Below are 115,343 nucleotides of genomic sequence, written 5' to 3' on the forward strand. Positions count from 1 at the left end.
CCTTTCTGGGCGGTATGTGCTTTGGACTGGGGCGAGAGAACGTCGGCTTGAGATGACATAACAGAAGTATAAATGGGGTGGGAAGCTCAAAGATAAAAATTTCGAGACGGGCCGGCCTTCCCATTCAGAACACCATCTACTTTCCAAACAGCCCATAGCTGAACGAGTTCAGGCTAATCTAGAATTCATTCCTCATCTTTCCGTCACCAAACTACGTAGCGCATATCCATTGCGAAGTAGCTTGTAAGCCCGAGCAGCTGGGCTTACCGCTCTATAACCTACACTAGCCTCTTTGCAGGGCGGCAGTTTGCTTAAGCCTTTAGTTGAACTAAGATGTACCGTGTTAAAATAAGCAAACGCCTTGATGGCCAGCTAGAAAAGCACCGCTCAAAGCTGATTGGCAAGGCTGATTCGGTGCTATTTTACCTGAGCCTGGGTGGGTTGCTCATATTTCTGTATGACCTAGGATTTGCTCATACAGCCGCCGCCGATGCTACGCTCAACACTTTCTATGGCGTGTATACGCTCGGCCTTGTACTGGTTCTAAGTCTGCGCCTGATTCTACTCAACCGGTCGGGCGTACCAAGGGGATGGGTGATAGTGGAGTGTATTTTAATTTCGCTTGCGGCGTATGGGGCATTTTTGACCTTCTTTCCCGAGCACTTTGTGCTGACAGGCACCCGGCTGGGTCGATATCTAGAAGAGGATTTTCTGATTTTGATTGTGCTGTTGTATGTGTTCCTGATCGAACTCTCCCGCCGCTCTCTTACTTTTTATCAGCTGCGCTACAACCCAGCCCTCTTGTTTATAGCCAGCTTTATTCTGTTGATTTTGCTGGGCACTGGTTTATTGTTGCTGCCCCGAGCCACTGTAAATGGCATTAGCTCGCTCGATGCCCTTTTTACTGCTGCCAGCGCCGTGTGCGTCACGGGTCTGATTACCGTTGATACGGCCACTTACTTTACCACCTTTGGCAAAGTAGTTATCATCGTCCTGATTCAGCTCGGGGGGCTGGGTATCATGACTTTCACCAGCTTTCTGACTTTATTTTTCCAAAGCTCATCGTCATTTCAGAACCAGCTTTTTATGCAGGGTCTTATCAATGAGGATAGCATTGGCAACACAATGCGCACCATCGGCAACATTGTCTGGATTACATTTCTGGTGGAATTTCTGGGTGCGTGCTTCATTTATGCATCCATCGGGCCAGCAGAAATACCGCAGCTACACGACCGCATCGGCTTTGCCATCTTTCATTCCATCTCCGCCTTCTGCAACGCCGGGTTCTCGACCCTGTCAGCCGGTTTATATGACATCAATTTCCGCTTCAACTATAGCCTGCAATTAGTAGTAATTGCGCTGATTGTTATCGGCGGGCTCGGCTTTCCTATCATTTTTAACCTCTACAGTTATCTCCAGAAAAGAATCAGAAACCGCTGGCAGCAAGTATATCATCGGGAGCGCTACGTGTATATCCCGCGCATCATCAACGTGAATACTAAGCTAGTACTGCTCACTTCAGCCATCTTGCTTGTGGGGGGCACTTTTCTGTTCTATGTTATAGAGTACAACAATACCCTGAGCGAACACAGCGGTTTTGGCAAATTCGTAGCAGCCTTGTTTGGGGGTGTTACGCCCCGCACCGCTGGTTTCAATACCGTTGATATGTCTCAGCTGAGCGTGCCACTGGTGCTGATTTATCTGCTGCTCATGTGGGTGGGGGCCTCGCCGGGTTCAACGGGCGGCGGCATCAAGACCACTACCTTCGCGCTAGCCTTCCTGAACATTTCCAGTATTGCACGTGGCAAGGAGCGGTTGGAGCTGTTTGGTCGTCAGGTGCCGAGCAAATCTGTGCAGCAGGCTTTTGCCGTCATGATGCTGTCGTTTTTGGTTATTGGTCTGGCTACGCTCCTTATTGCGTATTTCAATCCCACCATACCCCTCTTAAAAGTGGCTTTTGAAGCTTTCTCTGCCTATAGCACCGTTGGGCTGAGCCTAAACCTGACGCCTGAGCTGACTACTGGCAGCAAGCTAGTCATCATTGTTACTATGTTTTTAGGACGCGTAGGTACGTTCACTTTGATTGCTGGTGTATTGAGCAAGGTCAACAATCTGAACTACCGCTACCCTTCCGAGAACATTATTATTACCTAACATACTGCTGAGCAAACGCACATGAAATTCATCATTGTCGGATTGGGCTACTTTGGCTCGTCGCTATCAATTAGGCTTACGGAAATGGGCCACGAGGTTATTTCCGTTGATAACGATATTGCCAAGGTTAATCAATACAAAGACCGCATTACGCATACCGTTTGCCTCGACGCTAAAGATCAGCAAGCCCTTTCTACACTGCCCATCAACGATACCGATGTAGTGCTGGTAGGCATAGGAGAAGATTTTGGGGCGTCGGTGATGGCCGTGGCCAACTTCAAGCAGCTCCGAGTGAAACGGCTTATTGGCCGGGCTATTTCACCCCTGCACCAAACAGTACTGGAGGCCATTGGAGTTGACAAGATTATCCGGCCCGAAATGGAATCGGCCGAGCGCCTCGCTAAAAGTCTCGACGTGAAGGGCATTCTGGACTCCCTAGAGCTTACCGAAGATTACAATATCATTCAGGCGACAGTGCCCACGCATTACGTGGGCAAAACGATACAGGAGACCAACTTTCGCCAGAAATACAATATTAATGTACTGACTATCATTCGATTGAAGGATGACACCAACTTATTTGGCCGCCCCCAGCGCAAGCCAGTGGCTATTGGCGTAGTAACCCCCGATACCGTTTTTGAAGCCGGTGATACGCTTGTGCTTTTCGGCAGAATGGAAGACATCAAGAAACTACTGCAATAGGCGCACGCTAGTTCTGAGATGGGCGTGTGGGGGGCTTTTTTACCGCACCGTCCGTTTATTCATTTTACTCGTAGAGTGATTCCCGCTTCAATCTTTACATTCAGCCCAACCGACGCCAACAAGCCCTCCATCAGTGATTCCTTGTTAAGTAGCTTAATCAAGCCTTGGTGTTTCAGTAGCCTACCTTTACTTGTTTTATGAGTCACGAGAAGAAGCTCAATGAACTGGAAGCCACTGCCATTTGCGGCAATGATATTTCCTCTTCGTGCCTGTACGTATCCGCTTTGGCCATTGCCTACGCCGGGCAATACGCCTGGATTGCGCTACTCATGGTGGGCGCCGTGCTGTTCCTTTTTCGGAAGATATACGGCGAAGTGGTGGGTGCCCTCCCGCTGAATGGCGGCGCCTATAACGTGCTCCTGAACACGACCAGTAAGCGCAACGCGGCCTTGGCGGCCTGTCTTACTATTCTATCCTATATGGCTACGGCGGTTATTTCGGCCAGCGAAGCCATGCACTACTTACATACACTGTGGCACAGCCTGCCTATTATTTGGGCTACGCTGGGACTGCTGGGGCTATTTCTGTTGCTCACCATTCTGGGCATCTCGGAGTCGGCGAAAGTGGCGGTGGCCATTTTTCTGGTGCATCTTATCTCGCTCACCTTGCTGGTAGGTAGTGCCATTTGGTACTTAACAACTCATGGCACTGATATACTCACCGCCAATTTTAGCTTACCGCTGAAAGGCGGCAGTATCACGAATGCGTTGTTTTTTGGCTTTAGCGCGGCTATGCTGGGCATTTCGGGCTTTGAAAGCTCCGCCAACTTTGTGGAAGAGCAGGCTCGGGGCGTATTTGGCAAAACCCTGCGCAATATGTGGCTCGTAGTGAGCTTCTTCAACCCGGCTATTGCCTTTCTGGCCGTAGCTGCGCTACCGATGGGCGAGGTGGGTGAGCATACCGAAACACTTCTATCGCACCTGGGCAATACTACTGGCGGCACCTGGCTGGGTACACTGATTTCGGTGGATGCGGTGGCCGTACTCAGTGGTGCCGTGCTCACATCTTTTGTGGGGGTAAGCGGCCTGATGAAGCGCATGACCCTGGACCGTATTCTGCCCCAATTCTTCCTGAAGGAAAACAAGGCCAAGAGCAACTATATCATTCTCATCACCTTCTTTCTGCTGTGCGTATCGGTGCTGCTGATTACCAACGGACAGTTGGGGCCGCTGTCGGGCGTATACACCATTTCGTTTTTGTCGGTGATGGCGTTTTTCGCGCTGGGCAACTTTCTGCTCAAGCGCAAGCGGCCCAAGCTGCCACGGCCTGTATACGCGGGTATTTTTACCGTCACGCTGGCGCTCGTCAGCATTCTGGTGGCTTTGTACGGCAACATCAAGATTCACCCCGACTACCTGATTGTGTTCCTACAATATTTCCTGCCGGCCATGGTGCTGATTTATGTGATGCTGAACCGCATTGGCATCCTGAATCTGATATTGGCAGCCGCTAATTCGTTTGCCGAACAGTCGCCGCGCTTTTCACGCCTGCTGCGCCTCAAGCTGCGGCAGATGCTGCGGGAGCTGCACCAGCAGGAATTCGTCTTTTTCACGAAGGGCGACAACGTATCCAACCTCAACAAGGTGATGGCTTACGTGGTGGAAAATGAGTTCACCACCAAGCTAAAAATCGTGACGCTGCTGAGGCCCGGCGAAACGTATCCGCAGGATTTGCTCACCGATATTCATGTGCTGGATCGGGCTTATGATCAGATTGAAGTGGATTTTGTAACCTTGGAAGGCAAGTTTGGTCCGGAGCTGATTGACAAGCTCTCGCAGGAGTGGCAGATTCCTAAAAACTTTATGTTCATCGGCTCGCCCGGCGACCAGTTTCCTTACCACGTCTCGGAGCTTGGCGGCGTGCGTCTGATTATTTGAGTGGCAGATTTTCAAATTGGACAAATTTCAACGTCAAGCAGCAAGAACTAACGGTACTGTAGAATAAAAGACATTGTAAGCAATTGCTATGGTATTTGCTTACTAGGTGAATTAAATGTTAGCTGCATTCAATTCACCTAGGCAATGCTACTTAAGAAAAGCCTCCTACTCCTGCTAGTCACTAGCGTATTCGCTTGCCAGCAACAACCAGATACTGTTACGCTGGAGCCTCCTACTGCCAGCGTAACCACAGACTATACAGTAAATTCAGTAAGGCCTGCTGCCCTACCAATCAGCCCAATAATTAGTGGCTATTGGTTGAGTTCCCAGTATCGGAGGTTGGTGGAGCAAACTCGCTCACCAGCCGAAGCTTTTGATTATATTCCATCCGGGCCCTCATCTATCCACATAGAGTCCTTTTCATCTCGAGTGGACAGCGTTGAGATTGGTGTTACTTACGGCTTGCACGAAGGAGGAAGCAGGATTTTACTTCTTCGTCCCGGTCAGAACGACAAAACTTTATCACTCAGACCACAACTTGGAGATGAGAAGGAAACAGTTGTTGAGTTATCTTATGAGATTTCTGCTGCTGATACTACCTTGTTTTTTATTCAGCGTAATGCCAAAACGAATCGAATAGTTGACAAGATACCCTATTACCGAGCGCTAAAATCCAGTGTCAAAACCGACCTACAAGGTGGTGTTGAGAGGGCAATCAATCAATTGTTGATAACAGGTCAATATCAAGGCACCGATTCTCTCGGCCAACCCGTTAACGCATATTTTCTGTCTGATGGTAAAGTGAAAGGTTTGCCTTTCAGCCAGTATACTGTTCAGATGGATTTCACCGGTCCAAATCCGGGAGACGAATTAATTTTTGACACATATTCCAAACGACAAAGCTCGTTTGGTGCTTCCTTCGGCCGCGACACGTTACGGTTGTATACCATACATCACACGGTAGGTGTTTCCCCAAGCGAAACGGATACAACCGACCTATTTAGCCGCGGCCGCCTACGTTATCAATTGGTTCGCGTGCGCAAACCGTAGAGCGTATCTAGGAGTTGTCATGCTGAGTTGGTCGAAGCATCTCGCCTGCTTCGACCAACTCAGCATGATGGAAACGGCGATTTTATAAAATTCCATACACGCTCTAAACACGCCACTTTTATTGAATAAAAAGCCCCCCAGAATACCTCTGGGGGCTTTTTCATTGCGATTAACAGGTCGTATTTTCTCTTACAGCTTCAGCCCCACAGAAACGAGGAAGTTGCGTGTAGCTTGGGGGTAATACCAGTTGAAAGTTTCCTGCTGCCCGCTGGCGCCGAGGTAGCCGTAGGTGTAGCCGTTGGCCGCGTACTCGCGATTGAACACGTTGTTGACCAGCAAAGCCAGCTCTATTTCCTTCATAAACGTGGGGCCAAGTGCGTAGCGCACCCGAAAATCGAGCACTTGGTAAGGCTGAATGCTGCGGGCTTCGCTGGCGGAGTTGTCGAGATACTGGCGGCTCACTGTTTTGTAGAGCAGCGCCAGGCGCATGCCTTTCAGCGGCTGCCCCTCCAGCGTGTGCGCCGACACGGCCGACGGCGAATAGGAAATGGTGGTCGTGCGGCCTTCGGCGGCAACTACGGGGTTAAACTCCTCGTCGTAAGAAACGTCGCGGTAGTCCAGAATGCGGTTGCGGCTGAGCGTGAGCGTGCTACTCAGACTGATTTTATCGTCGGCCGACACAAAGCCGGTCAGTTCCAGGCCGGTGCGGTAGCTGCGGGCTACGTTGGTGCGCAGGGCGGTGCCTACATCATTCAGCTGGCCGGTGGCAACAAGCTGGTTGCGGTAGTTCATGTAGAAGTAGTTGGCCTCCAGGCGCAACGCCGTGCGCGGCGTCAGCAGGTTCAGGTCCGATAGGTTCAGGCGGTAGCCGGCTTCAAAGTCTTCGAGGCGTTCGGGTTTCGCGCTTTGGTCGCCGGCGGGGCGGTCGGTGAAGTCGGCACGCACGGGCTCGCGCTGGCCCACAGCGAAGCTGGCGTAGAGTTGCTGCCCTTCGGCCAGGGAGAAAGTAGCGCCAGCTTTGGGGTTGAAAAATGTGTAGTTGGCGCGGGTAGTGACGTCGTTCTGGTCGTCCTCCACTCCATCAATGCTATAATCAATGTGGCGGAGCTGCAAGTCGCCGTACACACCCAGCCGGGGCAGCACCTGCCAGGTGGCGCGAGCGTAGGTATTGTAGTCCGATTTGGCGGCCTCATTGGCATAGTAGCGCTGACGAATGTTGCTGGTAGAAGCGTAGCGGGCCCAGATAATTTCGCCGTAGTGGTCGTTATCAAAGCGGTTGACGGCCCCGCCGAGCGTTGCCTCAAACTTGTCGTTATTTTTGGGCTGATAGTTCAGGGCGAAAGTGCCGCCGTAGAAGTAGTTATCCAGCCACTTTTGGTCCACGAGGTCGGTGCGGGAAATGGTCTGGTTGCCCAGCACTACGTTGGGAAGGCCGTAAGCCGAGAACCGCCGGTTGGCGCGGAAGCTTTCGTAGTAGCCAAAGCCGCGCGTGAGGTGCAAAGCCGCCCCAATGTTCCAGTCCTGACCCAGGCCCTGCGAGAGGTGGAGCTGGTAGTGGTTTTGCTGGTAATTGTCGGTCTGGTTGTCGTAGGTGTAGTAGCTGTAGCGGCGACCTTCTTGCAGCACGCGCTCAGCATCAGTGGTCGAAAGCTCGCCGTTGTCCACGTAGGTTTGCAGCAGGTCGCGGTTGCCGGTCAGAGCGGGCTCGGGCACGCCGTTCCAGGCTTGATAGGTTTTCTCGCGGCCCGAAAAGGTGATAAACTTCACCAGCGTATTCTTGGCTTGGTAGCCAGCAGCCAGATAATACGACTTCAGATCTGACTCGGCGCGGTTCATGTAGCCATCGGTGGCAATGCGCGAAAGGCGGCCATCAACGGTAAAATGCCCCCCAAGCAGCCCGGTGCCAAACTGCACGTTGTTTTTCCAAGTGTTAAAAGAACCGTAGGCGTTCTGGGTTTCGGCGTAGGCTTCGCGGCGTACATCAAGCGTCGAGATGTTGATGCTGGCTCCAAAAGCTGCGCCCCCGTTCTGGCTGGTGCCCACCCCGCGTTGCACCTGCAAGCTGCTCACCGACGAAGCCAGATCGGGCAGGTTCACCAAAAATGCCCCCCGCGACTCCGGATCGTTCAGCGGCACGCCGTTAATGGTCATGTTAATGCCCGTGTTGCTCGTGCCCCGAATCCGGATATCGGTATAGCCCACGCCCGCGCCGGCGTCGGAGGTCACGACGACGGAAGGCGTTTGGTCGAGCAGGTAAGGCAGATCCTGAGCGAAGTTGCGCTTGTCGAGGTCTTCGCGGCTGAGGTTGGAGTAAGCGGTGGCGGTCCGGTCGCTGGCCCGAGAAGCCGTTACCAGCGCTTCGCCGGTAACCACTGACTCTCCCTCCAACGTGAAGTCCAGCGTTTGCGGGGCGATTTGACCAGTGATTTTGGTTTCCAAAGGCGTATGTCCAATGGAGGTAATGCGTAGCTTATGGCTACCTGGTGATACGGCCGGCAGAATAAATCCTCCCGTGTCATCTGTCTGCCCTACTGCTTGGCCGTCCAGATAGATAGTGGCTCCTGGTAAGGACGTGACTTCTGCGTTAAGCGGCAAAAACGACCCTACCCTACCAGACACGGGGCCTTGTGCCCATGCCGCGCCGGCTAGCGCCAGAAGCGCCGCGCCGGTCAATACGTACTTTTTCAAAAGTGAAAGATGGAAAAGTGGAACGAACCGCCTTCCAGGGGTCGGAGGAGCGGCTTTTACGTTCGCGGACCGTTTGTTCCCTTCGCCGGCATTACCCGGATCAGGTTCAATGGGTATGATCTCAGCCCCGCTGCCGGCAAAATGACCGGTTAAGTTGGTAGGGCACCCCTAAACTTCGTTGCAAAGTTACAACCAGTGATTTATAGTTCCTACCGATGTAGCTAAGGCCTTTACTTTCAGTTAAAAACTGTGTAACTTAGGGAAGGCTCTAACCGGCCAGGAAAATTGTGGCGTTCGAAAACAACTCCACCCCTGGCCCCGTTAGTTTATCATCGGAGCCTATGGTCTTCTTACTGCGTTGAACCCCAGTCATTACCCACCATGATCAGCCTTGTTTATACGCTCGTGGTTCTTGCCATTCTCGCCTATTTCATGGTCGTGCCCCGGCGTCGTTACCAGCGGCCACCCTCCACCGATAACGATGATGAGGGCGGTGAGCCACTCGACGACGGCCTACCCGACCTGGATTTGCCCCCCGGCATCACGCGCCCCATCAATGACTGGGAACCCGACTACAATCGTCGGCCTACTTCCCCGAGTCGTCCTACTGCGCCGCTCCTCTCGTAGCGGCAGCTAAGCAATAAAAGCCCCTGCGGCCCGCTCCCCTGCTGTCATCGTGGCTGACGCAGCAACCCGGAGCAGGCCATGGGGGCTTTTTCGTGTAAGCCGACCAGCAGTTCTGTTATTCCACTGTAATGCTGTATTCGGTGGTAAATGTCTGGCTGGGGGGCAAATTCAGGATGCCTTCTTTATCGGCTAGCTCCTGCGGGCCGCCGGCCGTGCTGGCCACGCCCTGCCAGGGCTCTACGCATACGAAAGGCGCACCGGGGCCTTTGGTCCAGAGACCTAAATACGGAAACCCATCGAAGCGCAGGCGCACGGCACGCTCGGATGTACGGCTCCGTAAGGTGAGGTGAGTGAAGTCGAACTTTTTCAACACCAGCGCATCGTCGGCAAACAGCTCGTAGGTCAGCGGCAGCTCGGTTTGTTCGTTGAGCACGGGTTCGGTCTGGCCCGTGAGCAGACCACCGGCCAGCAGGTGGCGCTCAAAGCTGACGGCATGATCAAACTCAAAATAATAGTCCTCAAACTGCTCGTCGGGCAGCAACGGGCACCGGAACGCCGGATGCGCCCCAATACTAAACAGCAATTCCTGCTCCGCAGCCCGGTTATGCACTTGCCAACCTACTATCAGCCTATTGCCCCGCAACTGGTAGCGAATGATCAGCTCAAAATCGAAGGGGTAAAGTGCGCGCGTGTTTTCATCTGCCTTTAGGCTGAAAATCAGCTCCTCGCCGGTTTGGCTAAGCAAAGCAAACTGCTGGTCGCGGGCAAATCCGTGCTGGGGTAACTTGTACTCCTTGCCTTCGTGCAGGTACGTATCCAGCGGCAAGCGGCCCACGATGGGAAAGAGCACGGGCGCATGGCGCACCCACACGGCTGGGTCGGCTTGCCATATGTACTCTAAGTTGCTGAGATCTTTGCGAATAAAGCTGCTTAATTCGGCGCCGTGAGAGTTCACGGTTACGCGGCACTGGTCGTTTTCGAGAGAAAAAATCATGTAGAGGGAGCTTGTTTTTTCAGGAGATCTACTGCCTTACGCGCTTGCTCAAACCGTTGGCTACCCGGCCCGCTTATTTCGACATAGGTAGCGCCCAAAGCCCGCAGCTCAGCCAGGTATAAATCATAAAAATAATGACGCCGGTGTGGGTGCTCGCGTAGGGGGTCAAATTCCCAGGGCAAGTCGATGCCGGGCAGCAAAACCAAGTCGTAGCGCTGCTGCTCCAGGTGGCGCTGAATCCAGGCTGGGCACTGTCCAAACGCGTCTTCGGCCCATACTTTAATCACCAACAGATCAGTATCAAAAAATACGACTTCGTGCGCTGCGGCTGCGGCCGTAGCTTCAGCCGCCAGTTGGCCGCGGGCTATTTGCTCCAAATCGTGCAGCGTGTAGCCCGAACCATGCTCTTCCAGATAGTGGCGGGCGTATTCGGGGGCCCAGGTGGTGCCGTAATGCTCGGCTAGCTGGCGGCTCAGCGTGGATTTGCCCGTTGACTCGGGGCCGGTAATAGCGACGCGCAGCATCAGGCAGCTTGGGGCTGAAGGTTGGCTCGCAGCAGCCGACGCCACTCCAGGTAGCCATAGGTAGCCAACACCAGGTACACGGCATACAGCCCCGCCGTGAGATAAAGCTCCCGGTGCCAGTACAGGCCAATATAAGCGACATCGACCACCAGCCAGAGTATCCAGTTTTCGATCTTTTTGCGCGTTAGCAGCACTTGGGCTACCAGGCTGATGGCCGTGGTAGAGCTATCCCAGTACGGAATGGCGGCATCGGTGTACGCGCTCAAGGCGTAGCCTACTCCCACGGCATAGGCCACTGCTACGGCACTCAACCACGTCCATTGGAGCGCGGTGGCCCGCGTTATGGGCAGCTCCTGGGCTTGCGGACCCCCATACAGCCATTGGTACCAGCCATAAAATGCCAGGGCAATGAATACGCCCTGCAAGGCCATATCGGAGTACAGGCGTGCTTCCCAAAACACGATAACGTAGAGGGCACAGCTAACCAGCGCGGTGGGGAAGTTCCAGATGGAATTGCGGGCGGCCAGCCATACGCAAGCTATACCCGTTATCACCCCAGCCAACTCCACGGGGCTGCTGGCCATCAAGCCAGACCACAAATCAGATAAGGCCACGCACTGTTGTTTAGACCATGGGAAAGGCCGAAGGTAGCAAGGCTTCCCTTATTTTTGCCCCCCAACCGTCTTCCGGCAGCCCAACCCTTTCCCTACGTCATGCTCCCCGACCTCACTCCCCAAGACCTGCACGCCCGTCTGGAGCGTGGCGAATTGCTGCAACTCGTGGACGTGCGCGAGCCGGAGGAGTATGAATACTGCCATATAGAAGGCAGTTTGCTGTTGCCTTTGGGCGATATTCCGCAGCACGTAGAAGAGCTGGCCACCGACCGGCCGGTGGTGCTGATCTGCCATCATGGGGTGCGCTCGGCGCAGGCACTGGGTTATTTGCAGCATCGTCATGGCCTGAATAACCTGCTAAACCTACGCGGCGGCATTCACGCTTGGAGCGTACAGGTCGACCCGACAGTGGCGATATATTAGATGCGGTGAAAGCCGGTCAACTCCCGCCTTACCAAGGAGGGGAGCGGACCGCCTGCCGTTATTCACTTTCCCATTCTTACTAAGCAGCCCATCCATTTGCAACTGCCTGATCTGCCTATTCGCGCGGCCTTACCCGAGCTACTTGCTACGCTTGGCTCAACAAACTGCGCCGTATTGCAGGCGCCGCCTGGGGCGGGCAAAACGACATTGGTTCCGCTGGCTTTGCTAAATGCGCCTTGGATGCCACCTACCGGTCGCATCATTGTGCTCGAACCGCGGCGACTAGCAGCGCGGGCGGCCGCCGCGCGCATGGCTCAGCTTCTGGGTGAACCAGTAGGACAAACGGTGGGTTATCGGGTGCGGTTGGAAAGCCGGATTTCGGCCAAAACCCGCATTGAAGTAGCTACGGAGGTTATTCTGACGCGCATGCTACAAGATGACCCGGCGCTGGAAGGCGTAGCGGCCGTGCTGTTTGATGAGTTTCATGAGCGGAGCGTACAAGCCGATTTGGGCTTGGCCCTGGCCCTAGATGCCCAAGCAGTTTTGCGCCCCGACCTGCGAATCCTTATCATGAGTGCCACGCTGGAAGCGGAGCGGTTGGGCACTTGGTTGGAAGCGCCAGTGGTACGTAGCGCAGGTCTGCAACATCCGGTCAGCACGCATTATTTGCCCCCCAGTCGGGTAGCGGCGGCCGGAAACCGCCCCACCGAGCGGCTGACCGCCTTGGTACCGACTGCTATTCGGGAGGCGCTGGCTCAACATGAATTGGGCGACGTGCTGGTGTTTCTGCCTGGCCTGGCTGATCAGCGCCGCGTGGCGGAGCGCCTGGCCGGCACGCTGTTGCCTACGGTTGATGTGCATGTGCTGCATGGTGAGTTGCCCGCTGAGCAGCAGGATGCGGCTCTTCGACCTGCGCCGGCAGGGCGGCGCAAAATCGTGCTGGCCACCAGCATTGCCGAGACCAGCCTGACCATTGAAGGAGTGCGAGTGGTAATTGATGGGGGGTATGCACGCGTGCCGCACTTCGAGCCGCGCACGGGCTTAAGCACCCTCCAAACGGTGCCCGTGAGTCAGGCCGCTGCCGACCAACGCCGCGGACGGGCTGGCCGCTTAGGACCAGGAACCTGTGTGCGTCTTTGGACCGAAGCCGAGCATGCTGACCGGCCGGCACATTTGCCCCCCGAAATACTTACCGCCGACCTGAGCAGCCTTGCCCTCGAGCTGGCCCTGTGGGGAACCTACGATCCGGCCGCTTTGCGCTGGCTTGATGCGCCGCCTGCTCCGGCGCTAGCGCAGGCCCGCGACTTGCTGGTCAGGCTGGGCGCTATTTTGCCCCCCGGACCTCCAACGCCGCATGGCCGCGCTTTAGCTGGCTTGGGATTGGTGCCTCGCTTGGGTCATCTGGTGCTCCGAGGCAAAGAAGCGGGACATGGCTCCACGGCCTGCGCACTAGCCGCTTTACTTACGGAACGCGACCTGCTCCGACCAGCCGACAGCACGCCCGCCCCACCCGATTTGCGCCTGCGTCTTGAAGCCCTGATGACGGGTCGGGCACCCCTGCCCGGCCTGGTGCCCGATAGCGGAGCCCTGCACAGAGTACGTGAGGCAGCGGCCGTGCTCCAAAATCGGGCTGATGTTCCCCATTCTACTATTGAACCTGATACGGCCGGCCTGCTGGCAGCCCTTGCCTACCCCGACCGTCTAGCCCAACGCGAAACGCCCGAGCGCGTCCGGCTCGTAACGGGCCAGCGCGCCTTATTGCCTGCCGAGCATTTTAGTCAGGAAGCCGTTTTTTTTGCCGTGGCTCACCTAGATGGGAATGCTAACGCGCCGCGTGCTGTCCTGGCCGCTCCTCTAGACCGCGCCGAGCTCGAACAGCATTTCCCGGAACTCATAACCAACACGGAAGAAGTACGCTGGGATGAGGCTGCCGAGCGAGTGGCTGCCCGCCGCCTGCGTCGTTTGGGGGCGCTTACGCTTTCTGATCAGCCGCTTTCCCAACCTGATCCGGCCACCGTAGAAGAAGCTTTACTGCATGGGCTGCGACGCCAGGGAATTGCACGCTTGCCCTGGACTGATGAGGCGCAGCATCTGCGTGAGCGGCTGGCTTTTCTGCACCATTTAAATCCAGCTGAGTGGTCTGATATGTCAGATGCGGCTCTCATACTACATTTATCAGAGTGGCTCGGACCTTTTCTTACAGGTGTGCGCTCTATTGCTGAGGTAAACCGGCTGGATTTAAGTGAAGCCCTGCTGAGCTGGTTGCCCGGCGGCTGGTCTCAGCGTCAGGAGCTGGATCGTTTGGCTCCTTCCCATGTTGTGGTTCCTACCGGCTCGCGCATTCGCATCAACTACGCTGACTCCGCCGCGCCCGCGCTGGCGGTGCGCTTACAGGAGGTTTTTGGGCTTTTGGATACGCCGCGAGTGGCTGGGGGGCAAATTCCGCTTACGATGCACTTGCTTTCACCCGGCCACCGACCCGTGCAGGTCACCCGGGATCTGCGCTCTTTCTGGGCGGCAGGCTACTTCGAGGTGCGTAAGGATATGCGGGGCCGTTATCCGAAACATTACTGGCCGGACGATCCATTGGAAGCGGAGCCTATGCGGGGCACTCGCCGGCAAAATGGCTTGAAGTAAACCTTCTTCTCTGCTTGCACAGATTAAATTTCAGCCTTCCCGTTCTTATTTCTTCACCTGTATAGCGGTGATAAATACGCGTGCAGCTTGCGTGCAGGAAGCCATTCCGGCAGGTCTGTTTACTATTTAATAATGAGAAGATTCTCAATCTCAGCGACGTAACCCAACTTTTAGTCGTAGCTTTACCCGGCAATAAGAGTCACCTAATCTTCTTGTTGCCATGGCTGACCAATCTGCCAAAATTGCCTTCGAGGCCCTTACCTACGACGACGTACTGCTGCTACCTGCCTATTCGGAGGTATTGCCCCGCGACGCCGACACCAGTTCCCAGCTTACCCGCAATATCCGGCTGAACCTGCCCTTCGTGTCGGCAGCAATGGATACTGTAACCGAATACGAGCTGGCCATCACGATGGCTCAGGAGGGCGGCATCGGAATCATTCATAAGAACATGAGCATCAAGGCTCAGGCCGAGCAGGTGCGCCGGGTAAAGCGCTCGGAAAGCGGAATGATTCTGGACCCGTTTACGCTGTCTGAAACCGCTACCCTCGGCGACGCCAAGCAGCTTATGCGCCAGCACAAAATCGGCGGCATCCCCATCGTAGACGAAGAACGTCACCTGAAGGGCATCCTGACCAACCGCGACCTACGCTTTGAAAAGGATATGGAGCGCTCGGTGGCGGAGGTAATGACCCGCGACAACCTCATCACCGCCGCCACCGGCACCGACATGGCGCAGGCTGAGGACCTACTTCAGGAGTTCAAAGTTGAAAAACTACCGGTTGTGGACGAGCAGGGCCGCCTCACGGGCCTCATCACGTACAAAGACATTCGCAAGCGTCGGCGCACACCACGAGCGTGTAAGGACGTATACGGTCGCTTGCGCGTAGGTGCCGCCGTGGGCGTAACCCCGGATTTGCTTGACCGGGTAGCGGCCCTGGTGCAAGCCGGCGTAGATGTAGTGAGTGTAGACACAGCACATGGTCACTCAAAAGGTGTACTGGATGCCGTTCGCAGCATCAAGCAACAGTATCCCGAGCTGGAAGTAATTGCCGGCAACATAGCCACCGCTGAAGGTGCCCGAGCCCTAGCGGACGCGGGCGCCGATGCTGTGAAAGTAGGTGTTGGGCCTGGCTCTATCTGCACTACCCGCATCATTGCGGGTATTGGAGTTCCTCAGCTTTCCGCCGTATTGGAAGCGGCCCGCGGCCTTGAAGGCACTGGGGTTCCGATTATTGCAGATGGCGGCGTCAAGTTCTCGGGCGACGCGGTCAAAGCGCTTGCCGGTGGCGCTTCCTCCGTCATGATTGGCTCCATGCTGGCGGGTACTGAAGAAGCCCCTGGCGAGGTCACTATTTATGAGGGTCGTAAGTTCAAAACCTATCGGGGGATGGGCTCAGTTGAGGCCATGGAAGATGGATCCAAGGATCGTTATTTCCAGTCTTCGGAGGATGATGTAAAGAAACTCGTGCCGGAGGGCATCGTAGGCCGTGTACCATTTAAGGGCGGCGTAAGCGAGGTTCTGTATCAACTTGCAGGTGGCTTGCGAGCCGGCATGGGCTACTGTGGGGCTGCTACCATATCCGTATTGCAAGAGGCCCGTATGGTGCGCATCACAGGCGCGGGCTTACGTGAAAGCCACCCCCACGACGTACAGATTACTAGTGAGTCGCCTAACTACAGCAGCCGCTAACACATACGTTTGGATTGAATTATACTATGCCACTGGCCTATTAGCTGGTGGCATTCTTATGGCTACTCAGCTTACTTTTTTGTTTTGTCGAAAGCGTGCAGCAATTAACTCAGGCCCTGTATTTGTACTCGAAAAACTGCCATAAGTACGTAGACATGAAGATTGCATAATGTGCCCTCTACAGACTATAATCAACTCATCCAGATTTAGATTACTTTAGGTGGCCCCAATTCGAAACTGCCTTATCCTGAATGTGTCTCGTGAATGAGCGAAATACATCAAGGTCTATTTAATTTATAAGGCTTTATCTTGCTCAATCTTTCAGTTTGCTCCGGTTGTTTCTTATTACGCGTAATTTGTATTTAATTGCTCTCTATGCCCTCTAGCCAGAGGCTAACAGCCACGCTATTACCCCTTACGCTGCTTAGCTGGGTCGTGCTGCTGGTTAGTACGCTTCTTCGCGCTAGCCCGCCGGAAACGGCTTCTCTATCTGCCTTACCTGATTGGGTGACCCTGGTTGCCCAAGCTGTTTTTGCTGCCGGGGTATTTATATACTACCGCTTCCAGCCCGACCCACTACGAGGCACCGATTTTGTCGGCTTGTTTCGCCGATTGGTGCTCGGACCAGGCATCCTGGCCAGTATTTGCGTAGCCTTACACCTACTAGAGCGCTTCGTACAGTATCAGCTGCCCAGTAGTGACCGCACCTTTTTCGCGGTTATTTATACCATCAACTCAGGGCTGTTTATTCTCTTCCTAGCCAGCACCACCTACACGTGGCGGTCATTGGTACTGTTCAGATCTTCGGGCCGGCTGCGCCGCGAGTGGGAGCTTTTTGAGATATTATTAGGTGGTACGCTGCTACTTCGCCTTTTAGGCTGGGAGTTACCTACCTACCTAATGCTACTGGTTATTGGTGGGTTAGCCATCTTTGGCGTGTATCTGAGCGGCAACCAGAAATGGGTGGCCTATCTGAACCGACGGCAGAAGTGGGAGGTGGTGTTCATGCAACTGGCCATCCTACTGTGCATGACCATTTTTGTGGCCTACTTCGTACGGATTCAGTACGACCCTAAGCTGATAGCCCCAGAGCCTCAGCATGCTTTTTTACTGCTTACAGTATTTTTCGCGGCTTTCTATGCCGTGATGGGGCTGTTTGTTACATTTTTTAATTTGCCCACAGCGGGTGTCTTTGAGCAGAAGCGGGAAGAGATTTTAAGTCTGCAGCGACTCACGCAGCTTATTCAGCGTGGCCAAACGGAGGAAGACGTATACAGCATGCTCTTTGATGCTACCGTGCAAACCGTGGAAGCTGACGCGGCCTGGCTGGATATAGAAGTAAGCGACGAAGCGTACAAAGGCCAGCGCTACCACATTACGGAGGAGCAGTGTACTGCCATTCGGGGGCTGCTGGCTGATTATAACCTGGGGCACATTGAGTATCTCAATAATGACCTGCCGAATAGTAGCGGCTTTCGCAGCTTGGGTCTGCCTTTTGGGTCGCTTATCGTTATGCCTTTGCGCTCCACGAAGCGTCAGTATGGGGCTTTGTACATGCTGAAAAACCAGCCTCAGGGCTTTGATCGTGAGAATCTGGGCATTCTGCAAACGTTCACCAGCCAGACGATTCTTAGCATCGAGAACCTTCAGTTGGTAGCAGCTTCTATTCAGAATGAGCGTGTTCAGGAGGAGCTCAAGATTGCTTCTACCGTACAGGAAAGCTTGATTCCGAAAGACCTCCCTATTGATAACTGGTTTGAAATCAGTTCACATGCGATGGCTGCCAAGGAAGTGGGGGGCGATTTTTACGACTTCCTGCACCTACCGGGTCAGCGCCTCGCCATTCTGATTGGTGATGTGTCGGGGAAGGGCATTACGGCGGCTTTTCATATGGCGCAAATGAAAGGTATTTTCCATGCTCTGATGCAGGAAAACCCATTGGCCCGCAATGAGCGCGAGAAGTTTCCGGTGCCCAGCAAGTTCATGGCTATGGCCAACAAAGCGCTGGTTCACTGTCTCGAAAAGTCGTCTTTTATTACAGCATCGCTATATATAATAGATTATGAGAACCGTGGCTTCGTTTTTGCACGGGCCGGTCATTGTCACACGCTGTATTACCATTCCATCAAGGAGGAAGTATCGTATTTCCGTACTACGGGCTTAGGCTTGGGCATCATTCGCCACGACGCCTACGAAAAACATATTAAGAACCAATTCTACGATTACAACCCCGGCGACGTAATGGTAATCTACACGGATGGCATTGTGGAAGCGCGGGGGGCAAATAAGGAGGAATACGGCGAGGATCGACTGCAACAGATGCTGGAGCGTACGTATTACCTTGAGGCCGATGAAATTAAGAATATGATTCTGGAAGATTTGGCGGAATTCAGCCGTGGTCAACCAATGCACGACGACCAGACCTTGCTTGTTATCAAGTTCCGGGCGTCCCAACCAGAACCAACCGTCTGACGTAGATGGGTCCTATGAAAATCACGCAACAAACCACCGCTCATACGCTCACGCTCAGCCTCGATGGCGAGCTAGATGCTAGCTCTTCTGTGATTCTTGATACAGAATTGACCAAGCCCGAAATCCTGAACTATCAGAAAGTATTAATTGATTGCCAGCGCCTGAACTACATTTCATCTGCTGGCCTTGGCGTGTTCATTTCCCACTTACAGCGCTTCCAAGATGCCAATGTGAAATTGGTATTTTTCAACATGCAGGAAAAAGTGCACAACGTATTTGAGATTCTGGGGTTAGATACGCTGATGACCATCGTGCCTTCCGAGTCGGAGGCTACTGCTATATAGCTTGACAGCGTAAGGAGGGGATGAAGAACGTAATTCGCATAAGTTGTAGCCGGGCTAACCTGAAGACAGTACGCGACTTCGTGAGCGCCTATCTGTCTGTGTACCACTTATCCGAATTGCATATCAATCAGATTGTGTTGGCCGTTGATGAAGTTGTGGCCAATCTGATCATTCATGCCAATGCGGAGAACGAATCGCAGTATCTGCAACTCAAGCTGGCCATGGAAGACCATATGTTTGGCATTGAGATAGAGGATGACAGCAAGGAATCATATTTGCCATCAACCTTTCGGGAGCCCGATTTGCTGGAGCATATCCGTCTTGGGAAGAAAGGCGGCGTAGGCATGGCACTTGTCAACCGCATTATGGACCGCGTGGAGTTTTCTTCCTCAGGCAACCATAACGTTTGCCGACTCTACAAGAAAGTGGTGTAGCCCAACGTTCTGATTTTCAAAAAGCCCCCCAGCCGCTGGGGGGCTTTTTTGTACACGCTCAGTTTGATAGCGAGCTGAAGTTAGGCCAAAAAAAATCCGTAAAATTGCATCTGGCAACGACTCGGCCCTCAGGGTCATGATAGAGTTATTGTTCGTGTCGCATCTTTTTTTCTTTATGCCCAAACGCATTTTGTACGCTAGCCTCGGTGCTAGCGCACTACTGGCCATCGGATGCCAGTCTACCAAGTCCACGACGTCCGCCGCTAAGCAACCGGCGGTGGTTACGCTGGGAAAGCAGATAGTACCAGCCTCGGAATTTGCTTACGTATACCGGAAAAACAACGCCACGGCTCCTGATTACGGCACCCGTGCCAACGTGACGGAATACCTGGATCTGTACACCAACTTCAAGCTCAAGGTACTGGAAGCTGAGCAGCGCGGCCTCGATACCACGCAGGCTTTTCAGCGGGAGCTGGACGGCTACAAGCAGCAGCTGGCCCAGCCTTACCTGACGGAGAAAAGCGTAACCGACCAGCTCGTGCAGGAGGCTTACGACCGGCTAAGCAAGGAAATCAGCGCTTCCCATATTCTGGTGCGCGTGGCTCCCGATGCGGCTCCTCAGGATACCTTGGCCGCCTACCAGAAGGCGCTGGCATTGCTCCAGCGCGTTACCAGCGGTGAAGACTTCAACCAAGTAGCTCGTCAGGCATCGGAAGACCCTTCGGCGCGCGATAATGGCGGACAGCTTGGCTACTTTACAGCTATGCAGATGGTGTATCCATTTGAGAACGTGGCGTATAAAACGAAGGCGGGCGAAGTATCGGCGCCGGTCCGGACGCGCTTTGGCTACCACGTAATCAAAGTGAATGACGTACGGCCAGCACAAGGCGAGATTAAAGTGGCTCACCTCATGATTCGGGCCACGCCCGGCATGCCCAAGGCTGACTCGGTAACGGCTAAGAAGAAGGTGGATGAGCTGTACTCCCGCTTGCGTCGTCGTGAAGACTGGGACAAGCTGGTAACGCAGTTTTCGGAAGATGCTGGCTCGGCGGCCAATGGTGGCGAGCTGCCCGCTTTCGGTACCGGACGCATGATTCCGAGCTTCGAGGAAGTAGCGTTTAAGCTGCAAAAGCCCGGCGACATTTCGGCTCCGGTTCAGACGCCGTATGGCTGGCACATTATCAAGCTTATTGAAAAGCAGCCGGTGCCCACGTTTGAGGCCATGGCTCCTACGCTCAAAAGCAAAGTAGCCAAAGACTCGCGCTCGGAGCTAAACCGGGCGGCCTTTTTAAAGCGCATTCGGCAGGAAAATCAGTTCGCAGAAATGCCCCCCGTGCGTGATGCCATACTGGCGCAGGCCGATACAGCGCTGGTAAACGGCCGTTTTAAGTCAGAAACGTTTTTAAGCAAATTCCCGAGCGGCAAGCGCAAAAAAGGCGAGACCACCGTAAGCGCCGACGCTCCGCTGTTTACCGTAAAAGGCAAAGCGTATCCGATCAAAGACTTTTTAGCTTACGTGCAGCAGAGTCAGCGGCCGCGTGCCGGGGCTGATCCTCGTTTTGTGATGCAGCAGCTGTATGACCAATATGTAGATCAGAGTCTGACGGAATTTGAAAAGGCCAACCTCGATACCAAGTATGAGGACTACCGCATGCTGGTAAAGGAGTATCGCGACGGTATTCTGCTTTTCCAGCTGATGGACGAGAAAGTGTGGTCGAAGGCGCTAACGGATACGGTGGGCCTGCAGCAGTTTTTCACGGCCAATCAAGCTAATTATCAGTGGGGCCCGCGCGTGCAGGCCACGATGATCAACGCAGCCTCACCGGCTTTGCTGACTCAGGCTCAAAAGCAACTGGCAACTGGCCGCTTCGAGGTTACCCGTAATACTCCGGCCCCAGTAGCTTTCCGCGCAAGCCAATCCACAATTTTGCCCCCCAGCCAAACCAATCTTGACCGCTTGGCAGCCAGTCTGGCGTCAGACACGACCCTAAGCCTTACCGTAACTGGCCGCGTAAAACGCGGTGAACCGGTGGCTTTGGCTCAGCGCCGAGCTGCGGCTGTGGTGGCTTACCTGACGGGTAAAGGTGCACCGGCCAGCCGTATCAGTACAAAGACGGCTACAAAGCCTGTCGCTGCCGCTACGGCGCTGCTCGCTCTGACCAGCACGAGCACTGCTGTATTGGAAGAGAGCCTGAATGCCAGTAACCCGCTGGCTGTGCAGATAGTAGAGCAGAGCTTCCAGAAGGGCGACAGCAAAGTGGTAGATGAAGTAATGGACCGTGGTCCGGGTACTTACTCCGTGCAGAAAGATGGTCGCTTTTATGCCATTATCATCGAGAAAGCACTGCCTGCCGGGCCTAAAACCTTGTCTGAAACGCGTGGCCAGGCTACCTCCGACTACCAGAACTTTCTGGAAAAGCAATGGCTGGGGCAGCTTCGTACGCAGTATCCGGTACAGGTCAATCAGGCGGAAGTAGACAAGCTAATAACTAAATAAGCTGGCGAAGCTGCCCGAAAAAGCCCCCAGAGAGCCCAGCAAAGGCTGCTGTTTTCTGGGGGCTTTTTTATTCGTGCTATTGGCAAGGCACGGCTCTGGCTACCGCTTGCTAAAAGTTAGTGAGTCACGCAACGTTAGCCGGCAACACAGTCTCTTTACCCCGAAACGCTCTTTTGCGGCCTCAAACCCAGCTTTTTGCCGGAGAAGGGATTTATGTTGAAATTTACCGGCGGCTTTTCGCGTTTCGGTAGCCGGTGGGCTGGATATTCTTTGCTGTCCAGCTTCTTATTCTCTGAATTACATGACTCAATTATTTCGTACGGCGGCTCGTGTGACGCTGTTGAGCGGTGGCCTGCTAGTAGGTGCGGTAAGCACTGGTTTCGCCCAGCTGGGCTTGGCCCGGCCAGTAGGGCGCCAAACCGTAGACGCCATTATCGTGAAGTTGGACAACCAGATTGTGTTGCGTTCCGACCTAGAAAACATCTATCAGCAGGAGCTGGCGCGGGCGGAGGGCAAACCCTTGCCTCCCGATGTGAAGTGCCAGATTCTGGAGAGCATTGTGCTGAATAAGCTCATGCTGGCAAAAGCCGAGGTTGACTCCGTAGTGGTGGAAGACGACCAGGTAAGAGGTGAGCTTGACCGGCGCATGGCCTACTTCGTGCAGCAGATTGGCTCGGAGCAGAAGCTGGAAGAGTACTACAAGAAGCCCATCAAGCAGCTCAAGGATGATTTACGGCCGCAGGTGAAGGAGCAGCTCGTTCAGCAGAAAATGCAGGAAGAGATTGCCGGCAAAGTAACCGTGACGCCTCGGGAGGTAAAGCAGTTTTTCAACCGCATTCCGAAGGATAGCCTGCCTTACTATTCCACCGAAGTGGAAGTTGGCCAGATTATTAAGTTTGCTCAAGTAAATCAGAAGGCCAAGCAGGAAACGCAAGCGAAGCTGAACGAGATCCGGGCACGTGTTATAGCGGGCGAAGACTTTGAGAAGCTGGCGAAGGAGTTTTCCCAAGACCCGGGCTCGGCGGCTCAGGGCGGCTACTTAGGCTTTTTTAAGCGCCGCGAGCTAGTGCCCGAGTACGAGGCGGCCGCTTTACGCTTGGAGCCGGGCCAACTCTCGCCCATCGTCGAGTCGCAGTTTGGCTTTCACCTTATCCAGCTCATCGAGCGCAAAGGTGAAACCTTCAGCACCCGCCACATTCTGCTCAAGCCCGCTACCGGCACCTCCGACGTAAGTGAAGCCGCTGTGCAGCTCAATAAGGTTCGCAAGCGCATCTTGGCCGACAGCATCACGTTTGCTAAAGCGGCCAAGGATTTCTCCGACGACAAAAACACCAGCGGCAACGGCGGCCTGATTCAGAACCCCCAAGACCGGAGCAATTACTTGCCGCTGGATAAAATCGATCCGGCCATTTTCTTCACGATCGATACCATGAAAGTGGGTAGCATTACGCCTCCTATGCCTTACCGCACCGACGACGGCAAGGACGCGATGCGTATTCTGTGGCTGAAATCGAATAACCCGCCCCACCAAGCTAACCTACAGGACGACTACCAGAAAATAGCCGCCGCTGCTCTCAACGAGAAGAAAAACAAGGCGCTGGATGAGTGGTTTAAGAAGAATCGTGGCGACGTCTATATCGAAGTAGATCCGCAGTACGCTGACTGTAAGCTGCTTAATGCGGTTAATTAACTTTTAGGAGCTAGGAGTGAGAGGAGAGGAACACCTAACAGTGTGTTTCAGCTTCTCACTCCTAGCTCTTGGCTTCTAGCTCCTCCCCTTACATGCGAAACTTCTCTTCCGATAAAGAAGCTGCCGACGCGTTAGCTCAGTCTTACCAGGCCTTGCGGCAGGAAATCGGTAAAATTATCATTGGGCAAGATGAGGTGGTTCGCCTTGTGCTTACAGCCGTATTTTCGCAGGGTCATTGTTTGTTGGTAGGAGTGCCAGGCTTGGCCAAAACGCTGCTTATCCAGACGATTGCCGACTCGCTCGACTTGTCGTTCAACCGCATTCAGTTCACTCCTGACCTGATGCCGTCCGACATTGTGGGCTCGGAAACGATGAATCAGCAGCGCGATTTTCACTTTGTGAAAGGACCCGTGTTTGCCAACATCGTGCTGGCTGACGAGATTAACCGGACGCCACCTAAGACGCAGGCGGCCTTGCTGGAAAGCATGCAGGAATACTCGGTAACCGTGGCAGGGCAGCGCTATCCGTTGGAGCGGCCTTTCTTCGTGCTGGCTACTCAAAACCCGATTGAGCAGGAAGGTACCTATCCCCTACCCGAAGCCCAGCTCGACCGCTTCATGTTCAATATTCAGCTCGGATATCCGAGCTATGATGCGGAGCTGCAAATCGTGAAGAACACGACTTCGGATCATCGTCCCACCGTAAGCAAAATACTGCACGGTGATGATATCCAGGCGTTTCAGCATTTGGTGCGCCGCGTACCCGTGGCCGACAATGTAGTAGAATATGCTGTTAATCTGGTGCATAAAACCCGTCCAAACACGGATCGGGGGGCAGCGCGGGCTACCCAGCTATTGGAATGGGGTGCCGGGCCGCGGGCTTCGCAACACCTGATTGTGGGGGCCAAATGCAACGCCTTACTCAACGGCAAGTACTCGCCCGACATTGAGGACGTGAAAGCTGTGGCGCTGCCTATTTTGCGTCATCGCCTGGTGCGCAATTTCAAAGCTGAAGCCGAAGGAATTTCGGTGGAGCAGATTGTAAAAGAACTCCTTTAAGTCATTTGACAGTCGGCTATCAGCGAGGGCTGGCTAAAATGTGTAATGATGCGCCGACAGGCTGTTAAATGATAAGTGTTAACTGTTAATTGAAAAAATGGAAGCTTCCGGTTATTACCAGCAATTCGAGCGCAACATTGCTATCATTCTGGATGCCTTGCAGGCGGGCCTCGATTTGCGCACCACCACGTTGGCTACTTCCCTGCCGCTGGAAGTGTATGTCCTCTGTGAAGTGCTGAATCAGGGCGGCGCTCAGTTCCGCCTCACCACCGATGGTCTGGCTCGCTTGGCTGAGTTTCGCGAGCAGTACGTACAGCGTGAAGCCGAAACGGAAGCCATAATGCAGCGTATTCTGGATGACAAAAAAGCCGTAATGCGCACACCGGAAGGACGTATGCTGGTGAAGGAAATGCTGATTCGCCGTTTGGAGTTTTTCAACGAGGCGGCCCGGCAGGTAAACGTAATGCGCATTCAGCAGGCACTCGGCAGCCCTTTGCAGTATAAACACCCATAAGCTGATTTTGCACGAACAAAAAGCCCCCCAGAATCGTCTTTGGGGGGCTTTTTCATGGGTATCAAATGAGAACTAGCTCATTGTGGCTTTATACTCCGATTTCACCTTGGTATGGCCGTCGCGTTCGTGCTGAAGGTCGAGGCCGTTGGTGGGTTCTTGCCGGAGCTTGCTGGGTACTTCGTCGCCGTGCGGACCTTTGGAAAGCGTTACGCCGCCATCCACGAAATACGTTGCGCCGGTCACGTAGCTGGCTTCATCGGAAGCTAGGAACAAGTAGACGTTGGCTACTTCTTCCGGAGTGCCGCGGCGGCCCATTGGTACGCCCTGCACCGTCTGCTTTTCCATTTTGGCAGTCATCGGGCCGGTTTCCTTGTGTGTCCAGGCCGTGTCGATGGGGCCCGGACCAACGATATTGGACCGCACCCCAAACTTAGCCTGCTCTACGGCTACGCCGCGCTGAAAAGCGTGCACAAAACCTTTGGTGCCGCCATACGGCGAGTTCTGCGGAATACCCATATGCCCCGCTTCGGAGCCGGCCGATACGATATTGCCGCGCGTTTTCTGCAAATATGGAATGGCCGCCCGCGTCATCATAAAGTTGGAGTACACATTATGCTTGATCATGTACTCAAACGCCTCAATCGGGTACTTATCAATGGTAGAGGTGGCGGGAAATACGCCGGCATTATTGATCAGAATATCCAGCTTGCCGAAGTCATGTATCGCCAGCTTCACGCATTCTTCAGCGGCTTCCTGCCAGGAAATATCGCCTAGGAAGCCGATAGCGCGGCCGCCGTGGGCTTGAATTTCGTCTACCACTTCGCGCACGGGGTCCGTGTCGAGGCCCACGACCACTACGGCCGCGCCTTCCTGGGCAAATCGTTTGCTGATAGCTTCGCCGATACCGGTGCCGCCGCCTGTTACAATGGCAACTTTGCCTTCCAGTCTTCTTTTCATAGCAGTTAGTGTTAGGTTGAGAATAGGTACTTGATAAAGGAAAACTCCTTCTTACTGATTGATAACCGTTTAAAACAAACGGCATTTGCCCCCCAGAGTTACTATTGCCCTGCTTCTTTCATCCCGGAGTAGGCTTTGCGCGTAGGACAGCTTGTTGCTTGCGCCAAATTATGCACCCCGCCGACCTTCCTCCTTTTCCGGCCCGCTTGCCTTTGCTCACCCCCCGACTCACGCTGCGGCCCTACGTGCCTTCCGACGAGGCGGCATTTTTCGCGGTTCTCGGAAAGGACCGTGCTAGGCTTCAGGAAGCCTTTCCGGCCCGCTTGGCCGCCGTTCAAACTTCTGCCGATGCTGGCCGCATCTTAGAGTCTTTCGATTTGGATTGGCACACCAAGCGGATGTTCGTGCTAGGCATCTGGCGCACGGCTGGGGGGCAATATTTGGGCGACATTAGCCTGAAGCCTACCTGGGCCCGAACTGTTACGGCCGAAATCGGCTACTACCTCGCCTCAGAAGCCGAAGGGTATGGTTACGCTCGTGAGGCGCTAACAGCGGCCGTACAGCTCGGCTTTAGCCCTATTATCAACGCCGATCGTCTGGTTATCCGTTGCCGAGTCGATAACCCGCGCAGCTGTGCGGTCGCGGTCGCGAATGGCTTTCAGCTAGTGCCACCACAACCGCGTTTGTGGTCTCCCCGGAAATTAGAGAAGGAGTCCGACATTCTCCATTTCGCGCTAAATCGGCCCTGACACGCTTCTTTCAGGCAAAGAAAAGCTTGCGCTTAAATTAGTCTGCTCGCCGTAGCATGGTCAGAAAAAACTCCTGATTGAAGTTAAGATACGTTCCGAAGGAAAACTCTATCTGCCGGCGATTGAAGTCATAGAAAGGCTCGAAGCGAGTTGTCAGCAGGACGTTGCCGGGCAGGTGAAAATCGCTGAACATGCGCAGAATGAGCAATTCGCGGCGGCGTTGGGTAAAGTCGGCGTTGTTGACGGTGCTGGAAATGGATTGGTACAGCCGTCCGCCTTGAGGCGAGACAAAGCCATTCCCCGACCAATAGCTGAGCATAATGTTGGAGAGACGTGTATTTACGCCGGCGTTTAAATACAAGCCGTTGCCCTTATTATAGGGCAATACTTCCGTGAAAGAGTAGTCGGTATAACGCGTAACGTAGCCATCGAAATGTACCGCATGCACAAAGCCAGTCGCGGACAGCTTACGTCGCACGCGCAGGCCGGTAGCGAAGTTGAACAAGGTTTGTAAAGGCGTCGCAATCGTGTCAATTTGCCCCCCACGGTGCATTGCCAGAAACTGCAGCGGCACCACGCCTAACCGCCACCCTGCTGAGTCCTGATACGCCGTGACTTCGGAGGTAAGGCCGCCGGCTACCTGCTCCTGAAAGTTACTGAATCGGTACTGCTGCCGCTGCCAGTCAACCCAAGCGTCGAGCTTCACCCGGTCGGTTTGCAGCTTGTACTGCATACCTTCTTCCAACCGGTTAGTCATCACGCGCTCAAAATCAAACAGCGGCTCGATGTAGTCGTGCTGCAAGTGCCCTTCAATATTGCCGAACAGAAAGCTGTGGGGGCCTTTTTGGTACTTGGCCGTAAACACCGGCCGCACCTGCCGCAGGCGCGACGTGCCATAGTCTTTATACAAAAAGATACCAGCCTCCAGCCGAATGTTGGCACTGGGAAAATACACAAGCCGCGGCGCCAGCTGCGTACCGTAATAGGTGCGGCCCTCGTCTATTTTGTTGAAATACTCGTTATCCTTTGTGAACAAGAACCCCTGCACAGCCACCCGAAGCTGGCCTTCATACTCTGGCTTGATAGGCAATGAGTACTGAAAGGCGTGATTATCGAGCTGGGCGGCGGCCGGAAAGCTGGTTAGCAACAAACTAAAAAACAGGCCGGCTGCCCGCCAAAAGACCGGTTTGATCTGGGTATCAATGACTACCTTTGACAAAAATTTTAGCATTATTTATTTTTCCCAGAATCAGCAAATATTTTTAGCATTGTGGGCACAAAATATAGCTTGTCTATGTTACCCACAGCCGACCTAGAACAGCCTCAACTAACACCTAGGAAGCGGCATTTCGACTTGTAAAAACGGCCTAAAAAGCCTAATTTCACCAAACCTAAGCATTTATACCCCAACCCCATTCTAATGGCTGCATCCACTGACAAAGTTGTCAACGCCAACGCCGAGAAAATGAAAGCTCTTCAGCTTACGCTGGACAAGCTCGACAAGAACTACGGCAAAGGCACTGTCATGAAATTGAGCGACAACAAAGTCGTTGATATTCCTGCTATCAGCACCGGCTCGCTCGGGCTTGATATTGCCCTCGGCATCGGTGGCTTGCCCCGGGGCCGGGTCGTAGAGATTTACGGTCCTGAGTCGAGCGGTAAAACCACACTTACCCTGCACTGCATTGCCGAAGCCCAGAAGCGCGGCGGCATGGCGGCCTTCATCGACGCCGAGCACGCCTTCGACCGTAGCTACGCCGAGAAGCTCGGCATTGACACCGAAAACCTACTGATTTCGCAGCCCGACAACGGTGAGCAAGCCCTTGAAATTGCTGACCAGTTGATTTCCAGCGGTGCCATCGATATCATCGTTATTGACTCCGTAGCTGCACTGGTGCCGAAAGGCGAACTGGAAGGCGACATGGGTGACTCGAAAGTAGGCTTGCACGCCCGCTTGATGAGCCAAGCCCTACGGAAGCTCACCGGTACTATCAACAAAACCGGTTGCTGCTGCATTTTCATCAACCAGCTTCGCGAAAAGATCGGTGTTATGTTCGGTTCGCCCGAAACAACCACCGGTGGTAACGCACTGAAGTTCTACGCATCTGTGCGTCTTGATATTCGCCGTATTGGCCAGATCAAGGAAGACAAGGACAACGTAACCGGCAACCGCACAAAAGTGAAGGTGGTGAAAAACAAAGTAGCGCCGCCGTTCAAAGTAGTTGAGTTCGATATTATTTACGGCGAGGGTATTTCCAAAGTCGGCGAGATTCTCGACTTGGGCGTTGATATGAACATCATCGCAAAGTCGGGCTCTTGGTTCAGCTACAACGGCGACCGTTTAGGTCAAGGCCGTGAGGGTGTAAAAACCATTCTGCACGACAACCCTGAGCTTGCGGATGAGATCGAAGCTAAGATTCGGGCAATGGTGAAAGGTGAGCCCGCTGTTGCACTGGCCGCCATTCCTACCGATGAATCAATTGACGAAGACGACGATTAGTCTTTCTGAGTTTTTGTAATTCAGAAAAGCCCCCCAGATGATTTCTGGGGGGCTTTTTTATTCAGCAATAAGCTGCGTTCTTGAGCCGTTGAGTGCTACCTGCAATCCGTGCCGGCGTGCAACTCGTTTTTAAGCGTTGACGTTTCGCTTAGTCCTGTCTTGCCGGTCGTTCGCAGGGTTAGGGATATATTTGCTGGCATTTCATTTGACTTAATGTCAGCTGAATCACTTTTTGGTTTGCCCTTCATGAATCGCCGCTGGTATCTGCTTATTCCGCTTTTGCTGCCTTTGCTGGCGCTGTTCGCCTGGCAGCCGGCTGATGGGTCGCGCACAGTTAGGAACACCAGCTTTATAAAGGGCGAGAAAATGCACTACAAAGTGCATTACGGCCTGATAAACGCAGCTGAAGCGACCATTGAGATTTCTAGTTCTTTGCAGCGCATCAACGACCGTCCTTGCTACCAGGCTACCGTAACAGGCAAAACTCTAGGCTCTTTTGACTTCTTCCTGCGCGTTCGCGACACGTGGCGCACCTTCATCGATACTACCAGCATCTTGCCCCAACGGTTTTACCGCAACATTGAGGAGAACACCTACCGCAAGCGTGAAACCGTTGACTTCGACCATTATAAAAATATGGCCAGCGTAGAGTCGCGCAAGAAGGAAAAGGACCCTGTGAAGCGCGGCACTTACAAAATACCTGAGAATGTGCAGGATCTGGTGAGTGGTTTCTACTTCCTGCGTACCCTCGACTACGACAAGCGGCGGGTGGGCGAAGTGATTCGGGTGCAGGGTTTTTTCAGCAATGAGGTGTACAACATGGACGTGGTGTACAAAGGCCGCGAGACCGTGGAAACCAAGGCAGGCATCATTCGCGCTATTCGATTAGTACCCAAAATGCCCCCCAATAAGCTTTTTCGCGGAGAGGATGGGGTTTCTGTTTACCTTTCCGATGACCGCAACAAGATTCCGGTACTCATTCAGGCTGAGATGTTTGTAGGCGCCGTGAAGGTGGATATGTATAAATATCAAGGCCTAAAGCACCGCTTGAATGTGGTGGCTCGCGCTGGCGCCAATCCTTGAGAAAACCACCCACCACCGTAGTTCATAATAAGGTAACATTAGGTTAACCTCGACAACCGGTAATTTTGCAGTCGATAGTATCTTCTGATTCAACCCTCAGTCCTGTGCAACCAACCGCCTCCCCCAATGCCTACAAGATTCTGGTAGTCGATGATGATCCGGACATTGTAGAACTACTGGAGTACAACCTGCGCAAGGAAGGCTACGACGTAGCTACCGCCCCCGACGGCCGCAAAGCCCTGGAAATTGCCCCCCAGTTCGAGCCCGACATCGTTTTGCTCGACGTGATGATGCCCCATCTCGACGGCATTGATACCTGTCGGCAGCTACGGGCTTTGCCCAAGTTCAAGGATACGTACATCATTTTCCTGACGGCTCGCGCCGAAGAGTTCTCAGAAGTAGCTGCTTTCGAAGCCGGCGCCGACGACTTTATTGCCAAGCCCATCAAGCCGCGTGCCCTAATGGGCCGCCTGGCCGCCTTCGTACGTCGCGACAAAGACCCGCAAGTGGTGCTGGACACCATCGAAATCAACGGTTTGCGCATCGATCGGACGGGCTTTGCTGTCTATCAGGAGGGGCGCAAAATATCCTTACCCAAGAAGGAGTTCGAGCTATTGGCTTTCCTGGCTGCTTCGCCTCATAAGGTATTTGGCCGCGAAGAATTGCTGCAGAATATCTGGGGTAATGATGTATTCGTACTCGCTCGCACCGTGGATGTGCATGTGCGCAAAGTGCGCGAAAAAGTCGGCGACCATCACATCCAAACTATTAAGGGTGTGGGGTATAAGTTTAATATCGATGAATGATTTGCGGAGTCAGAACTTGATTTATCTGCACCGGTAAAAAGCCGGCCCTGCTACAGGGCCGGCTTTATATTTGGGCTTGCGGTAGCTAGTCTTAGCCCCGTACTACACCTCGCTTCAGCTCATGGATTTCTCTTCCCGCTCCATTGCCATTCTGATTGCCTTGCTCGTGGCAGCGGTGCTCGTCACGTTTGCCTGGACGGTGCCGACGCTGCCGTTTCAGCAGGCCTTTCTAGCGGCGGGTATCACGGTGGCGGCTTGTTTTCTACTGGTTTATCTGGCATTTGAGGCGTTAATATTTCGCGAAATCAACAACATCTACGCGGGCCTGGAAAACGTCAAGCGCAAGGAATTCCGGCGCCTATCGAATAAATTCCTGTTTCGGCCCGAGCCACTAAAGCGTATGCGGGAAGAGATTCTGCAAATGGCGGAGCGCAAACAGCGGGAAATAGACGAGCTAAAACGCCTGCAAACACTCCGCCGCGAGTTTCTGGCCGACGTATCACACGAGTTGAAAACGCCCATTTTTGCCGCTCAGGGCTTCCTCCACACCGTTCTGGATGGCGATATGGACGATGAGTTTCTGCGCCAGAAGTTCCTCCGCAAAGCCGCTACAAGTCTTGATACTCTCGATGCGTTAGTACAGGACCTGGTAACCATATCTCAACTGGAAAAAGGAGTCGTTCGGATGCGGCGGCAGGTATTCGATTTGGCCGAGCTTGTCCGGGAGATATTCGAGCAGCTGGAGTCTAGAGCCACCCAGCGCCAGGTTAAACTCGAATTGCTACTGTCAAATGAATCGGTGGGGGGCATTTTGGTGCTAGCCGACCGCAACCGCATTCGTCAAGTGCTCGTCAATCTGATTGATAATGCCATAAAATATGGTCGTGAGGCCGGCCACGTAACCGTTATGCTGGCAGAAACCACCAAAGCCGTCCGTATTTCCGTTCGCGACGATGGCGAGGGAATCCCAAAGCAGCACCAAAATCGCATTTTTGAGCGCTTCTATCGCATCGACAAAAGCCGTTCCCGCGATTCTGGCGGCTCGGGTTTGGGCCTGGCCATCAGCAAACATATTGTAGAAGCGCACAAATCAACTATCCGAGTGCATAGTGAGGCTGGGCAAGGCACCTCGCTGGAGTTTAAGCTTGCGAAGCCGCGTAAGCCGACAAAGACCACGGAAGCGCCCCAGACTTAGTCCATTAGGTCATCTATCGCATAGGCGGTAAAGCGTGTATTGCTTCGTACCTTTGCGGCCCGTTATGAAGCAACCCGATTTTCAAGACCTTATCCTGTTTGAAGACGACGACTACATCGTCATAAACAAACCTCCTTTCCTAGCTACACTCGATGAGCGCGTGGGTGGTGCGCCCAACATTCTGCGCATGGCCCGCCAGTATCACTCCGATATGCAGGCCTGCCACCGCCTTGACAAGGAAACGTCTGGTGCCTTGGCTTTGGCCAAGAACCCGGAGGCCTACCGTCACCTCTCCATGCAGTTTGAAAACCGAGAGGTAAAAAAGAATTATCACGCTGTGGCCTGGGGCGTCCATCACTTTGATAATAAGCTGGTGGACCGCAGCATTGAGACAACTACGAAAGGCAAGGCCCGACTAGCTTACAAAGGCAAAGCGGCTGAAACTTACTTCACCACGCTCGAAACGTTTGCTAAGCATACGCTGGTGCAGTGCGTGCCCATCACTGGCCGTATGCACCAGATTCGCTTGCACCTGATGTACCTGCAGGCACCCATTGTAAACGACACGCTGTACGGGGGTGAAGAGTTCTTTTTGTCTTCGTTGAAAAAGAAATTTAACATGAAGGCTGGCGAAGAAGAGCAGCCATTTATCAAGCGTTTTGCCTTGCACGCAGCTAAACTCACATTCGCTCGTCTCAATGGTGAAGAAGTGACCGTGGAAGCACCATACCCAAAGGATTTCCGGGTATTAGTGGAAAATATGCGTCAGCTTCAGTAAACTAAATACCCGCTTAGAATGCGCGAGGTGCTGATATGGTTAGCAAATCGCGTAAGCCGTTCACTCAATGATCACTCGTCAGTAGTGCTTGTCAAATTGCCCCCCACAAGTCACTATTTTCTTTGAAAGTACGTGCTGCTCAGGCACAAATATCATAGTCACCCTTGCATTTAAGTCGAAAGGCGGTAACTTTGTGTCCGTTTTTCCCGGACCCTGGTCCGTTCTATTCTCATTTCCAACCGCTTACCTTCTTCCCAATGGATCATCTGAGCTTCAAGACGCAATCCGTCAACAAAGCCAACGCCAACAAGGGCTGGGTTGTCGTTGACGCCAGCGTGGCCCCGCTGGGTCGCGTTGCCAGCCAGATTGCCAACATCCTGCGCGGCAAGCACAAGCCCTCGTTTACGCCCAACTCTGATTGCGGCGACTCGGTTATCGTCATCAACGCTGACAAGCTGCGTGTGACGGGCAAGAAAATGACTGAAAAAATCTACATCTCGCACTCGGGTTACCCAGGTGGTCAAAAGCGCAAAACCATGCGTGAGGTGATGGAAAAGTCATCGACTCGTGTGATTGAGCACGCCGTACGCGGCATGTTGCCTCACAACCGTTTGGGCCGCGAGCAATTCCGCAGCCTGTTCGTGTATGAAGGCGCTGAGCACCCCCATGCTGCCCAGCAGCCCGTGGAGGCCACTTTGAACAAACTGTAAGCCACGACGGCTTTCGTATTTTTTTCTAACTTTTCTTTAATGGAAATCTCCAACACCTCTGGTAGAAGAAAAACCTCGGTGGCCCGCATTTACATGCAGGCCGGGCAAGGGAATATCACTATCAATGACCGGGAAATGAAGGCCTATTTTGGCAACGAACTCCTGGAAAACATCGTGAACCAGCCCTTCGCTACGCTCGAGAAACTCGGGCAGTACGACGTGAAAGTAAATGTGCGCGGTGGCGGCATTTCGGCTCAAGCTGAAGCCATTCGCTTAGCCATCTCGAAAGCGCTGGTAGGCGAGGACGCCGAATCACGGCCGGCTCTTAAGAAAGAAGGCTTCATGACACGCGACCCCCGCATGGTGGAGCGTAAGAAGTTCGGTAAGCGCAAGGCCCGCCGCTCGTTCCAGTTCTCGAAACGCTAAAACCAGAGGAAATTCATCATGGCTCAGTCCACCACATATAAAGACCTGCTCGACGCGGGTGCCCACTTTGGTCACCTTACGCGCAAGTGGGATCCAAAAATGGCGCCGTACATCTTCATGGAGAAGAACGGCATCCATATTATTGACCTGAACAAGACCCTCGCTTCGCTGGATCAGGCTACCAACGCTATCCGTAACATCGCCAAGAGCGGTCGGAAGGTAATGTTCGTTGCTACTAAAAAGCAGGCTCAGGAAATTGTAACGGAAGAGGCTAAGCGCCTCAAAATGCCTTTCGTAACTGATCGGTGGTTGGGGGGCATGCTCACCAACTTCGCTACGGTCCGCAAGTCGCTGAAGAAGATGACCACCATCGACAAGATGGTAAAAGAGAACACCGCTTATGCTGCAATGGCAAAGCGCGAGCGTCTGATGATGTCGCGCGAGCGTGAGAAGCTGGAGCGCGTATTGGGTGGCGTTGCCGACCTAAGCCGTCTGCCCGCTGCTCTGTTCGTAATCGACGTAAAGCGTGAGCACATTGCTGTAAAAGAAGCCAAGAAGCTAGGTATACCAGTATTCGCTATGTGCGATACTAACTCTAACCCCGAGCTGGTTGACTTCCCAATTCCTGCTAACGACGACGCTTCAAAGTCTATCTCCCTCATCGTAGGTGCTATGAGCAAGGCTATTGAAGAAGGCCTGTCGGAGCGCAAAGTTGATAAGGAAGAAGCTGACAAGAAGCAGTCCGAAGAGGAAGGCATCAAGGAAAAGCAAGCCGCCGACGAATAAGCGTTTAGAAGAAGCTAGGAGTTAAGAGATAGAAGATAGAATCCGGTGGGTTGAACCAGCTTCCGGATTCTGTTTACTTCCTCTTAGCTCCTAGCTTCTTGTATGAACACCCCTACATAACATTCTAATTTCTAGCTTTTAGCTAGCTACTAACTTTTTAAGAAATGGCAGCAATTACCGCCCAAGACGTGAACAAGCTGCGCGCTATGACTGGCGCGGGCATGATGGATTGCAAGAAGGCTCTGACCGAGGCTAATGGCGATTTCGAAGCCGCACGTGACATTCTGCGCAAGCAAGGCCAGAAAATCGCTGACAAGCGTGCTGACAATGCTACCTCTGAAGGCCTAGTTCTAGTACAAGTAAGCGAAGATGGCACCGCTGGTAAGCTGGTTGCTTTGGCTTGCGAAACGGAATCAGTAGCTAAAGTGGCTAACTTCCGTGAGTTGACCCAGCAGATTCTGGACGCTGCCGTGCGCACTAACGCTGGCACGAAGGAAGATCTGTTGGCAACCAAAGAAGCTGACGGCCTGACTCTGCAAGATCACATCACAGACCTGATGGGCAAAATCGGTGAGAAGCTGGACGTAACCTACGCCACGCTGACTGCTGAGAAAGTAGCTTCTTACATCCACTCCGATAACAAGAAAGGCGTACTCGTTGGCCTGAAGAATGTAGCCGGTGCCGATGTAACTGAAGTTGGCCGCGACGTAGCGATGCAGATCGTAGCGATGAAGCCCGTAGCAGTAGACAAAGAAGGTGTTGACTCTGCTACCGTGGAGCGTGAAATCGAGATTGGCAAAGAGCAGGCGCGTGCTGAAGGCAAGCCCGAAGCGATGCTGGAGAAGATTGCCCAAGGCAAGCTGAACAAGTTCTACAAGGACAACACTTTGCTTAATCAGGAATTCGTGAAAGACAACTCACTAACCATCGCCCAACTGCTCGACAAGAAGCAGAAAGGCATGACAGTAACTGACTTCAAGCGTGTAGTTATTGGTGGCTAAGCTTTTTTAGCTTCTATACTAAAAAAGCCCCCCAGCTAATTGCTGGGGGGCTTTTATTTTTCTCCACAAGTAACCCCAATTACTAATTGAGTTTCTGGATCAAAGTGAATCCAAGTTCCTTCTGACGCTGCAAATGGAGCAGGATAAGTCAAGAAGTACTGCTTCGTTTTTTCGTTGTTATAAAATGTCCAGATCTCACTTCGATTAGCGCGCTCATAGTAGTTATAGTCCCCCATTATCTTCTTTGCCTCCTCTAAAGTCATTCCTACTTTGACTTTTTCACAACTAGCTAAGTACCCAGTGGCATCTTTTTGCAGGCGATAAGTATCGTAGAAAAACTTTAAAATGGTGAAGGCACCAATTGCTGCCAGCAGTAAAGTAAGATACCTTTTCATTGGAGCTAGATTATTGGTTGACTTGCTGCCACGCGCGTACCCGCGCTATAGCGTTCTCCCGCACATTCATGTAGTACAGCCCATAATCGGCGATGTGGAAAGAATGGCGTAGCTCGGGGCGGCCGGGAATGAGGAAGCGGGGGTAGCCAGAGGTAGTAGGTGGATGCACCCAGAGTACGCCGTCGTGCACTTTGGCATCAGCCACAGCCTTGTCGATGCGATTGAAGGATTGCGGCACGCTGCCTCGGTTCAAAGATGCGGGAGCAGCGGTGGTATCGCGGGTCCAGGTGAGCGGATTGATGGCCAAGGCGTCGCGGTAGGGCTCGTAGCTGTAGCCCCACTCGCCGGTGTTCCAGCTGATAAAGCAGTTGGTTTGGGTGGAATCTTCGCAGGGACGCAGATTTTGGTATGCGGCAGGATTTACTTTGAAGCCTACTAAATACGCGGCTACCAATTGGCTTCGACGCCTTGGGTCTTGGTCGAAGAAGTCATACAGGAGGCGCTGGGCATGAAAGGCGCCTTGGCTATGGCCCGCCAGAATGATGGGGCGGCCTTGATTATAATGGTCCAGGTAATACTGGAAAGCAGTTTTTACATCCTGGTACGCCAGATCCAAGGCAGCTCTGGCATTGGCACTACTATCACTATCGAAGAAGCTATAGAGAGCAGCTTGGCGGTAGCGGGGCGCATATATCCGACCGGCTGCATTAAACACCGAGGCCTGACGACGGATACTAAACTGATCGGTGAAGGTGTTTAACGCCGCATCTGCTGTAGAGCCATTCCAGCCGTGCGGGCGGATGAGCGTGGTAAGGTGAATGAAAAATACATCGGCGGCCGCTGTAGCCTGCTGGTCGCGCATACCGGAGTTCTTGGGTACGGCATCTGCGGAATCACGGCGCGTGGGAAGCGCAGCCCAACTGGCTTCCTGCGTATAATCGGGTGCGAGGGCGGGTGTATAGGCTGTGAAGCTCCGAACTGGCTTGATAACGCCCAAGCAAGAGGAAAGTACGCCCAGCAGCAACAGCCAGGCCGGCCGGGGGAAGCGGCGTAGTAAGGAAGGAAGCAGCATTACTGGCAAAGAAAAGGCCTGCACAAGGGTGCAGGCCGCAAGTGCTTAGTTAACAAGCACAAATTTACTCCGAAAACGTGTTTTCCAGTAGTCGCTCCTGGCGCAGATAAACGATTTTGAAATCGCGATTAAAGCGAATGCGCACCTGAGCAGTCGTATTCTGGTACTGCTGTCGGGATTTGCGAAATGCCCGGCTTTTTTCCAGATAGGTGACAACCCGCGAACCATCACGCACGGGCTCGCTGATAGTTAGGCTGCCGGGTATGCCTTGGGTTTCACCTTCCAAAAACTCCGGGAAGTGTGACCTATCTAACTCGGCGCTAATGGCGGCCGGCGTGGTATTCTGCAAAGTATAAAACCGCTCGACGGCAGGCGCAAAATGCTGTGCCGCATTGAAAGGCGGCGCTTTCAGATCTTCATAGTACGAGCTAAGCGCGCTACGAACCTTTGCTTCTACCTCACCCACTTTCGCGCTTGACGCTGGTGAAGTAACTGGTGTCTGGTCTGAGGCAGCTTGACCTTCCTCTGGGGCAGTAGACGGAGCCGAAGTGGTAGCAGGTGCCGTCGCTTCTGACGCTGAAGGTGTGGGAGCCGGTACTATGGGTTCCTGAGCGGCGGGCGCCGGAGCGCTGCGAGCAGAATCGGTGGTAGCTGCGGGGGGCGTGGCGGGTAAGGCAGGAGTTACCCGTGCGGTATCTGATTCAGCATCGGCATCAGTTACGGACGGAAGCTCCAGCTGCTCGACCTGGGGGCCAACTTCCGGCGCAACACTAACGGTATCGGCGCCGGAGCGCGAGAGGCTGGTGAGGCGTTCGGACTCCCGATCATCCATCACGAGGTAAGCTATCAGGGCGAGCAAGGCCAGAATGCCTCCGATGATAAGAGCAGTAGCGAGCGGGCTTCGACCAGACGGCGGCGGAATAGCCGGACGAGAGCGTCGGCTATCTGAAACCTGTGGCTCGGTGGGCGTGAGAGAATCAGCATCACGGTAAGACGATGAACCCACTTTCACCATCTCAACGGGGCGCGTAAAAGTATCAATTGGCGGAGCTGGCCTTTTGGGTGACGCTTGACTTTGCTCGCGCGGAGGCACTACGGGTGGCACAGGCGGCACCACTGGCGGTGTGAACACAGGCGGAATCGAGGCTGCTGGGCGCGGTGCAGGCTCTACGACCGACGGTGGCACAGCCATTTCAGGAGGCCTTACCTGATCCTCTACTGAGCCAATCGTGACCGTCGGATCATGCTTAAAGTCCCAAGACGGTGGCGGTGGCGGCAGGGGCGCAGAAGATGTGACTACCGTAGCAGATGTAGCAACAGATTCAGCCGGCGCTGGGGGCGGAGTTGGCGGTGCAGACGGTGGCGTCGCGGGGGCAGCAGTTGACTCGCTTGTATCGCTAAAGAGCAGCTTGCGTTTGAGTACCTCAAATTCAGCGGGCGTGATGGCGCCTGCATCCAGCCATTCTTTCAGTTGGCGTAAGGTAGCAAGGGCAGAAGGCTCGTTTTCCATAGGGCAAAGGCGGCAAATAAACCGAAGCAAAAGCAACGGCAAAACGCATTTGCTACCTACTTACGTTCAAGTGTGGTCAGACGATCACGTCGACGTTCTAAGCGAAGTTTACGCAGCTCCAGTTGCTGAGCGTTGGTTATCAGTTTAACCGAATCCTGACGGGCTTTGAGCGTATTTTCTACGTTTTGCTTTTGGAGCGTTTCGATGCGGGCCAGATTACTGGTGGTATTCGCTTGCAGGTTCTGGATGTTTTTTTCCAGCTTCTCCCGCTCCTTTTCTACTTCCTTCACTTGCTTCTCTGCCTCCGTTATTTGGTCTCTGTAGGCTTTGATGCGGGCCGCCGCCGCAAAGCTTTGAACCATGGTGCGCATGGCCGCATACTCCGACGGCGTTTGGGTGGCTGACATAAATGAATTGCCCCCCAGTGTGGCCCACACGGCTAGCTCGGCTACGGTATCGGCGGGGGCAACGACGCTGGAATAAAGGTCAATCAGCTTGCCTGATACGCTGGAAACGGGTGTTTGCTTGGCTACCAGCAAGTCCTTTTTGCCCACGCCAAAGGTGCCATCACCCTTTAGCCGGATGCTGTAGGTGTCTTTCAGCCAGGCTTGCCAATAGTCGCGCAGCCATTGCGCGGTGCCATCAACCTGCACTTTCAGGGCTTCCCGCTCTTTGCGCTCAAAACTGACAGTGCCGTCGCGCACATCGTAAAGCTGCGCGGCGGCGGGCTTAGAAAGCAGCCCCAAAAAGCCCCCCAGAAGCAATAGCATGTATATTTTTTTCATAGGATGCGGGCTTAAATATCGTGGCGCTCGAAGGTGGCGTGTAGGTCCTGGCGCATGTGCTCAAAGCGCTGCACGGCAGCTTGCAGAAACTCGTCGTCGAGCAAGGTGCGGACTTCGGCATCGCCGCCGGTCAGGTCCATTTCGCTGACCTTGTACGTTTGCTCCAAAGGGCCTTTTTCCAGCTTAATCAGGTATTTACCGTTCCAGGAAAAAAGTGTGATTTTGGCATCTGGGTGCGGAATATCGGCTACGTGGCGCATGGCTAAGGGCTTTTTCTGACGAATAGGCGAAGATAGGCAGCCCGCGCTCAACAACGACTTGTGTTACCGTGAAACCACTCTGTCTGCAAGTAGCGTATACGGCTGTGCCGCCCCCTTCTTTTCCCCGTCAATCATTTTTATCATGCCACAAGGAGATAAATCGGCTTACACCGACAAGCAGAAGCGTAAGGCCGAACACATCGAGGAAACCTACGAAAAGCAAGGCTTGTCGGAAGATGAAGCGGAGCGCCGGGCTTGGGCCACCGTCAATAAGCAAGATGGTGGTGGTAAGAAAAGTGGCTCGGGCCGCAAGAAGCCTACAAAAGAGTAATCGACCACCTACAAATCATAAAAAAAGCCCCCAGCATTGTGTTGGGGGGCTTTTTTATTAGCTAAAAAATGAAACTAGGCCACGGTGTGCAGAATAACCCACAGCGAAGTAGCCGAAATAACAAGCCATAGCAGCACGCCCAACCCAAAAGGTCGTATGCCCACTTTGCGCACCACCTCCATCGACAGTCCGGCTCCAATCAGGAATAAGGTGAGTGTTAGGCCTACTTTCGCTATCTGGGCTGCTATGGCACCTGCTCCGCGTAACGCCGGCACGTAGGTGGTGAGCAGCATGGCTCCAATAAAGCCCAGAATGAAGTAAGGCAGCTTAACCTTGGTACCTGGCGTTTTAAACAAAAAGGCCGTGCCAAGCGCCACCGGTATTATCCAAAGGGCGCGGGAAAGCTTCACGGTGGTGGCCACTTGCAGCGCCTGGTCGCCGTAGTGACTGGCAGCACCCACCACGGAGCTGGTATCATGAATGGCAATGGCGCACCACAATCCAAACTGATATTGAGTCATTTGCAAGGCATGACCCAAGGCCGGAAAAACCAGTAGCGCCACTGAATTGAGCACGAACACGGTACCCAAGGCCACCGAAAACTGCGACTTTTCGGCTTGTATTACCGGGCCAACTGCCGCGATGGCGCTGCCACCGCAGATAGCGGTACCACACGAAATCAGGTGGGCCGTTTTGCGCTCAATGCCCAGCCAGCGGCCCATGCCGTAGCCCAGCACCAGCGTACCCAAAATAGTGGCTACGGTAAATGCAAACCCTTGGCGCCCAGCCTGAGCAGCGGTGCTGGCATCGATGCCAAAACCTAAGCCTACTACCGAGTATTGCAGCAGCTTACTCGTGTATTTGTGAGTTTGCGTAGCAAATGGATTGCCGATCAGCAGAGTTACCGACAAGCCCAGACCCAAGGCCACTGGTGGCGAGGACCAGGGGGTGAGGCAGAAGATCAGCCCGACCCAGAAGAGAACCTGCTGCGGTGTCAGGGGGTAGCCTAACACCATGAAGGGATGCTTTAAAAACGACGCTGCATGATGGTGTGCTGAGTCAATACGGGCGGAATGAGAAGCAAAAGGCCGGGCAATTTTCATGGAGTAAAGCGCTACAAGCTCTATTCCAGAACAACGCTTTTCAAGCGCACCGGATAATCAAAAATGATTATCTATAATAACTTTTAGTTATAAGCCAGTCTTGCTATGGCGATGCGTATACGTCAGGAAGCGCTGGGCCTGAGCAGATAAGGGCTGCCCCTGAACCCACACCACCTCGAAGCGCCGCGAGAGCCGCAACTCCTGCACGGGCACAATCTCCAGCCAGCCAGCCGCTTCTTCCTTCATCAAGGCGCGCCGCGACACAAAACCCAGACAATGGGGTGCCGCCTCCAGATAAGATTTAATGCCTTCCGTGTTATCCAGATAAAGCGCAACGTTGAGATCCGACAGCTTGATTTTGTGCGCCCGCAATGCATATTCCAGCACTTCCAGCGTACCGGAGCCCCGCTCCCGCAACACCAGCGGATGCCGAAGCGCGTCGGCCAGGGTCATGTTCTCGGGGGGCTTTTTTCCAGGATCGGCGCAACGTACGGCTACCAGCTCATCATCGAGGAGAAGCTCATAATGGAGGTCGCGGTTTTTAACCTGACCTTCTACAAAGCCCAAGTCAATTTGCCCCCTGAGCAGCGCTTCGGCAATCTGCTCGGAGTTGCCGTTGAGCAAGGTCAGCTCCACGCGCGGGTATTGGGCCTGAAAACCGGGCAAAATGGGTGGCAGCACATACTGAGCCAGCGTGGTACTGGCGCCCAGACGCAGTCGGCCGGCTGCTTCATCGTGCAGAGCGTGGAGCTGGTTTTGCAGGCGCTCGTGCAATAATTCCACTTCATCGGCGTGGGTGAGCAGCAGCGTACCGGCGATGGTCAGGCTCACGCGGTTGCCGCGCCGCTCAAAAAGGCGCTGACCGTAGCTCGTTTCCAGCTCACGGATATGCTTTGTGACGGCGGGCTGGGTGATAAACAGCTCCTGCGCGGCCTTGGTAAAGCTCAGGTGACGCGCCACCGCTTGAAAAACACGCAGACGAAAATCAGGCATGCCGCAAGCTACGATTAGCGCCAGAATTTCACCGGTGTAGGCGTTTTCAGCTTTAGTTTTTACTTCTCAAAGGCGGTCATGCAGAGCGGAGCGAAGCATCTCGCGTGTTTAGTTGTTTAGCTTGGCAACGTCAGCACGCGAGATGCTTCGCTGTGCTCTGCATGACCGGCGGGAGAGCGCTCAACAGACTTCTAGTACAGAATGTCGTCTATGGGCTCCAGCTTTTTCGGCACTTTGGTTTCGCCCAGCATTTCGCGCAGGTCAATCTCGATGGTGCGGCAGATGCTTGTCATGGGCACATCGTTCATTTGATTCTCAAAGGGGTTTTCGCTGGTATGACCCACTACTTCAATTGTGTTGAACACCCAGGCTATGAGCACCGAAAACGGAATAGTAAGCCAGATATGATCGGGGCCCATGCGAGCAAACTCACTAATCAGACCAAAGGGCAACATCAAGGAAAACAGCCACACGAACACAAAGCTGTAGTAGGCATACTGGCGCGGAAAGGGCGTATTTTTGATTCGCTCGCAGCCACCCTGCAGGTTATACAGCTCCTCCAGCGTCTGCATAAGGCGCATGTGCTGAAAGTCGTTGAGCAGGCCCCGCTCCTCGCGCAGAATGCGCAGCTCGGCGGCCTGAAGCCGGATAATATGCGCCGCCGGATTCTGCAAATCCCGAATATTATCACTCTCTTCTTTGCTTAGAAAAGGAGCTACATCGGCATCCCAATAGTCGGCTACCTGGCGGCGCAATTGCAGTCGAACGGAATTGCACCAGGCTATCTGGCGGTACAAGAGGTGCTGGTGCCGACCCGTTAGCTCCTCGGCAGTAGCTTCGGGGGCATCTACGTCGGGCGCATCTACGCGGGAAGTCACAAACTCCAGCGCCTGCACCGCCCACAGGCGGCTGTAGTTAACGATACCACCCCACAGCTGCCGGCCTTCCCAGAAACGGTCGTAGGAACCGTTATTCTTAAAGCCGATGTAAAAAGAAACGGCAATACCCAGCGTGGCCACTGGCTGCCACGGAATAGCTATTGACTTAATATTCAGGGGGCCATACACTACGCATACCAAAAAGGCGTGCAGCAGAAAGATGCATACGCTACGCCAGGAGAACTTCCAGACGACGCGCCAGCGAATATTATTACGAACGTACACGCTTCAGCAAAATAAAAAGCTACAAATGGCGAGACCCCGCAGATGCGCAGGGACCCATTTGCTCTATACGCAAAAGCTCAACAATCAGGCAGTACGCAATAGCTGATGGTAGCATTTGTCTGAATTAATCGGCCGAAACATCAATGGCGATGCCCATGAGCTGCATCAGCTTGCTGGCGTTGAAGCTACGGCATAAGCCCGGCGTGAGGTGATAGTCAAACCGAATTTCGTCGCCTTCGATGGTGCTGTTGAAGCTATAATTGGTTACGGCGCCGGGCAATTCATCGGCCAGAGCGCCCAGCTCCAGATCGTGGGTGCTGATGAGGCCGCTGGCGGGGCGCTGGTGGAGCTGGTGAATAAGCGCGCGGGCCCCACGGTGCCGGTCGCGGGAGTTGGTGCCTTTCAGGATTTCGTCGAGCAGGTAAAAAACGGGCGTACCCGCGGCCGTCAGCTCCAGCAAGAGGCGCAGACGCTTCAATTCAGCATAGAATGAGGAAGTGCTTTCGGCCAGATTATCCTGGGTGCGCATGGCCGTATACACTTGGGCCGGACTCAGGCGCAAGCGGCTGGCACAAACGGCCCCGCCGGCCAGGGCCAACACCATATTCACGCCCACAGTGCGCAAAAAAGTAGTTTTACCCGACATATTGGAACCCGTAACAACACCCGTGCACCCCGCTCCTATCGTGCTAAAATCGTTGGTGATGCGCTCGGTGCTGAAGATAAGCGGATGCCCCAGGCCTTCGGCCGTAAACTCCAGCGCTTCGCTGCTGAGCTCGGGCACCGTGTACATAGGGTTGGCAAACTGATACGCCGCCAGACTTACCAAGGCTTCTACCTCGGCCACAACATCGAGCATAGTCGCTAATTTGCCCCCTAGCTTGCGCTTCCAAGCTTCGAGGCGCCACATCCAGAAGAAATCCCAGAACAGCAGATTATTGGCAAAAAAGGCCGCCAGCGTACTTTGGCGCATTGAGAAATAGGCCACAATGCTTGCTAGCTGACCAATAAGCTGCGAGGCGGGCACAGTGCCTGGCGCGTTCACTACAGCCTGCAATCCTAGCAGTTGGGGCGATGTAAATGTCTGGGTTTCGAGCAAGGCTAGCTGGTCGCGGTAAGCGCGCAGCACATCATACATGCTGTCGCTGTGCTCGAAGTAGTCGTCGCGGGCCACGCGGTAATAGTGATTAATGCCCCCCAGCACAAGCAGAAACGGCACAACGATTCCAAACGAATAGCCCGACAGCCACAGCCCCGCGCTGGTAAGCGCCAGCGGCGGCAGAATGAACAAAGCCACTTTCAGCCAGGCTTTATCGGCGAAGAAATCGGGCTGCTGTAGCCAGTCAGCGAAGCGGCGCGGATCGTCGTTCTGACGCGGAAAGTGCCGGGCGCGGGCCTGCCACTCCTGCTGCCAGATAACATCGGGGGTCAACTCGGCCACGGCAGCCTGACGGGCGCGCACGACGGCTGGTGTGGCAGCTTGCCGCAGCCAGTCAGCCAGCCGATCCTGGCCCAGGCGGGAGGTGGCACGGCTGAGCAGCTGGAACAAGGAGTGCGGACCAAACACATCGAGGTCGGCGGCGTAGGCATGGCTGGCATCCAGGTAGCGTGCGCCAGCATCGAACTGAGTCAATTTGCCCCCTAGCCGTGCCAACTCCTCCTGATTGATTACGCCCAGCAGCCGATAGTGATTGTAGTGGTACCCCAGGCGGCTGTGCCAGCGCATGACGAGCACAAACACCACGTACAGCGCCAGCACGTACGCCAGCCCAGCCAGGTTATTGCCATTACTGAACAAATAATAGCCCCCCAGCGCACCCGCCCCAAACACGACTACCCGGACCCAGGCCACGGCCTGGTGGCGCCGCCCGTAGTACTGCTCCTGCTTGGCGTGGGCAGCAAGATTGTCAGTGAATACGTCGGCGGGCGCGACGGAAAGCGGGCGAAAGGCAGCAGGTTGGGGCACAGGCAAGCGACAGTTGAGCCTAAAAGTACCAAAGCCTAAGGCATTTTCCGGAGTTATCCGTCTAGTGCTTTAGAGGCGACTCAAGTTATTCTATGCCTAAGGCCTTAGTAAACGATACTACTTTTTGTCAGGTACCAGACCATCAGAGGAGCCTGCTTACGCCACATCGGGCGTCATCTGAACCCAGTGGGCCGCTGGTGTGGTTGTTGTGACACGGCTATGTTATCCACTTTTAACCTTTGCTTTATGCCCCTATTGCGTCCCCTCCGCTGTCTGAGCTTGTTACTGCTGATGAGTGCCGCAGGCTTTTCCAGTGTTCAGGCCCAGCAAAAGCTGAAAGCCCCCAAGCCCAACGCCGACGAGATTTATGACACCGTCGGTCAGCCCGCTGTGCCCGTGGGCGGCGTGGAAGCGTACGCGCAGTATCTGGCCGACAATCAGCAATACCCCACAGGAGCCTTACAGCGCGGCGTGCAGGGCACGGCACCCGTTACGTTTGTGGTGGAAAAGTCGGGCGTTATTTCCAATGTAGCCGTTACGCAGCCCCTCGACCCGGAATTAGATCAGGAAGCTATTCGCCTCATCAAAGGCGGCCCAAAATGGACGCCGGCGCAGCACCGGGGGGCAAAAGTTCGGCAGCGCGTCACGGTACCCGTGTCCTTTGCTATTCCAGCAGATGAGTCGGGCGCTACGGCTGCCGCCGCGCCTGCCGGAGCTACCACCCCATCGGGCGCTACGATGGTAAAACCCGATGAGCCTGCCCGGCCCGTAGGTGGCACCGAGGCTTTTTTTACCTGGATTCAGGAAAACCAGAAATACCCGACGCTGGCCCGTCAGCGCAAAGTAGAGGGCCGCGTGATGATGGAGTTTATCGTAGAGAAGGATGGCTCGCTCGTTGAGCCTAAGGTTATTAAGCGCCTTGGCTCGGGCCTCGATGAGGAAGCGTTGCGCCTGATCAAAGCGGCTCCCAAATGGACGCCCGCCCGCTATAAAGGGCAGCCAATGAAGCAAAAGATGGTGTTGCCGGTTGTGTTTCAGCTGTAAAAGCTCTGCGCCGGCAACTCAACTATAACTCATATTATTATAAATCAGTGACTTATATTTATTTATTCCGCTCCGTTTTCTTGCCGCCTACACTATGCTTTCTCCGCTTCCCCTCGTTTCGGCTCCTCCTGTAGCACCCACCATGCCTTTGCCTGCACCTGGCTCGCAGGTAATATGGGCGTACCAATCCCGTTTTCAGCAGGCGGCTCAGGCTATTGCTAATGGCATTTTTGATACGCTGGATGATGATTTAGCGCCTGATGTCCTCCTGATGGGCATTCCGGTAGCTGAGCCCGACCAACAAAATGAAGATGTACTAGCCGCCGTTTGCCTGGAGCCCGCCGACTGTGGCCTTGATTTCGCCCACTTCGGCCGGGTGCTGGCTCGGGGCCAGGAGTTCCAGCTCCGGGAGCCCTGGGGGGCTTATTTTGACCGTGAGCAGGTGATGAGCGAGGAAATGATCCGGCGCAAGCAGCATAGCATTGGTCTGCGGCTGGCGGTGCAGGAAGTTCTCGACAAGGTAGATTCAGCAGATAAAAAGCGTCAATCCTTCGCGGGCATACCCATTCAGATTGGTGATTTCTACGTGCTGACGGTATTGCGCCTCAGCCGCAAAGTTCTGCGCACTCACCCGGCCCTCACGCCCAACCGCTATTACACCGATGGCCGCTTGCTGGCGTCGTCGCTGGGCCTGGCGGCCGTGCTGCGCTTTCATGAGGAGTGCGTGAAGTCGTTGACGGAGCCCGAACCCGGCTCAGGCATGCTGCTGCGCCACCGCGAAACCGACGAGCTACTGCGCGCCGCTGGTAAGCTGCTCATGGATACGCCTGCCCAAGCGTTGGGCATCAGCCCGGCCACGGCTAAGCTGTTTGCCACCTACAACACCATTTCTTCCCTACGCTACGAGGGCGCGGAGGGCGTGGGCAAGATGTATCTGGCCAAACGCCGCCACCCTAACCTGGAGGAAGTGTTTGCCCTCACCTGCCCTACCCCGCTCACCGACTACCGGGCCGTGCGCAAGCTGCTGGAAATGACGACTTCCGACGTAAGCCTGCTCGCAGACGGCGAGAATGTGTACGCCCTCGGCCGGCCCATCGGTCATTATGACCCAAGCCGGGAAGATTTGTTCGTTATCAACTTCGTAACGCATTATGCCTGGGAATTTCAGCACGACGGCAAAGTACTGATGCGTACCACCTACGGCAACCCCAGTCTGCCGCGCGCGCGTCTCAACCGCAGCCAGTTCCGCAAAGATCTGCGCCGCACCTTTGATCTGACCGCCCCCGAAAAAGTGGAGCGCCTCTGGGACGTGGTGCTGGAAGCCAGCCGGCAAAAGCACGGAACGCTCGTCGTCGTCACGACCGAGGCGCTGGCCGAAGCTGACCGCCTCAAGCTGCAATGCACGCTCATCGAGCCCGTTCCGCTCACGCCGCTCATCACCCGTCTGGTTACGTCTATCGATGGCGCCGTGCTCGTGGATCCGGAGTCTTACTGCTATTCTATCGGGGTGATTCTCGATGGCAAGGCTTCAGGCAGGGGCACCAGCACGCGCGGCGCCCGCTACAACTCCGCCATTCGTTACGTGGAGAGCAGCCCATATCCGTGCATGGCTATTGTGGTAAGCGAAGACGGAATGGTAGATGTGATTACGAAGGAAAGCCTGGCGGAGGAAGAGTAGAGCACTGGGGGGCAAATTGCAGCCTACCTACTTTCCTATTGCCTGATTAGCCTACTGGCTTGGCAGCTATCCAAACCAATAGACTGTAAAAGTTGTGCCTTCGCCTACGGTACTTGCCACCTCTAAATGCCCCCCACGGCTCGTAACAATGCGCTGTATCAGATACAGCCCCACGCCCGTTCCGCCAATGTGAGGATGCTGGCGGTCAAAAAGCTGAAATATTGGGTTAGCATCTTTGTTCACTTCCATACCCAGGCCATTGTCCTGCACTTTCAGCCAGGGCTTACCCGCTTCAGTCATGCCGCTCGCTATGGTTATGCACGGCGGGCGCTCGGGGCAGGCATACTTGAGGGCGTTGCTCAGCAGATTGTGCAGTACGCTGCGCAAGTTGGCGCGGCCGTATATCAAGGTAGGAGCCGCCTTAAAGTCGAGATTTACAGTTGCTTCCGCATCCTCTACGAGTACGCGCAAACCCAACAGTACTTCCTCGGCTACACTACGCAAGTCGATTGCCTCCGTAGGGGCTGTTAACTGCCGTTGCTCCTGCACCGTGGCGGCCAAATCGTGGAGCGTAACGTCCAGCTGACCCAAAGCCCCATCGACCATTCGCAGTAGCACTTCGTGCTCTTCGTCATCGAAGGTCGCCGTGCGGCGCAGCTCATCAAAAAGCCCCCTGAGGTTAAACAAAGGCTGTTTCAGATCGTGGGAGGCGGTGTACACGAAAGTATCCAAGTCGCGGTTGGTGCGCGCCAGCTCGTCATATTGGTGTTGTAGCACTTCGCGCAGACGGTGCTGATCGTCTACATCCGTGCACGCGCCAAACCAGCGCAGCCCCCGGGCATCGGTCAGCTGCCGGGCCCGGATGATGTGCCAGCGGTACTGTCCATCGTGGCGGCGCATCTGAAAAAGGCCGTCAAAGCTTTCGCCGGAGGCTACACATTGTACCCAGCGGCGTGCGGCACTACTTTGCTCAGAAGGATGAATCAAGGACACCCAGCCCGTAGGCCCTAGCTCATCGGCTGATGAGCCGGTATATTCGGCAGTATGCTGATTATAATAGTCGATAAATCCCTCGGCGGTGGCCGTCCAGATAAGCTGGGGAATACTATCGGCCAGAAAACGTAGCTCCGCTTCGCCCCGACGTAGGGCATCGGCTAGCTCGCGCTGATCGTGCACTTCCGTAACGGCCCCGTGCCAGTAAGCGGCTTGGTCAGGGGCGTGCAGCTCGGGTACGGCCCGACTAAGCAGCCAGCGGTATTGCCCATCATGGCGCCGTAGCCGGTATTCGTGGCTCCACCCAATGCCAGCCTTCCGCGCGGCCTCCATCTGATACAACACCCGCAATCTATCCTCAGGGTGAACAAGCAGCGGCCAAATAGCATCCAGATCGGCGGTGGGCGGCTGCCCAGTGAAGTAGTACCACTGCGGGCTTACATACTCGTAGTTGCCGGCCGCATCCACGGTAAAGGTAATCTGGGGGGCAGTTTCGGTCAATACGCGCAAGCGCGCATCCAGGCGGCGCGTTTCGAGAGCCAGCTCGTGAGCACGTTGCCGCGCCTCCTCCTGTCCCGTCACATCGACGGCAAACAGCAGCAGCCCATGCACCTGGTCCTCATCATCCTGTAGCGGTTCGAGGGCAATATCGAAGTAGCGCGGAGTAGGCTCCTCGCCGTTGCTTCCAAGAAGAGGCAATCCGTATGCTTTAGCGACGAAAGGACTTCCCGAATCGTACACCTTCTGCATGACTTCGCGCAGGTCGGCGGGTAGAGATACATCGGTCAAAGGCTGGCCCTCAGGAGTGTTTCCGCCTAATAAGGCCTGCATTGCTTCATTTACAAAGCCATACCGCAACTCCGGGCCCAAAAGGGTAGCAATACCCGCCGGCATATGCCGTAGAATACGCTGAAGCTCCTGGTCACGCATGTAGATAAATCAAGACAGCAACAAAATAAAATGCGGCGCTAACACAGCAGCAAACGGAAGAAACGCAAGCCTCAACTCGGTTGAAGCGTTTGCTTTCTACCCTGACTGGCTATAACTCCCATGCTCACAAGAAATATCTACCTGCCTAGCACTGAGGAGCGGTGTTAATTGCCTACGCTAGCAGACTCAGCCGCTGTGGTATTGGCGCCAAATACGGCCTGGCGCACCAAGTCAACCAGAAGGGCATCGGCAATACTGAGCGTATCAGGTGTAGCGGGCATCTGATGGGGCAGAAAGAAGTCTGTCAGGGCACTAAACCCTTCCGGATCAATTGGATGAAAGGCCATTGACCAGTCAGGAAAGCTACGCGCCTCAATCGGCTTATCCGCGAGCTTAACCACGTTTGAATGGCGCCCATCCTGAGCAATCTTTTCGAAGAGCGGCCTGGTAACAGCTGGGTCGCCCTCAATCAGCTGAGCGATGTTGCCGTGGCTGTAAAACAGGATGCCAGTGACATTGTTGCGCGCATTATCGCGGCGGCATTGCGCCAGCAGCTCCTGCAATTCCTGATCGGATAAAGGCCGAACAGCCCGGCTCATGTAAGCAATATGGTTCATAGGAGAAAACATGGGCCACCACACATCATTCGAAAACTCTCAGAATCTGCCAAGTGGCAAGCAGCTCTACTGACGAGCTTGCAAGATACGGAGTCTTTTTTATCTGGTCCTCGCAGACGAAGATTGCGCCGGAGCTCAGTAACACACTGGCATTGGTGACAAGCCCAATCTAAACTGTAACGCAGGCGCTTTGATTTAAAAATAAGCAGTTTTTCCCAACAAAAAAGCCCCCCAGCAACTCCGGGAGCCGGAATTCTAACCTTACACTACCCAACCGAAATACAGCTTGTGTTTTAGCGCTTAGCCCGAAACGACCAGGTAATCCGAAAAATGGCCACTATATCACGGGCCTGATCGGTGCCGGTGCTGGTGCATACCACGGTTCGGCCCTCGCCAGTAGCACGAGTCTCGGCAATAGCCTGACCAATACGGCCGCCATCGAAGCTGGTGAAGCTGATGAGCCCTACAGCTTTTTTCGTAAACTCTGCCTCCAGCCCCGTTACAAGCATCGATACGGGCGGGCCACTGCTGATATGCATCAGCGCGAGCACACCGCTGGCCATTTCGGCGGCCATGCTCAGGCAGGCAAAGTAGATGCTGCGAAAGGGATTTTTCGTCAGGTATTTATACGGCACCGTCACGGTAGCCTGTTCCGGCGTGACATCGCGCACGCGCAGGCCTGCCAGGTAAGCCATGGGTAAGCTACGCAGCATAAACAGGCGCAGCTTCAACGGATTCTGGATGGTACGACGAAAAGCGGCGGCATGGGGCGTGTCGGCGGGGCTTGAAGCAGTGTCAGGAGTGGTGGGCGGCATATGAAATGATTAACAGAGCATAAAGTAAGACGACTCATCCACCAAATCAATTTCAAGAGGCTACTATCATCTCATTACGAAGCCTTCTTCTCCAGAACCAACACAACTTTATTAAAGTTAGCAGCAGCATTTACAACGTTACGAAACGCTTCAAAGTCCTTTTTAGGCCAGCGTACTTCCCGGTAATGCTCGTTGATGGTCACCGTTACTGCTTGTCCCTTTTGCTCGTAGCTCGACTCAAATAAGTAAGTAGGCGTGGAGCCGGGGCCGGCTTTAGCAACGATGTTTAGGTCCTGCAAATTGCGCACTTGGTAGCCGGCTGGCAGCTCGAAGGTAATGGTACGCTGATAACGGCGGTTGTAGGCGTTTTCTACGTCATATTGACGCGTCTCATTTTGATACAATTCGGATTGGACCCCAAGTAAGGTACCAACTTTAAACAGGTATTTTGATCCGGCCCGGTCGAGTAGCGCAGCCGTTTCTACGGTGGCGTCTACTATAAACGGTTTAAGTAATGGGTTTAATCCGGGCTCCCCATTCGTAACGACCAAGCGTTGGAAGGTAGCATCAGGCACATTGCCTTTTACCAGCGTCTGCATCGCTTCTGTTCGCTTGTCATCCGGAATTTGTGAGTAGAATGGCTGAATTTGCTGTGCCTGGTAACCACCCATTGTCTGTTTGATATCAACAGTGGCTTTATCCATTGCCGCCCCGAACCGGACAGCTATAGCTAAGTCATCCTGGCTCTGATCAGCGGTCAGGGTAGGAATTTCGCGCACAGTGCCTACTGCCGATTCTGTGCTTCCTAGCTTCACGGTGCGTACAAACAAGCCCCGGGTAGCTGTCCATTCGGCTGGGATAAGTGGCATACGATAGTCGGCCCGGCCTGGCGCCAACCATTGCTTGGTAGCGGGTAGGTAGAAGGCGTAGTGCTCCAGATAATTCCACGTATCGAAAGCCTCGTCGAAAGGGGCTTCGTTACGATTGGAAGTAACCACCAGCTCGTGCTCAACGCTCAGCTTGCTCAGTATAGCCGCAAACAAGCGTGCAAATCCCATTTGCGAGGCCGCGCGCGTGGCCACCACCCGCACCAGGTCTTTGTCGGTGGCTTCGTTAAGTTGAAAATTGATTTTTATATAGTGCTCAGCTGCAGCAGCCTTCTCCGTAGAGGATGCCTGGGCCGGCAAATTCATTTGTTTGAGTAACTTATCCAGGGCTTTTTGCTCGTCTTTGGTGAAGCCGTATATAAGCGTGTGCAGATGCTGGCTTGCATCGGCCCAGGTGAATAAGCGCACTCGTCCGCGGGCAGAGTTATAGGCCAGCTTGTATTCCACACGCATTCGCTCGGCCTGCATGTTGGCGAAGCCTTCCTCAAGAGCAGCAGGCACATTGTCGAGGGCTATGCGCATTATGCGTTTACCATTCTGTACCGTATCGGCCACGGTGTTGGAGGTGGCGCCCTGGTAGAGGCGCATATCAAAGGTGAACTGCTCCGGCGAAATCAGCTCGAACGTGACGTTGTGCGCAGCCACTTCGCTTTGCATATAAGCACGCCCAAAGAAATTGGCGGCGTGCTCATAGCTGTATACGTATTCAATCTCGCTGCCTTTCTCGACGCCTTCCACGGCAAAGATTTTATAGCCACGGCCGCCATCTTCGTCCTTCAGCTCTTTCATGTTGGCCTCGCTCACTTCTACCACCTCGCCTCGGGGGCTTATAGTGCGGGCCTTTAGTAACAGAATCTGACCACCATTCTGAACGGGCACGTAAATCTTATTGAAGCGCTCAATCCCATCGGAGGTATTGACGCGCACAATGCGATGATCTAAGGAGAATAAACGCAGGCTCTTAGCGCTTTCGTCATAGGTAAACTCGTGGGCGCTGAAATCGCGCATCACTACAGCCGGCATTTTAGCTTCGGCCTCTGTCACTGGCAGGCGCTTACGCTTGGCGTCCCAACTATAAGTGGCATAGGTTAGGTTGGGGGGCAATTTTTGAGCACACAGGGCTGGAATAGTCAGCACGAATACGAAGGCCAGCAGCCAAGCGGAGCTGATACGTTTTTTCACTAGTAGTAATTGATAGGTAGAAAATAAAAACGAGGTATTGATACAGTGGAGTTCAGGCAAAAAAAGCCCCCCAAGGAGAATCAAGCTTTCTTCTTTTTCAGGATAAGCACATCGCGGTAAGCCGCCCCTAACTTGTCGACTACTGTGTTCCACTGGGCGAATTGGGCGGGCTCTAGTAGCAGGCAATCCATGTACAACTCTTTTTCCTGCACAATTTTGTTGCCTTGCCGCTCATAGCGAATTGAGAAGCCAAGCACCGCATCCTGCGTTTGCACATTCTCAGGCAAGTGTTCGATATCGTAGCCCGCTGGGATTTCAAACTCTGTGCGGGTGCGGGTGGTGTGGTTATAGTCGCTAAAGCGCGACAGGCGACGCTTGGCTACGTCGATACGGTCTGTACCATAAGACTGATCCAGATTCAGGTTCACATAGATCTCGTCGTCCAGGCGCTGCACATAATCCTGCAACCGGTATTCGTAGTCGATGGTGAGCGACTTATCGCGCGCATCGAGGTTCTGAACCGAATAGGTGTCCACAAAAAACTTGTTGTTTCCCCGCTCCAGCAGATTTTTAATTGTTTTCGACTCCTGGGTTTTGTCGAGACCATCAAGGGCATAGGATTGACGCACTTTAGGATAGCCATCGAGGGCGAGTTGCCCACTGCCCCGCAGGCCGGTAGTGCCATCCAACGCTACTTGCGACACGTCGACCACCACATTGCGCTCCTTCGGCATTACCGGCACGCTCACAACTTTGCAATTCTTGGCATCGAGCGAAAGCAGAGCGTCTTTACCCTGAATCATCCACGACGGCATCCCGAAAGGCGTGTATTTGCTGGTCGCATCTAAAAATACATACTCGCCCGACTTCGACTCGTAAGCCGTTATCATATGGTTATCCACACCTGGAGTTGCCAGCTCGGCGTAGTGGTAAGGCAGGTCGCGGGTACCAATCCACGTTAGATATGACTTCACTCCAGCCAAGCGCAACATTTGGTGCGTGAGGTTAGCCATGTCCTTGCAGTCGCCGTATCGCTTAGCATATACTTGGCCGGCATCATTCGGGATAAAGCCACGAAGTCCGTTTTCGAAGGCGATATAGCGTACATGATCTTGTACCCAATAATACACGCGCTGCACCCGCTCCTGCTCGGTTTTAGCTCCTACCATCAATGAGTCCACCACCCGGTGCAGGGCTGGATCCTCCTTTTTGTCGAGGTTGGCAATAAAGCCAGAATACAGCGTGTAAAGCTCAGAAATGCCCCCCAGCAACTTACGTGGCTGACCACCAATCACGGCTTCTTCCAGATAGTAAACTACATGGGGCACGTAGTAGTCCGATTCCGGTGCATTTTCATCGCGCGGAACAGCTGGCAGGTTGTCAGCTACCCAGCGGTAGATCACCGTGCTGCCTTTTTCCTGCTTGCTAAAGCTGACTTTGCCAGTCGGCACCTGAAACAGCTTAGCGCTTATTTTCACGGTGCGGGGGGCAGTAATAGTTAGCTCCGCATGACGCACGGGCACGTAGGAGGCAAAATTGAAGGGTACCAGAAAGCGCCCATCGGGATGGCGCGTGGTGTAGTCGGCCACGGTGCGCGCACCGGGTACCACTGCCGGATAACTGAAGCTAGTAGAGCGTACGTCGTCAAAAAACACCCCCGGACGCATCTCAAACTTATTCTTGAAGTCCGTTACCTTAACCGTTTTGTAGTCATTATTGGCGGGCAGCAACGTACGGGCCTCCAGCTTTTGCAACCGATTGAAATAAGAGCTGTACACCTGATCGGGGGCATAGGCCACTGACTGCGGCGCCAGATGCAGCATATCATAGTGATGACGCGCGAGCACCTGAACCGAGTCGCCTTTCACTTCTACCGTCAGGTCCTGACGGTAATCAAGGTAAACAGCTTTCTCCCCCGGATACTGCTGTTGCATCTGCTGCATTAGCTGCACAGGTTGCTGAGCAAGCGCCATTGATGAGGTCATTGCCGCAGTGACGATCAATGACAGCACTGTTTTGCTATGGCAAAGCAGGCCGGGCCAGTTAGCGAACATCATACACGTAAGTATTCCAGTATACTTCTGTTTTTACAGGCTTGCCCTGAGCATTATAATAGATAGTGGGGCCAGATTTTTCACCGCTACGGTAGCTTTCCTCCCGCTCCAGCGTACCGTCGGGACGATAGTAGCGGCTGCGGCCATGCAGCTCGTCATGGGCATAATTTTCTTCTTCCCGTAGCTTACCGTCAGGGTAATACGTTGTCAGCAAACCGCTCAATACACCACCGTTTTGGTTTTGTACCCGCCGGAATACCTGCCCGTTGCTATAGTAGTAAGTGCGGGTGCCATCGTAGCGGCCGCCTTTATAGTTTTCCACTGTAGCTGGCTTACCATTGGCAAATTGAGTAGTCAGTATGCCTGTCAATGCCTGGTATGCGCCAGTTGGTTTTCCATCCGATCCTGAGCCACGGAAGCTAACTGCTTCGCCACGCTCAAACATCTTTTCAACCAATAATTCTCCCTGCATATTATGCTGGCGGGCAGGCCCTTGCAGCTCGCCACCCACAAATGTGCGCGTCATATCTGGCTGACCGTTTTCGAATAGATACTGCCACTCACCTTCTTCTTCCCCGTTGCGATAGGTGCCTTTGCTTCTGAGCTTCCCGGAATCATAGTATTGCTTCCATTCGCCCTCACGCTGACCGTTGCGGTAGGTTCCTTCCATCGCAATCTTTCCCGTAGTAGGGTGGTACGACCGGAAGGCGCCATGACGATTACCTTGCTGCTGGCTGTAGCTTAGCTCGGTTTTGCCAGAGGGCGAAAACCAGGTTGCAGGGCCATCAAACTCATAGCAAGCTAATGCACTCTCAAGACGCGGTTTGCCGCCGGGGTAATGCAGGGAAAACTTTTTGCTAGCGTGCGTGATGTCAAAACGATCTACCACTTTCCCCGTCGAGTCGAAGGCTGTAAGCGTAAGCAGACGGCCGTATTCGAGCCACCGCTCTTGGGTAAGCTGGCGAGTTGGGGTAAAGCTGCGTGCTTGGCCGTGCACAGTGCCATTCAGGAGGTTGTACTGTTCACTCAAGGTACCATCGGCATAGTACTGACGCCACTCTCCCTGCTCCTGTCCATGCTGGTAGAAGCCCGCCCGCTGTACTACGCCATCAGGGTAAAACAACTCGCAGAATCCGTCCAACTCGTCATTGACATAGCTATAGCGCTGCTTCAGCTTACCCGTCGCGTAGTACTCTTCCGAAAGGCCTTGCCGCACACCAGAGGCGTAGCGGCGTACTTCCCGAGTAGCGCCGTTGCGGTGCAGAAATACCCACTCGCCATCGGGCTGACCATTTAAATAGCTACCAGTATAGAGCGTGGTACCATCGATGCGCAGGCCTTTGATGGTAGTTTTCCCTTTTTTAGCTACTGGTGTCTGGCTTACCATTTTGCCCCCCGCATCATATGCCGATACTCGGGTCACTCGCCCTTGGTCGTAGAGTTGTTCCTCTAACAGCTTACCATCAAAATCATAGTCGCGGTATGGGCCATGTAGCTCGCCTGTCGCTGCATCATAGTTTTTCTCTACGCTAAGCTTACCCGTTGTATAATACAGCTTTAGTGGGCCAGTAAGCTTGCCATGATTGAGCGTACCAGTCGACTCCACCTGCCCATTAGCATGATACTCTGTGTATGGGCCGTGCATTTCATCCTGGTCATAAGAGCCTTTGCGCTCTAGTGCCTTATCAGCATAGTATACTGTAAATGCCCCCTGGCGCTTGCCGGCCATGTAGGTGGTGGTGTACTCTGGGGTACCATCGGCATAAAAGCCGGTTTCTATTCCCTCCTTCTTATCAGACTTATAGTTAGTCCGTCGTTGCAGCTTTCCGTCAGTATAATAAAAAAGCGCCTCGCCGTTGATGTCGCCTTGTGCGTAGGGACGTACCTCCCGGATGGTACCGCAGTAATGGTAAAGCTTGGCAACGCCCGCCGGCTGCCCATGCTCGTAGTTCCCTTCTACCGATAACGCCCCGTTATCATGATACTCTACGTAGCGACCGTGAAGCTTGCCTTCCGCATCATAAGCCAGCTCTTTTTCCAAACGACCATTGATATGGTAGCTGCGCCATGTGCCTACCCGATTGCCCGCGTTTGAAAAGCTTCCTTCCTCCGTAATAGCACCTTCCTCATCAATCATTTGCCAAGGGCCCCGCAAAATGGCTTTTTCGCCCGTGCCCTCTCCATCGCCCAATCCTTCTAATTTACCCTCACCGGTAAACCATGCCTTAATGCGCGTGGGTTTGCCCTGTACTGTTGAGGAAGTTTGATAGGCTCGAAATTGATTGATAGCAGGCCCGGCAGCCTCTACCATTTTATCAATTTTGCCTTTGTTGCTTTTCACCCACCCCGCTGCCTTTTTATCATCAGCCGAGGACAAAATGAGATACGTGAAGGCAATCAGGTTTTCGTCCTGACGCAAGACTTGTATTAAGGGCGTGTAGGCACGCAGCCACAGATCGGTTTCATTGGGGCCGGCCACCGGAAATTTCTCAACTAGCAGCTGCGCTTGCTTTACTACGTTAGCGTTAAACTTCACCTTCGAGTTGTAGTCTTTGCGCAGGGCAGCCTTAGAGTTTATTAGTAAGTCGAGTTCCCGGAATGCCTCATTAGGGACAAAAGGCGTCAGTTTTTCCTTCGCATCTAATTCCAGAGCATTAGAAGATATTTGCTCGGCCAGTATGAGTATATCTCGGCTGTCTGGATTGATAGATAGGAATGTAAGCAGGCTTATCAAGGCGCGAGCAGGCTGGCCTTGCCGTATAGCCAGTTGGGCCAACTGGTAATGAGTACTGCCATGCAGCGGGCTCAGCTCAAGGCTGCGTTGCCAGCTCGCTAACGCGGCGGGGTAGTCATTAACCAGGCCCTGACTTACCCCCTGATTATACCATAGTATCTGGTTGTATGGGAACCGTCGGAGTGCTTCCGTATAGGTGGCAAGTGCGGCTTTTGCATTGCCCTGAGATTCCTGCGCTGTGGCTAAAATATCATAGGGCTGCGCATCATGCACCTGCAAGGCAACCAACCTACTGCTAATAGCGGCCGCTTCTGGGTACTGCTTGCTTTGTAAATAAGATGAAGCCAGTTCACTTTGAACCTTCAAGTAGTTCGTGTCAGCCGAACTAACCGTTAAGTAGCGAGCAATAGCTGCCGCATATTCTCCCTTGCTGTGCAGTGCAGATCCTTCTTGTAAAACCTGTTGAGAATTGGCTAGCGATTTTGGCGGGGTTTGCTGGCTCCAAGCTGCCGTAGTAGCACCTGCCCATAGAAATAGCAGGGCGCTATAAGTAGAAATGCGCATCAAATTAAACCTGATAGTATAGTAATGCGCCAGCCTGTCCGCAACCACGGCAGTTCACGGAACATTCCTACAATAGTACGTATTTCAGTGATTTCCTGAAAGAACTGGGCACTAACTATGCAAAATTTATATCAAGTACATTAAACAATATGGCGCTTACTTTTTCGGCTTATCAATTGTCATTTTCTTACGGACTTCAGCCGGATAAACCACCAACTCCTGATAGGTAGAAACAGGATCTGTTTCGCGCCGAAAGTCTAGCTCTTCCAGCACACCTATTACCAGTTCCATGGTGGTATAAACCAGGTTGCCATCTACTAAATGCCCCCCAATGGTTTGACCCGCGGAGTCAGCAACGGCCAGATGTAGGTGGCTGCCATTTACAGAGAGCGTACCCACCAGCGACACTACCTCGAAATGCCCCTTATACTCAGTTGATCCAGGCTGATTGGCGAGGCGCAGCCGAACGGTAGTCAGGCTGCCAACCCCCGTAATTATAGTAGCAGCTTTTATCTGATAGGCTTGGGCGAAAGCCTGAAGCTGCTGCCGCAAATCCTGGCCGGGTGCTAAGCGTAGCGCATACGTACGCATGGGCGACGACAGGGCAGACACGGCGGGCGCAACAGGCGAAGACATAGCAGCTTTGGTTTGGGCAAAAGTCTCTGAGACAGTTAGTCCGAGCAGAAGCGTAGTGAGTATAAGGCGCATACAGACAGGTTGGCAGCGCAAAGGTAGCCGCTGACTAACAGTGAATAATTTTTGCCCCCCAGCGTAGGGTACAGCAAAAAATAAAGAGGAGAAGAGCCAGCTCTAGCTGACTTTTCTCCTCTCCTCACTACCCTTCTGCACTCACCACCAGAACGATAGTGATGAGGGCGTTGCAGCGCCCTATTTATTAAAGCTTACGTTGCCGTAGCGCACTTTGATGTTTACGTTGCCAGAATTTTTGGCGCTGGCTCCCCCAAACTTACCCTGCGTATCGCTGGCAGTTGAGCTGCTTTCTTCCGACCGAACACGCACTAACTCTTTATCAACCAGAAGCTTGCCGTGCAGGGTATTCACATCAAAGTCAAACCCGGCACCTTCCGAGAAGTTCAGCAGAAAAGTGCTGTAGCCGCCATCCAGATTGATCTGACGGAAATTTTTGCCGGTGTTGCGGACTTCAAAAGCGGGGCAGTACTGCACCTTCATATCCAGTTGGTCATTTAATTGATCAATGCTGAACTTAGAGAAGCCCGACGAGCCGCGCAGATTCCGAACGGTACCCAGAGCCACGTCGCCGTACTTGCTGTGTACCGTCAGATCGCGCACGGTACCGATGTCGATATCGGAGTAGTTGTTGCGCAAGTCTACCACTTCCCCCGCGTCCAGGCGGAGTTTGGAGTAAGAAGCATCGATGCTGGCTTTGCTGGCGAAAGCAATGGTGCTCTGACCGTTACCTACGCGCAATAGGTTTTGTGGACCATCCAGGCGGCTTGTGCGCAGACTGCCATATTCTACTGCCAGCTCCGTGGTGCCTGTCAGATCGTTGTTGATGCTGATGTCGCCGAAGGTATTGTACACGCGTAAATTCGTGTTTTTGGGCAGCCAAACGGTGTAGTTCACTTCGTAGAGCCGTTGCCGGCTGGCGCAACCGTTAGGCATAGCTCCAAACTTCGACTGAACGGCTATTCCACCCGTATTCGGGTCGTTTTCCAGCATTCTCACCTGAATCATATTCATCAGCTCCTGCGCTTTTTCGTCTGAGTCGGCGCGGGTAATGATATCAACGTCGGTGCGAATTTCGGCCCGGTTCCAGGTATTGATCTGTACGCGGCCGTAGCGGGTTTGCAAGGAGTATGGCTTGTCGGCGCGCGCCGCGAAGGTGCGGCTCAGCTTGCGGCTCTTTTCCACGGCTGGCACCGCACTCATTTCTTGCTGGCCCTGGCTGCCTTGCTGTACCGGCGCCGTGGAAGGCGGGGCGCCACCCTGCTGCGGCATACCCGGCTGAGTGGTACCAGCCCCCTGGTGGTAGTTATCAATGACAACAGTCACTGGCTCCAGAGGAGAAAGCTGCTCGGCTTTTCCAGGCTGAATCAGCGTGAGGCTCGCCGCCAGCGACAACAGACAGTAGTTAAAACCCATCAGGACCGTTTTCATCGCTTGCGATTGTTTTTGGCCACTTCTGGCTCATCAGTGTGGTACTCCAGCATTCTTTCGCGGGTCCGCAGCTGCTGGTTTAAGATATCAACCCTGATTTGCAGGTTGCGATTCATGGCGTCGAGCACCATGTCTGGCTCGGGGTTGCGGTATAGCTCGGTTTTGAGTTGGGCATATGTCGAGTCGAGTACAGCCAGCTCGCGTTGCCAATCGGCGGCGGGGGCGTTGGAGCTTTCTTCTTCCAGCTGGCGTAACTCGCCGGCCCGTTCTTTGATCTGGGAGGCAAAGTAGGCTTCCATCTGCTTCACAGCCGTGTTCAGGCGCTGGGTAGGCGCATTGGCGGCCGCCGTGGCTACAGGGTTGGTTCCGTAATAAAAGGAGTCGTTGGTTTCTTCTTCCGTAGGAGCCGTGGTAAGGTAAGGCGCAGGACTAATGCTTGTCCAGACAGAGGCAGTTGGTGAGGCGGAGTTTTGCCAGAAAAGCCCCCCACCGGCTAGTACCGTAACGGCAATAGCGGCGGCAATGCCAAAGCGGCCATTCCAAGGGGCTTTTTTGGCTGGTACTACTGGCTCGGGGGCCAGTTTTATAATGCGCAGGGGCACTTCCTCTTCCGTTTCGTCGAACGCCACAGATTGCGTCGTCAGCTCCTCTTCGATGCTGTCCCACAGATCGGGGCGTGGCTCGAACGCGTCGAAGTCGGCGCGGTGCTGCTCTACGAAAGCTTCAAGTGATTTCTTATTCTCGTTCATACAGGTGGTTATTCGCACGTTTCTTCCCTTCGACCATGACCCGCGGCTATGTGGGTGGAGCGTTAGTCCGGCCGGTGTATCCAACACTTACTAGGTGCTTTACAATCCGTGCTGGCGCCCTAGTTCCAGCAATTTTTTTCGGGCCCTACTATACTGTGATTTGGAGGTTGATTCGGTTATATTCAGAATGCCTGCTATTTCGGCGTGATCGTAGCCTTCGAGCAGGTACAGTGAGAGTACTACGCGGTAGCCATCAGGTAGTTCCTGGATGCAGCGGCGCAATCGGTCAGCTCGCCAACTTACTTCCGTAAAGTCGGTGTCGTCGTCCTGATCGGAGCCCACCGAATCGTGCTGCTCGGCCAGCGGCACCAGCTGCAAGCGCCGATTGCGCAGGCAGTTAATGCTTTTGTTGATGACGATGCGCTTCAGCCAACTACCGAACGACGAGTCGCCCTTGTAGCTATGCAGCTCACGAAACGCGCTCAGGAACGACTCCTGCAACACGTCTTCGGCCTCGGCAAAGTCGCCGGTAATGCGCAGGGAGGCATTGAACATTGCCTTCGCGTAGCGCTTATAGATTTCAGCCTGGGCACGGCGGTCGCCCAAGCGGCAACGCTCCACCAACGGGGCGTTGATATCAGTATACGCAAAAGCCTCCATGTGCGATATTTGGGTTGTGCAAGGTCAGAAATAACAGCCCGTGAATATCCGAATTTCTTCGCTAAACTGCTCGTTCTGATGGATAAGCAAGAGAAAGACAATAAACGATAAGGCGGGTTGCACGGGGTCTCAGACTAAATAACCCAGGTTGCGGGGCAGGGTCAAGTTAGGAGCCAAGGCGCGTTCCGCAACAGGTTACAACTATTCCCAGATCCGGTTCGCCGCCGTAAGAATGAGAGGCTCGTCATCCGTAATCACAATGGTATGCTCGTGCTGGGCTACGAAGCTGCCGTCTTTGGTAGTCAGCGTCCAGCCGTCGCTGAGCGGATGGGCGAACGTGGCGCGAGTAGAAATAAACGTTTCTACTGCTACCACCGAGTTCATTTTAAAGCGCTTGCGGTTGTAGCGGTCGTAGTAGCAAGGGATTTCCGTCGGTTCTTCGTGCAGGCTGCGTCCAATTCCATGCCCCACCAAGTTCTTGATCACCCGATACCCTAATTTTCGCGCTTCTGCTTCAATCAGCCCCCCAATATCAGCAATGCGGACACCGCCGCGAATGCCGCTGAGGGCGGTACGCAGGATTTGACGGGAGGCATCAACCAGAGGCTGGTGCTGGTGAATATCCGCCCCGAGCACGAAGGAGCCACCATTATCGGCCCAGTAGCCGCCCAACTCCGCCGATACGTCGATATTCACTAGGTCGCCTTCTTGCAGCACCTTACGGGCCGAAGGAATTCCGTGCGCCACTTCGTTATTCACGCTGATGCACGTCCAGCCCGGAAAGCCATAGGTAAGCCGGGGGGCCGATTTGGCCCCCATGGCGGCCAGCATACGTCCGCCGTATTCGTCCAGCTCTTTGGTCGTCATGCCCGGCTCAGCATACTCGCGCATCTGTTTGAGGGTAATGCCAACGGCTTCGCTGATGCGCTGAAGGCCGGCTAAGTCTGCGTGAGAAGTGATAGACATAGGATGCAGCTTTTGGTTTTCTGAGGTGGTACAGCGTTGGGCAGTGAACGCCAAAAGAAGGCGACACTAGTTTGAGTGAACTGGCTGGCGGTTTCAAGCTTATTACTCGGGCTCGCTTCCGCCATTATATACCCGACAAACAATTGGAATCCGGATAATCCAAGTTAGGGCAAATGATCTTTCCCCGGCATGTATAAAGAAGACCCGTGTAGAAACTACGCGGGTCTTCTTTGCAGTGAACTCAGGCAGGGTGCTCGACAGAAAGACGAGTTTGACTAAGCTACTTTATATATCAAACTTAATTCCCTGGGCCAGCGGTAGCTCCCGCGAGTAGTTGATGGTATTCGTCTGGCGGCGCATATAGATTTTCCAGGCGTCGGAGCCGGATTCGCGGCCGCCGCCGGTTTCCTTTTCGCCGCCGAATGCGCCCCCGATCTCGGCGCCGGAAGTACCGATGTTCACGTTGGCAATGCCACAGTCGGAGCCCGCCTGCGACAGGAATGCTTCGGCTTCGCGCATATTCAGGGTAAAGATGGACGACGATAAGCCTTGGCGCACGCCATTTTGCAGGGCAATGGCAGCTTCCACATCACCGCTGTATTTGATCAGATACAGGATGGGCGCGAACGTTTCTTCCTGCACCGTGTGGTAATAATTTTCGGCTTCGACCAAAGCGGGCTGCACATAATTGCCCCCCGGATACTGGTCGCCGGTCAGAATTTGCCCCCCAATCAGCAATTTGCCTCCCTCCTGCTGCACGGCTGCCAGCGCTTCGCTGAATCCGCGCACGGCAGCTTCATCGATCAGCGGACCTACCAACGTGCCTTCCGTCAGCGGATTACCGATGGGCAGCTTGGGGTAGATGGTGAGCAGACGCTGCTTTACGTCTTCAAAAATAGAATCGTGAATGATGAGGCGGCGCGTCGTGGTGCAGCGCTGGCCGGCTGTGCCCACGGCCCCAAACACGACGGCCCGCATGGCAATGTCCAGATCGGCGTGTTCGGTGAGGATAATGGCATTATTGCCCCCCAGCTCCAGCAGCGCGCGGCCCAGGCGTGCGCCCACTACTTCGCCCACTTTCTTGCCCATCCGGGTGGAGCCGGTAGCCGACACCAGCGGCACGCGGCCATCGGCGGCCATCAACTGGCCAATCTCGGCGTCGCCAATGATGAGGTTGAAAATACCCTCCGGCAACTCGTTTTCCTTCAGTACATCCCGGATAATGTGCTGCACGGCCACCGCGACCAGCGGCGTTTTCTCGGAAGGCTTCCAGATGCTCACGTCGCCACAGACGGCGGCCAGCATGGCGTTCCAGCTCCAGACGGCCACCGGGAAATTGAAGGCCGAAATAATGCCGACCACGCCCAGCGGATGATACTGGTCGTACATGCGGTGGGCGGGGCGCTCGGAGTGCATGGTGAAGCCGTGCAGCTGGCGCGAAAGACCCACGGCAAAGTCGCAGATATCAATCATTTCCTGCACTTCGCCCAAGCCTTCCTGTAGTATTTTGCCCATCTCGTAGCTCACCAGCTTGCCGAGCGGCTCCTTGTAGTCGCGCAGCTTGTTGCCGATCTGGCGCACGATTTCGCCGCGCTTGGGCGCAGGCACCAGCCGCCAGGTTTGGAATGCTTCCTGAGCCGTCTGCACTACTTGTTCGTAGTCGGCGGCGGTGGCAAAGCTTACTTCGCCAATCAATTGCCCATCGGCGGGCGAGTGAATGGCGCGGGTCTTGGTATTAGTGGCGCCACCCCATTTCAGGCCGGTGCTAAAGGCTGGATTGCGGGCTTCAACGCCCAATTCACGCAATACTGACTTGATACCGTGCGGATCATGCTCTTGTACATCAGTGCCCGTGGCGGTGGCTTCTTCGAGTGCTTGTTTCATAATGAAAAGGGAAATAGACGCTGGGAAGGGGTGGGTAGTAAGAGAAACAAAACTAACAAAAAAGCCCCCCAGTTTTCTGGGGGGCTTTTTTGGGTTCTATCCAACTCGCTTATTCAGCCTGACCAATGGGGTAGTATGCTTTGCGGCCATCAGGGTAAATCCCTTCAACCAAGGCACCATCACCGTTTTTGGCAATCTCTAAATAGCGCTGCACATCCTGGGGCTTGGCAACCTTATTCTTGTCGATGCGCGTGATGATGAAGCCATCGGCAATACCCGTCTGGCGGAAGTTGCTGTCGCGGATGCCTTTGATCTTAGCGCCGCCTTCAATGCCGAGCTTGCTCAACTCCTGGCTGCTAACAGGCTCCAGCGTCGCGCCTTCGTACTTCACAGCCTTGGCTACCTCGGCCCGCACCACATCCGTGGTGCCGGTGGCGTTGCGAAGCGTAGTAGTAGCGGTACGCTCGTTGCCACCACGCAGGAAAGCTACTTTAATCTTGTCGCCGGGGCGGTAGCGGGCTACCTGCTCCTGCAGCTGCGATGAAGTGTTCACCTTGGCGCCGTTGATTTCGGTAATCACGTCACCTTTTTCCAGGCCGGCAGCCTCAGCAGCGCTGTTTTCGCTCAGCTCCTCCACGTACACGCCGTTCAGGTTCTTCAGCTTTTTCTCGGAAGCCAACCGGGCATCTACTTCCCGAATCTGGACGCCGAGCAAGGCCCGCTGCACTACTTTATACTTCAGCAGATCATCTACTACTTTGCTCACAATGCTGCTGGGCACGGCGAAAGAGTAGCCTTCAAAATTGCCGCTTTGAGAAGCAATGGCCGAGTTAATACCGACCAAATCGCCATTCAAATTGACTAAGGCGCCACCCGAGTTACCACGGTTTACAACCGCGTCAGTCTGCAGGAACGACTCCAGGCCCATGCGGTCTTCACGCTGCAGAATACCAATGTTGCGGCCTTTAGCGGAAATAATACCAGCCGTAACGGTCGAGTTCAGGTTGAAAGGGTTACCGATAGCCAGCACCCACTCTCCTACTTTCACATTGTCGGAGTTGCCGTAGCGCACGAAGGGCAGATTGTCGGCCTGCACTTTCAGGAGAGCAAGGTCGGTGGTCGGGTCGGTGCCCACCAGCTCAGCCTTGTACTTGCGCTTATCGTCTAGTACCACTTCAATCTTATCGGCCTTATCAATCACGTGGTTATTGGTGACGATATAGCCATTGGCCGCGATAATAACACCCGAGCCCGAGCCCATCTGAGGACCCGCTTGCGGCGACTGGTGGTATTGATCGAAATCCTCACCAAAGAACTGACGCAATAGCGGGTCCATGCGCTGAGAACCGGCGTTGCTGCGCATTTTGGGAGCGTACTCCGTCATGACGTGCACCACGGCCGGCGTCACCGATGAGGCGGCCGCCACAAAGTTCAGACCTTCCGGCACTACATAGTCACTGTTGCGCAACTCACTGGTATAGCGCACATTCGGATCGGCGGCTACTACCTGCGGTGCGTTGGAGTTGGTAGGCTCTAATAGCTTATACCCGCCCACGGCCACGCCCCCGCCCAGAATGGCAGAACCGAGCAGGCCGAGCATCATTTGTTTTGCTTGCATGGGTAAGAAACGAGGATTGGATATGAGAAGAAGTTGAATTTAAAGCAAAAAAGGCAAGGTTCAAATACGATCCTCGCTTCGACTATAAGATGCAACCTAACGTAGCGAGGTTGCTTATATGTACAACAGGAGAGATTTAAAAAAAGGCTCCAAATACGGAGCCTTTTTTTAAATCATATTCTTAACGCACCTCAATGTGGTGCTTGGTCACTTTCTTACCGTCAAAAGGCAAACGAACACGCAGGATACCATCCGCCATTTCGGCTTCGATGGCCGTTACATCCACTGTGTCGGGGAGGCGGAAGGTGCGGGTGAAGCTACCGAAATTGGTTTCGACGCGGCGGAACCGGGGGGCATTTTGCGGTTCACCCTCTTTAGCTTCAACGGCTTCAGGCGCTTTGCGCTCACCGCTGACAACGAGTTTGCCCTCCTGAAAATCAATTTGTACAGCTTCTTTCGCTACGCCGGGCAGGGCTAAGTGCAACTCAAACCCAGCCTCCGACTCAAGGATGTCGGCCTGAGGGATGAAGGATTTAACGGGCTCAGTAGCGGTTGGCAGCGTGTCGCGCAAAAGTTCACTTAATACAGTGTTGAAAGCGCGGGCAGGACGAGTAGCAGGACGGTTGTTATACAGAATGGTAGCCATGATAACAGATGTTTTTAGAAGTCAGAATGAAGGCCGTTTTGAAGCGGCGACACTCCCATTCTATAAATTCTGTACCAATCAATTTTAGCGAATTACTTCTGCCAAAAAGTCTTATTCTATTATGCTAGCGGATTAGAACACTCTATAACCCGGAACATAATCTGCCTTTCTGTAACTCATATACACTATTGTGCTCAAGCAGCATGATGACTTAATGTCACCTAAAATATAATTTCTTGTGGTTTAGCTTGGGCCTGCATTGAAAAAAAGCCCCCCAAACCACTTTTACCAAAGCCAGAAATACACAGTTAGTACTAATGCTGTGTTGGTAGCTGACGACGGTCAAATACCTGCTTGCCCTTGAAAATAGTGTAGCGCAGATCCAGCCCCAGCACAGGAGTCACAAAGTTGCGGCGGCCGCCCGGAATCACGACGTTGCCGTCGATGTCGGTTTGTTGGAGCACATTGCTATAGGCGCTTTGGTAAGCAAACCAAGGCGTAAAGTCGAAGTGGTCAGATAGGCGCAACCCGACTTCGGCCCGCAGCGCCGTGAAGTCAATCGTGCGCTCTTTGGGCTCGTTTTCGTCGCGCTGGAAGCGCAGGTAGGCAAATGCCTCATACGAAAGGCGCGGCCGCAACACCACCCGGCCCACCGGAAGCAGCCGATCAAGATCGAAGCGAAGCCTTGTGCGGGCCCGGCTTTCATTGCCCTCACCTCCCGCAATCAGGTATTCGACGCCCAACCGCTGACGAAAATTGAAGCTGCCTAGGGTGTTCCAATGCCGCAAAAACAGCTCCGGGGCTATATCAACTTCAAGGGGTGAAACTTCACCCCCGTTACGGTTAACACTGTAGGCGCTTAGTCCTAACGTTGCACCCCCGCTCCAGCGGGTGTCCCAAAAACGCTCATAACCCGCATTAAGCCCCGCCCGATCTAGGTCAAGGCCATCGAAGCCACCCGTGGAGAATGGCGTGTTGGTTCCTGTAAACACGTAATCGTCGCCGGACAAGGCGTATTCAGCTTGCAGTGAAGGCGCCAAGCCCAGGCCATTTACCACCCGCCGGCTTTGACCATGTACAACGGATCCGCTCAGCAGCCCAGCCAATAGAACAACCAAAAATGCCCCCCAGGCGCTGGGGGGCATTTTTTCGAAGGAACCTTTACGCATTGATAGTAACCGAAGTGTCGGCAGCAACAGAGTGAGCAGTGATACCCAGCTCGTGCAAGGTAAGCCAGGCCATAAGGCCAGGACCCGTTTCGAGGGCCTTAGGGTCGATGTCGAAGGTGGGCGTATGTACGGAGGATCTGTGACGACCGTCGGGAGCGCTGGTGCCGAGGCGGTAGAAACAGGCATCAGCTTGCTGGGAGAAGTAGGCAAAATCCTCCGCTGCCATCCATTGGTCCAGCTCAACTACGTTTTCGGCGCCCAGATACTCCTCAGCCGCGGCGCGGGTGCGGGCGGTCAGCTGGGGTTCATTTTCGAGGTAAGGATAGCCCCGGCGAATCTCCAGTTCACAGGTGGCCCCCATCGATTCGGCAATCCCTTCCACCAGCTTACGCAGATGAACGTGAGCGTCATTGCGCCATTCTTCATTCAGAGTACGGAAAGTACCTTCCACGTACACTTCATTGGGAATCACGTTGGTAGCTCCATTGGCAATGACTTTACCGAATGACAGCACCGAGGGCAGTTTAGGATTGGCGCGGCGGCTCACAATCTGTTGGGCCGCGACAATAATATGGGCAGTAACTAGTACCGGATCAATATTTTGCTCAGGCATAGCGCCATGACCACCTTTGCCGCGCACGGTCATGTACAGCTCGTCGGTGCTGGCCATGTAGCGTCCGGGCCGCAGCCCAACCATACCCGCCGGCAGCATGGGAAACACGTGCTGCCCAAATACGCTGGCCGGAGTTGGGTTTTCCAGCACGCCTTCCTTTATCATGAGCGATGCACCACCAGGCAGTATTTCCTCGCCAGGCTGAAAAATCAGCTTCACCGTTCCCTCAAATTCAGTGCGCAACTGGGTTAGAATACGGGCAGTTCCCAGCAAAGAAGAGGTGTGCACATCGTGGCCGCAGGCATGCATCACGCCCGGATTGGTGGAGCGGTATGGCACGTCGTTGGTTTCCTGAATAGGCAGCGCATCCATGTCGGCGCGCAGGGCTACGGTGCGGCTACCAGGGTTTTTGCCTTCGATAAGCGCTACCACACCCGTATTTGCCAAGGGCTGCGGAGCCAGGCCAAGCTTTTTCAGCGCTGCCGTCACAAAAGCGGCCGTGTTTACTTCCTGAAAAGAAAGCTCCGGATGCGCGTGCAGATGCTCGCGCAAAGCAACAGTTTCGGCAGCAGTGGCGGCAGCTAGCTCTCGGATACGGGAAATAAGGCTCTGGCTCATAGGAAAGATGTAGTGTTTCTGGGAGCAGGTAATTCGACTTTTGTCGATGGATGCGTGCTAGCGCTTAGCGGACAAACTGAGGGGTAGCCTCGGCAGACTAAAAACGGGTTTTGTTCAGCACCACTTGTGCCGGCTGCAGTTGGGCTTTCGGAGCCAGCGGCTTGATACGCAGCATGGCTTGCTCGGCTTCCAGACGCGTTAGATAATCACCAATAAGCAGACGATACGTTGGCTGCTTGAATGTTATGTAGTCCGTTTCCTCAGGGTAGCGACTGATTACGGCGCGGCGGATTGCCATGGCCTGGTCGCGCTCCAAGCCTACGTAAGCCAGAATGCGGTAGCCCTGAGCATATTTTACGTTCATGTTCGTGACGGCCTGATCGCGGAGTCGCTGGTCAATCTGGCTGTTCACGTGATTTGTCGGCGTCACGGCGGGCTTCGGACCAACTGGCTGAGTAGTGGATGCCGGCGACGTAAACACGGGCCGGTAGCGGCTCAGGTCTTCGGCCGGAGCCGACTCGCGCCTTCGGGTAGTATCAGGGGTAGAGGTCTTACCTACTCCTGAGGCCGCACATGACGCCAGTGAAAGTAAGGCGGAAAATAAAAACACGTTACGCAGCAGGAATTTCATCTTCTTTTAACAGAACCAGACTATTGGAGGAGCCTATCCGGTGGGCACCAGCAGCCAGCAAAGCTAGCGCCGCCACCCGAGTCCGAATGCCCCCGGCAGCTTTTATGCGGACTCTGGGGGGCAAATGGTCACGCATCAATGTAATATCGGCCACGGAAGCCCCGCGGGCAGCAAAACCAGTCGAGGTTTTCACAAAATCGGCCCCCACGGCCGCGCAGATCCGGCAGGCGGTTATTATTTCTTCTTCCGTAAGCAGAGCCGTTTCGATAATCACTTTCAAAATTGCGTTTTTGAAGTGACACAGCTCTACCAACTGGCCAATTTCGTCCTCTACTTCCTCTACCCGCCCCGACTTGAAGGCACCGATATTGATAACCATATCAATCTCCGTAGCTCCATCATTTAGCGCCTGATGGGCCTCAAAAAACTTGACTTTAGTGATTTGATACCCCAGCGGAAAGCCGACCACAGTACACACCGGAATTGCCCCCCGCAGCTGCTCGGCGGCAAAACGCACGTAGCATGGCGGCACACAGACCGTTGCGAATTTGAACTGCACTGCCTCGGCGCACAACTGGGCTATTTCATCGGGCGTGGCATCGGGGCGCAATAAAGTATGATCAATGGAGGCGGCAAGCTGGGTAATAGGAAGGCTCATAAACCGAATCAACAGGAAGGCAAAGGTAAGGTAGCGCTAAATCGGATTCGCACAGTCACTATTGTTTGCTCTAGCAAGCTAATGATCAGGGCTTCCGATGCCTGGCCTACACAGAAACATTGCCAAAGAACAAGTGGCAGGCAGCTTCCTGAAAAGCCACCTGCCACTTACTTCAATTGCAAACCGCGGGGCTGCTGTTAGTCAACCAATACGCAGCGGTTGTTCAGCAAATCGTCCTCTACGGTTTTGTACTTCACGTCGCGTACGATGCGGCCGTCCATGTACTGCACGCTTACTTTTTCGTTGCGGTTAGCCACTTTGTGCGCACGCACGGGTTGTTGCTTTTCCAGCACCGGCGCTGACTCGGGGCCTAAGTCTTCCGGTCCGGCACCCAGCGAAACGGACGAAACCTCTTTCTGCGCTTTCAGCTTGGGAGCTTTCGGTGCGGGGGGCAAATCGGCCTCCACAAAGAACTCGGGCTCCTGGGTGTGGCCGTTTTCCTGCTGCATTGGGATGTCGGCGCGGAAAAGGAAGGAAACCGTTTCCTCGTTCACTTTGCCAATCATCTGCTTGAACAGCTCAAACGACTCAAACTTGTACACCAACAGCGGGTCTTTCTGCTCGTACACCGCGTTTTGCACCACTTGCTTCAGGTCATCCATCTGACGCAAATGCTGCGTCCAGGCCGTATCGATGGTAGAGAGAACCACGATTTTCTCCATGCCCCGAATCGTTTCGTGGCCGCCGGTAGCTTGATTGCGACGCAGGTTGGTAACTACCGTAATCTGCTTGCGGCCATCGGTAAACGGAATGGCGATATTCTCGAAGGGTGCGTTCTGACTGATCAGATCATTGACCAGCGGCAAAGTATTGGCCGCGATGTGGTCATTCTTGCTCTGGTAATAGCCTAGCGCCTCATCGTACAGCTTCTGCGCCAAAGCGGGCGCCTGCTGGCTGGTCAGGTCTTGAGCGGTCAGGTGGGTATCATAGCCAAACACCCGAATAACAGCCAGCTTGAAGTCTTCGAAGTCGTTGCTGATCTTGTGCACGTTCACGATGTCGTCGCAGACGTCGTAAATCATGTTCCAGATATCCAGTTCCAGACGCTCCCCAAACAGGGCGTTGCGGCGGCGCTTGTACACTACTTCGCGCTGGGCGTTCATCACGTCGTCGTACTCCAGCAGGCGCTTCCGCGTGCCGAAGTTGTTCTCTTCCACTTTCTTCTGAGCGCGCTCAATGCTGCTCGTAATCATGGAATGCTGAATCACTTCGCCTTCCTCCAGACCCATGCGGTCCATGAGCTTGGCAATGCGGTCCGAGCCGAACAAGCGCATCAGGTTGTCTTCCAACGACACGAAGAATTGCGAAGAACCTGGATCGCCCTGACGACCGGCCCGACCACGCAGCTGCCTGTCTACGCGGCGGCTTTCGTGGCGTTCCGTACCAATGATGGCCAGACCACCCGATTCACGCGAAGTTTCTTTTAGCTTAATGTCGGTACCACGACCTGCCATGTTGGTGGCAATAGTCACTGTGCCGGGGAAACCGGCTCCAGCTACAATCTCAGCCTCGCGCTGGTTTTGCTTGGCGTTCAACACCTGGTGCTGAATGCCGCGCAGCTTCAGCATGCGGCTTACCAGCTCCGAAATTTCCACCGACGTAGTACCTACCAGCACGGGGCGGCCAGCTTGTACCAAGGTCTGGATTTCTTCGGCTACGGCGTTGTACTTCTCGCGCACGGTTTTGTACACCTTGTCGTGCTCGTCTTTGCGCGAAATCTGACGGTTGGTCGGAATAACAACCACGTCGAGCTTGTAGATCTGCCAGAATTCACCCGCTTCCGTTTCGGCCGTGCCGGTCATGCCAGCCAGCTTGTGGTACATGCGGAAGTAGTTCTGAAGCGTAACCGTAGCGTAGGTCTGCGTAGCGTCTTCTACGCGCACATTTTCCTTAGCTTCAATAGCTTGGTGCAAGCCGTCGGAGTAGCGGCGGCCTTCCATCACGCGGCCGGTCTGCTCATCCACGATTTTCACCTTGCCGTCGTCGGTCAGGATATACTGGTCGTCGCGCTCAAACAGCGTGTAGGCCTTTAGCAGCTGGTTTACGGTGTGCACCCGCTCCGACTTCTCCTGGTAGTCCTGCATCAGCTTTTCCTTCTGGTGCAGCTTGTCCTCGTCGCCAATGGTCTTGCTGTTCTCGATGGCCGCGATTTCCATCCCGATATCGGGCATGATGAATAACTGCGGATCTTCGCCTTGGGCCGTAATCAGGTCAATGCCTTTTTCGGTTAGCTCAATCTGGTTATTTTTCTCGTCGATGGTGAAGTACAGCGGCTCATCGGCTTTGGGCATCTGCCGCGAATTATCAGCCAGATAGAAGTTCTCCGTCTTCTGCAGCACGGCGCGCATGCCCGTCTCCGACAAGAACTTGATCAGCGGCTTGCTCTTGGGCAGACCGCGGTAAGCGCGGAACAGCATCAGGCCACCCTCACCGTCCTTACCACCAGCTTCCGCCCCGTCTTTGCCTTCCTTGATGAGCTTACGAGCCTGCACCAAATAGTCCTGCACTATCTTTTTCTGAGCATCCACCAGCATCTGAATGCGGGGCTTCAACTGGTAGAATTCGTGCACGTCGCCGCGGGGTACGGGGCCGGAGATAATCAGCGGCGTCCGGGCATCGTCAATCAGTACGGAGTCAACTTCGTCGACCATGGCGTAGTGATGCTTGCGCTGCACTAGCTCCTCGGTTTCGCGCGCCATGTTGTCGCGCAGGTAGTCGAAGCCAAACTCGTTGTTGGTGCCGTAAGTAATGTCGGCGGCGTAAGCGCGGCGGCGCGCATCGGTGTTGGGCTGGTGCTTGTCGATGCAGTCGACGGTGATGCCGTGGAACTCGAAGAGCGGCGCATTCCACTCCGAGTCACGCTTGGCCAGGTAGTCGTTCACCGTTACCAGGTGAACACCGCGCTTAGCCAGGGCATTGAGGAAAGCTGGTAGAGTCGAAACAAGTGTTTTACCCTCACCAGTGGCCATCTCGGAAATCTTGCCTTGGTGCAGCACCACGCCGCCAATCAGCTGTACATCGTAATGCACCATGTCCCAGGTGATTTCGGCGCCACCGGCAATCCACTTGTTGGCCCACACGGCCTGGTCGCCCTGAATGGTGACGTTGCCTTTGCGCGAGGCGTACTCACGGTCGTAGTCGGTGGCAGTAACCGCTAACTGGCCGTTTTCTTTGTAGCGGCGCGCCGTTTCTTTCACGATGGCAAAAGAGGCGGGCAGCACTTGCAGCAGTACCACTTCCAGCTCCTTGTTACGCTGCTTTTCGAGCGCGTCGATCTGCTCGAAGAGCTGCTCTTTCTGCGTAATATCGAGGTTAGGCTGGTCAGTGATGCGCTGATGCAGGCTGGCTATCTGGTCGTCGGTAGCCTTTAGATGAGCATCGATACGGGCGCGGACTTCCTGGGTCTGCTCGCGCAGCTGGTCGTCGGAGAGCGATGCCAGTTTGGCAGATTCGGCGTTGATAAGCGCCACGTATGGGATAATCTCCTTCAAGTCCCGCTCCGATTTGGAGCCGAAAATCTTGGCGACGGTTTTCCCTAGGAAATCAAACATGCTGATATTATTTAGCTTAAAACGCCAAGGCGCACTCCAAATTTACGGCGTTTTTGGGAAAGTACCGGCCAAAATGCCCCCCAGCCTCCAAAACGGCGAAACCCCGTCACCTCAAAGAGTGTGCGGGGTTTTCGGGATAGAAAAGTTGTCAGGTTCTGGGGGGCTTTTTCAACATCTCAGCCTGGTAGTATCACATTAATAGCGAACAACCACTTCAGCTGTATCAAAGGGCTGGACAGAGAAAGTCTGCCGGTAAGGAGTAAGCTGTCCACCAAAGTTTACTTCCCAATGTACCCACATATTATCATTTGGCATACTGGAGTCAATCGTGTGATAGCTCACCTTACCATAATCAGTTTTACGCAGATCAAGAGTCGAAATATACCCTTGATCGAACCAAGGGCCAGACACTGTAATAGCATCAGGTAGGCGATCAGGCTGCTGTGCTACTCGAATCTTAACCCAAGCTGGAGCCGCTACTGGAATCTGCAACCCTTTATTATTATGCCCATTTTCTATATACGGTTCTCTACCCCAGTGCGAACGATGCCCCTTATCGGAGTATGCTTTCAAAATGTATGTAGTTTCCTTGTCCGCATCAAAGCTGAAACTGAAGCGGCCATTAGCATCTGCTTGATGTGGTTCTGCGAAAGAGCTATAACCCGAATGCAGGCCACTACCTGCTTGGGCATACACTTCTATCCAGGCATATGGCACTGGTTTCTCTGTTCGCATTTCTACCACCAGACCCTCTGCCAGCGTAGGGCCTTCATATTTCTGGCAGGCACCGAACAGGCTACTCAGAGTTGCCGCAATACACAAATTGCGTAAAGACTTTATCATCATATATGGGTTTAAAACATTGGCAAGCTAACCAGCTAGCAGATCAGCTACTGAACCAGAATTTGGCGTAATCTGACTTTGCCAATAACCCAATAAGACAGTTAAGTATTTATGAATTAGTTGTTTAATTGAAATATTTTAGACTTCTCAATTGCTAAAAATATCAGGACGCTACGGCAATAGGCTCCTCAGATAAGTTACTGATATTATGCATCATTTCGGATACGCACCGCCCCAGCCGCTCTTCCACTGAGGACATCATATTGCCCTGCTCGCTGCTCAGAACGCTATACATCGGTCGCGCCGCAGCCAGGCCAAACGCCTGCATAGAGCGGGGCACCACAAAGGAGGTATCCAGATTAGCCATGTCGGCGGCCAGACGCGCCAGATCGGCCCAGGTATAGGAACCCTGATTAGCTAAGTGCCACACGCCTTTCTCCTCGTCAATGAGCAGGTTTAGCGACTCATTTACCAGATCCGGAACATAAGTAGGTGAAATCAAGACATCATCGGCAGCCTCGAAAGCTTGCTTGTGATGCCCCGCCCGCAAGGCAAAGTATACGAAGTTGTACTCATCCCAGGGGCTAAAAAAGGCACTGGTACGCACCACCAATGCATTTGGCATGCAAGCCAGCACATCACGCTCGGCGAGGCGCTTGCTGTTGCCATACACATTTAGTGGGCTTGGAGTATCCGTTTCTACATAGGCAGCCGACTTATTACCGTCGAATACGAGGTCAGAGGAAAACGTTAGGAAGGGGATTTCGCGGTAGGCACAGGCGGCGGCTACAATGGCTGGTCCAGTCGTGTTTTCGCGGTAGCACCGCTCAAAGTCGGCTTCAGCTTCATCAACGCGCACGTAGCCTGCCGTATTTACGACCGCCCACGGGTTGTGCTGAGCTATTGCTTTTTCCACCGAAATCGGATCGGTGATATCCATCTCTTCACGACCCAAGGACACCGTTTCGATGCCCCGAATGGCGCAAACGCGCTGAAAAGCTCGGCCCAGCGTTCCGTGGGCGCCCGTAATAAGTAAGGGTTGAACCGCCGGCTTCTGCAAGTCTGCGGTCAGATCGTTCATATCAAGTACTTTCATAGGTCAAGATGCTTTAGCGACAGGGCAATGATGGTGATAGATAAAGCGCTCCTCGCGCTCCCACCAGCCTTTAGATTGTAGTAGCGGATGATCATAGTGGCCTTCCGTAGCAAGGCCCTTCACCATTTTGAACAGCGCCGTGGGGCGAGGTGTGCCCCCCCGCAAATCAAAAACGCCGCTTTCGTAAAATGCGCCCTCCTGGGTGAGCAGCGAGTTCCAATCGTAGGCGCCCAATAAGGACCATACGGTGATGGCGCGCATGTCGATGCCTTCTTCCTTCAGCTGATTGGCCGCGTCCCAGGCATATTGCAGCCAGCGCATCTGCTCTTCGCGGGTACAGTCGAGGTGAACCTCCGTGATGGCAATGGGTAAATGATACCGCTCCCAGGCCTCCAGCAAAAGGTCGTGAGGGCCGGCCAACTCTACCAAGCGCACCCGTACGGCTTCTACATCTACATAATCGGTGCGGCCGTGGCGGCGGCGCAAGTGGTGCTCGTCAAAGTGATGATGGTTCTCGTCCAGGAACCGCTCACTGGTGATGTAGTAGTTGATGCCCAAGATATCGGGCGGAAACGGGTCGTTGGCAAGTTCCAGCAGTTCGGCCTCCGACGCGCCATTCTCACGCAGGTAGCCCCAGAAGGGATGGTGCCGATCAATGTAGCCGCAGAGCAGGTCGAACGTGAGCCAGCGCCGGTTGTTCTCGAATTCGGCTTGCCAGGCCAGGCCCGGGGTGCAATGCGTTTTGCCCAGATCCTCGGTCTGTACGAGTTGAGCCTCCGGATTTACCTCCCGAATAGCTTTCATCGCATCTCTCACGCCCCTAATATGATTCAGCTGAATCCGGACGAAGGTGTGATCATCGAAAGCATGCGGATACCAGATGCCGTAGAGGCCACTGAAGCGGGCCGTGGTCAGGGGCTCGTTTACGGGCGTATAGTGCTTTATCCACGGATAGCGCTCGGCCACCATACGAGCAAAGCGCGCCAAGCCAGGCGCAAAGCTATCCTCGTGCAGGGCCGTGTAGCGCGGGCCGCTGCCGTGGTGTAGTAAGGTAACGATAGGGTCGATGCCCAGCTCACGCAGACGAGCCATGCGCTCGTCGGTCCAGGTCCAGTCCGGATTATCCAGACTTTCCGGGGCTACCTGCTCCCAGAGTATGGGATAGCGCAGCTTACTAATTCCTAACTCAGCGAATTGGTCCAAGTCTTCCATTCGGGTGCGGTGACCACTACTCACAAGCTGGTCGGAATATCCGTCGCCAATTCGTCGTATGGTGCACTCAACGCCCCCCCACATGTCTACTTTTTCCATCCTTCTATCGGTTTATGGCTGCCTACACCTGCAACACAATTGTTGAGTTGGCACCATCCGAAAACAGCTCTGTCACCCTGCACGGAGCGAGGAGGTTAAAAGTCAGGAGCCGGGGGGCTTTTTTGACTTATAAACCACTCGTTGCCCACGCAGGGTGACAGACGTCTGACAGCCGTTTGTACTAAAAACGCTACTCCTTCGCCGGAGCGCGGGAAACCAGTTTTTCTACTAACGAAGTTGAGCCAGAAATGGCTGGTTTTTTCACTTTTTGAGCTTCTTCCGTTTTCTCGGTCAGCTTTTTATACAAGGTGAGCGCCTGCGCTACCACCTGGTCCATGTTGTAGTACTTATAAGTAGCCAAGCGACCTACAAAGTGAACATTGGGGGTTTCGTCGGCCAGCTTCTTGTACTTATTGTATAATTCGGCGTTTTCGAGGCGCGGAATTGGGTAGTAAGGGTCTCCCTCAGCTTTCGGGTACTCATACACTACGCTGGTCTTGGGGTGCTGCTGGCCGGTGAGAGCCTTGAACTCGGTAATGCGCGTGTACAGGTGCTCGTTAGGATAATTAACTACCGGCGCAGCCAAGAACTTCTCTATGTTCAGCGTCTCGTGCTTGAACTCCAAGGAGCGATAAGGCAGCTTACCAAACTTGAAGTCGAAATACTCATCAACCGGACCCGTAAAGATGATTTCTTTGAAGGGCACAAAGTCGATAATTTCGTGATAATCCGTGTTGAGCATCACCTTGATGTTCGGGTGATCAAGCATCTTATCAAACATCCGGGTGTAGCCGTGCAGAGGCATCGCCTGGTAGGTATCGGTGAAGTAGCGGTCGTCGCGGTTGGTGCGGGTAGGCACGCGCGAGGTCACCGACTTATCCAGCTCCGAAGGGTCCATGCCCCACTGCTTGCGCGTGTAGTTCTTGAAGAACTTCTCATACAGCTCGCGGCCAACCTTGCTTACTACCACGTCTTCCGACGTTTTGATAACCGGAATGGTTTCGGCTAACGACTCCAGAAACTGCTCTACTTCAAAGCTATTCAGGCTAAGGCCATACAGCTTATTAATGGTGTCCAGGTTAATAGGCATGGGCACCATCTGCCCATCGACGGAGGCTAATACGCGGTGCTCATACGGACGCCAATCGGTGAAATTGGAGAGGTATTCGAATACGTCTTTGGAGTTGGTGTGGAAGATGTGGGGGCCATATTTGTGCACCAGCACCCCGTCCTCATTGTAATGATCGTAGGCGTTACCAGCAATGTGGTTGCGCTTATCAATAATCAAAACTTTTTTGTTAGAGCGGGTAGCGAGCCGTTCGGCTAGTACGCTGCCAGCGAAGCCGGCCCCAACGATCAGATAATCGAACATAGCTAAGTTTGTGTTTTGGTGAGGAATAAGGGGCGGTGAGGCTATTTAAAGTTTAATCAGTTACGAGGACCACCGTTTATTCGGTTTTGTCCTAATTATTTCTTGTCGGCGAGGCGCTGCTGCATCAGGTTTACCATATCCTGCCAGGTACGGTCCCAAGAAATGGTTGCCAGATACTCATCCGTGCGAGCGAGCCACTCGGCATCGTCTTTTTGCTTTAATGCTCGCCCGATTGCTTGTCCAAATTCGTCGGCAGCCGCCGCGATCTGTACCAGGTTCAACTCTCCGTAAGGCCGCACTACATCCCGAATAGGCGTGCTGACAACCGGTTTGCCCGCAGCTAGGTATTCGGGCGTTTTGGTAGGCGAAATAAATTTTGTGCTCTCATTATCAGCGAAAAGCAACGTAGCTACATCCCAACCCCGCAAATACATAGGGAGTTCCTTATAGTCTTTGCCCCCCAGATAATGGATGTTGGAAGTACGCGGCAGCGCGGCCTGCTCAATCTTCACCACCGGCCCGATAATGACAAACTGCCACTCCGGATGCGCCTCAGCAAGTTGGCCTAGCAACTCAATATCCAGGCGCTCATCGACTACGCCAAAGAACCCGACACGAGGATGTGCAATTATGGCCTGATCTGCAGGGTCAACGCCGGCTTCACGGGCTTGGCCAAAATGGGCTTTATCAATGCTGCTCGGGAAGGCGTGCGCATCAGCGTGCTGCAGGCTTTTGGCCTCGTACAGGCTTTGACCTCCGGTGAATACTAGGCTGGCGCGCTCAAAAAGCTCCTGCTCCAACTCACGAAGCCGCGGGGGGGCAAATTTGAAGTTTGCCAACTCGTCCATGCAGTCGTACACGGTGAGGGCCGCCTGCAAATGACGTGACTTACTCAACGCCATCGGGGTATAATACCACGACACGAACTGATCGATGCTATTTTCAGCAAAATACTGCGTCAGCAGCTTCGCTTGAGCCTGATCAGTAGCTTCCTCACTAAGGCCGGCTGGCAGGTGAGCTACCAGCACTTTCACTCCATTCTGACGCTCTTTTATTTCGAAGTGTGCTTCAAGAGACGCGTCATCGCCGTGCACAAATGGCTCTTCTACATAGAAAACCCGGCCGTACTGCGCAAAACGCGACAGTAAATGCTGAGGACGCTGCCATACAAAATCCCAATGCAGGTGCGCAAAGCAAACCAGATCTGGTAAGGTGTAAGAGGAAGGAGTATGGGTAATCGTTTGGGAAGAAGCAGGAGTTTGGGTTGACACTGAGGCTGAAGCGCGCGTAGGCGTTCCCGCCGAGGTAGGAATCGGCATAGACAAATGGCTAGAAAGTATCGTGGTAAACCGGAAGCGCTAACTCAACAGTATAATTCTCCGGTGCTACAACACTTGATCTATACGGCTATTTGCTAAAAAGGATACCTCTACTTTAATGCTATTTTAATTAGCAAAAAACAACCTCAACACTAGTTCTTATCCTACTTGGTTATAAAATCTGTAAGTACTTAACCCGCTACTAATTGCCTTATACAGTAGTTATTATAATACCTTTTGAAGCTCAACAGCATCATCCCACCCACCAGCAGTCCGTAGCCAATCCTTCCGAACGCCAACCCGCCGAAAACCAGCTTTCTGGAACAGACGCAAACTGGCTTGGTTGGTAGCCGCTACTGTACAATATAGTTGATGCAGGCGCAAGGTGAGACGAGCGTAATCTAAACCTGCGGCTAGTGCGGCCAAAGCAAAACCACGCCGCCTTTCAGTGCTCAGCACCGTAATGCCCAGCCCAGCCCGCAGGTGTAACGGCTGAAAGTCGAATATATCGAGGATGCCCACGGCTCGCCCATCCGTCTGAGCGCAGATAACTAGCCGTAGCTGGCGCACTTCGTAGAAATCGGCGGCGGCATGAGCTAAGTAATCACGCAACGCATAGCGCGACACGGGCGCCATGGTATCTGACACCCCCCATATATCGCGGTCATTCTCCAATGCGTACAGAAACTCCAGATCGGAATCCTCAAGGGCGCGCAGAAAAATCGGGGTAGATGCCATTGACCTAAAATCGATAAGCTCAGCAGCCGTTACCAATCGACTGGGGGCAAAATATCTGGCGACTATACATCTATGCTGCCCTCAAATACGCGTAGGGCCGGACCGCTGAGGTAAATATTGGTGAAGGAGCCATCAGGCAGCGCTTCGAATGCTACCCGTAGGTCGCCGCCGGGGGTACGCAAGTTCACGGGGCTCACGGCTCCGCGCCGGGACGCAGCCAGCGCAACGGCTGTCACGCCGGTTCCACAGGAAAGGGTTTCGTCTTCCACGCCCCGCTCGTAGGTACGCACCTGCCAAGGCAAATCGGGTGTGGGGGGCATTTCTGCAAAGTTTACGTTCGTGCCGCGTTCCCGAAACCGCTCGTTGTAGCGAATGGCCCGGCCCTCACTCACCACATTTAGCTCGGCCAAACGGCTTGGATCCAGAAACCGCACAATATGGGGCGAGCCCGTATTCAGAAAGACGCCGTCTTCACTTATCTCCTGCTGGCCCAGCACATCCTGCATGCGCAGGTTTACGGTACCATCAGTTTCTATGTGTGCTTCGTGCGCACCGTCTGCGGCAATGAAGCGGGTTTCATTTTCAATAACTCCTAAGTGGTGGGCGAAAGCTACTGTACAGCGCCCGCCATTGCCACACATCGAACCCAGATACCCGTCAGCATTGAAATACACCATCTCGAAATCGTAGTCGGGGTGCAGACGCAGCAGAATCAGGCCATCGGCTCCAATTCCAAGCCGCCGGTCACAGAGGCGCCGCACCAGCTGATGATTGCTCTCATCAAACTGCCGCTCACGGTCATCCACCATCACAAAGTCGTTGCCGGTGCCCTGGTATTTAAAGAAACGAAGTGTCATAGGGCAAAGGTCGCATTTATGGGTGGTAAACTCTACTTCTGGGTTATCAACTGGTATTACGGAACAAGTCCCTTTCGTAATAAGGCAATCTGACCAGCATGATACAAATTATGCTGTACGAGCCCGTGGAGTGTTACATAGTGGAGTGTTACATAGTAGCTCACTCCACCACCCTGCTCATGGTCGCGGGACCCGCCTAGCTGCCGCTCAAGGTCGGTATCGGTTAATTGAGTTACCGTGTTGATCAAGTGGGTATGAGCTTGGCGCAAACCAGTTAGCGCTTGTTGCCACGTGGCCTCATCAGCGCTGGATGGAATGGGAGGCCAATCGGCAGCCGCTGATAGTTCTATCAGTTTATCTTGCTGTGTGCGCTGCTGCACCGTTTCTATCCAGGCTGTTAGGTGCAATACGATTTCCCAAATACAGTGCGCCTGAGGCAGTAGCCGAGTTGCTGCTTGCGTAGCATTCAAGCCCTGCAGAGTAGTCAGCAACGACGGGCCCGACCAGGCATATCCATCGAAGGCACGTTGAAGCTGGTCAACAATGCGCGCGGTTTCATTCACGTTAGCTTGCGAAGTAGTCATAGTAGGCAACGTAATAGAGGTTCAGAGTAAACGCTATACTGTAGCCGCAGCTCCTAAAATAACACGATCAACACAAAGCTTACGCGACTGCCTTACCTTTGGCTGCCTGCCCAGCGGCAGCTTCACGACGCCTTATGTATTCCTTCCTCACTACCGGCACCTGGCCCGATTATGAACTGCTCGACGCGGGCAACTTCGAAAAGCTCGAACGCTTCGGGCGCTACGTGCTGGCCCGACCCGAGCCCCAGGCCATCTGGGACCAGCATTTGCCCCCCAGCGAATGGGAACGCGCCCACGCCACGTTTCGCCGCGAAAAAGGCAGCCAGGAGCGCGGGCAGTGGCAGCTGAAGCCCGGTATGCCCGAGCAATGGGTCATTAATTATGACCAAGGCGACCTGCATTTGCGCTTTCGCCTGGGCTTGTCGGCCTTTAAGCACGTGGGCCTGTTTCCGGAGCAGGACCCTAACTGGCGCTTCATTTTTGAGCAAACCAAACAGCGCAAGGCCGCGCAGCCACGGGTACTTAACCTTTTTGCCTATACCGGCGCGGCCACCCTGGCTGCCCGGGCCGCCGGCGCCGATGTCACTCACCTCGACTCGGTGAAGCAAGTAAACTTCTGGGCCCGCGACAACATGGAAGCCAGTCAGCTCGATGGCGTGCGCTGGCTGGTGGAAGATGCCATGAAGTATGTACGGCGCGAAGTAAAGCGCGGCAGCAAATACCAGGGCCTCATCCTCGATCCGCCCGCCTACGGCCGTGGCCCGAATGGAGAGAAGTGGCAACTGGAAGATGAGCTGAACGAGCTACTTAAGCTCTGCAAAGAGCTGCTAGACCCGCAGGATCATTTTTTTCTGATCAACTTGTACTCGCTGGGCTTCTCGGCGCTTATTCTGGATAATCTGGTGGCCGATATTTTTCCGGCTATTCGAGGTACCCGCGAAATCGGCGAGATTTATCTGCACGACCAAGGCCAGCGCAAGCTGCCGCTCGGCACATTTTGCCGGTTTAGCTCCTAAGCTCACACTTTGCGGAAGGTGGGCCTTTCACTGAATTCATACCCCATGACAATGACCAAAACGCCGCGTCTGGCCCTGATTGACATGGGCACCAACACGTTTCACCTGCTCATCGTAGAAATGCCCCCCACGGGCTCCGATGCCGAGGCCACCATACTGCTGCGTACCAAAGTGGGCGTAAAACTGGGCGAAGGCGGTATCAGCAGCGGCGAAATCGCGCCGGAGGCGTATGCGCGGGCGTTGCACACGCTGACGGCTTTTCAGGAGGAAATAGAGCTGCATCAGGTTACGGATGTACATGCTACTGCTACCAGCGCCGTGCGCAGCGCCCGCAACGGCGTGGAGCTGACCGAGGATATTTTCGAGCAGACAGGCATAAAAGTCGATATTATTCCGGGTGACCGGGAAGCGGAGCTGATCTGCAAAGGCATGCGGCAAGCCGTGGCGCTCGGCCACACGCCGCACCTGCTGGTAGATATTGGCGGCGGGAGCGTCGAGTTCATTATTGCCAACGAGGACACCATTTTCTGGAAACAAAGCTTTGAAATCGGGGCGCAGCGGCTGCTTGACTTGTTTTTCAAGCACGATCCGCTCACGGCCGATGATGTACGCGCTGAGCAGGCTTATCTGGCCGAGCAGCTCGCGCCGCTGACAGCGGCCGTGCATCAGTTCCGCCCGGTTGGCTTGGTGGGCGCTTCCGGCACATTTGATACGCTGGGGGATTTGCAGGCAGCTCAGCGCAACGAGTTTCGCCCCGAAATGCCGCCGCCCGTTACCGAAATTACGCTTCAGAGCTTCTATCAAAGCTACGACCTGCTGCTCACCACCACCCATGCCCAGCGCCTGGTTATGCCCGGCATGACGCCCATGCGCGCCGATATGATTGTGGTGGCCTGCGTGCTGGTTGATTTCATCCTGACAACCTACCAACTCACCGATTCCAACATAAGGGCCTCAACTTATGCCCTGAAGGAAGGTTTACTGGCAGAGATTCTGAGCGCCTAAGTCCAAGCAATTCAGCGCCAGCACTCTATTTGGGTTGATAGGCGAAATTTGCCCCCCAGCCGCCCTCTCCCCTATTCTGCGCCTACAGCTTCGCAGTTTCCTGTTTAATTCCTGACTACACGGCAGAGCTTGCTGCTATTTTCCTGCTATGATCTTTTCCTATAATCACCTGTTCACGTTTACCGAGGCCGTCTTTCGCAGTATTGGCTGCCCCGAAGCCGACGCTACTACGGCCACGGAAGCGCTGCTGGCAGCCGACCTACGCGGTATCGACTCGCATGGCGTGGCGCGGCTTATTGGCTACGTGCGTCTTTGGGAAGCAGGTCGTATCAATCCGACACCGCGGGTGGGTGTAGTGTATGAAACGCCCAGCACGGCTGTAGTAGATGGCGATGGTGGCCTAGGCTTGGTGGTGGCACCCAAGGCGATGCAGGTGGCTTTGGAAAAAGCGCGTATTGCGGGCACAGGCTGGGTTTCGGTGAAAAACTCCAACCACTTTGGTATTGCGGGCTACCATGCCATGAAATCGCTGGCCCACGATATGATTGGGATTGCCATGACCAATGCCAGCCCTTTGGTAGCGCCTACTCACTCGCTCGATCGGCTTTTGGGCACCAATCCCATTGCCGTGGCCATCCCGGCCGGCGAGCAGCCCGATTTTGTGGCTGACTTTGCCACCACGACGGCCGCTAATGGTAAGCTTGAGATTTTGCAGCGTAAGCAGCAGCCTGCGCCTACCGGCTGGATTCAGGATGCGCAGGGGCAATCTTCTACTAACCCGAATGAGCTGAAAGACGGCGGCGCTTTATTGCCGCTGGGCGGCGAAACCGGGTCGCACAAAGGCTACTGCTTAGGCAGTGTGGTCGATATTTTCTCGGCGGTGCTGTCGGGCGCTAACTATGGACCGTGGGTGCCGCCTTTTGTTGCCTTTCTCCAGCCGCCCGCCGACCCGGTGGGCCAGGGCATCGGCCATTTTTTTGGAGCCATGCGCGTCGATGCTTTCCGCCCGGCTACGGAATTCAAAGCGCATATGGATAACTGGATTTCCACTTTCCGCCAGGCCCGTGCCGTGGACGGACAGCAAGTCCTTATTCCCGGCGACCCGGAGCGCGAAATGGCTGCGGAACGCCTGCTGGGGGGCATTCCTTTACTCGAAACTGTAGTGCAGGATCTGGAAACGGTTGGCCGCAAGTTTGGCGTGCATCTCTAGTCTCTGACGCAACATGCAGCACAAAAAAGCCCCCCAGAACTAATTCTGGGGGGCTTTTTTATCGAGCGACTAGCCTTATATCATTTGGTTGGCACTAACCAGAGCGGATAAGGCCACATCGTGGTTTAGGTATTTAGAAGAGTAGTTCTCATCCGGACCATTGAGGAACAAGCAGGTTTTGCCGCCTACCTCATCAATAATCTGAGCGTATTGGTCCATGGGCAAAGCTGGGCAACCAAGGCTGCGGCCCAAACGACCATACTGACGAACAAACTCCTCACTCACGTAATCGGCGCCGTGCATTACGACGGAGCGGGCCAGAGCATTGTTGTTGTAGCCTTCATCTACGCCCTCCAGCTTGAGTGAGCGGCCATGCTTGCCGATATACTCGTCCTGAGTTACATAAAAGCCCAGGCTGCTCATGTTCGACTCGTTCTCATTGGAGAAAGTGCTGGTCAGGTTTTCGCCCGAGTTGCGACCATGAGCCACAAGCGTGTTAAACTTTACTTCTTTCTTATCAAGATCCAGTACCCACAACCGCTTCTCGGTAGAAGGCATTTCGAAGTCAACAACCGTTAGAAGCTGCTTATCACCGAGCTTGTCTTCATTCCGAAGATTGAGGTAGCCGGTCATGGCTTTCTCAAACACTTCAAAGCGTAAGCCCTGCTGCTCCACGTTCAGGTCGCGGTAAAGATCGTGCATGCGCTGATCGAAAAAGGCAGCTTCCATTTCCTTTTCCGTCGGCATTTTAACCTCTACGCCCTTCGCATTAGCCATAGTGCTTTTGATGGGCGTGGCCAGCGGGGTGGCCATAAACAGCGAAGCCATAAAGGGCAGCATGCGCCTTACTACCCGACGGGCACGGCGCTTCAAACGCTGACGATGTACTACACTGGTCTTTTCCATCTGCTTGGTTCTTTAGGATGAGTAACTTAGCTAAGCAGAGCTTACCTTCTTCACACAAAGGCTATTATACGCAAAGCCTTAAGATATAGCTATTTATTTAAGAGTATTAGGAGTTGTTTTAACATCCCGAAGGCCTTTTTGATTCCCTTAAGGCCTTTCATCCCTACCTGACTAGCCGATCATCAGACGTTTTTCCGACCTTCGGATGCCACCGTCGAGCCAGCTCTTTTCATGGGTCAGCCTCACTCTGTAACTCTATACAAGTTAAGCGGCTTACCGTAAAAAACAATGTCTGGACGATGTAGAGCGCATATTTCAGCCGTTTGGGGTTGCGCGGCCGTTTTCATGAAAGGATTTTATTTCCTTCTCAATCTTACTATCACTTCTTCGCTGAAGGCGTAAACAAAGGCTGCCCACATTTCTTATCTACTTTTGTTGCTCCAAAGCGGTTCTAGTTAGTTGCTAGCTGCAAATTCGCTTTGCTCATCTACCGCTTCGGCGCGTTGTCCTTCGCATTCATGGCTAAAGTCGCAATAAACCTCTCTACCGGGAGTATTCAGCAGGAAGAAATCATCGTTGGCATTGATCTGGGCACCACGAACAGCTTAGTGGCCTACATTCACCCCGAAGGCCGGCAGCCGGTGGCCATCAACGATCAGGGCCGCGGCACCATTGTGCCCAGCGTAGTTCACTTCCCTGCCGATGATGATCCCATCGTTGGCACCGACGCCAAGCAATATCTCCTCACCGATCCGCAGAACACGATTTACTCCGTAAAGCGTCTGCTGGGCAAATCGTACCGCGACCTGGGGGAGCACGCCGGACAGCTGGGCTATAAAATCATTGATGATAACTCGGAAGGCTTAGTCAAAATCCGCGTTGGGGGGCATTTTTATTCCCCTATCGAGCTCTCCGCTGAGATTCTGAAAGAGCTGCGGGCCCGCGCGGAGCACGCGCTCAAAACGCCCGTTAATAAGGCTGTAATCACGGTCCCGGCTTACTTCAACGACTCGCAGCGCCAGGCCACCCGCGACGCCGGCCGCTTAGCTGGTTTGGAAGTGCTACGCATCGTGAATGAACCCACCGCCGCTGCGCTGGCCTACGGCATTGGCTTATCGCCCGATGAGGAGAAAACCGTCGCCGTGTACGACCTCGGCGGCGGCACCTTCGACATCAGCATTCTGCGCATTCAGCAGGGAATATTCGAGGTACTCAGCACCAACGGCGACACGTACCTTGGCGGCGACGACTTCGACCGCCTGGTAAGTGAGCATTGGATTCAGCAGCACAACTTATCTGATCAGCTCGCTACTGCCACCGATGGGCAGCTTCAGCAACAGCTCCGGCTAACCGCCGAACAAGCCAAAAAGCACTTAAGCCAACACGACGAATTCACGGCCGATCTACCGGGTGTGGGTCAGGTGCATCTTACCAAAGCGGAGTTTAATGAGCTGATACGTCCCTTGGTGGCTCGTACCATCAACGCCTGCCAGCAGGCCCTAACGGACGCAAAATTGCCCCCCAGCGCCCTCGACGCGGTACTGTTGGTAGGAGGCTCGACGCGGGTGCCCTTGGTATATGATACGGTGTCCGAATTCTTCCAGCAACCGGCCAACAGCTCACTCAACCCCGACGAAGTGGTAGCCCTGGGAGCTGCTATTCAGGCCGACATATTGGGTGGCAATCGTCGGGATGTTCTGCTGCTCGATGTGACACCACTCACGCTGGGTATCGAAACCTTGGGCGGGCTCATGGACCCCATCATCCCCCGAAACTCCAAGATTCCGACCAAAGCTGGGCGCCAGTACACGACCAGCGTCGATGGGCAAGTGAATCTGAAAATTTCTGTGTACCAGGGTGAGCGCGACTTAGTAAAGGAAAATCGTAAGCTGGCCGAGTTTGATCTTCGCGGCATCCCGGCTATGCCCGCGGGTTTGCCCAAAGTCGACGTTAACTTTATTCTGAATGCCGACGGCATTCTGAAAGTAGAGGCTCTGGAGCTTCGCTCAAATACCCATCAGGCTGTCGAAATAAAGCCTCAGTACGGCCTCACCGATGAGCAGGTAGAAAAGATGCTCATGGACTCCCTCACCCACGCACGTGAGGATGTGACTGCGCGCATGGTAATCGAAGCGCGCACCGTAGCCGAGCAGATGATTTATCAGGTGGAACGCTTTGTCGATAAGAACTCTCAGTACTTAACCGAAGACGAAATCACGCTGACCGCCGCCTCGGTTCAGAATCTGAAAGACGCCCTTACTACCCAGGATAAGGACACAATTCTAAAAGCCGTAGATGAGCTGGAAGGCCTCACCAGCCCTTTTGCCGAGCGCGTAATGAACATCTCCATTAAGCAGGCCATGACGGGCAAGAAAATCGAGTAGCCCTACTTGCGCTTGCTCTGCGGGGCCGGAATCATACCAAAGCTCAGAATACGCATGGCCGTAGTATCCCGAAATGTAACGTCGAGCATGACGCGCGGCGTGGGCTGCAGCGTGTCGCTTTTGAACGAGAAAGCATAGAAGTAGCGAGGTTGTGCCTCTTCGCCTAGCCGTAAGCCCAGCTTATACAATGCGATTGGGCGACCTAGCTCTCGCCCCTGCTCATACAAGGGCCGCACCGCTGCCCGAAACTGCTTCTTTGAGACAGTATTACTCACTTCAGGTGCCAGAAGCTTATATGCCGCGGAGTTGTCGCCGCGCAGCACTGCAATCAGAAACTCTCTGGCTACCTGAATTTGAGAGGATTGAGCGGCTGCCGGCAGGCTCAGTAGCAGCAGTAGCGCTAATACTACTAATTTGCCCCCTAGGCGCCAAGGACGCATTTGCGGGTGGCAGTTGTCCATAATCGGCGTCTGCATTATTCCTCTTCCTGCGGTACTAATATGAACACATCCTCACCGGGACGCTTCATAATATACCGCTCACGAGCAAACTTCTCCAATAGCTCTGGACTGCTGAGCAGTTCCGCTCGCTCCTTCTTCACCGTCTCAATGTTGGTCAGGTAGTACTCCTTCTCCGTTTGCAGCTCACGCCATTTTTTATACATATCATACTGCTTAAGCAGGTCGTTGGCGTCGAAAACGAACATCCACACTAAGAAGCTTACCCCAGTCAGAAAGTAAAAGCTGCGTACAACGCGCGCTGCGGAAGCAAGAAAAACGGAAAAGCTCATAGGCTCAAATATACTAAAAACGGCACCACAGCCTATGGAGCTATGGTGCCGTTTTGCTGGTATTAGCTAATCAGGAAAGAATTAGCGCAATCTGAATAACTACATTTTGCGGCCAGGATAGTAGGCTATTTCACCTAATTCCTCCTCGATACGAAGCAACTGATTGTACTTGGCCATCCGGTCGGAGCGCGACGCGGAGCCCGTTTTGATCTGGCCCGTGTTCAGAGCTACTGCCAAGTCAGCAATAGTATTGTCTTCAGTTTCACCCGAGCGGTGCGACATTACGCTCTTATACCCATTGCGACGGCCAAGGTTAATGGCAGCAATTGTCTCCGTAAGCGTACCAATCTGGTTTACCTTAATCAGAATCGCATTGGCAATGTTTTCATCAATACCGCGCTGCAAACGGTCTACATTAGTAACAAACAAGTCGTCGCCTACGAGCTGAATTTTGCCCCCCAGACTTTCCGTGTGCTGCTTCCAACCGGCCCAGTCATCCTCATCCATACCATCTTCGATGCTCAGGATAGGATACTTGTTAACCCAGTCAGCCCAGTAGTTGGCCATCTCGGATGAAGTCAGCTTATCGCCGGAGCTTTTCTTAAAATGGTACATACCATTCTCGTAGAACTCTGAGCTGGCTGCGTCCATGGCAATCATCACGTCCTCGCCTGGACGGTATCCAGCCGTTTCAATAGCTTGCAACACCACCTTGATAGCGTCCTCGTTGGACTTTATGTTCGGAGCAAAGCCACCTTCGTCACCCACGTTGGTGCTCAGGCCCTGCTTCTTCAACACATTTTTCAAGTGGTGAAATATCTCAGTGCCCCAGCGCAAGCCTTCCGAGAATGACTCGGCTCCTACGGGCATAATCATGAACTCCTGGAAGTCGATAGAGTTATCGGCGTGGGAGCCGCCATTCAAGATGTTCATCATGGGCACTGGCAGCGTTGAGGCGCCTACCCCGCCCACGTAGCGGTAAAGCGGCATGCCTGCTTCCTGAGCCGCCGCGCGAGCAATTGCCAGCGACACACCCAGGATAGCGTTAGCACCGAGATTAGCCTTATTGGGCGTACCATCCAGTTCCAGCATAATCCGGTCGAGCAAGCCTTGCTCATACACCGAGAAGCCAATCAGCTCTTCAGCTATCGTGCTATTGACGTTCTCCACGGCTTTGAGCACTCCCTTGCCCATGTACATCGACTTATCATCGTCGCGTAGCTCCACAGCCTCATGCTTACCAGTGGAAGCCCCTGACGGAACGGCCGCACGACCTACTACCCCGTTGTCTGTCGTCACATCTACTTCAACTGTAGGATTGCCGCGTGAATCAAAAATCTGCCGGGCGTGAATGGCGGAGATAATGCTCATGATGAAATAATAAAGGTTGAAAATGAAGCGAAAAGCCGCTTTGCTTAAAGCTAAGTTAGAGTTTGGAACTGCTAAAAGGTGCTGGCAAGGTAAGGAATTAGCCGTAGAGGAAAGCGGCCTATACGTCATAAGCTAATATTTGCCCCCCAGAACCCCCAAACGAAAAAAGGGCATACCAAATGGTACGCCCTTTTTCACTTAGTTATCTTAAGACTATGAAGCAGCTTCTTCGTCTTTGGCTTTCGCTTCATCACGCGTCTCGTCTTCCTTCACGGTCGTCGTAGGCGTGTCTTCAGGAGCAGCAGTAGCTACTACCGGAGCAGCGGCTGTAGGCTCAGATACTACTTCAGCCGAAGAACCGCCTTCACCGGCCGTAGCCGACTTCTTGCGGCCGCGTGAGCGACGAGTTGTCGTCTTGGCTTCGCCAGCATTTTTAGCTTCCAGCAACGTCTCGTTGTAATCAACCAACTCGATGATGCACAACTCAGCATTGTCACCCAAACGGTTTTCGCTGAGCTTAATAATGCGAGTGTAGCCGCCAGGACGGTTAGCAATTTTGGCTGCTACGTCGCCAAACAACTCTTTTAGTGACTCCTTGTTCTGTAGAGTCGCGAATACCATACGACGAGCGTGCGTAGTATCGCTCTTCGCCTTAGTCAGCAGAGGCTCTACAAACTTGCGCAAAGCTTTGGCTTTAGCTACCGTCGTTGATACACGCTTATACATGATCAGCGAAGAAGCCATGTTAGACAGCATCGAGTTACGATGCGCAGCCGTGCGGCCTAGGTGGTTGAGGGTTTTACCGTGTCTCATTTTGTTATTTTGAGTATGCGGGGTGTATGTGCTTGCGTTGGGCGACCACGGCGGGCGGCTCGCTTTTAGCAGCCACCTCATTAGAACCGCCCAACCTCGGGCACACTGAAAAAAATTAAAAATAATGGCTGAACTGCTTAGGCATAGAGCCATCAACAATTCAGCCATCATGTCTGAATACTAGTCTTCGTCGAGCTTGTACTTGCTCAGGTCCATACCGAAGTTTAGACCTTTTTCTTCAACAAGATTCTCCAACTCCGTCAGCGACTTCTTACCGAAGTTGCGGAACTTCATCATGTCACTCATATCCAACTGTACCAAGTCACCGAGCGTTTTGATGTCGGCAGCCTTGAGGCAGTTGTAAGCACGCACTGACAGGTCCATATCCGCCAATGGCGTCTTCAGAACTTTGCGCATGTGCAGTGTCTCCTCGTCTACAGTTTCCTCTTCTTCAGCCTTAGCCGTTTCGAAGGTCATTGTATTGTCGGAGAACAGCATGAAATGCTGAATCAGGATATTAGCAGCACCTTTCAGTGCTTCCTCTGGGTGAATAGAGCCATCAGTCTGAATCTCAATGAGAAGCTTCTCATAGTCAGTCTTCTGCTCTACGCGGGTGTTCTCAATACTATACTTCACGTTCTTAATAGGTGTGAAGATGGCATCGATAGCAATTTGCCCGAATACCTGATCGGTAGGCTTATTCTCTTCGGCGGGTACATAGCCCCGACCTTTCTGCACGGCTAGTTCAAACTCCAGTTCGGTATTAGTATCTACGTGGCAGATAACTAACTCCGGGTTCAGAACTTGGAAGCCATTGGTGAACTTATTGATATCGCCGGCCGTGAATGTTTCCTGACCTTTGATGCGGACGGTGATTTTGTCCTCAATAGCGTCGCTTACCTTTTTGAAGCGAACCATCTTTAGGTTTAGAATGATTTCGGACATGTCCTCAATCACACCTTCAATGGTCATGAACTCGTGCAGCACGCTGGGCGTGCGAACCGATGTAACGGCATAGCCCTCTAGCGACGACAGCAGGATACGGCGCAAAGCATTGCCGATCGTGACGCCGTAGCCTTTCTCCAGCGGTTTGAATTCAAACGTTCCGTAAAAGTCATCGGATTTCTCCATCACAACTTTCTCCGGCATTTGAAAAGCTAAGATTGACATAAGTGGGGCTTTAAAAATACAACAAGGGAAAAACGAAGATTGCCAAAAGGCGATTACTTCGAGTACAGCTCGACGATCAGCTGCTCCTGGATCTTCTCAGGAATCAACTCACGTGAGGGGGCATTGGTGAACTTGCCCACCATTTCCTTGCCGTCCCACTCCAACCACGAGAAAGCGCGAGCATTACGAGCACTCAGGCTGGTAGTAATTGTTTCCAGCGACTTTGACTTCTCACGAACGCCAATAATGTCACCAGGACGCAGTTTGTACGACGCAATGTTGACTACCTCACCGTTTACAGTGATATGCTTGTGCAATACCAATTGACGAGCAGCACGACGAGTAGGAGCTACTCCTAAGCGATAAACCGTATTATCAAGACGTGACTCTAACAGAGCCAGCAGGTTATCACCAGTAATACCTGGAAGTGCTGCAGCTTTATGGAACAGGTTTTCGAATTGCTTCTCAAGTACACCGTACATGTACTTTACCTTCTGCTTCTCCATCAACTGGATAGCATATTCCGACTGTTTCTTGCGACGACCACGACCATGCTGGCCGGGGGGGTAATTCTTTTTGTTGAGTGCCTTGCTCGGACCGAAAATCGGCTCAGCGAAGCGACGGGCAATCTTGGTTTTAGGACCGGTATAACGTGCCATTTCGAGGATGTTGAGTTTTGCAGGGGTTGAACCGCGAATGTCGAGCCTCGCAGACGCGTTGCAGCAGGTGCATACGCATCGGAAACCCGACACCAGGGGGCAAATCCGCAGACACTAAGTCTACGCTTTGCCTGTTCAGTATATCAGACGCGACGACGCTTAGGCGGACGGCAGCCGTTGTGGGGCAGCGGTGTTACGTCGCGGATGGTAGTTACCTCAATGCCCACATTCTGGAGGGTACGGATAGCCGACTCACGACCTGAGCCTGGTCCTTTTACAAATACTTCAGCTTTGCGCATGCCCAAGTCATGGGCAACTTTACCGCAATCCGTAGCTGCCATCTGAGCAGCGTATGGAGTATTCTTCTTCGAGCCACGGAAGCCCATCTTACCAGCAGAAGCCCAGGAGATAACCTGACCATTATTGTTGGTGATGGAAATGATGATGTTGTTGAAGGAAGCCTTGATATGAATCTGGCCTACTTGCTCAACAACGACAACGCGCTTCTTGGCTTTGTCTTTTCTCTTTTGTGCCATTTAGTTATCGCAAAAACGCGGAAGGTGTTGATGCCCGCTCAATATGCTAAGCAAGCACCGATTTCCGCTACTGGTTATTTAGTAGCCTTCTTCTTGTTGGCAACAGTCTTACGCTTACCCTTACGAGTGCGCGAGTTGTTCTTGGTACGCTGTCCACGGACAGGTAGTCCCTTGCGGTGACGCAGCCCACGGTAGCTGCCAATGTCCATCAGGCGCTTGATGTTAAGCTGCACTTCTGAGCGTAAAACACCCTCAGTCTTGTGCTGGGCGGCGATGATAGCACGGATTTCGCTGGCTTCAGCCTCCGTCCAATCCTTAACCTTCTTGTCTACAGAGATACCAGCTTGACCAAGAATCTTCTGAGCTAAAGAACGGCCAATGCCGAAAATGTACGTGAGGGCGATTTCGCCACGCTTGTTGTCCGGGATATCAACCCCTGCAATACGAGCCATATGCTTCTTTAAAACGAATGGTTTAACCTTGACGCTGCTTATAGCGTGGGTTCTTTTTGTTAATGACGTAAAGTTTGCCTTTGCGGCGAATTACCTTACAGTCAACGCTGCGCTTCTTGACCGATGCTTTGACTTTCATGTCGTCAGTAAATTATTTGTAACGGTAAACAATGCGTCCCTTCGACAGATCGTAGGGTGACATTTCTAGTTTCACCTTATCTCCAGGCAGAATTTTAATGTAGTGCATACGCATCTTCCCAGAAATGTGGGCCACCAGTTGGTGGCCGTTTTCCAACTCTACACGAAACATCGCATTAGAGAGTGCTTCTAGAATTACTCCGTCCTGCTCAATGGAGGATTGTTTGGCCATAAGGCTACTGTAAGGCTTTTTCTATGTACTCAAAGGAGGTTAAAATTTCCGCCTTGTCTTTTCTAACAACTACTGTATGCTCAAAATGTGCTGAAGGCTTCTTGTCTTTGGTGCGGATGGTCCAACCATCTTTCTCCTGGACAATGTGCTTAACACCTAAGTTAACCATGGGTTCTATCGCAATAACTAACCCCGTTTGCAACTTAAGACCTGAACCACGTTTACCGTAGTTAGGTACTTCGGGTCGCTCGTGTAGCTTCTTACCCAAGCCATGACCAACTAACTCTCTAACGACTCCATAGCCTTGCTTTTCAACAAAGCTTTGAATCGCATAGCCAACATCACCCATCCGGTTGCCGGCCACCGCTTGCTCGATACCGAGATACAAAGACTGTTTAGTATGAGCTAATAAGTCTATAACCTCAGGTTCAACCTCCCCGATTGGGTAAGTGTAAGCGCTGTCACTGTGATAACCATTGAGGAATACACCACAGTCAATCGAAACAATATCACCGCCTTTCAGCGTGTAATCACTGGGAAACCCATGGACTACGACAGAGTTAGGTGATATGCAAAGGCTAAAAGGAAAGTCGTTATATCCTTTAAAAGAAGGTTGCCCTCCATTGTCTCGAATAAACTCCTCCGCACGCTTATCCAGCTCGCGGGTGGTTACGCCTTCTTTGATAAGGCTCGCGACTTCTCCGTGAGCTTGGGCTAAAACTTTCGCACTAGCCCGAATAAGTTCTATTTCTTCTTCAGTCTTGTAAACGATCATGACTTAAGAAGCCATCGCTACATTTTGCGATCTACCTCTCAACTTACCTGTCTTCATCATACCATCATAATGACGCATGAGTAAGTAACTTTCCACCTGGTTAAGCGTGTCTAATACAACGCCTACCATGATGATTAATGAGGTACCACCGTAGAAAGCAGAGAAAGGACGAGTTACGCCGGCCAACAAAGCTAAAGCGGGAAAGATTGCAATCAGAGCCAATGCAATTGCGCCAGGTAAAGTAATCCGAGTCAGAATCTCATCCATATGCTCGGATGTGTCACGACCAGGCTTCACTCCGGGAACAAAGCCACCACTACGTTTCAAATCATCAGCAATCTGATTAGGATTTACGCTGATAGCAGTGTAAAAGTAAGTAAAGACAATAATCAGAGTAGCGAAAACAAGGTTATACTGCCAAGATGTATAGTCTGAAAACTTAACTCCAATATAGCTGGCTGTATCACTATCGTTTTGCCAAATAGAAGCAACTATAGCTGGAACGAACATCAATGACTGAGCAAAGATGATTGGCATTACACCAGCAGCATTCACCTTCAAGGGAATGAATTGGCGCTGAGCGTTAAGCTGTGTGGTTCCACCTACCTGCTTTGCGTACTGTACTGGGATACGACGAACCGCTTGCGTCAACACAATCACCGCCATTACAACCAAGAAGAGCACTACCATCTCAATTAAGAAGATCAGCGATCCACGCATTCCTTTGGCAGCAGCTTCACCAATAATGGCTCCTGGGAATCGGGAAACGATTCCGATCATAATGATCATAGAAATACCATTACCAATGCCTTTATCAGTAATCTTTTCTCCGAGCCACATGCAGAACAAAGTTCCAGCCGTGATAATTATCATGGTGGAGATTGTAAAAAACGTACCAGGAGAAATGATAGCCTCAGGGGTGATAGTTGCAATGAAGCCAATCGACTGAGCCATCACAATTGGAATGGTCAGAATACGGGTGTATTGATTGATCTTCTTACGACCTGATTCCCCTTCCTTTTGCAGCTTTTGAAAATAAGGAACTGCTATGGTTAGCAATTGCAGTACAATAGAAGCCGAGATATAAGGCATGATACCAAGTGCGAAGATGGAAGCATTACTGAATGCTCCACCTAACAGGGTATCAAGGATTCCGAAGAGACCTTCAGCTCCCTGCTTTAATCTGGTAGCATCTACCCCAGGCAGCACAACAAAGGAACCGAGCCGGTAGATAGCAATGAAAAAAAGCGTATTGAGAATCCGCATACGCAGATCCTCAATCGCAAAAATGTTCTTTATCGTCTCGATAAACTTCTTCATTGCCAGTCAGGCTTTATAAAGTCACTGCTTTGCCACCTGCTTTTTCAATCGCCTCAACAGCAGATTTAGAGAAAGCATGCGCATGCACTTCTACAGCTTGAGTGATTTCACCTCGGCCGAGAATTTTGATTTTGGCATTCTTAGAAACAAGGCCATTAGATACAAAGTAAGCAACATCCATAGTGGTTGTGCTGCCTTTGTCCGTCAGGCTCTGAAGAGCATCAAGGTTGATACCCTTATACTCTACACGATTGATGTTCGTGAAACCAAACTTAGGCACACGACGCTGCAAGGGCATCTGACCACCTTCGAAGCCTGACTTCTTAGAGTAGCCCGAACGTGACTTCTGCCCTTTGTGACCACGGGTAGATGTACCACCGCGGCCCGAACCCGTACCGCGACCAATGCGCTTTTCATTGCGCGTTGCGCCTACGGCAGGTTTTAGATTGCTGAGATTCATGTTAAGTTACTTCTTAAAGTTCGGTTACTTCGATCAAATGCTGCACGGCGGCCACCATACCAGCAATCTGGGGGTTGTTTTCTTTCTCCGAGGTGCTACCGATTTTACCCAGACCCAAGGCCTGAACCGTACGCTTTTGACGCTCAGGGCGGTCAATCACGCTTTTTACCAATTTGATTTTTATCTGCGCCATCTCGTCTAGCCGTTAAAAACTTGTTGGAGAGTGATGCCGCGCTGCTGCGCAATCTGCATGGGGTCACGCATCTTCAAAAGAGCATCGAAGGTAGCCTTTACCACGTTGTGGGGGTTAGACGAGCCTTTCGACTTAGCTAATACATCTTTGATACCAGCGCTTTCGAATACAGCACGCATAGCACCACCTGCAATTACGCCGGTACCAGCTGCTGCTGGCTGTACTAGAACGAAGCCACCCGAATACTTACCTTCCATCACGTGAGGAACTGTATGCTTATAGAGAGGCACTTTTACCAAGTTCTTCTTAGCATCATCGATACCTTTTGCAATTGCATCAGTTACCTCGTTAGCCTTACCTAGGCCGAAACCTACAGTACCGTTGCCGTCACCTACAACTACGATTGCAGAGAAGCTAAAGCGACGACCACCTTTTACCACTTTGGCTACTCGGTTGATGGCTACTACTTTTTCCTTTAGGTCTGTGTCACCAGCGCGGGGAGCTTGGTCCCGGTTACCACCACGATCATTGCCACCACCGCGACGATCGTTGCCGCCACGGTCATTGCCACCACGGTTGCTGTTGTTAAATTCTGCCATGATGATTTAGAAATTGAGGCCGCCTTCGCGGGCTCCTTCTGCCAATGATTTTACGCGGCCGTGGTAGAGATAACCTGAACGGTCGAACACTACTTTGGTGATACCCTTCTCCTGAGCGCGAGAGGCAATTTCTTTGCCTACTGCAGCAGCAGAAACTACTGGGGTAGCATCATCAGCCGTTGTTACGTGCTTAGATGATACAGATACCAGCGTTTGGCCAATAGTATCGTCAATAATTTGGGCATAGATGCCTTTATTACTGCGAAACACCGACAAACGTGGCCGATCGGACGTGCCAGCCACCCGAGTACGGATGATGCGCTGGATCCGCTTTCTTCTTGTTGCTTTATCAAAAGCCATAATGCGAAATTATTTCGAAGCTGTTTTACCAGCCTTGCGACGAATCTGCTCACCCACGAAGCGTACACCTTTGCCTTTGTAGGGCTCGACTTTACGCAACGAACGAATTTTTGCAGCTACTTGACCTAACAGTTGCTTATCGATGCTAGTCAGAGTAACGATAGGGTTTTTACCTTTCTCTGTAAGAGCAGTAGCAGTTACTTCCTTAGGCAGCGCCAAGAAAATATTGTGCGAGTAACCTAAAGACAGTTCGAGCGTAGTACCAGCCATTGCAGCTTTGTAACCTACACCTACTAACTCCAAACGCTCCGTATAGCCATCGCTCACGCCAACAACCATGTTGTTGATAAGCGAGCGATACAAACCGTGCATAGCCTTATGGCGCTTCTGCTCAGTAGGACGTTCTACTACGAGTTGACCATCGGCAGTAGAAACGGTGATGTCGCGGTCTACGGGAGTGGTCAAGCTTCCTTTCGGGCCCTTAACGGTTACTTCGTTTTCTTTGCTGATATCAATCTGCACGTTAGCGGGCAGGCTGATCGGCAGTTTACCAATGCGTGACATAATTCTGTTTCCTCTCGCTTAGTAAACGTAGCACAGCACCTCGCCGCCCACGTTTTCGTTTTTGGCTTCTTTCTCCGTCATCACGCCCTTCGACGTAGATAGGATAGCTACTCCAAGGCCGCTCAATACGCGTGGCAGATTCTCCACGTGAGCGTACTTGCGCAGACCAGGCGTGCTTACACGCTCCAGCTTCGTGATAGCTGGCTGCTTGGTAGCAGGGTTGTATTTAAGTGCAATCTTGATAGTGCCTTGTACCGACGAGTCATCAAAGCGGTAGCTTTGAATGTAACCCTTATGGTAGAGCACTTTCGTGATTTCCTTTTTGATGTTACTGGCCGGTATTTCTACTACCCGGTGGTTTGCCTTGATGGCATTACGCACCCGAGTCAGATAATCGGCAATTGGATCTGTATTCATATGATATAGAAAAGCTACACTCCTTTTTAGGGAGCGCAAAGATAAGAAAATTTCGCAGCTGCAGAAAGCAACAGCGAAATTTTCAGTTAAGACTACTTGGCTCGGCTATCGGGGCACGGCCAATGGTTTCTTGAGTCTACTTAGTAGACGGAGTAAAAAATAGCCAGCACACCGTTTCAGAAGGCATACTGGCTATATTCATACTACCAGCTCGACTTAGTTACTCCGGGGATCTTACCAGCTAGTGCCATTTCACGGAACGTAACACGGCTGATGCCGAACTTACGCATGTAACCACGAGGACGACCGTTGATCTTGTCGCGGTTGTGAACACGCACTGGTGAAGCGTTGCGTGGCAACTTATCTAGACCTTCGTAATCGCCAGCAGCCTTGAGTGCCTTACGCTTCTCAGCATAACGAGCAACTGTAGCGATACGCTTTCTTTCTCTTGCTTTAACGGATTCCTTAGCCATTGTTTTCTTTCTTGGCGTTAGTGAAGGGCATTCCGAAAGCCTTGAGCAGCTCATAGCTCTGCTCGTCGTTCTCGGCGGTTGTAACGAAGGTAATATCCATACCAGAAATCGACTTGATCTTGTCAATGGAAATTTCTGGGAAGATAATCTGCTCTTTGATACCCAAGGTATAGTTACCACGGCCATCGAAGCCCTTATCGTTGATGCCTTTGAAGTCGCGTACACGAGGTAAAGCAACCGTCAACAGACGGTCCATGAACTCGTACATGCGCTCGCCACGCAGTGTAACTTTAGCACCGATGGGCATGCCCTCACGAAGCTTAAAGTTAGATACCGAACGCTTAGCGATAGTAGGAACAGCTTTTTGACCAGTAATGGTCGTTAGCTCATCCACACCATTATCAACCAGTTTCTTGTCAGCTACTGCTGCGCCGATACCGCGGTTGATGCAGATTTTAGTGATGCGTGGCACCTGCATTACGCTCTTGAACTGGAATTTCTCCTGGAGCGCAGGCACCACGTCTTTCTGATATATTTCTCTGAGTCGAGCCATTGTCGTAAAGCCGGGTTAGGCGTTTTGCTGGGGGGCATTTTTGCGTACCCGCTCACCCGTCTTGGGGTCAATGGGCTGCACGTTGCTCACATGAATGGGAGCTTCGATCTTGGTGATACCACCCTGGGGGTTTTTTGCGCTCGGCTTGTTGTGCTTCGTCACTAGATTCAAACCCTCAATGATAACGCGCTGTGAAGTGCGGTTCACCGATTTGATAGTACCAGTCTTGCCACGCTCATCACCAGCAATCACCTTAACGGTATCGCCAGTTTTTACGTGCAATTTCACGGGCTTTTGGTCTTTTGCTTTCGTTGCCATTTGCTACTATGCTTATAGAACCTCAGGGGCCAGTGATACAATCTTCATAAACTGGCGCTCACGCAACTCGCGAGCTACAGGTCCGAAGATACGGGTACCGCGGGGCTCATCGTTGTTGTTGAGTAGTACTGCAGCGTTGTCGTCGAAACGAATGTAAGAACCGTCTTTGCGACGTACTTCTTTCTTCGTGCGAACAACTACTGCCTTTGATACAGTGCCTTTCTTAGCGTTACCAGAAGGAATAGCCGACTTGATCGAAACAACGATCTTATCGCCTACGCTAGCATATTTCTTACCCGTGCCGCCGAGGACACGGATGCAGAGCACTTCTTTTGCGCCGCTATTATCAGCGACGGTCAGACGGGATTCTTGTTGTATCATCTTACTTGGCGCGCTCTACGATTTCTACTAATCTCCAACGCTTGTTCTTGCTCAGCGGCCGAGTGGACATAATCCGCACGGTATCGCCTTCGCCACATTCGTTGTTTTCATCATGAGCCATGAACTTGGTAGTCTTGCTCACAAATTTGCCATAGATGGGGTGCTTTTGCTTTTCCTCCACTACTACCGTGATGGACTTATCCATCTTGGAGCTAGAGACACGCCCAATGATTTCTTTGCGCAGGTTCCGCTCAAGGGTAGCGGGAGTCTGCTGATCTGTGTTGCTTGCCATCGTTAGTTAGCAGTTTGGTTTGCCTGCTCGTTCTCGCGACGGGTCAACTCAGTCTTCAGACGAGCTACGTTCTTGCGGCTATGCTTCAGGCGAATCGGGTTCTCTAGGGGAGAGATAGCGTGCGCGAAACGCAGCGACTGACCACTAGTCTGTTCGGTTTTGATCTGGTTCTTCAGCTCTTCTACTGAGAGAGCACGGATATCAGCGTTTTTCATCTTACTAGTTTTCTACGTAGTCGCGACGAACAACAAACTTGGTCTTCACGGGCAACTTTTGCGCCGCTAGACGCAGTGACTCCTGGGCTACTTCGAGCGGAACACCATCCGATTCGAACATGATAGTGCCGGGGTGTACAATGGCCACCCAATACTCAGGTGAGCCTTTACCTTTACCCATCCGTACTTCAGCAGGCTTCTTGGTAATAGGCTTGTCAGGGAAAATGCGGATCCAAACTTGACCTTCACGCTTCATGGCACGGGTCATAGCGATACGAGCAGCCTCGATTTGGCGAGCCGTTATCCACGCAGTTTCCAGCGACTTGATAGCAAATGAACCGAAGTCAATGGAGCTGCCGCGGTAGGCTAAGCCTGTCACGCGACCCTTTTGCATCTTGCGATACTTGGTCCTTTTCGGTTGTAACATGATTATCGAAAATTATAAATTCGAAAAATGAGAAAGGGTTAGCGACGAGGAGCGCCACCGCCACCGCGGTTTTGCCCCCCAGCCCCACCAGCACCGCTGTTGCGACGTGGGCCACCACTTTGACCACCACGGTTGTCGCCGCCACGGTCGCCACGGCCTTCACCGCCACGATCGTTGCGGTCGCGTCGTGGGCCACGATCACCACCACGGTCACCACGCTCACCACGTGGGCCGCGGTCGTTACCGCCACGGCTATCAGTACCTTGGTTAGCAGGTTGCTGGTTAGGCGACAAGTCGGGCTTGCCAAATACCTCACCACGCATGATCCATACTTTGATACCGATCTTACCATACACAGTCTGAGCTTCTGACAAAGCATAGTCAATGTCAGCGCGTAGGGTGTGCAGTGGAGTGCGACCTTCTTTGTACTGCTCCGAGCGAGCAATTTCAGCGCCGCCAAGACGACCACCGCACTGCACTTTGATGCCTTCAGCACCAACACGCATTGCAGCCTGAATAGCCTGCTTCATTGCACGGCGGAAAGAGATACGAGCCTGTAGCTGCTGAGCAATGCTCTCTCCTACCAGCTTAGCATCAAGTTCCGGGCGCTTAATTTCGAAGATGTTGATCTGAACGTCTTTGCTGGTGATCTGCTTTAGCTCGTCTTTGATCTTATCAACTTCCTGACCGCCCTTACCGATTACCACACCTGGACGAGCCGTGTTAATCGTAATAGTGATACGCTTCAGGGTACGCTCAATCACGATGCGGGAAATACCGCCTTTCGGAATACGAGCGAGGATATATTTGCGGATTTTCTCGTCCTCTACCAGCTTGTCGGCGAAGTCTTTACCGCCGTACCAGTTCGAGTCCCATCCTTTAATGACACCTAAGCGGAAGCCAACCGGATTTACTTTCTGTCCCATAGTGCTTATGCAGTGGCTTCTGCCGTGTTTTCAGTAGTGGTTTTCTTAGTCGAGCTACGACGGGTGCGGTTAGCACCAGCTTTCGCTTCAGCCGGCTTTTGTTCGGAGGCTTGCTTAACAGCAGCTTTGCTGCCTAACGGCTCAACCTTAGAATCAATGACCAACGTCACGTGATTGCTGCGCTTGCGGATGCGATGACCGCGACCTTGAGGAGCAGGACGTAGACGCTTCAACTGGCGACCTTCATCAACAAATATCTCTTTGATATATAGATTAGCGTCTTCGATGCGCTCGTCTTCATTCTTTTGCTGCCAATTCGACAAAGCGGAGAGAAGCAACTTCTCTATACGCTCAGCCCCTGAATTGGCTTCAAACTTTAGCAAGCCCAAGGCACGGGTCACTTTCTGACCGCGGACCATATCGGCTACCAAACGCATCTTGCGAGGCGAGGTAGGCACATTGCGGAGTTTAGCTGTTGCTTCCATCTTAGCGCTTGCCTTTATCTTTTTTGGCTACGTGGCCGCGGAAGTTGCGCGTGGGTGCGAACTCACCGAGCTTGTGACCAACCATGTTTTCAGTCACGTACACTGGAATAAACTTGTTCCCATTATGTACAGCGAAGGTGTGGCCTACGAAGTCTGGAGAAATCATCGAGCGGCGCGACCAGGTCTTCACCACTGATTTTTTACCAGAATCTTCCATTGCCGTTACTTTCTTCTCGAGCCGGAAGTCAATGTACGGCCCTTTTTTTAGCGAACGTGCCATTGCTTACTTTTTGCCTTTACGGTTTACGATGAGTTGCTCGGAGTACTTATTCTTGTTGCGAGTCTTTTGACCCTTAGCAATAATACCATTACGGCTACGTGGGTGTCCACCCGACGATTTACCTTCGCCACCACCCATTGGGTGATCGACTGGGTTCATTGCAACACCACGAACACGTGGACGACGGCCCATCCAACGATTGCGACCGGCTTTGCCGAGACGCACATTCATATGGTCGCCATTCGAAACAGTACCAACCGTAGCCATGCAGGTAACGAGTACCATGCGCATCTCACCGGAGGGCAATTTCAAAGTAGCGTACTTATCTTCACGGGCGACTAGCTGAGCATAAGTTCCAGCTGAACGAGCTATAGCAGCGCCACCACCAGGCATAAGTTCAATGTTGTGAACTATAGTACCGAGGGGCATTTCACGCAAGGTTAAAGCATTACCCACTTCAGGCGCGACTCCAGGGCCGGCAACCACAGTGGTTCCTACCTCTAAGCCAGCAGGAGCGATGATATAACGCTTCTCGCCATCGGCGTAGTTGAGCAGAGCAATACGCGCCGTGCGGTTCGGATCGTACTCAATCGTCTTCACCGTTGCTGGAACACCAGCTTTATCACGCTTGAAATCGATTATACGATACTTCTGCTTGTGTCCACCACCGATATAGCGGTTAGACATTTTACCCGAATTGTTTCGGCCACCGGATTTTTCCATGGGTGCCAACAACGATTTCTCCGGCGTCGACGTGGTTATCTCGTCGAAGGCCGGGGCGATGCGAAATCGTTGACCCGGTGATGTTGGTCTTAGTTTTTTGAGTGCCATTTTATCTTAAAATGCGCTTGCGAGTAAGCTCTGCTTATATGCCGCTATAGAAGTCGATGATATCGCCTTCTTTCACAGTCACGATAGCCTTCTTTCCGTGGGGACGGCGGCCTGATACGGCACCACCTTTCTGGAATTTAGACTTCATTTTGCCATTGGTGCGGATCGTGCTAATGCCCGTTACCGTTACACCATACAGCTGTTCGATTTCTTTTTTGATCTGAACCTTATTAGCTGTGCGCTCTACTTCGAAAGCGTACTGACCTTTTTCGTTCAGAGCCGTGGCCTTTTCGGTCACGATAGGTTTCTTCAACGTGCTCATTACTCAGCAGGGGTATAAAGTTGTTCCAACGACTTCAGCCCGTCCTCAGACAGCAACAAGGTGTCCGTGTTAAGCAGGTCGTGCGTGTTCAGAGCGACTGGAGTAGCCACGGTCACTTTCTGAATGTTGCGCGCCGACAGCAACACATTCTTGTTGGCTTCACCGGTTACGAGCAAGGTTTTCTTGCCGTTGTTCAGCTTCAGACCAGTCAGAATCGAAAGAAAATCTTTCGTACGGGGGGCATCTAACGTGATAGTTTCTACCAAAGCTACTTTGCCTTCCTGAGCCAACGTGCTCAGAGCCGACAAACGAGCAACACGCTTCGTCTTTTTGTTCAGCTTGAAGCCGTAGTCACGGGGCTGGGGGCCAAATACGCGACCACCACCAATGAATACAGGTGACTTCATGCTACCAGCACGAGCACCGCCCGTACCTTTTTGCTTCTTGAGCTTCTTGGTTGTGCCCTGCACTTCGTGACGCTGCTTCGACTTGTGCGTTCCCTGGCGCTGATTAGCCAAGTACTGCTTCACGTCGAGGTACATCACGTGCTCATTCGGCTCTAAACCGAAGATAGCGTCAGACAACGTAACCTTGCGGCCTGTGTCTTCGCCTTTGATGTTATATACTGACAGTTCCATCTCGCGTTATTTTTCCAGGACCACGTAAGAATTCTTGGCGCCGGGAACCGAGCCGCTAACCAGAATCAGGTTTTTGTCGGCTACGATGCGCATTACCTTCAAGTTCTGGATCTTCACACGGTCACCACCCATACGACCACCCATGCGCATTCCTTTGAATACACGTGAAGGCCACGAGCAGGCACCGATAGAACCAGGGTGACGAAGACGGTTATGCTGACCGTGGGTTTGACCACCCACACCGGCAAAGTTGTAACGCTTCACAACACCTTGGAAGCCCTTACCTTTTGAGGTTCCTACTACGTCGACAAACTCGCCTTCCTCAAAAAGGTCAGCTTTGATTTCAGCTCCAGCAGCGTACGTAGACTCTGCGTCGAGGCGGAACTCAACAAGTTTTTTCTTAGGAGTAGTACCAGCTTTGGCAAAGTGACCAGCCAATGCTTTGGTGGTGTTCTTGGCTTTTTTCTCGCCGTAACCGAGTTGAACGGCTGTGTAGCCGTCCTTTTCGATAGTCTTAACCTGCGTCACTACGCACGGACCCGCTTCGATGAGCGTGCAGGGAATGTTTTTCCCGTCCGGAGTGAAGAGGCTTGTCATACCGATTTTTTTACCGATGATGCCAGGCATTCGTTTTTGATTTAATTAAGAATACACAGAGAAAACGCCCTTATGACGTTTTCGTAATGGGAGTGCAAAGCTAGACAATTTTAATGCTTTATTCAAACTACGGTTTAAAATAATTTTAGAGCCGTCCTGTTTCGGAGCCATTAGCTAGGGGCTCTTTATCAATCATTTCCGTATGATGGTTCCTAGGCTAGCTAGGTCTCCAGCCTACTTCTGAACGGGCCGGAGACATCAGGCCATTTAGTGGTAATAACAGGAATAGCAAAGTGAATAATAAGCCTGTTTGATTTTTTTGATCAAGGGTATATTCTACTAAAAAGGATAAGGAGATAATTATGTATTGAGCGATTAGTAAAGGTGCCGTTTTGGTCCGCGACCAAAATAATGGGTAGTAAAAGCACCCGATGAAAATTAGTAAACCGAACTCGCCAAAAGCCACCAAGCAGTATAGAAACTGATTGTGCGGTAACAGATAGGCTGATGGTTCTATATCCGGAAAATCGGCTTTATAATAAGTTGCTATCTCATCCTGCATATCCGCTTTGCTTACTCCTACAAAAGGATGGGCTTGCGCGATCTGCAAGCCCACTTTATAAGAATACACTCGCCCTACTAATGAGAAGTTATTTGCTGAACTTACCTCCTCTACCCTTCCAACATCATCTTTGGTATTGTAGTATTTGTTGTGGAAGGTAGGAAAGCACCAAAAGCTCAGAAATGGGAGCACTAGCAGAAGCACTCCTATGCTTAGTGCTTGGTGATAGTATCGTTTCACCAAACACAATAGCAGTGTTACAATACCCAGCACATTAAAAGCGACCAATCCGCTTCGTACCGATAGCAAGTACAAGTACAGAATCAAGAAGGCAGTTGCCAATAATACTGCTAGTCGATGGCGTCCGTTAACTACATTATTTATCAAGAAAAGCCCCCCAATAGTTATAGCTAAAGTAACCATCAGGCTAAACCGAATATAATCGGGAACCGTTGGCATAATCTGGGATTGATAATACAGTTGATTTATCTCAGCTGCATGCAGCAGATAATAACCTGTACTTCCGAGTGCTGATAGTACTACCAGATAGTAGAATAACAAGTAAAACCTACGCAAAGTCTGTGATGATAGCGGTGGCAGCAGCCAGAACGCCACAGGCAACACTAGAAAAGGAAGCTGATGTTGCACATCAGCCCAGAATGCTGCCCTATTTGCCTCACTTGTATTCAGGCCAGCAACTAAGTGTAGAAGGAACACGCCGGTGAGTGAAGCATACACTCGCCATTGCTTCTTTTGTATGATTTGCCAATGCGCACTGCTGTGCAACAATGCCGTTAATAGTAAGCATGATATGCCTACAGTTGAAACCTGGGGTAGAAAGTCATTTGTAAAAAGGCTAATAAGTATCAATGCTACACTAGTTGTAGCTAGTAGCTCGGTCCGATCAGCAGTAAGAATGGTGGCTAACGACACTGTAGACAAATATGTTAAACGAGCGCAATTATAGCTCATCCTGTAACTAAGCAACAAAAAAGCCCCCCAGAATCAATCTGGGGGGCCTTTTTACTAATCGTTGAAACCAGTCTTCAGACTTTGATTTCTACGTCTACACCACTGGGCAGCTCAAGCTTCATCAGGGCATCTACTGTCTTCGATGAAGTTGAATAGATGTCAACGAGGCGCTTGTACGTGCAAAGCTGAAATTGCTCACGCGACTTCTTGTTAACGTGGGGCGAGCGAAGAACCGTAAACTTCTCTTTTTTAGTGGGCAACGGAATTGGACCGCTAACGATAGCGCCCGTAGCCTTCACCGCTTTCACGATCTTCTCGGACGACTTGTCTACGAGGTTATGATCGTAGGACTTGAGTTTAATGCGAATTTTCTGGTTCATGTCTTAAGTCTTGAAAGCGAATTAGCGAACGGCGTGACCTTTGGTTTTGGCAACAATGCCTTCAGCCAAGTTCGATGGTACCTGCTCGTAGTGAGAGAAGGTTAGCGAAGCAGAAGCGCGACCCGAAGAAATGGTGCGTAGGTCAGTTACGTAACCAAACAACTCCGACAGCGGAACATCGGCCTTGATGAGTTGAGCACCGGCTTTGGTATCCATACCCTTCATAATGCCACGACGACGGTTCAAGTCACCGGTTACGGGACCGGTGTACTCATCTGGGCAAACTACCTCGACAGCCATGATAGGCTCCAGCAATTTGGGGCCAGCCTGACGGGCAGCTTCACGGAAACCACCACGGGCAGCAAGTTCGAACGACAGAGCGTCCGAGTCAACGTCGTGGAAGGAACCGTGGAATAGGCGCACCTTCATTGAGTCCAAGGGGAAGCCGGCCAGAGGACCATTCTTCATAGCCTCTTCGAAGCCTTTCTGAATCGGAGCAATGAATTCGCGGGGAATTACACCTCCTACGATAGCATTCTCGAACTCAAAGCCGGCCTTTTCTGGCTCAGTCTCTTTCGGACCAAGTTCGAATACGATGTCGCCGAATTTACCGCGACCACCAGTCTGCTTCTTATAAGTCTCGCGATGCTCTACTTTCTTGGTCAGAACCTCTTTGTAGGCAACCTGAGGAGCACCCTGGTTGATCTCCACTTTGAACTCACGACGCATACGGTCAATGATGATTTCCAAGTGAAGTTCACCCATACCGCGCAATACTGTCTGGCCAGTCTCTGGGTCAGTGTTTACGGTCAGGGTTGGGTCCTCTTCTACAAGTTTGGCAATAGCCATACCCATTTTATCAACGTCAGCCTGAGTTTTAGGCTCAATGGCGTAGCCGATTACAGGCTCAGGGAAGCTCATTGACTCGAGCACCAAGCGGTGCTTCTCATCAGTAAGGGTATCACCTGTTTTAATATCTTTGAAACCAACACCAGCACCGATATCACCAGCCTCCAGACGGTCGATAGGGTTCTGCTTGTTGGAGTGCATCTGCATCAAACGCGAGATACGCTCCTTCTTCTCCGTACGGTTGTTGAACACATACGAACCAGCTTCCAGCGTACCGCTATAGCAACGGAAGAAGCACAAACGACCTACGAAGGGGTCAGTAGCAATCTTAAACGCCAGAGCAGCAAAAGGTGCTTCGGTAGTAGGCAGGCGAACCTCTTCTTCGTTGGTATCTGGGTTGGTACCAATGATAGGGGGCATATCCAGCGGCGAAGGCAAGTAAGCCATAACACCGTCTAGCATCGACTGTACACCTTTGTTTTTGAAGGCTGAACCGCACATTACAGGCGAGAACTTCATGTCGATAACCGCCTGGCGGATAACAACCATCATTTCCTCACGAGTGATGCTTTCTGGATCTTCGAAAAACTTCTCTAGCAGAGCGTCATCATACTCAGCAACGCTTTCTACCAGTTTCTGACGCCATTCAGCTACTGTCTCCACCAAATCCTCGGGTACGGGGATCTCGTGATAGGCTTTACCTTGGGTAGCATCATCCCACACAATTGCCTTACCGGTTAGCAGATCGACAACACCTTTGAAGGTGTCTTCGGCTCCGATTGGGATTTGCAGCGGCACTGGGTTAGCACCTAGCTTGTCTTTGATCTCAGCTACAGCTTTGAAAAAGTCAGCGCCGGCACGGTCCATCTTATTGACGAAGCAGATACGCGGCACTTTATACTTATCAGCCTGACGCCATACAGTCTCAGATTGAGGCTCCACACCTGATACCGCACAGAACAACGCTACAGCGCCATCCAATACGCGCAACGAGCGCTCAACCTCTACGGTAAAGTCTACGTGGCCAGGAGTGTCAATCAGGTTAATCTTGTATTGCTTGGTTTCGTCAGTGGGTTCACCACTGGCGTCCGTTGGGTAGTTCCAGAAGGTAGTAGTAGCAGCCGACGTAATCGTGATGCCCCGCTCCTGCTCTTGCTCCATCCAGTCCATCGTGGCGGCACCTTCGTGCACTTCCCCGATCTTGTGGGTTTTGCCTGTGTAATACAGAATGCGCTCCGAGGTCGTGGTCTTACCGGCGTCGATGTGCGCCATAATCCCAATGTTGCGGAGGTATTTGAGGTCTTGTTTAGCCATTTTATTTGTAGGGTCTTAAGAGCTTGGGGACCAAAGAGCGTAGAAATGATACAACATCTCTTGAAGCTCCTTAATCCCCAAGTCCCTAATTTTCTCCTTTAGAAACGGAAGTGCGAGAAAGCCTTGTTGGCTTCCGCCATCCGGTGCGTATCGTCTTTCTTTTTCACGGAAGCACCTTCGCCTTTAGCAGCAGCGATAATCTCGCCGGCCAACTTATCTTTCATGGTCTTCTCACCACGACGACGAGCGTACTGAATCATCCACTTGGCACCTACTGAAATACGACGATCAGGACGAACTTCGATCGGCACTTGGAAGGTAGCACCACCTACACGGCGGCTCTTTACTTCTACAGTCGGCATTACGTTGTTCAGAGCCTTGCGCCACATTTCGAGGCCATTTTCCTTGGTGCGCTGCTCCACTAGTTCGCAGGCATCGTAGAAAATGGTGTAGGCTAGGTTTTTCTTTCCGTCATACATCATGTAGTTGACGAAACGGGTTACCAGCGTCTCCTTGTACTTAGGGTCGGGTAGGAGAATGCGCTTCTTTGGTTTTGACTTTCTCATTTTATCAGAAGTGAGTACCGAGAAGTGAGAAGTGAGATAAGAACTTCGTCTCACCTCTCACTTCTTACTACTCATCTCTTATTTAATTACTTTTTCTTGCCGGGTGCTGGCTTGCCGCCTTTGCCGGTTGCAGCGGGCTGCCCTGGCTTCGGACGCTTAGCGCCATACTTCGAACGACGCTGGGTACGACCACCTACTCCAGCCGTGTCAAGAGCACCGCGGATGATGTGGTAACGTACACCAGGAAGGTCCTTCACGCGGCCACCGCGAATCAGCACGATGCTGTGCTCCTGCAGGTTGTGGCCTTCGCCTGGAATGTAGGCGTTGACTTCTTTGCCATTGGTGAGACGCACACGAGCGACTTTACGCATCGCCGAGTTTGGCTTCTTGGGCGTAGTGGTATATACACGGGTGCAAACGCCACGGCGCTGCGGGCAGGAATCGAGTGCCGGCGACTTTGACTTAGTCGTCAGCTTTTCTCTTCCCTTTCGTACTAACTGATTGATGGTAGGCATCTACGGAATGGTTTGTCAAGGAGGGTTCTCTCCCAAAAAATTAGGCTTGCAAAGGTATAGAAGTTGCTTTACAATAGCAAACAGGTTGAAATAGTTTGTTTTAGGGAAAGTGCTTTACTGCAAGTGACTTATCTCTCGCTGCACTTAACCTTGTCTAACACTCTCATAATCGCCTCCAAAAGCCACAAACAGCGGCTGGGGGGCTTTTTCGGGTTGTTTATAAATAAGCTGCGAAGACCATGATAAGGTTCAGCTTACTTATAATGTTTATGCCTCTCCCATCGTACCCCCAAAGTTCATGGGGAAGTTTGGCATATCAGGCTGCGTTTTTATTGGGCCAAATGTCTGCTCGAAGCGGTCTACGTTATCGGCTAGCGCAGCTAGCAGGCGCTTAGCATGCTCTGGCGTTATCACAATGCGAGCTTTAACCTTCGCTTTTGGCAAGCCCGGCATCAATCGGATAAAGTCAATAACAAACTCCCCGCTGCTATGCGCTATCATAGCCAGATTGGCGTACTCACCTTCCGCAATTTGTTCTGACAGTTCAATATTGATTGCGTTCGGGTCCTGGGGGGCATTTTGGTCAGGAGGTTGATTCATAGGATAAGGTTGGGGGCAAATAATAGAATGATGTCAAAATTAGTGAAAAGAGAAAAGCCGACCGGAAAGTATCCAGTCGGCTTTTCTCTTTACTCACGTATCAAATACTACTCCTGAATGGAAGCCTCACGCTTGCTTGCGCGAGCGGGGCGCTTCGTTTCAGTGTCAGCCTTGGGTGCAGCGGCAGCCGCTTCCATCTCTTCCTTCGAGCCCACAACCTGACGAGTATACTCGCGCAGGCCGGTACCAGCCGGGATGAGGTGACCAACAATTACGTTCTCCTTCAGGCCAAGCAGTTCGTCGGCCTTGCCACGGATAGCAGCTTCGCTAAGCACCTTAGTCGTCTCCTGGAAGGAAGCGGCCGAAATGAAGCTCTGCGTGCCCAACGAGGCTTGGGTGATACCTTGCAGGGTCGGACGCGAAACAGAAGGCTGCGCGTCGCGCACTTCCACCAGTTTCAGGTCGCGACGCTTCAGGCTGGAGTTCTCGTCGCGGAGGCGGCGGGCACTCACAATCTGACCAGGCTTCAACTCCGTAGAGTCACCCGCGTCGGTTACCACCTTCATGTCGATGATGGTATCGTTCTCCTCCATGAAGACGATCTTGTCGATCACCTGATTTTCGAGGAAAGTCGTGTCGCCGGCGTCGAGGATAACCACCTTCTGCATCATCTGGCGAACTACCACCTCAATGTGCTTATCGTTGATTTTTACACCCTGCAAGCGATATACTTCCTGAATCTCATTCACGAGGTACTCTTGCACAGCACCCGGGCCCTGAATGCTCAGGATGTCGGATGGCGTGATAGCACCATCGGAAAGCGGCATACCAGCACGGATGAAGTCATTGTCCTGCACCAAAATGTGCTTGGACAGGGGCACCATGTACTTCTTCTTCACGCCGTCTTTCGACTCAATGAAGATTTCACGGTTGCCACGCTTCACTGTACCATACGTTACCACACCGTCGATTTCCGACACAACAGCTGGGTTCGATGGGTTACGGGCTTCGAACAGCTCCGTCACACGTGGCAGACCACCGGTGATGTCGCGAGTCTTACCAATGGCACGAGGAATCTTAGCCAGAATGTGACCAGCCTTGATCTTGTCGCCATTCTCCACGTTTAGGTGAGAGCCTACTGGGATGCTATAGCCTTTCTGACCTTCGGTATCGCCTTTCTTACCAGCTCTAACGATGATAGATGGGTTCTGATCTTTGGCTTTCGACTCGATGATAACCTTTTCGCGGTGACCTGTCTGCTCATCTGATTCCTCACGGTAGGTGATACCTTCTGTGATAGCGTCGTACTGAACAGTACCATCGAACTCCGAAAGGATGACAGCGTTGTAAGGATCCCAGTTGCAAAGCTCATCGCCTTTCTCTACTTGCTGACCTTCGTCAACAATCAGGAAAGAGCCATAAGGAACGTGGTTCGAGATGAAGACTTTGCCAGTGGCAGAATCTACAATCCGAACTTCGCCCGAGCGACCCATTACTACCTTGCCCTTCACACCTTCGTCAGTAGTAGTAGCTACTGTCCGAATGTCTTCGAACTCAACAGCACCAGAGAATTTAGCACGGATGCTAGCCTCAACAGCAATGTTGGAGGCAGTACCACCCACGTGGAAAGTACGCAGGGTAAGCTGAGTACCAGGCTCTCCGATAGACTGAGCAGCAATTACACCAACAGCCTCACCTTTCTGTACCATACGGCCAGAAGACAGGTTACGACCATAGCACTTGGCGCAGATACCACGCTTCGATTCACAAGTCAGTACTGAGCGGATTTCCACCGTCTCAATAGCTGTATTGTCAATCAAACGAGTGATTTCCTCCGTGATTTCCTCACCAGCAGCCAAGATTATCTCGTCATTCAGCGGATTCACAACGTTGTGAACTGCTACACGACCCAGGATACGCTCAGCGAGTGACTCTACGATATCCTCGTTGTCCTTTAATGCCGAAACCTCAAGGCCACGGAGAGTACCGCAGTCTACTTCGTTTACAATAACGTCTTGCGATACGTCTACCAGACGACGAGTCAGGTAGCCAGCATCAGCCGTTTTCAATGCCGTATCGGCCAGACCTTTACGAGCACCGTGGGTGGAGATGAAGTACTCGATAACGTCCAGGCCTTCTTTGAAGTTAGACAGAATCGGGTTTTCGATAATCTCACCTACCGAACCTTGCAACGACTTCTGTGGCTTAGCCATCAGACCACGCATACCGCCGAGCTGACGAATCTGCTCGCGCGAGCCACGGGCACCGGAGTGCAT

Annotated in this window: 114 protein-coding genes, 1 pseudogene and 1 riboswitch (2 of these 116 only partly in view); of the genes and pseudogenes, 32 read left to right on the forward strand and 83 right to left on the reverse strand. The window is 53.0% G+C overall.

Annotated elements, in window-relative coordinates:
• Positions 1-59, reverse strand: the 5' portion of a protein-coding gene (locus tag IEW06_RS01865) for an acyl-CoA dehydrogenase family protein (RefSeq protein WP_188547305.1). The gene continues 1,177 nt to the left of window position 1, outside the view; the window shows 59 of its 1,236 coding nt (coding positions 1-59); its start codon is at positions 57-59; its stop codon lies beyond the left edge, outside the window.
• Positions 60-333: 274 nt separating this feature from the next.
• On the opposite strand from IEW06_RS01865, the gene IEW06_RS01870 reads away from it, so the two are divergent.
• From IEW06_RS01870 to IEW06_RS01885, 4 genes are all read left to right on the forward strand, one after another.
• Positions 334-2,154, forward strand: a complete 1,821-nt coding sequence (locus IEW06_RS01870) for a TrkH family potassium uptake protein (protein ID WP_187731025.1) — start codon at positions 334-336, stop codon at positions 2,152-2,154.
• Positions 2,155-2,175: 21 nt separating this feature from the next.
• Positions 2,176-2,856 carry a potassium channel family protein gene (locus tag IEW06_RS01875; RefSeq protein WP_188547307.1) on the forward strand — a complete coding sequence of 227 codons (681 nt, stop codon included), beginning with the start codon at positions 2,176-2,178 and terminating at the stop codon, positions 2,854-2,856.
• A 197-nt stretch (positions 2,857-3,053) separates the two neighbouring features.
• Positions 3,054-4,793, forward strand: a complete 1,740-nt coding sequence (locus tag IEW06_RS01880) for an APC family permease (RefSeq protein ID WP_187731024.1) — start codon at positions 3,054-3,056, stop codon at positions 4,791-4,793.
• Positions 4,794-5,222: 429 nt separating this feature from the next.
• Complete coding sequence (locus tag IEW06_RS01885; protein WP_188547309.1) at positions 5,223-5,843, forward strand: hypothetical protein; 621 nt, start codon at positions 5,223-5,225, stop codon at positions 5,841-5,843.
• A 189-nt stretch (positions 5,844-6,032) separates the two neighbouring features.
• Here IEW06_RS01885 and IEW06_RS01890 read toward each other — a convergent pair whose 3' ends face one another.
• Complete coding sequence (locus tag IEW06_RS01890) at positions 6,033-8,531, reverse strand: TonB-dependent receptor (RefSeq protein ID WP_188547311.1); 2,499 nt, start codon at positions 8,529-8,531, stop codon at positions 6,033-6,035.
• Positions 8,532-8,589: 58 nt separating this feature from the next.
• Positions 8,590-8,711, reverse strand: a riboswitch (TPP riboswitch).
• Positions 8,712-8,912: 201 nt separating this feature from the next.
• On the opposite strand from IEW06_RS01890, the gene IEW06_RS01895 reads away from it, so the two are divergent.
• Positions 8,913-9,158, forward strand: a complete 246-nt coding sequence (locus tag IEW06_RS01895; RefSeq protein ID WP_133271733.1) for a hypothetical protein — start codon at positions 8,913-8,915, stop codon at positions 9,156-9,158.
• A 115-nt stretch (positions 9,159-9,273) separates the two neighbouring features.
• Here IEW06_RS01895 and IEW06_RS01900 read toward each other — a convergent pair whose 3' ends face one another.
• Genes IEW06_RS01900 through pnuC form a run of 3 tightly spaced genes read right to left on the reverse strand, consistent with a single transcriptional unit; the run spans position 9,274 to position 11,290 of the window.
• Positions 9,274-10,152: an aldose 1-epimerase family protein gene (locus IEW06_RS01900; RefSeq protein ID WP_187731020.1), complete on the reverse strand. Its 879-nt coding sequence runs from the start codon at positions 10,150-10,152 to the stop codon at positions 9,274-9,276.
• Positions 10,149-10,676, reverse strand: a complete 528-nt coding sequence (locus IEW06_RS01905; protein ID WP_187731019.1) for an AAA family ATPase — start codon at positions 10,674-10,676, stop codon at positions 10,149-10,151. Before IEW06_RS01905 ends, IEW06_RS01900 begins: the two co-directional genes overlap by 4 nt.
• Positions 10,676-11,290, reverse strand: a complete 615-nt coding sequence (gene pnuC, locus IEW06_RS01910) for a nicotinamide riboside transporter PnuC (RefSeq protein ID WP_223284361.1) — start codon at positions 11,288-11,290, stop codon at positions 10,676-10,678. Before pnuC ends, IEW06_RS01905 begins: the two co-directional genes overlap by 1 nt.
• Before the next feature lie 99 nt (positions 11,291-11,389).
• Here pnuC and IEW06_RS01915 point away from each other — a divergent pair, with 99 nt between their 5' ends.
• From IEW06_RS01915 to IEW06_RS01960, 10 genes are all read left to right on the forward strand, one after another.
• Positions 11,390-11,713 (forward strand): rhodanese-like domain-containing protein, encoded by a 324-nt coding sequence (locus IEW06_RS01915; protein ID WP_188547313.1) that lies wholly within the window; start codon positions 11,390-11,392, stop codon positions 11,711-11,713.
• A 96-nt stretch (positions 11,714-11,809) separates the two neighbouring features.
• Positions 11,810-14,350, forward strand: a complete 2,541-nt coding sequence (hrpB, locus tag IEW06_RS01920) for an ATP-dependent helicase HrpB (RefSeq protein WP_188547315.1) — start codon at positions 11,810-11,812, stop codon at positions 14,348-14,350.
• Between the two features lie 220 nt (positions 14,351-14,570).
• Entirely contained in the window at positions 14,571-16,043 is a 1,473-nt protein-coding gene (gene guaB / locus IEW06_RS01925; protein ID WP_187734134.1) for an IMP dehydrogenase, read from the forward strand.
• 375 nt (positions 16,044-16,418) lie between these two features.
• Complete coding sequence (locus IEW06_RS01930) at positions 16,419-18,515, forward strand: PP2C family protein-serine/threonine phosphatase (RefSeq protein ID WP_188547317.1); 2,097 nt, start codon at positions 16,419-16,421, stop codon at positions 18,513-18,515.
• Positions 18,516-18,529: 14 nt separating this feature from the next.
• Complete coding sequence (locus IEW06_RS01935; protein ID WP_133271725.1) at positions 18,530-18,859, forward strand: STAS domain-containing protein; 330 nt, start codon at positions 18,530-18,532, stop codon at positions 18,857-18,859.
• A gap of 20 nt (positions 18,860-18,879) precedes the next feature.
• A complete protein-coding gene (locus IEW06_RS01940) occupies positions 18,880-19,293 on the forward strand; it encodes an ATP-binding protein (RefSeq protein ID WP_187309934.1) in 414 nt (137 codons plus the stop codon).
• Between the two features lie 175 nt (positions 19,294-19,468).
• A complete protein-coding gene (locus IEW06_RS01945) occupies positions 19,469-21,790 on the forward strand; it encodes a peptidylprolyl isomerase (RefSeq protein WP_187734131.1) in 2,322 nt (773 codons plus the stop codon).
• Between the two features lie 301 nt (positions 21,791-22,091).
• Complete coding sequence (locus IEW06_RS01950) at positions 22,092-23,480, forward strand: peptidylprolyl isomerase (RefSeq protein ID WP_187734130.1); 1,389 nt, start codon at positions 22,092-22,094, stop codon at positions 23,478-23,480.
• 92 nt (positions 23,481-23,572) lie between these two features.
• Positions 23,573-24,538, forward strand: coding sequence for an AAA family ATPase (locus IEW06_RS01955; protein ID WP_133271721.1), 966 nt, complete (start codon positions 23,573-23,575; stop codon positions 24,536-24,538).
• A 97-nt stretch (positions 24,539-24,635) separates the two neighbouring features.
• Positions 24,636-25,052 (forward strand): hypothetical protein, encoded by a 417-nt coding sequence (locus IEW06_RS01960; protein ID WP_187734129.1) that lies wholly within the window; start codon positions 24,636-24,638, stop codon positions 25,050-25,052.
• Between the two features lie 72 nt (positions 25,053-25,124).
• On the opposite strand, the gene IEW06_RS01965 is transcribed toward IEW06_RS01960, so the two are convergent.
• Positions 25,125-26,009 carry an SDR family NAD(P)-dependent oxidoreductase gene (locus tag IEW06_RS01965; protein WP_187734128.1) on the reverse strand — a complete coding sequence of 295 codons (885 nt, stop codon included), beginning with the start codon at positions 26,007-26,009 and terminating at the stop codon, positions 25,125-25,127.
• A 158-nt stretch (positions 26,010-26,167) separates the two neighbouring features.
• On the opposite strand from IEW06_RS01965, the gene IEW06_RS01970 reads away from it, so the two are divergent.
• Positions 26,168-26,758, forward strand: coding sequence for a GNAT family N-acetyltransferase (locus IEW06_RS01970; protein ID WP_229743025.1), 591 nt, complete (start codon positions 26,168-26,170; stop codon positions 26,756-26,758).
• A 37-nt stretch (positions 26,759-26,795) separates the two neighbouring features.
• Here the strand turns inward: IEW06_RS01970 and IEW06_RS01975 are convergent, their stop codons facing one another.
• Entirely contained in the window at positions 26,796-27,977 is a 1,182-nt protein-coding gene (locus IEW06_RS01975) for a lipid A deacylase (RefSeq protein ID WP_188547321.1), read from the reverse strand.
• A 201-nt stretch (positions 27,978-28,178) separates the two neighbouring features.
• On the opposite strand from IEW06_RS01975, the gene recA reads away from it, so the two are divergent.
• The 9 genes from recA (at position 28,179) to tsf (ending at position 36,043) form a co-directional block, all read left to right on the forward strand.
• A complete protein-coding gene (gene recA / locus IEW06_RS01980; protein WP_187734124.1) occupies positions 28,179-29,258 on the forward strand; it encodes a recombinase RecA in 1,080 nt (359 codons plus the stop codon).
• Positions 29,259-29,504: 246 nt separating this feature from the next.
• Positions 29,505-30,341, forward strand: coding sequence for a DUF3108 domain-containing protein (locus tag IEW06_RS01985; RefSeq protein ID WP_188547323.1), 837 nt, complete (start codon positions 29,505-29,507; stop codon positions 30,339-30,341).
• A 104-nt stretch (positions 30,342-30,445) separates the two neighbouring features.
• Positions 30,446-31,147, forward strand: coding sequence for a response regulator transcription factor (locus tag IEW06_RS01990; protein ID WP_188547325.1), 702 nt, complete (start codon positions 30,446-30,448; stop codon positions 31,145-31,147).
• A gap of 121 nt (positions 31,148-31,268) precedes the next feature.
• A complete protein-coding gene (locus IEW06_RS01995; RefSeq protein ID WP_187734123.1) occupies positions 31,269-32,342 on the forward strand; it encodes a sensor histidine kinase in 1,074 nt (357 codons plus the stop codon).
• A gap of 64 nt (positions 32,343-32,406) precedes the next feature.
• The gene (locus tag IEW06_RS02000; RefSeq protein ID WP_187734122.1) at positions 32,407-33,120 is read left to right on the forward strand and encodes an RluA family pseudouridine synthase; all 714 of its coding nucleotides are present in this window, start codon (positions 32,407-32,409) and stop codon (positions 33,118-33,120) included.
• Positions 33,121-33,377: 257 nt separating this feature from the next.
• A complete protein-coding gene (gene rplM / locus IEW06_RS02005; protein ID WP_084446170.1) occupies positions 33,378-33,830 on the forward strand; it encodes a 50S ribosomal protein L13 in 453 nt (150 codons plus the stop codon).
• A gap of 39 nt (positions 33,831-33,869) precedes the next feature.
• Positions 33,870-34,256, forward strand: a complete 387-nt coding sequence (rpsI, locus tag IEW06_RS02010; protein WP_084446168.1) for a 30S ribosomal protein S9 — start codon at positions 33,870-33,872, stop codon at positions 34,254-34,256.
• An 18-nt stretch (positions 34,257-34,274) separates the two neighbouring features.
• The gene (rpsB, locus tag IEW06_RS02015; protein WP_187734121.1) at positions 34,275-35,042 is read left to right on the forward strand and encodes a 30S ribosomal protein S2; all 768 of its coding nucleotides are present in this window, start codon (positions 34,275-34,277) and stop codon (positions 35,040-35,042) included.
• A 164-nt stretch (positions 35,043-35,206) separates the two neighbouring features.
• Positions 35,207-36,043, forward strand: coding sequence for a translation elongation factor Ts (gene tsf, locus IEW06_RS02020; protein WP_187734120.1), 837 nt, complete (start codon positions 35,207-35,209; stop codon positions 36,041-36,043).
• A gap of 53 nt (positions 36,044-36,096) precedes the next feature.
• Here tsf and IEW06_RS02025 read toward each other — a convergent pair whose 3' ends face one another.
• The 5 genes from IEW06_RS02025 to IEW06_RS02045 all read right to left on the reverse strand — a co-directional run bounded on the left by IEW06_RS02025 (position 36,097) and on the right by IEW06_RS02045 (position 40,065).
• The gene (locus IEW06_RS02025) at positions 36,097-36,438 is read right to left on the reverse strand and encodes a hypothetical protein (protein WP_187734119.1); all 342 of its coding nucleotides are present in this window, start codon (positions 36,436-36,438) and stop codon (positions 36,097-36,099) included.
• 10 nt (positions 36,439-36,448) lie between these two features.
• The gene (locus IEW06_RS02030) at positions 36,449-37,510 is read right to left on the reverse strand and encodes a DUF3089 domain-containing protein (protein ID WP_187734118.1); all 1,062 of its coding nucleotides are present in this window, start codon (positions 37,508-37,510) and stop codon (positions 36,449-36,451) included.
• 64 nt (positions 37,511-37,574) lie between these two features.
• The gene (locus IEW06_RS02035; protein WP_188547327.1) at positions 37,575-39,020 is read right to left on the reverse strand and encodes an SHOCT domain-containing protein; all 1,446 of its coding nucleotides are present in this window, start codon (positions 39,018-39,020) and stop codon (positions 37,575-37,577) included.
• A 56-nt stretch (positions 39,021-39,076) separates the two neighbouring features.
• Complete coding sequence (locus IEW06_RS02040; protein WP_188547329.1) at positions 39,077-39,805, reverse strand: hypothetical protein; 729 nt, start codon at positions 39,803-39,805, stop codon at positions 39,077-39,079.
• An 11-nt stretch (positions 39,806-39,816) separates the two neighbouring features.
• Entirely contained in the window at positions 39,817-40,065 is a 249-nt protein-coding gene (locus IEW06_RS02045; RefSeq protein ID WP_133271704.1) for a hypothetical protein, read from the reverse strand.
• A 142-nt stretch (positions 40,066-40,207) separates the two neighbouring features.
• Here IEW06_RS02045 and IEW06_RS02050 point away from each other — a divergent pair, with 142 nt between their 5' ends.
• Complete coding sequence (locus IEW06_RS02050; protein WP_187734113.1) at positions 40,208-40,396, forward strand: hypothetical protein; 189 nt, start codon at positions 40,208-40,210, stop codon at positions 40,394-40,396.
• 74 nt (positions 40,397-40,470) lie between these two features.
• Here the strand turns inward: IEW06_RS02050 and IEW06_RS02055 are convergent, their stop codons facing one another.
• From IEW06_RS02055 to IEW06_RS02070, 4 genes are all read right to left on the reverse strand, one after another.
• The gene (locus IEW06_RS02055; RefSeq protein WP_229743026.1) at positions 40,471-41,499 is read right to left on the reverse strand and encodes a YeiH family protein; all 1,029 of its coding nucleotides are present in this window, start codon (positions 41,497-41,499) and stop codon (positions 40,471-40,473) included.
• An 87-nt stretch (positions 41,500-41,586) separates the two neighbouring features.
• The gene (locus IEW06_RS02060; RefSeq protein ID WP_188547331.1) at positions 41,587-42,492 is read right to left on the reverse strand and encodes a LysR substrate-binding domain-containing protein; all 906 of its coding nucleotides are present in this window, start codon (positions 42,490-42,492) and stop codon (positions 41,587-41,589) included.
• Between the two features lie 191 nt (positions 42,493-42,683).
• A complete protein-coding gene (locus tag IEW06_RS02065) occupies positions 42,684-43,655 on the reverse strand; it encodes a bestrophin family protein (protein WP_187734109.1) in 972 nt (323 codons plus the stop codon).
• A 124-nt stretch (positions 43,656-43,779) separates the two neighbouring features.
• Positions 43,780-45,621, reverse strand: a complete 1,842-nt coding sequence (locus IEW06_RS02070) for a MutS-related protein (protein ID WP_188547332.1) — start codon at positions 45,619-45,621, stop codon at positions 43,780-43,782.
• A 246-nt stretch (positions 45,622-45,867) separates the two neighbouring features.
• Between IEW06_RS02070 and IEW06_RS02075 the strand changes: the two genes are divergently transcribed.
• The gene (locus tag IEW06_RS02075; RefSeq protein ID WP_187734108.1) at positions 45,868-46,665 is read left to right on the forward strand and encodes an energy transducer TonB; all 798 of its coding nucleotides are present in this window, start codon (positions 45,868-45,870) and stop codon (positions 46,663-46,665) included.
• 94 nt (positions 46,666-46,759) lie between these two features.
• A complete protein-coding gene (locus tag IEW06_RS02080) occupies positions 46,760-48,343 on the forward strand; it encodes a DNA integrity scanning protein DisA nucleotide-binding domain protein (protein ID WP_188547334.1) in 1,584 nt (527 codons plus the stop codon).
• 66 nt (positions 48,344-48,409) lie between these two features.
• Here IEW06_RS02080 and IEW06_RS02085 read toward each other — a convergent pair whose 3' ends face one another.
• The 27 genes from IEW06_RS02085 to IEW06_RS02210 all read right to left on the reverse strand — a co-directional run bounded on the left by IEW06_RS02085 (position 48,410) and on the right by IEW06_RS02210 (position 83,201).
• The gene (locus tag IEW06_RS02085) at positions 48,410-50,266 is read right to left on the reverse strand and encodes a PAS domain-containing sensor histidine kinase (RefSeq protein ID WP_187734105.1); all 1,857 of its coding nucleotides are present in this window, start codon (positions 50,264-50,266) and stop codon (positions 48,410-48,412) included.
• 164 nt (positions 50,267-50,430) lie between these two features.
• A complete protein-coding gene (locus IEW06_RS02090; protein ID WP_187734104.1) occupies positions 50,431-50,883 on the reverse strand; it encodes a BLUF domain-containing protein in 453 nt (150 codons plus the stop codon).
• 293 nt (positions 50,884-51,176) lie between these two features.
• Positions 51,177-51,698, reverse strand: a complete 522-nt coding sequence (locus IEW06_RS02095) for a PaaI family thioesterase (RefSeq protein ID WP_187734103.1) — start codon at positions 51,696-51,698, stop codon at positions 51,177-51,179.
• A 74-nt stretch (positions 51,699-51,772) separates the two neighbouring features.
• The gene (locus IEW06_RS02100; protein WP_188547336.1) at positions 51,773-53,767 is read right to left on the reverse strand and encodes a DUF3857 domain-containing protein; all 1,995 of its coding nucleotides are present in this window, start codon (positions 53,765-53,767) and stop codon (positions 51,773-51,775) included.
• 80 nt (positions 53,768-53,847) lie between these two features.
• Positions 53,848-55,824 (reverse strand): DUF3858 domain-containing protein, encoded by a 1,977-nt coding sequence (locus tag IEW06_RS02105; protein WP_188547338.1) that lies wholly within the window; start codon positions 55,822-55,824, stop codon positions 53,848-53,850.
• The gene (locus IEW06_RS02110; protein WP_187734098.1) at positions 55,811-58,921 is read right to left on the reverse strand and encodes a toxin-antitoxin system YwqK family antitoxin; all 3,111 of its coding nucleotides are present in this window, start codon (positions 58,919-58,921) and stop codon (positions 55,811-55,813) included. The genes IEW06_RS02105 and IEW06_RS02110 overlap by 14 nt, the downstream gene beginning before the upstream one ends.
• Positions 58,922-59,275: 354 nt before the next feature.
• On the reverse strand, positions 59,276-59,827 hold the full coding sequence (locus IEW06_RS02115) for a PPC domain-containing DNA-binding protein (RefSeq protein WP_223284869.1): 552 nt from the start codon (positions 59,825-59,827) through the stop codon (positions 59,276-59,278).
• Between the two features lie 180 nt (positions 59,828-60,007).
• Positions 60,008-61,258: a hypothetical protein gene (locus IEW06_RS02120; protein WP_187734097.1), complete on the reverse strand. Its 1,251-nt coding sequence runs from the start codon at positions 61,256-61,258 to the stop codon at positions 60,008-60,010.
• Positions 61,255-62,007, reverse strand: coding sequence for a hypothetical protein (locus IEW06_RS02125; protein ID WP_188547340.1), 753 nt, complete (start codon positions 62,005-62,007; stop codon positions 61,255-61,257). The genes IEW06_RS02120 and IEW06_RS02125 overlap by 4 nt, the downstream gene beginning before the upstream one ends.
• Positions 62,008-62,106: 99 nt before the next feature.
• Positions 62,107-62,667 (reverse strand): RNA polymerase sigma factor, encoded by a 561-nt coding sequence (locus IEW06_RS02130; protein ID WP_187734095.1) that lies wholly within the window; start codon positions 62,665-62,667, stop codon positions 62,107-62,109.
• Between the two features lie 201 nt (positions 62,668-62,868).
• Positions 62,869-63,633 (reverse strand): type I methionyl aminopeptidase, encoded by a 765-nt coding sequence (gene map / locus IEW06_RS02135; RefSeq protein ID WP_187734094.1) that lies wholly within the window; start codon positions 63,631-63,633, stop codon positions 62,869-62,871.
• A 285-nt stretch (positions 63,634-63,918) separates the two neighbouring features.
• On the reverse strand, positions 63,919-65,517 hold the full coding sequence (gene amaB, locus IEW06_RS02140) for an L-piperidine-6-carboxylate dehydrogenase (RefSeq protein ID WP_187734093.1): 1,599 nt from the start codon (positions 65,515-65,517) through the stop codon (positions 63,919-63,921).
• Between the two features lie 109 nt (positions 65,518-65,626).
• Positions 65,627-67,135: a Do family serine endopeptidase gene (locus IEW06_RS02145; protein ID WP_223284868.1), complete on the reverse strand. Its 1,509-nt coding sequence runs from the start codon at positions 67,133-67,135 to the stop codon at positions 65,627-65,629.
• A gap of 181 nt (positions 67,136-67,316) precedes the next feature.
• Positions 67,317-67,781, reverse strand: a complete 465-nt coding sequence (locus tag IEW06_RS02150) for an Hsp20/alpha crystallin family protein (RefSeq protein WP_187734092.1) — start codon at positions 67,779-67,781, stop codon at positions 67,317-67,319.
• 314 nt (positions 67,782-68,095) lie between these two features.
• The gene (locus IEW06_RS02155) at positions 68,096-68,950 is read right to left on the reverse strand and encodes a hypothetical protein (protein WP_187734091.1); all 855 of its coding nucleotides are present in this window, start codon (positions 68,948-68,950) and stop codon (positions 68,096-68,098) included.
• Positions 68,943-70,181, reverse strand: coding sequence for a M20 metallopeptidase family protein (locus IEW06_RS02160; protein ID WP_187734090.1), 1,239 nt, complete (start codon positions 70,179-70,181; stop codon positions 68,943-68,945). The genes IEW06_RS02155 and IEW06_RS02160 overlap by 8 nt, the downstream gene beginning before the upstream one ends.
• A 97-nt stretch (positions 70,182-70,278) precedes the next feature.
• Entirely contained in the window at positions 70,279-70,812 is a 534-nt protein-coding gene (locus tag IEW06_RS02165; RefSeq protein WP_187734089.1) for a sporulation protein, read from the reverse strand.
• On the reverse strand, positions 70,793-71,470 hold the full coding sequence (gene deoC / locus IEW06_RS02170) for a deoxyribose-phosphate aldolase (RefSeq protein ID WP_188547342.1): 678 nt from the start codon (positions 71,468-71,470) through the stop codon (positions 70,793-70,795). Before deoC ends, IEW06_RS02165 begins: the two co-directional genes overlap by 20 nt.
• 197 nt (positions 71,471-71,667) lie before the next feature.
• Complete coding sequence (secA, locus tag IEW06_RS02175) at positions 71,668-75,081, reverse strand: preprotein translocase subunit SecA (RefSeq protein WP_187734088.1); 3,414 nt, start codon at positions 75,079-75,081, stop codon at positions 71,668-71,670.
• A gap of 195 nt (positions 75,082-75,276) precedes the next feature.
• A complete protein-coding gene (locus tag IEW06_RS02180; RefSeq protein WP_187734087.1) occupies positions 75,277-75,927 on the reverse strand; it encodes a hypothetical protein in 651 nt (216 codons plus the stop codon).
• Between the two features lie 160 nt (positions 75,928-76,087).
• Positions 76,088-77,020 carry an SDR family oxidoreductase gene (locus tag IEW06_RS20655; protein WP_223284866.1) on the reverse strand — a complete coding sequence of 311 codons (933 nt, stop codon included), beginning with the start codon at positions 77,018-77,020 and terminating at the stop codon, positions 76,088-76,090.
• Between the two features lie 3 nt (positions 77,021-77,023).
• Positions 77,024-78,331 (reverse strand): family 1 glycosylhydrolase, encoded by a 1,308-nt coding sequence (locus IEW06_RS20660; protein ID WP_229743027.1) that lies wholly within the window; start codon positions 78,329-78,331, stop codon positions 77,024-77,026.
• Between the two features lie 190 nt (positions 78,332-78,521).
• On the reverse strand, positions 78,522-79,703 hold the full coding sequence (glf, locus tag IEW06_RS02190; protein ID WP_187734086.1) for a UDP-galactopyranose mutase: 1,182 nt from the start codon (positions 79,701-79,703) through the stop codon (positions 78,522-78,524).
• A 95-nt stretch (positions 79,704-79,798) separates the two neighbouring features.
• Positions 79,799-81,022, reverse strand: a complete 1,224-nt coding sequence (locus IEW06_RS02195; protein ID WP_188547344.1) for a glycosyltransferase family 1 protein — start codon at positions 81,020-81,022, stop codon at positions 79,799-79,801.
• Between the two features lie 225 nt (positions 81,023-81,247).
• The gene (locus tag IEW06_RS02200; protein ID WP_187734085.1) at positions 81,248-81,760 is read right to left on the reverse strand and encodes a GNAT family N-acetyltransferase; all 513 of its coding nucleotides are present in this window, start codon (positions 81,758-81,760) and stop codon (positions 81,248-81,250) included.
• Between the two features lie 62 nt (positions 81,761-81,822).
• Positions 81,823-82,617, reverse strand: coding sequence for a diaminopimelate epimerase (gene dapF, locus IEW06_RS02205; protein WP_187734084.1), 795 nt, complete (start codon positions 82,615-82,617; stop codon positions 81,823-81,825).
• Between the two features lie 56 nt (positions 82,618-82,673).
• Entirely contained in the window at positions 82,674-83,201 is a 528-nt protein-coding gene (locus IEW06_RS02210) for a mycothiol transferase (RefSeq protein WP_187734083.1), read from the reverse strand.
• A gap of 134 nt (positions 83,202-83,335) precedes the next feature.
• On the opposite strand from IEW06_RS02210, the gene IEW06_RS02215 reads away from it, so the two are divergent.
• From IEW06_RS02215 to IEW06_RS02225, 3 genes are all read left to right on the forward strand, one after another.
• Positions 83,336-84,217, forward strand: coding sequence for a class I SAM-dependent methyltransferase (locus IEW06_RS02215; RefSeq protein WP_187734082.1), 882 nt, complete (start codon positions 83,336-83,338; stop codon positions 84,215-84,217).
• Positions 84,218-84,268: 51 nt separating this feature from the next.
• Complete coding sequence (locus IEW06_RS02220; RefSeq protein ID WP_223284864.1) at positions 84,269-85,222, forward strand: Ppx/GppA phosphatase family protein; 954 nt, start codon at positions 84,269-84,271, stop codon at positions 85,220-85,222.
• 148 nt (positions 85,223-85,370) lie between these two features.
• On the forward strand, positions 85,371-86,432 hold the full coding sequence (locus IEW06_RS02225; protein WP_187734080.1) for an Ldh family oxidoreductase: 1,062 nt from the start codon (positions 85,371-85,373) through the stop codon (positions 86,430-86,432).
• Positions 86,433-86,507: 75 nt separating this feature from the next.
• On the opposite strand, the gene IEW06_RS02230 is transcribed toward IEW06_RS02225, so the two are convergent.
• Positions 86,508-87,338 (reverse strand): murein L,D-transpeptidase catalytic domain family protein, encoded by an 831-nt coding sequence (locus IEW06_RS02230; RefSeq protein WP_187734079.1) that lies wholly within the window; start codon positions 87,336-87,338, stop codon positions 86,508-86,510.
• A 518-nt stretch (positions 87,339-87,856) separates the two neighbouring features.
• Here IEW06_RS02230 and hscA point away from each other — a divergent pair.
• On the forward strand, positions 87,857-89,722 hold the full coding sequence (gene hscA, locus IEW06_RS02235) for a Fe-S protein assembly chaperone HscA (protein WP_187734078.1): 1,866 nt from the start codon (positions 87,857-87,859) through the stop codon (positions 89,720-89,722).
• A 2-nt stretch (positions 89,723-89,724) separates the two neighbouring features.
• On the opposite strand, the gene IEW06_RS02240 is transcribed toward hscA, so the two are convergent.
• From IEW06_RS02240 to rpoC, 39 genes and pseudogenes are all read right to left on the reverse strand, one after another.
• A complete protein-coding gene (locus IEW06_RS02240) occupies positions 89,725-90,162 on the reverse strand; it encodes a hypothetical protein (RefSeq protein ID WP_187734077.1) in 438 nt (145 codons plus the stop codon).
• Positions 90,163-90,197: 35 nt separating this feature from the next.
• Positions 90,198-90,512 (reverse strand): FtsB family cell division protein, encoded by a 315-nt coding sequence (locus IEW06_RS02245; RefSeq protein ID WP_187734076.1) that lies wholly within the window; start codon positions 90,510-90,512, stop codon positions 90,198-90,200.
• Positions 90,513-90,611: 99 nt separating this feature from the next.
• Positions 90,612-91,883, reverse strand: a complete 1,272-nt coding sequence (gene eno, locus IEW06_RS02250; protein ID WP_187734075.1) for a phosphopyruvate hydratase — start codon at positions 91,881-91,883, stop codon at positions 90,612-90,614.
• Positions 91,884-92,096: 213 nt separating this feature from the next.
• Entirely contained in the window at positions 92,097-92,696 is a 600-nt protein-coding gene (gene rplQ / locus IEW06_RS02255; RefSeq protein WP_187734074.1) for a 50S ribosomal protein L17, read from the reverse strand.
• Between the two features lie 180 nt (positions 92,697-92,876).
• On the reverse strand, positions 92,877-93,866 hold the full coding sequence (locus tag IEW06_RS02260; RefSeq protein ID WP_187734073.1) for a DNA-directed RNA polymerase subunit alpha: 990 nt from the start codon (positions 93,864-93,866) through the stop codon (positions 92,877-92,879).
• 53 nt (positions 93,867-93,919) lie between these two features.
• The gene (rpsD, locus tag IEW06_RS02265) at positions 93,920-94,525 is read right to left on the reverse strand and encodes a 30S ribosomal protein S4 (protein WP_187309879.1); all 606 of its coding nucleotides are present in this window, start codon (positions 94,523-94,525) and stop codon (positions 93,920-93,922) included.
• A gap of 143 nt (positions 94,526-94,668) precedes the next feature.
• Positions 94,669-95,061 (reverse strand): 30S ribosomal protein S11, encoded by a 393-nt coding sequence (gene rpsK / locus IEW06_RS02270; protein ID WP_084446069.1) that lies wholly within the window; start codon positions 95,059-95,061, stop codon positions 94,669-94,671.
• A gap of 74 nt (positions 95,062-95,135) precedes the next feature.
• A complete protein-coding gene (gene rpsM / locus IEW06_RS02275) occupies positions 95,136-95,513 on the reverse strand; it encodes a 30S ribosomal protein S13 (protein WP_084446066.1) in 378 nt (125 codons plus the stop codon).
• Positions 95,514-95,535: 22 nt separating this feature from the next.
• Positions 95,536-95,652: a 50S ribosomal protein L36 gene (gene rpmJ, locus IEW06_RS02280; RefSeq protein ID WP_071890035.1), complete on the reverse strand. Its 117-nt coding sequence runs from the start codon at positions 95,650-95,652 to the stop codon at positions 95,536-95,538.
• 12 nt (positions 95,653-95,664) lie between these two features.
• Entirely contained in the window at positions 95,665-95,883 is a 219-nt protein-coding gene (gene infA / locus IEW06_RS02285; RefSeq protein ID WP_086592757.1) for a translation initiation factor IF-1, read from the reverse strand.
• A 4-nt stretch (positions 95,884-95,887) separates the two neighbouring features.
• Complete coding sequence (gene map, locus IEW06_RS02290) at positions 95,888-96,658, reverse strand: type I methionyl aminopeptidase (protein ID WP_187734072.1); 771 nt, start codon at positions 96,656-96,658, stop codon at positions 95,888-95,890.
• Positions 96,659-96,661: 3 nt separating this feature from the next.
• A complete protein-coding gene (gene secY / locus IEW06_RS02295) occupies positions 96,662-97,978 on the reverse strand; it encodes a preprotein translocase subunit SecY (RefSeq protein ID WP_187309877.1) in 1,317 nt (438 codons plus the stop codon).
• A 13-nt stretch (positions 97,979-97,991) separates the two neighbouring features.
• Positions 97,992-98,438, reverse strand: a complete 447-nt coding sequence (gene rplO / locus IEW06_RS02300; RefSeq protein WP_187734071.1) for a 50S ribosomal protein L15 — start codon at positions 98,436-98,438, stop codon at positions 97,992-97,994.
• A 13-nt stretch (positions 98,439-98,451) separates the two neighbouring features.
• Complete coding sequence (rpmD, locus tag IEW06_RS02305) at positions 98,452-98,631, reverse strand: 50S ribosomal protein L30 (protein WP_187734070.1); 180 nt, start codon at positions 98,629-98,631, stop codon at positions 98,452-98,454.
• 5 nt (positions 98,632-98,636) lie between these two features.
• Positions 98,637-99,230, reverse strand: a complete 594-nt coding sequence (gene rpsE, locus IEW06_RS02310; protein ID WP_187734069.1) for a 30S ribosomal protein S5 — start codon at positions 99,228-99,230, stop codon at positions 98,637-98,639.
• Positions 99,231-99,236: 6 nt separating this feature from the next.
• Complete coding sequence (gene rplR / locus IEW06_RS02315; RefSeq protein WP_187734068.1) at positions 99,237-99,590, reverse strand: 50S ribosomal protein L18; 354 nt, start codon at positions 99,588-99,590, stop codon at positions 99,237-99,239.
• 9 nt (positions 99,591-99,599) lie between these two features.
• Positions 99,600-100,154 carry a 50S ribosomal protein L6 gene (gene rplF, locus IEW06_RS02320; RefSeq protein WP_133271664.1) on the reverse strand — a complete coding sequence of 185 codons (555 nt, stop codon included), beginning with the start codon at positions 100,152-100,154 and terminating at the stop codon, positions 99,600-99,602.
• Positions 100,155-100,172: 18 nt separating this feature from the next.
• Positions 100,173-100,571 (reverse strand): 30S ribosomal protein S8, encoded by a 399-nt coding sequence (gene rpsH, locus IEW06_RS02325; RefSeq protein ID WP_133271663.1) that lies wholly within the window; start codon positions 100,569-100,571, stop codon positions 100,173-100,175.
• A gap of 203 nt (positions 100,572-100,774) precedes the next feature.
• Positions 100,775-101,044 (reverse strand): 30S ribosomal protein S14, encoded by a 270-nt coding sequence (gene rpsN / locus IEW06_RS02330; RefSeq protein WP_084446035.1) that lies wholly within the window; start codon positions 101,042-101,044, stop codon positions 100,775-100,777.
• A complete protein-coding gene (gene rplE / locus IEW06_RS02335; protein WP_133271662.1) occupies positions 101,037-101,597 on the reverse strand; it encodes a 50S ribosomal protein L5 in 561 nt (186 codons plus the stop codon). Before rplE ends, rpsN begins: the two co-directional genes overlap by 8 nt.
• A gap of 15 nt (positions 101,598-101,612) precedes the next feature.
• Positions 101,613-101,915, reverse strand: a complete 303-nt coding sequence (gene rplX / locus IEW06_RS02340; protein ID WP_084446029.1) for a 50S ribosomal protein L24 — start codon at positions 101,913-101,915, stop codon at positions 101,613-101,615.
• 12 nt (positions 101,916-101,927) lie between these two features.
• On the reverse strand, positions 101,928-102,296 hold the full coding sequence (rplN, locus tag IEW06_RS02345) for a 50S ribosomal protein L14 (RefSeq protein WP_073107059.1): 369 nt from the start codon (positions 102,294-102,296) through the stop codon (positions 101,928-101,930).
• A 1-nt stretch (position 102,297) separates the two neighbouring features.
• Positions 102,298-102,588 (reverse strand): 30S ribosomal protein S17, encoded by a 291-nt coding sequence (gene rpsQ, locus IEW06_RS02350; protein ID WP_187734067.1) that lies wholly within the window; start codon positions 102,586-102,588, stop codon positions 102,298-102,300.
• Between the two features lie 2 nt (positions 102,589-102,590).
• Positions 102,591-102,803 carry a 50S ribosomal protein L29 gene (rpmC, locus tag IEW06_RS02355; protein WP_187734066.1) on the reverse strand — a complete coding sequence of 71 codons (213 nt, stop codon included), beginning with the start codon at positions 102,801-102,803 and terminating at the stop codon, positions 102,591-102,593.
• Between the two features lie 4 nt (positions 102,804-102,807).
• Positions 102,808-103,230 carry a 50S ribosomal protein L16 gene (rplP, locus tag IEW06_RS02360; protein WP_084446017.1) on the reverse strand — a complete coding sequence of 141 codons (423 nt, stop codon included), beginning with the start codon at positions 103,228-103,230 and terminating at the stop codon, positions 102,808-102,810.
• 38 nt (positions 103,231-103,268) lie between these two features.
• Positions 103,269-104,156 (reverse strand): 30S ribosomal protein S3, encoded by an 888-nt coding sequence (gene rpsC, locus IEW06_RS02365; RefSeq protein ID WP_187734065.1) that lies wholly within the window; start codon positions 104,154-104,156, stop codon positions 103,269-103,271.
• A gap of 134 nt (positions 104,157-104,290) precedes the next feature.
• Positions 104,291-104,641: pseudogene (gene rplV, locus IEW06_RS02370) on the reverse strand (50S ribosomal protein L22); the annotation flags it as partial.
• A 1-nt stretch (position 104,642) separates the two neighbouring features.
• Positions 104,643-104,921 (reverse strand): 30S ribosomal protein S19, encoded by a 279-nt coding sequence (gene rpsS, locus IEW06_RS02375; protein ID WP_133271658.1) that lies wholly within the window; start codon positions 104,919-104,921, stop codon positions 104,643-104,645.
• A 3-nt stretch (positions 104,922-104,924) separates the two neighbouring features.
• Positions 104,925-105,752, reverse strand: coding sequence for a 50S ribosomal protein L2 (gene rplB / locus IEW06_RS02380; protein WP_133271657.1), 828 nt, complete (start codon positions 105,750-105,752; stop codon positions 104,925-104,927).
• A gap of 34 nt (positions 105,753-105,786) precedes the next feature.
• Positions 105,787-106,074 (reverse strand): 50S ribosomal protein L23, encoded by a 288-nt coding sequence (gene rplW / locus IEW06_RS02385; protein WP_187309867.1) that lies wholly within the window; start codon positions 106,072-106,074, stop codon positions 105,787-105,789.
• A complete protein-coding gene (gene rplD / locus IEW06_RS02390) occupies positions 106,074-106,712 on the reverse strand; it encodes a 50S ribosomal protein L4 (protein WP_133271655.1) in 639 nt (212 codons plus the stop codon). The genes rplW and rplD overlap by 1 nt, the downstream gene beginning before the upstream one ends.
• A gap of 6 nt (positions 106,713-106,718) precedes the next feature.
• A complete protein-coding gene (gene rplC / locus IEW06_RS02395; protein WP_133271654.1) occupies positions 106,719-107,339 on the reverse strand; it encodes a 50S ribosomal protein L3 in 621 nt (206 codons plus the stop codon).
• A 187-nt stretch (positions 107,340-107,526) separates the two neighbouring features.
• Positions 107,527-108,804: an O-antigen ligase family protein gene (locus IEW06_RS02400; protein ID WP_188547346.1), complete on the reverse strand. Its 1,278-nt coding sequence runs from the start codon at positions 108,802-108,804 to the stop codon at positions 107,527-107,529.
• A 113-nt stretch (positions 108,805-108,917) separates the two neighbouring features.
• Positions 108,918-109,223, reverse strand: a complete 306-nt coding sequence (rpsJ, locus tag IEW06_RS02405; protein WP_084445992.1) for a 30S ribosomal protein S10 — start codon at positions 109,221-109,223, stop codon at positions 108,918-108,920.
• Between the two features lie 21 nt (positions 109,224-109,244).
• Positions 109,245-111,386 (reverse strand): elongation factor G, encoded by a 2,142-nt coding sequence (gene fusA / locus IEW06_RS02410; RefSeq protein ID WP_188547348.1) that lies wholly within the window; start codon positions 111,384-111,386, stop codon positions 109,245-109,247.
• A 98-nt stretch (positions 111,387-111,484) separates the two neighbouring features.
• Positions 111,485-111,952 carry a 30S ribosomal protein S7 gene (gene rpsG / locus IEW06_RS02415; RefSeq protein ID WP_100337277.1) on the reverse strand — a complete coding sequence of 156 codons (468 nt, stop codon included), beginning with the start codon at positions 111,950-111,952 and terminating at the stop codon, positions 111,485-111,487.
• A gap of 86 nt (positions 111,953-112,038) precedes the next feature.
• Positions 112,039-112,467, reverse strand: coding sequence for a 30S ribosomal protein S12 (gene rpsL, locus IEW06_RS02420; protein WP_084445982.1), 429 nt, complete (start codon positions 112,465-112,467; stop codon positions 112,039-112,041).
• A gap of 267 nt (positions 112,468-112,734) precedes the next feature.
• Complete coding sequence (locus IEW06_RS02425; protein ID WP_188547350.1) at positions 112,735-113,067, reverse strand: DUF3467 domain-containing protein; 333 nt, start codon at positions 113,065-113,067, stop codon at positions 112,735-112,737.
• A gap of 107 nt (positions 113,068-113,174) precedes the next feature.
• Positions 113,175-115,343, reverse strand: the final stretch of a protein-coding gene (gene rpoC, locus IEW06_RS02430) for a DNA-directed RNA polymerase subunit beta' (protein ID WP_187734062.1). It continues 2,181 nt past the right edge of the window; 2,169 of the gene's 4,350 nt are visible here — the last part of the coding sequence; its start codon lies off the right edge, out of view; the stop codon is at positions 113,175-113,177.

Origin of the sequence: Hymenobacter qilianensis, from assembly GCF_014638675.1 — a bacterium.
Taxonomy (GTDB): Bacteria; Bacteroidota; Bacteroidia; order Cytophagales; family Hymenobacteraceae; genus Hymenobacter; species Hymenobacter qilianensis.

Coding starts and splice junctions, on each gene's coding strand:
- IEW06_RS02145 (WP_223284868.1), bottom strand. CDS start 67,135: ATGCAAGCAAAACAAATGATGCTCGGCCTGCTCGGTTCTGCCATTCTG.
- IEW06_RS02050 (WP_187734113.1), top strand. CDS start 40,208: ATGCCACAAGGAGATAAATCGGCTTACACCGACAAGCAGAAGCGTAAG.
- infA (WP_086592757.1), bottom strand. CDS start 95,883: ATGGCCAAACAATCCTCCATTGAGCAGGACGGAGTAATTCTAGAAGCA.
- rpsH (WP_133271663.1), bottom strand. CDS start 100,571: ATGAATACAGATCCAATTGCCGATTATCTGACTCGGGTGCGTAATGCC.
- IEW06_RS01985 (WP_188547323.1), top strand. CDS start 29,505: ATGAATCGCCGCTGGTATCTGCTTATTCCGCTTTTGCTGCCTTTGCTG.
- IEW06_RS02240 (WP_187734077.1), bottom strand. CDS start 90,162: ATGCGTCCTTGGCGCCTAGGGGGCAAATTAGTAGTATTAGCGCTACTG.
- IEW06_RS02055 (WP_229743026.1), bottom strand. CDS start 41,499: ATGAAAATTGCCCGGCCTTTTGCTTCTCATTCCGCCCGTATTGACTCA.
- tsf (WP_187734120.1), top strand. CDS start 35,207: ATGGCAGCAATTACCGCCCAAGACGTGAACAAGCTGCGCGCTATGACT.
- IEW06_RS02030 (WP_187734118.1), bottom strand. CDS start 37,510: ATGCTGCTTCCTTCCTTACTACGCCGCTTCCCCCGGCCGGCCTGGCTG.
- rpsB (WP_187734121.1), top strand. CDS start 34,275: ATGGCTCAGTCCACCACATATAAAGACCTGCTCGACGCGGGTGCCCAC.
- rpsK (WP_084446069.1), bottom strand. CDS start 95,061: ATGGCACAAAAGAGAAAAGACAAAGCCAAGAAGCGCGTTGTCGTTGTT.
- rplM (WP_084446170.1), top strand. CDS start 33,378: ATGGATCATCTGAGCTTCAAGACGCAATCCGTCAACAAAGCCAACGCC.
- rplQ (WP_187734074.1), bottom strand. CDS start 92,696: ATGAGACACGGTAAAACCCTCAACCACCTAGGCCGCACGGCTGCGCAT.
- IEW06_RS02130 (WP_187734095.1), bottom strand. CDS start 62,667: ATGGAGGCTTTTGCGTATACTGATATCAACGCCCCGTTGGTGGAGCGT.
- rplD (WP_133271655.1), bottom strand. CDS start 106,712: ATGGAACTGTCAGTATATAACATCAAAGGCGAAGACACAGGCCGCAAG.
- IEW06_RS01875 (WP_188547307.1), top strand. CDS start 2,176: ATGAAATTCATCATTGTCGGATTGGGCTACTTTGGCTCGTCGCTATCA.
- IEW06_RS02090 (WP_187734104.1), bottom strand. CDS start 50,883: ATGAACCATATTGCTTACATGAGCCGGGCTGTTCGGCCTTTATCCGAT.
- fusA (WP_188547348.1), bottom strand. CDS start 111,386: ATGGCTAAACAAGACCTCAAATACCTCCGCAACATTGGGATTATGGCG.
- IEW06_RS02425 (WP_188547350.1), bottom strand. CDS start 113,067: ATGAATCAACCTCCTGACCAAAATGCCCCCCAGGACCCGAACGCAATC.
- IEW06_RS01955 (WP_133271721.1), top strand. CDS start 23,573: ATGCGAAACTTCTCTTCCGATAAAGAAGCTGCCGACGCGTTAGCTCAG.
- recA (WP_187734124.1), top strand. CDS start 28,179: ATGGCTGCATCCACTGACAAAGTTGTCAACGCCAACGCCGAGAAAATG.
- rplP (WP_084446017.1), bottom strand. CDS start 103,230: ATGTTACAACCGAAAAGGACCAAGTATCGCAAGATGCAAAAGGGTCGC.
- IEW06_RS02155 (WP_187734091.1), bottom strand. CDS start 68,950: ATGCGTAAAGGTTCCTTCGAAAAAATGCCCCCCAGCGCCTGGGGGGCA.
- rpmJ (WP_071890035.1), bottom strand. CDS start 95,652: ATGAAAGTCAAAGCATCGGTCAAGAAGCGCAGCGTTGACTGTAAGGTA.
- IEW06_RS01930 (WP_188547317.1), top strand. CDS start 16,419: ATGCCCTCTAGCCAGAGGCTAACAGCCACGCTATTACCCCTTACGCTG.
- rplN (WP_073107059.1), bottom strand. CDS start 102,296: ATGATACAACAAGAATCCCGTCTGACCGTCGCTGATAATAGCGGCGCA.
- map (WP_187734094.1), bottom strand. CDS start 63,633: ATGTCTATCACTTCTCACGCAGACTTAGCCGGCCTTCAGCGCATCAGC.
- IEW06_RS02160 (WP_187734090.1), bottom strand. CDS start 70,181: ATGAGCCAGAGCCTTATTTCCCGTATCCGAGAGCTAGCTGCCGCCACT.
- deoC (WP_188547342.1), bottom strand. CDS start 71,470: ATGAGCCTTCCTATTACCCAGCTTGCCGCCTCCATTGATCATACTTTA.
- IEW06_RS02000 (WP_187734122.1), top strand. CDS start 32,407: ATGAAGCAACCCGATTTTCAAGACCTTATCCTGTTTGAAGACGACGAC.
- IEW06_RS02230 (WP_187734079.1), bottom strand. CDS start 87,338: ATGGAAAAGACCAGTGTAGTACATCGTCAGCGTTTGAAGCGCCGTGCC.
- glf (WP_187734086.1), bottom strand. CDS start 79,703: ATGTTCGATTATCTGATCGTTGGGGCCGGCTTCGCTGGCAGCGTACTA.
- IEW06_RS02115 (WP_223284869.1), bottom strand. CDS start 59,827: ATGCGCCTTATACTCACTACGCTTCTGCTCGGACTAACTGTCTCAGAG.
- IEW06_RS01945 (WP_187734131.1), top strand. CDS start 19,469: ATGCCCAAACGCATTTTGTACGCTAGCCTCGGTGCTAGCGCACTACTG.
- dapF (WP_187734084.1), bottom strand. CDS start 82,617: ATGACACTTCGTTTCTTTAAATACCAGGGCACCGGCAACGACTTTGTG.
- rpsI (WP_084446168.1), top strand. CDS start 33,870: ATGGAAATCTCCAACACCTCTGGTAGAAGAAAAACCTCGGTGGCCCGC.
- IEW06_RS02095 (WP_187734103.1), bottom strand. CDS start 51,698: ATGCCGCCCACCACTCCTGACACTGCTTCAAGCCCCGCCGACACGCCC.
- IEW06_RS02080 (WP_188547334.1), top strand. CDS start 46,760: ATGCTTTCTCCGCTTCCCCTCGTTTCGGCTCCTCCTGTAGCACCCACC.
- IEW06_RS02220 (WP_223284864.1), top strand. CDS start 84,269: ATGACCAAAACGCCGCGTCTGGCCCTGATTGACATGGGCACCAACACG.
- IEW06_RS02260 (WP_187734073.1), bottom strand. CDS start 93,866: ATGTCAATCTTAGCTTTTCAAATGCCGGAGAAAGTTGTGATGGAGAAA.
- IEW06_RS02180 (WP_187734087.1), bottom strand. CDS start 75,927: ATGATGATAAAGTCTTTACGCAATTTGTGTATTGCGGCAACTCTGAGT.
- secY (WP_187309877.1), bottom strand. CDS start 97,978: ATGAAGAAGTTTATCGAGACGATAAAGAACATTTTTGCGATTGAGGAT.
- IEW06_RS02025 (WP_187734119.1), bottom strand. CDS start 36,438: ATGAAAAGGTATCTTACTTTACTGCTGGCAGCAATTGGTGCCTTCACC.
- rpsM (WP_084446066.1), bottom strand. CDS start 95,513: ATGGCTCGTATTGCAGGGGTTGATATCCCGGACAACAAGCGTGGCGAA.
- IEW06_RS02210 (WP_187734083.1), bottom strand. CDS start 83,201: ATGACTACTTCGCAAGCTAACGTGAATGAAACCGCGCGCATTGTTGAC.
- rplO (WP_187734071.1), bottom strand. CDS start 98,438: ATGAATCTCAGCAATCTAAAACCTGCCGTAGGCGCAACGCGCAATGAA.
- IEW06_RS20660 (WP_229743027.1), bottom strand. CDS start 78,331: ATGGAAAAAGTAGACATGTGGGGGGGCGTTGAGTGCACCATACGACGA.
- IEW06_RS02075 (WP_187734108.1), top strand. CDS start 45,868: ATGCCCCTATTGCGTCCCCTCCGCTGTCTGAGCTTGTTACTGCTGATG.
- IEW06_RS01870 (WP_187731025.1), top strand. CDS start 334: ATGTACCGTGTTAAAATAAGCAAACGCCTTGATGGCCAGCTAGAAAAG.
- IEW06_RS01995 (WP_187734123.1), top strand. CDS start 31,269: ATGGATTTCTCTTCCCGCTCCATTGCCATTCTGATTGCCTTGCTCGTG.
- rpmD (WP_187734070.1), bottom strand. CDS start 98,631: ATGGCGCAGATAAAAATCAAATTGGTAAAAAGCGTGATTGACCGCCCT.
- rplW (WP_187309867.1), bottom strand. CDS start 106,074: ATGAGCACGTTGAAGAAACCTATCGTGACCGAAAAGGCCACGGCTCTG.
- rpmC (WP_187734066.1), bottom strand. CDS start 102,803: ATGAAAAACGCTGATATCCGTGCTCTCTCAGTAGAAGAGCTGAAGAAC.
- IEW06_RS02225 (WP_187734080.1), top strand. CDS start 85,371: ATGATCTTTTCCTATAATCACCTGTTCACGTTTACCGAGGCCGTCTTT.
- rpsS (WP_133271658.1), bottom strand. CDS start 104,921: ATGGCACGTTCGCTAAAAAAAGGGCCGTACATTGACTTCCGGCTCGAG.
- IEW06_RS01960 (WP_187734129.1), top strand. CDS start 24,636: ATGGAAGCTTCCGGTTATTACCAGCAATTCGAGCGCAACATTGCTATC.
- rpsC (WP_187734065.1), bottom strand. CDS start 104,156: ATGGGACAGAAAGTAAATCCGGTTGGCTTCCGCTTAGGTGTCATTAAA.
- IEW06_RS01895 (WP_133271733.1), top strand. CDS start 8,913: ATGATCAGCCTTGTTTATACGCTCGTGGTTCTTGCCATTCTCGCCTAT.
- rplC (WP_133271654.1), bottom strand. CDS start 107,339: ATGCCTGGCATCATCGGTAAAAAAATCGGTATGACAAGCCTCTTCACT.
- IEW06_RS02125 (WP_188547340.1), bottom strand. CDS start 62,007: ATGAACGAGAATAAGAAATCACTTGAAGCTTTCGTAGAGCAGCACCGC.
- IEW06_RS02085 (WP_187734105.1), bottom strand. CDS start 50,266: ATGCGTGACCAGGAGCTTCAGCGTATTCTACGGCATATGCCGGCGGGT.
- rpsJ (WP_084445992.1), bottom strand. CDS start 109,223: ATGAACCAGAAAATTCGCATTAAACTCAAGTCCTACGATCATAACCTC.
- rpsL (WP_084445982.1), bottom strand. CDS start 112,467: ATGCCTACCATCAATCAGTTAGTACGAAAGGGAAGAGAAAAGCTGACG.
- rplR (WP_187734068.1), bottom strand. CDS start 99,590: ATGGCTTTTGATAAAGCAACAAGAAGAAAGCGGATCCAGCGCATCATC.
- IEW06_RS02195 (WP_188547344.1), bottom strand. CDS start 81,022: ATGCCGATTCCTACCTCGGCGGGAACGCCTACGCGCGCTTCAGCCTCA.
- IEW06_RS02200 (WP_187734085.1), bottom strand. CDS start 81,760: ATGGCATCTACCCCGATTTTTCTGCGCGCCCTTGAGGATTCCGATCTG.
- IEW06_RS01950 (WP_187734130.1), top strand. CDS start 22,092: ATGACTCAATTATTTCGTACGGCGGCTCGTGTGACGCTGTTGAGCGGT.
- rplB (WP_133271657.1), bottom strand. CDS start 105,752: ATGGCACTCAAAAAACTAAGACCAACATCACCGGGTCAACGATTTCGC.
- amaB (WP_187734093.1), bottom strand. CDS start 65,517: ATGAAACAAGCACTCGAAGAAGCCACCGCCACGGGCACTGATGTACAA.
- IEW06_RS02035 (WP_188547327.1), bottom strand. CDS start 39,020: ATGGAAAACGAGCCTTCTGCCCTTGCTACCTTACGCCAACTGAAAGAA.
- IEW06_RS01965 (WP_187734128.1), bottom strand. CDS start 26,009: ATGAAAAGAAGACTGGAAGGCAAAGTTGCCATTGTAACAGGCGGCGGC.
- hscA (WP_187734078.1), top strand. CDS start 87,857: ATGGCTAAAGTCGCAATAAACCTCTCTACCGGGAGTATTCAGCAGGAA.
- IEW06_RS01935 (WP_133271725.1), top strand. CDS start 18,530: ATGAAAATCACGCAACAAACCACCGCTCATACGCTCACGCTCAGCCTC.
- IEW06_RS02215 (WP_187734082.1), top strand. CDS start 83,336: ATGTATTCCTTCCTCACTACCGGCACCTGGCCCGATTATGAACTGCTC.
- rpsG (WP_100337277.1), bottom strand. CDS start 111,952: ATGAGAAAGTCAAAACCAAAGAAGCGCATTCTCCTACCCGACCCTAAG.
- IEW06_RS02040 (WP_188547329.1), bottom strand. CDS start 39,805: ATGAAAAAAATATACATGCTATTGCTTCTGGGGGGCTTTTTGGGGCTG.
- map (WP_187734072.1), bottom strand. CDS start 96,658: ATGATCGTTTACAAGACTGAAGAAGAAATAGAACTTATTCGGGCTAGT.
- rplF (WP_133271664.1), bottom strand. CDS start 100,154: ATGTCACGCATTGGTAAACTGCCGATCAGCCTGCCCGCTAACGTGCAG.
- rpsQ (WP_187734067.1), bottom strand. CDS start 102,588: ATGGCAAGCAACACAGATCAGCAGACTCCCGCTACCCTTGAGCGGAAC.
- rplX (WP_084446029.1), bottom strand. CDS start 101,915: ATGGCAACGAAAGCAAAAGACCAAAAGCCCGTGAAATTGCACGTAAAA.
- guaB (WP_187734134.1), top strand. CDS start 14,571: ATGGCTGACCAATCTGCCAAAATTGCCTTCGAGGCCCTTACCTACGAC.
- IEW06_RS02120 (WP_187734097.1), bottom strand. CDS start 61,258: ATGAAAACGGTCCTGATGGGTTTTAACTACTGTCTGTTGTCGCTGGCG.
- rpsN (WP_084446035.1), bottom strand. CDS start 101,044: ATGGCTAAGGAATCCGTTAAAGCAAGAGAAAGAAAGCGTATCGCTACA.
- rpsE (WP_187734069.1), bottom strand. CDS start 99,230: ATGGCAGAATTTAACAACAGCAACCGTGGTGGCAATGACCGTGGCGGC.
- IEW06_RS01880 (WP_187731024.1), top strand. CDS start 3,054: ATGAGTCACGAGAAGAAGCTCAATGAACTGGAAGCCACTGCCATTTGC.
- rplE (WP_133271662.1), bottom strand. CDS start 101,597: ATGGCTCGACTCAGAGAAATATATCAGAAAGACGTGGTGCCTGCGCTC.
- IEW06_RS01900 (WP_187731020.1), bottom strand. CDS start 10,152: ATGATTTTTTCTCTCGAAAACGACCAGTGCCGCGTAACCGTGAACTCT.
- IEW06_RS20655 (WP_223284866.1), bottom strand. CDS start 77,020: ATGAAAGTACTTGATATGAACGATCTGACCGCAGACTTGCAGAAGCCG.
- rpsD (WP_187309879.1), bottom strand. CDS start 94,525: ATGGCACGTTATACCGGTCCTAAAACCAAGATTGCCCGTCGCTTCGCT.
- IEW06_RS02165 (WP_187734089.1), bottom strand. CDS start 70,812: ATGAAATTCCTGCTGCGTAACGTGTTTTTATTTTCCGCCTTACTTTCA.
- IEW06_RS02245 (WP_187734076.1), bottom strand. CDS start 90,512: ATGAGCTTTTCCGTTTTTCTTGCTTCCGCAGCGCGCGTTGTACGCAGC.
- IEW06_RS02105 (WP_188547338.1), bottom strand. CDS start 55,824: ATGATGTTCGCTAACTGGCCCGGCCTGCTTTGCCATAGCAAAACAGTG.
- secA (WP_187734088.1), bottom strand. CDS start 75,081: ATGTTTGATTTCCTAGGGAAAACCGTCGCCAAGATTTTCGGCTCCAAA.
- IEW06_RS02060 (WP_188547331.1), bottom strand. CDS start 42,492: ATGCCTGATTTTCGTCTGCGTGTTTTTCAAGCGGTGGCGCGTCACCTG.
- eno (WP_187734075.1), bottom strand. CDS start 91,883: ATGAGCATTATCTCCGCCATTCACGCCCGGCAGATTTTTGATTCACGC.
- IEW06_RS02045 (WP_133271704.1), bottom strand. CDS start 40,065: ATGCGCCACGTAGCCGATATTCCGCACCCAGATGCCAAAATCACACTT.
- IEW06_RS02150 (WP_187734092.1), bottom strand. CDS start 67,781: ATGGCTACCATTCTGTATAACAACCGTCCTGCTACTCGTCCTGCCCGC.
- IEW06_RS01940 (WP_187309934.1), top strand. CDS start 18,880: ATGAAGAACGTAATTCGCATAAGTTGTAGCCGGGCTAACCTGAAGACA.
- IEW06_RS01915 (WP_188547313.1), top strand. CDS start 11,390: ATGCTCCCCGACCTCACTCCCCAAGACCTGCACGCCCGTCTGGAGCGT.
- IEW06_RS01905 (WP_187731019.1), bottom strand. CDS start 10,676: ATGCTGCGCGTCGCTATTACCGGCCCCGAGTCAACGGGCAAATCCACG.